Origin of the sequence: Paraburkholderia sp. UCT2 (assembly GCF_014397665.1) — a bacterium.
Classification (GTDB): Bacteria; Pseudomonadota; Gammaproteobacteria; order Burkholderiales; family Burkholderiaceae; genus Paraburkholderia; species Paraburkholderia tuberum.
Genome location: NZ_VZQO01000017.1, coordinates 56435 through 150889 on the forward strand (window position 1 = coordinate 56435; position 94455 = coordinate 150889).

General features: G+C 64.3%; 77 protein-coding genes and 9 pseudogenes (1 of these 86 running past the window's edge). 39 read left to right on the forward strand and 47 right to left on the reverse strand.

Annotated elements, in window-relative coordinates; genetic code table 11:
* Positions 1 to 1185, forward strand: partial view of a transglycosylase domain-containing protein gene (locus tag F6X39_RS16195; protein WP_187617335.1) — the 3' end only. Its footprint begins 1929 nt before the window's first position; only the last 1185 of its 3114 coding nucleotides appear in the window; its start codon lies off the left edge, out of view; the stop codon is at positions 1183 to 1185.
* Positions 1186 to 1190: 5 nt separating this feature from the next.
* Here F6X39_RS16195 and F6X39_RS16200 read toward each other — a convergent pair whose 3' ends face one another.
* From F6X39_RS16200 to F6X39_RS16220, 5 genes are all read right to left on the reverse strand, one after another.
* Positions 1191 to 2435 carry an ROK family transcriptional regulator gene (locus tag F6X39_RS16200; RefSeq protein ID WP_184025444.1) on the reverse strand — a complete coding sequence of 415 codons (1245 nt, stop codon included), beginning with the start codon at positions 2433 to 2435 and terminating at the stop codon, positions 1191 to 1193.
* A gap of 42 nt (positions 2436 to 2477) precedes the next feature.
* Positions 2478 to 3281, reverse strand: coding sequence for an ATP-binding cassette domain-containing protein (locus F6X39_RS16205; RefSeq protein WP_184062996.1), 804 nt, complete (start codon positions 3279 to 3281; stop codon positions 2478 to 2480).
* Between the two features lie 20 nt (positions 3282 to 3301).
* The gene (locus tag F6X39_RS16210) at positions 3302 to 4291 is read right to left on the reverse strand and encodes an ABC transporter permease (RefSeq protein WP_018423405.1); all 990 of its coding nucleotides are present in this window, start codon (positions 4289 to 4291) and stop codon (positions 3302 to 3304) included.
* 97 nt (positions 4292 to 4388) lie between these two features.
* The gene (locus tag F6X39_RS16215) at positions 4389 to 5393 is read right to left on the reverse strand and encodes a sugar ABC transporter substrate-binding protein (RefSeq protein ID WP_187617336.1); all 1005 of its coding nucleotides are present in this window, start codon (positions 5391 to 5393) and stop codon (positions 4389 to 4391) included.
* Positions 5394 to 6021: 628 nt separating this feature from the next.
* Complete coding sequence (locus F6X39_RS16220; protein WP_187617337.1) at positions 6022 to 7065, reverse strand: LacI family DNA-binding transcriptional regulator; 1044 nt, start codon at positions 7063 to 7065, stop codon at positions 6022 to 6024.
* Between the two features lie 193 nt (positions 7066 to 7258).
* Between F6X39_RS16220 and F6X39_RS16225 the strand changes: the two genes are divergently transcribed.
* The 5 genes from F6X39_RS16225 (at position 7259) to F6X39_RS16245 (ending at position 13658) form a co-directional block, all read left to right on the forward strand.
* Complete coding sequence (locus tag F6X39_RS16225; protein ID WP_187617338.1) at positions 7259 to 8425, forward strand: ABC transporter ATP-binding protein; 1167 nt, start codon at positions 7259 to 7261, stop codon at positions 8423 to 8425.
* 20 nt (positions 8426 to 8445) lie between these two features.
* Complete coding sequence (locus F6X39_RS16230; protein WP_187617339.1) at positions 8446 to 10425, forward strand: beta-galactosidase; 1980 nt, start codon at positions 8446 to 8448, stop codon at positions 10423 to 10425.
* 85 nt (positions 10426 to 10510) lie between these two features.
* On the forward strand, positions 10511 to 11764 hold the full coding sequence (locus F6X39_RS16235) for an ABC transporter substrate-binding protein (protein ID WP_187617340.1): 1254 nt from the start codon (positions 10511 to 10513) through the stop codon (positions 11762 to 11764).
* Positions 11765 to 11821: 57 nt separating this feature from the next.
* Positions 11822 to 12796 carry a carbohydrate ABC transporter permease gene (locus tag F6X39_RS16240; protein ID WP_187617341.1) on the forward strand — a complete coding sequence of 325 codons (975 nt, stop codon included), beginning with the start codon at positions 11822 to 11824 and terminating at the stop codon, positions 12794 to 12796.
* Between the two features lie 10 nt (positions 12797 to 12806).
* Positions 12807 to 13658 carry a carbohydrate ABC transporter permease gene (locus tag F6X39_RS16245; protein ID WP_018423397.1) on the forward strand — a complete coding sequence of 284 codons (852 nt, stop codon included), beginning with the start codon at positions 12807 to 12809 and terminating at the stop codon, positions 13656 to 13658.
* A 180-nt stretch (positions 13659 to 13838) separates the two neighbouring features.
* On the opposite strand, the pseudogene F6X39_RS16250 reads toward F6X39_RS16245, so the two are convergent.
* Positions 13839 to 14102 (reverse strand): annotated as a pseudogene (locus F6X39_RS16250) (hypothetical protein); the annotation flags it as partial.
* 236 nt (positions 14103 to 14338) lie between these two features.
* On the opposite strand from F6X39_RS16250, the gene F6X39_RS16255 reads away from it, so the two are divergent.
* The 6 genes and pseudogenes from F6X39_RS16255 to F6X39_RS37610 all read left to right on the forward strand — a co-directional run.
* On the forward strand, positions 14339 to 14671 hold the full coding sequence (locus F6X39_RS16255) for a DUF2322 family protein (RefSeq protein ID WP_187617342.1): 333 nt from the start codon (positions 14339 to 14341) through the stop codon (positions 14669 to 14671).
* Positions 14672 to 14917: 246 nt separating this feature from the next.
* Positions 14918 to 15208: a hypothetical protein gene (locus F6X39_RS16260; RefSeq protein ID WP_187617343.1), complete on the forward strand. Its 291-nt coding sequence runs from the start codon at positions 14918 to 14920 to the stop codon at positions 15206 to 15208.
* 50 nt (positions 15209 to 15258) lie between these two features.
* Positions 15259 to 15402: a hypothetical protein gene (locus tag F6X39_RS16265; RefSeq protein WP_167368704.1), complete on the forward strand. Its 144-nt coding sequence runs from the start codon at positions 15259 to 15261 to the stop codon at positions 15400 to 15402.
* A gap of 97 nt (positions 15403 to 15499) precedes the next feature.
* Entirely contained in the window at positions 15500 to 15727 is a 228-nt protein-coding gene (locus tag F6X39_RS16270) for a hypothetical protein (protein WP_018423381.1), read from the forward strand.
* A 353-nt stretch (positions 15728 to 16080) separates the two neighbouring features.
* Complete coding sequence (locus F6X39_RS16275; RefSeq protein ID WP_187617344.1) at positions 16081 to 17025, forward strand: M23 family metallopeptidase; 945 nt, start codon at positions 16081 to 16083, stop codon at positions 17023 to 17025.
* Positions 17026 to 17925: 900 nt separating this feature from the next.
* Positions 17926 to 18363, forward strand: a pseudogene (locus tag F6X39_RS37610) (sterol desaturase family protein); the annotation flags it as partial.
* 183 nt (positions 18364 to 18546) lie between these two features.
* Here the strand turns inward: F6X39_RS37610 and F6X39_RS16285 are convergent.
* The 5 genes from F6X39_RS16285 to F6X39_RS16305 form a co-directional block, all read right to left on the reverse strand.
* Positions 18547 to 19692, reverse strand: a complete 1146-nt coding sequence (locus F6X39_RS16285) for an MFS transporter (RefSeq protein ID WP_187617346.1) — start codon at positions 19690 to 19692, stop codon at positions 18547 to 18549.
* The gene (locus tag F6X39_RS16290) at positions 19689 to 20483 is read right to left on the reverse strand and encodes a DeoR/GlpR family DNA-binding transcription regulator (RefSeq protein WP_187617347.1); all 795 of its coding nucleotides are present in this window, start codon (positions 20481 to 20483) and stop codon (positions 19689 to 19691) included. The genes F6X39_RS16285 and F6X39_RS16290 overlap by 4 nt, the downstream gene beginning before the upstream one ends.
* 97 nt (positions 20484 to 20580) lie before the next feature.
* The gene (locus tag F6X39_RS16295; RefSeq protein WP_187617348.1) at positions 20581 to 22074 is read right to left on the reverse strand and encodes a PepSY-associated TM helix domain-containing protein; all 1494 of its coding nucleotides are present in this window, start codon (positions 22072 to 22074) and stop codon (positions 20581 to 20583) included.
* 70 nt (positions 22075 to 22144) lie between these two features.
* The gene (locus F6X39_RS16300; protein ID WP_410450207.1) at positions 22145 to 24418 is read right to left on the reverse strand and encodes a TonB-dependent receptor; all 2274 of its coding nucleotides are present in this window, start codon (positions 24416 to 24418) and stop codon (positions 22145 to 22147) included.
* A 184-nt stretch (positions 24419 to 24602) separates the two neighbouring features.
* Entirely contained in the window at positions 24603 to 25013 is a 411-nt protein-coding gene (locus F6X39_RS16305; protein ID WP_187617350.1) for a DUF2946 domain-containing protein, read from the reverse strand.
* 141 nt (positions 25014 to 25154) lie between these two features.
* Here F6X39_RS16305 and F6X39_RS16310 point away from each other — a divergent pair, with 141 nt between their 5' ends.
* Entirely contained in the window at positions 25155 to 25355 is a 201-nt protein-coding gene (locus F6X39_RS16310; protein WP_187617351.1) for a hypothetical protein, read from the forward strand.
* Here F6X39_RS16310 and F6X39_RS16315 read toward each other — a convergent pair.
* The 3 genes from F6X39_RS16315 to F6X39_RS16325 form a co-directional block, all read right to left on the reverse strand.
* Positions 25350 to 25631, reverse strand: coding sequence for a hypothetical protein (locus F6X39_RS16315; protein ID WP_262414728.1), 282 nt, complete (start codon positions 25629 to 25631; stop codon positions 25350 to 25352). The genes F6X39_RS16310 and F6X39_RS16315 overlap by 6 nt on opposite strands.
* A 114-nt stretch (positions 25632 to 25745) precedes the next feature.
* Entirely contained in the window at positions 25746 to 27053 is a 1308-nt protein-coding gene (locus tag F6X39_RS16320) for a LysR family transcriptional regulator (RefSeq protein ID WP_187617352.1), read from the reverse strand.
* Positions 27050 to 27733, reverse strand: coding sequence for a GntR family transcriptional regulator (locus tag F6X39_RS16325; protein ID WP_187617353.1), 684 nt, complete (start codon positions 27731 to 27733; stop codon positions 27050 to 27052). The genes F6X39_RS16320 and F6X39_RS16325 overlap by 4 nt, the downstream gene beginning before the upstream one ends.
* A 390-nt stretch (positions 27734 to 28123) precedes the next feature.
* On the opposite strand from F6X39_RS16325, the gene F6X39_RS16330 reads away from it, so the two are divergent.
* The 3 genes and pseudogenes from F6X39_RS16330 to F6X39_RS16340 all read left to right on the forward strand — a co-directional run.
* Positions 28124 to 28966 (forward strand): gallate dioxygenase, encoded by an 843-nt coding sequence (locus F6X39_RS16330; RefSeq protein ID WP_187617354.1) that lies wholly within the window; start codon positions 28124 to 28126, stop codon positions 28964 to 28966.
* A complete protein-coding gene (locus F6X39_RS16335) occupies positions 28966 to 29325 on the forward strand; it encodes a protocatechuate 3,4-dioxygenase (RefSeq protein ID WP_090806862.1) in 360 nt (119 codons plus the stop codon). The genes F6X39_RS16330 and F6X39_RS16335 overlap by 1 nt, the downstream gene beginning before the upstream one ends.
* A gap of 140 nt (positions 29326 to 29465) precedes the next feature.
* Positions 29466 to 29964, forward strand: a pseudogene (locus F6X39_RS16340) (GNAT family N-acetyltransferase); the annotation flags it as partial.
* 30 nt (positions 29965 to 29994) lie between these two features.
* Here F6X39_RS16340 and F6X39_RS16345 read toward each other — a convergent pair.
* The 4 genes from F6X39_RS16345 to F6X39_RS16360 all read right to left on the reverse strand — a co-directional run bounded on the left by F6X39_RS16345 (position 29995) and on the right by F6X39_RS16360 (position 34526).
* Entirely contained in the window at positions 29995 to 30627 is a 633-nt protein-coding gene (locus F6X39_RS16345; RefSeq protein WP_187617355.1) for a membrane integrity-associated transporter subunit PqiC, read from the reverse strand.
* Complete coding sequence (locus F6X39_RS16350) at positions 30624 to 31919, reverse strand: MlaD family protein (RefSeq protein WP_187617356.1); 1296 nt, start codon at positions 31917 to 31919, stop codon at positions 30624 to 30626. Before F6X39_RS16350 ends, F6X39_RS16345 begins: the two co-directional genes overlap by 4 nt.
* Entirely contained in the window at positions 31916 to 33121 is a 1206-nt protein-coding gene (locus F6X39_RS16355) for a paraquat-inducible protein A (protein ID WP_187617357.1), read from the reverse strand. The genes F6X39_RS16350 and F6X39_RS16355 overlap by 4 nt, the downstream gene beginning before the upstream one ends.
* Positions 33122 to 33335: 214 nt before the next feature.
* The gene (locus F6X39_RS16360; protein ID WP_187617358.1) at positions 33336 to 34526 is read right to left on the reverse strand and encodes an L-dopachrome tautomerase-related protein; all 1191 of its coding nucleotides are present in this window, start codon (positions 34524 to 34526) and stop codon (positions 33336 to 33338) included.
* A gap of 518 nt (positions 34527 to 35044) precedes the next feature.
* On the opposite strand from F6X39_RS16360, the gene F6X39_RS16365 reads away from it, so the two are divergent.
* Positions 35045 to 35821: a hypothetical protein gene (locus F6X39_RS16365; protein WP_187617359.1), complete on the forward strand. Its 777-nt coding sequence runs from the start codon at positions 35045 to 35047 to the stop codon at positions 35819 to 35821.
* Positions 35822 to 35963: 142 nt separating this feature from the next.
* Here F6X39_RS16365 and F6X39_RS16370 read toward each other — a convergent pair whose 3' ends face one another.
* Together F6X39_RS16370 and F6X39_RS16375 are read right to left on the reverse strand one after the other, a co-directional pair.
* The gene (locus F6X39_RS16370) at positions 35964 to 36350 is read right to left on the reverse strand and encodes a BON domain-containing protein (protein WP_187617360.1); all 387 of its coding nucleotides are present in this window, start codon (positions 36348 to 36350) and stop codon (positions 35964 to 35966) included.
* A gap of 55 nt (positions 36351 to 36405) precedes the next feature.
* Positions 36406 to 36981 carry a cysteine hydrolase family protein gene (locus tag F6X39_RS16375; RefSeq protein ID WP_187617361.1) on the reverse strand — a complete coding sequence of 192 codons (576 nt, stop codon included), beginning with the start codon at positions 36979 to 36981 and terminating at the stop codon, positions 36406 to 36408.
* Between the two features lie 196 nt (positions 36982 to 37177).
* Here F6X39_RS16375 and F6X39_RS16380 point away from each other — a divergent pair, with 196 nt between their 5' ends.
* A complete protein-coding gene (locus tag F6X39_RS16380; protein ID WP_008917257.1) occupies positions 37178 to 37498 on the forward strand; it encodes a pyrimidine/purine nucleoside phosphorylase in 321 nt (106 codons plus the stop codon).
* Between the two features lie 188 nt (positions 37499 to 37686).
* Here F6X39_RS16380 and F6X39_RS16385 read toward each other — a convergent pair whose 3' ends face one another.
* A complete protein-coding gene (locus F6X39_RS16385; protein WP_187611270.1) occupies positions 37687 to 38334 on the reverse strand; it encodes a DsbA family oxidoreductase in 648 nt (215 codons plus the stop codon).
* 214 nt (positions 38335 to 38548) lie between these two features.
* Between F6X39_RS16385 and F6X39_RS16390 the strand changes: the two genes are divergently transcribed.
* The 4 genes from F6X39_RS16390 to F6X39_RS16405 all read left to right on the forward strand — a co-directional run bounded on the left by F6X39_RS16390 (position 38549) and on the right by F6X39_RS16405 (position 43998).
* The gene (locus F6X39_RS16390) at positions 38549 to 39277 is read left to right on the forward strand and encodes a 2OG-Fe(II) oxygenase (protein WP_184064427.1); all 729 of its coding nucleotides are present in this window, start codon (positions 38549 to 38551) and stop codon (positions 39275 to 39277) included.
* A gap of 104 nt (positions 39278 to 39381) precedes the next feature.
* Positions 39382 to 40284: a LysR family transcriptional regulator gene (locus tag F6X39_RS16395; RefSeq protein WP_187617362.1), complete on the forward strand. Its 903-nt coding sequence runs from the start codon at positions 39382 to 39384 to the stop codon at positions 40282 to 40284.
* Positions 40285 to 40417: 133 nt separating this feature from the next.
* A complete protein-coding gene (locus tag F6X39_RS16400; RefSeq protein ID WP_187617363.1) occupies positions 40418 to 42373 on the forward strand; it encodes an aconitase family protein in 1956 nt (651 codons plus the stop codon).
* A 134-nt stretch (positions 42374 to 42507) separates the two neighbouring features.
* A complete protein-coding gene (locus tag F6X39_RS16405; protein WP_187617364.1) occupies positions 42508 to 43998 on the forward strand; it encodes an MFS transporter in 1491 nt (496 codons plus the stop codon).
* Between the two features lie 111 nt (positions 43999 to 44109).
* Here the strand turns inward: F6X39_RS16405 and F6X39_RS16410 are convergent, their stop codons facing one another.
* The 6 genes and pseudogenes from F6X39_RS16410 to F6X39_RS16435 form a co-directional block, all read right to left on the reverse strand.
* A complete protein-coding gene (locus F6X39_RS16410) occupies positions 44110 to 44481 on the reverse strand; it encodes a BON domain-containing protein (protein ID WP_187617365.1) in 372 nt (123 codons plus the stop codon).
* 368 nt (positions 44482 to 44849) lie between these two features.
* Complete coding sequence (locus F6X39_RS16415) at positions 44850 to 47243, reverse strand: DNA polymerase II (RefSeq protein ID WP_187617366.1); 2394 nt, start codon at positions 47241 to 47243, stop codon at positions 44850 to 44852.
* A gap of 155 nt (positions 47244 to 47398) precedes the next feature.
* Positions 47399 to 48409 carry a DUF2891 domain-containing protein gene (locus tag F6X39_RS16420; RefSeq protein WP_187617367.1) on the reverse strand — a complete coding sequence of 337 codons (1011 nt, stop codon included), beginning with the start codon at positions 48407 to 48409 and terminating at the stop codon, positions 47399 to 47401.
* Between the two features lie 10 nt (positions 48410 to 48419).
* A pseudogene (locus F6X39_RS16425) lies at positions 48420 to 48593 on the reverse strand (5-oxoproline transporter, DUF979 family subunit); the annotation flags it as partial.
* 58 nt (positions 48594 to 48651) lie between these two features.
* Positions 48652 to 48933, reverse strand: a pseudogene (locus F6X39_RS16430) (5-oxoproline transporter, DUF969 family subunit); the annotation flags it as partial.
* Between the two features lie 129 nt (positions 48934 to 49062).
* Positions 49063 to 49980 (reverse strand): LysR family transcriptional regulator, encoded by a 918-nt coding sequence (locus F6X39_RS16435; protein WP_187617368.1) that lies wholly within the window; start codon positions 49978 to 49980, stop codon positions 49063 to 49065.
* Positions 49981 to 50084: 104 nt separating this feature from the next.
* On the opposite strand from F6X39_RS16435, the gene mdlC reads away from it, so the two are divergent.
* The 3 genes from mdlC to F6X39_RS16450 all read left to right on the forward strand — a co-directional run bounded on the left by mdlC (position 50085) and on the right by F6X39_RS16450 (position 54766).
* Positions 50085 to 51728, forward strand: a complete 1644-nt coding sequence (mdlC, locus tag F6X39_RS16440) for a benzoylformate decarboxylase (RefSeq protein ID WP_187617369.1) — start codon at positions 50085 to 50087, stop codon at positions 51726 to 51728.
* Between the two features lie 37 nt (positions 51729 to 51765).
* Positions 51766 to 53217 (forward strand): aldehyde dehydrogenase, encoded by a 1452-nt coding sequence (locus F6X39_RS16445; protein WP_187617370.1) that lies wholly within the window; start codon positions 51766 to 51768, stop codon positions 53215 to 53217.
* Between the two features lie 130 nt (positions 53218 to 53347).
* Entirely contained in the window at positions 53348 to 54766 is a 1419-nt protein-coding gene (locus tag F6X39_RS16450) for an MFS transporter (protein ID WP_187617371.1), read from the forward strand.
* Positions 54767 to 54898: 132 nt separating this feature from the next.
* Here the strand turns inward: F6X39_RS16450 and F6X39_RS16455 are convergent, their stop codons facing one another.
* The gene (locus tag F6X39_RS16455; RefSeq protein WP_184062928.1) at positions 54899 to 55630 is read right to left on the reverse strand and encodes a DUF2278 family protein; all 732 of its coding nucleotides are present in this window, start codon (positions 55628 to 55630) and stop codon (positions 54899 to 54901) included.
* A 141-nt stretch (positions 55631 to 55771) separates the two neighbouring features.
* The gene (locus tag F6X39_RS16460; RefSeq protein ID WP_262414729.1) at positions 55772 to 56143 is read right to left on the reverse strand and encodes an alpha/beta fold hydrolase; all 372 of its coding nucleotides are present in this window, start codon (positions 56141 to 56143) and stop codon (positions 55772 to 55774) included.
* Positions 56144 to 56209: 66 nt separating this feature from the next.
* Between F6X39_RS16460 and F6X39_RS16465 the strand changes: the two are divergent.
* A pseudogene (locus F6X39_RS16465) lies at positions 56210 to 56302 on the forward strand (IS6 family transposase); the annotation flags it as partial.
* A 240-nt stretch (positions 56303 to 56542) separates the two neighbouring features.
* On the opposite strand, the gene F6X39_RS16470 reads toward F6X39_RS16465, so the two are convergent.
* From F6X39_RS16470 to F6X39_RS16485, 4 genes are all read right to left on the reverse strand, one after another.
* Entirely contained in the window at positions 56543 to 59656 is a 3114-nt protein-coding gene (locus F6X39_RS16470) for an efflux RND transporter permease subunit (RefSeq protein WP_187617372.1), read from the reverse strand.
* Positions 59653 to 60864, reverse strand: a complete 1212-nt coding sequence (locus F6X39_RS16475; RefSeq protein WP_187617373.1) for an efflux RND transporter periplasmic adaptor subunit — start codon at positions 60862 to 60864, stop codon at positions 59653 to 59655. The genes F6X39_RS16470 and F6X39_RS16475 overlap by 4 nt, the downstream gene beginning before the upstream one ends.
* Entirely contained in the window at positions 60861 to 62339 is a 1479-nt protein-coding gene (locus F6X39_RS16480; RefSeq protein ID WP_187617374.1) for an efflux transporter outer membrane subunit, read from the reverse strand. The genes F6X39_RS16475 and F6X39_RS16480 overlap by 4 nt, the downstream gene beginning before the upstream one ends.
* Before the next feature lie 147 nt (positions 62340 to 62486).
* Entirely contained in the window at positions 62487 to 63164 is a 678-nt protein-coding gene (locus F6X39_RS16485) for a response regulator transcription factor (protein WP_187617375.1), read from the reverse strand.
* A 162-nt stretch (positions 63165 to 63326) separates the two neighbouring features.
* Here F6X39_RS16485 and F6X39_RS16490 point away from each other — a divergent pair, with 162 nt between their 5' ends.
* On the forward strand, positions 63327 to 64010 hold the full coding sequence (locus F6X39_RS16490) for a response regulator transcription factor (RefSeq protein ID WP_187617376.1): 684 nt from the start codon (positions 63327 to 63329) through the stop codon (positions 64008 to 64010).
* On the forward strand, positions 63997 to 65382 hold the full coding sequence (locus F6X39_RS16495) for a sensor histidine kinase (protein WP_187617377.1): 1386 nt from the start codon (positions 63997 to 63999) through the stop codon (positions 65380 to 65382). The genes F6X39_RS16490 and F6X39_RS16495 overlap by 14 nt, the downstream gene beginning before the upstream one ends.
* A 426-nt stretch (positions 65383 to 65808) precedes the next feature.
* Here the strand turns inward: F6X39_RS16495 and F6X39_RS16500 are convergent, their stop codons facing one another.
* Positions 65809 to 66432, reverse strand: a complete 624-nt coding sequence (locus F6X39_RS16500; protein ID WP_187617392.1) for a tyrosine-type recombinase/integrase — start codon at positions 66430 to 66432, stop codon at positions 65809 to 65811.
* Between the two features lie 45 nt (positions 66433 to 66477).
* The gene (locus tag F6X39_RS37615; protein WP_222945234.1) at positions 66478 to 66909 is read right to left on the reverse strand and encodes a site-specific integrase; all 432 of its coding nucleotides are present in this window, start codon (positions 66907 to 66909) and stop codon (positions 66478 to 66480) included.
* A 326-nt stretch (positions 66910 to 67235) separates the two neighbouring features.
* Between F6X39_RS37615 and F6X39_RS36835 the strand changes: the two are divergent.
* Positions 67236 to 67376: pseudogene (locus F6X39_RS36835) on the forward strand (LysR family transcriptional regulator); the annotation flags it as partial.
* Between the two features lie 87 nt (positions 67377 to 67463).
* On the opposite strand, the gene F6X39_RS16505 reads toward F6X39_RS36835, so the two are convergent.
* The 8 genes and pseudogenes from F6X39_RS16505 to F6X39_RS16540 all read right to left on the reverse strand — a co-directional run bounded on the left by F6X39_RS16505 (position 67464) and on the right by F6X39_RS16540 (position 77102).
* Positions 67464 to 70163 (reverse strand): CoA-binding protein, encoded by a 2700-nt coding sequence (locus F6X39_RS16505; RefSeq protein WP_187617393.1) that lies wholly within the window; start codon positions 70161 to 70163, stop codon positions 67464 to 67466.
* Positions 70164 to 70173: 10 nt separating this feature from the next.
* Positions 70174 to 71472 (reverse strand): ATP citrate lyase citrate-binding domain-containing protein, encoded by a 1299-nt coding sequence (locus tag F6X39_RS16510; protein WP_187617378.1) that lies wholly within the window; start codon positions 71470 to 71472, stop codon positions 70174 to 70176.
* Positions 71473 to 71694: 222 nt separating this feature from the next.
* A pseudogene (locus F6X39_RS16515) lies at positions 71695 to 72000 on the reverse strand (citrate-proton symporter); the annotation flags it as partial.
* Between the two features lie 123 nt (positions 72001 to 72123).
* Positions 72124 to 73221: a YncE family protein gene (locus tag F6X39_RS16520; RefSeq protein ID WP_187617379.1), complete on the reverse strand. Its 1098-nt coding sequence runs from the start codon at positions 73219 to 73221 to the stop codon at positions 72124 to 72126.
* A gap of 101 nt (positions 73222 to 73322) precedes the next feature.
* The gene (locus F6X39_RS16525; RefSeq protein ID WP_187617380.1) at positions 73323 to 73868 is read right to left on the reverse strand and encodes a hypothetical protein; all 546 of its coding nucleotides are present in this window, start codon (positions 73866 to 73868) and stop codon (positions 73323 to 73325) included.
* A gap of 181 nt (positions 73869 to 74049) precedes the next feature.
* On the reverse strand, positions 74050 to 75150 hold the full coding sequence (locus F6X39_RS16530; protein ID WP_187617381.1) for a PstS family phosphate ABC transporter substrate-binding protein: 1101 nt from the start codon (positions 75148 to 75150) through the stop codon (positions 74050 to 74052).
* A 198-nt stretch (positions 75151 to 75348) separates the two neighbouring features.
* Entirely contained in the window at positions 75349 to 75813 is a 465-nt protein-coding gene (locus F6X39_RS16535) for a hypothetical protein (protein WP_187617382.1), read from the reverse strand.
* 92 nt (positions 75814 to 75905) lie between these two features.
* Complete coding sequence (locus F6X39_RS16540) at positions 75906 to 77102, reverse strand: PstS family phosphate ABC transporter substrate-binding protein (RefSeq protein ID WP_316251695.1); 1197 nt, start codon at positions 77100 to 77102, stop codon at positions 75906 to 75908.
* A 518-nt stretch (positions 77103 to 77620) separates the two neighbouring features.
* On the opposite strand from F6X39_RS16540, the gene F6X39_RS16545 reads away from it, so the two are divergent.
* From F6X39_RS16545 to F6X39_RS16565, 5 genes are all read left to right on the forward strand, one after another.
* Positions 77621 to 79048 (forward strand): substrate-binding domain-containing protein, encoded by a 1428-nt coding sequence (locus F6X39_RS16545; RefSeq protein ID WP_187617383.1) that lies wholly within the window; start codon positions 77621 to 77623, stop codon positions 79046 to 79048.
* Between the two features lie 206 nt (positions 79049 to 79254).
* Positions 79255 to 80262, forward strand: coding sequence for an ABC transporter substrate-binding protein (locus F6X39_RS16550; protein WP_187617384.1), 1008 nt, complete (start codon positions 79255 to 79257; stop codon positions 80260 to 80262).
* A gap of 98 nt (positions 80263 to 80360) precedes the next feature.
* Positions 80361 to 81161 carry an ABC transporter ATP-binding protein gene (locus F6X39_RS16555; protein ID WP_187617395.1) on the forward strand — a complete coding sequence of 267 codons (801 nt, stop codon included), beginning with the start codon at positions 80361 to 80363 and terminating at the stop codon, positions 81159 to 81161.
* A gap of 26 nt (positions 81162 to 81187) precedes the next feature.
* A complete protein-coding gene (locus F6X39_RS16560; protein WP_018423284.1) occupies positions 81188 to 82057 on the forward strand; it encodes an ABC transporter permease in 870 nt (289 codons plus the stop codon).
* Positions 82058 to 82239: 182 nt separating this feature from the next.
* Positions 82240 to 83040, forward strand: coding sequence for a hypothetical protein (locus F6X39_RS16565; RefSeq protein ID WP_187617385.1), 801 nt, complete (start codon positions 82240 to 82242; stop codon positions 83038 to 83040).
* Positions 83041 to 83058: 18 nt separating this feature from the next.
* Here F6X39_RS16565 and F6X39_RS16570 read toward each other — a convergent pair whose 3' ends face one another.
* Both F6X39_RS16570 and F6X39_RS16575 read right to left on the reverse strand, forming a co-directional pair.
* A complete protein-coding gene (locus F6X39_RS16570) occupies positions 83059 to 84477 on the reverse strand; it encodes an ATP-binding protein (protein ID WP_187617386.1) in 1419 nt (472 codons plus the stop codon).
* The gene (locus tag F6X39_RS16575; protein ID WP_018423281.1) at positions 84474 to 85139 is read right to left on the reverse strand and encodes a response regulator transcription factor; all 666 of its coding nucleotides are present in this window, start codon (positions 85137 to 85139) and stop codon (positions 84474 to 84476) included. The genes F6X39_RS16570 and F6X39_RS16575 overlap by 4 nt, the downstream gene beginning before the upstream one ends.
* A 273-nt stretch (positions 85140 to 85412) precedes the next feature.
* On the opposite strand from F6X39_RS16575, the gene F6X39_RS37375 reads away from it, so the two are divergent.
* The 4 genes from F6X39_RS37375 (at position 85413) to F6X39_RS16595 (ending at position 92372) form a co-directional block, all read left to right on the forward strand.
* Positions 85413 to 87473 (forward strand): PepSY domain-containing protein, encoded by a 2061-nt coding sequence (locus F6X39_RS37375; protein WP_187617387.1) that lies wholly within the window; start codon positions 85413 to 85415, stop codon positions 87471 to 87473.
* Positions 87474 to 87569: 96 nt separating this feature from the next.
* A complete protein-coding gene (locus tag F6X39_RS16585) occupies positions 87570 to 90479 on the forward strand; it encodes a TonB-dependent siderophore receptor (RefSeq protein WP_316251696.1) in 2910 nt (969 codons plus the stop codon).
* Positions 90480 to 90523: 44 nt separating this feature from the next.
* On the forward strand, positions 90524 to 91318 hold the full coding sequence (locus F6X39_RS16590) for a hypothetical protein (protein ID WP_187617388.1): 795 nt from the start codon (positions 90524 to 90526) through the stop codon (positions 91316 to 91318).
* 25 nt (positions 91319 to 91343) lie between these two features.
* Positions 91344 to 92372 (forward strand): ABC transporter substrate-binding protein, encoded by a 1029-nt coding sequence (locus tag F6X39_RS16595; RefSeq protein WP_018423277.1) that lies wholly within the window; start codon positions 91344 to 91346, stop codon positions 92370 to 92372.
* A gap of 223 nt (positions 92373 to 92595) precedes the next feature.
* On the opposite strand, the pseudogene F6X39_RS37380 reads toward F6X39_RS16595, so the two are convergent.
* Positions 92596 to 92985, reverse strand: a pseudogene (locus tag F6X39_RS37380) (hypothetical protein); the annotation flags it as partial.
* Positions 92986 to 93175: 190 nt separating this feature from the next.
* Between F6X39_RS37380 and F6X39_RS16605 the strand changes: the two are divergent.
* Complete coding sequence (locus F6X39_RS16605) at positions 93176 to 93448, forward strand: hypothetical protein (RefSeq protein WP_018423275.1); 273 nt, start codon at positions 93176 to 93178, stop codon at positions 93446 to 93448.
* 357 nt (positions 93449 to 93805) lie between these two features.
* Here the strand turns inward: F6X39_RS16605 and F6X39_RS16610 are convergent, their stop codons facing one another.
* Positions 93806 to 94240, reverse strand: a complete 435-nt coding sequence (locus F6X39_RS16610; RefSeq protein WP_187617389.1) for a nuclear transport factor 2 family protein — start codon at positions 94238 to 94240, stop codon at positions 93806 to 93808.
* Between the last annotated feature and the right edge of the window lie 215 nt (positions 94241 to 94455).

Genomic DNA, 94455 nt, shown 5'->3' on the forward strand with positions numbered 1-94455 from the left:
CTCGGCGATCCGGCGACCCGCAAGATGTACCTGACACGTTTCGCCGATCAGGAAAGCCGCGTGTACATGAAGCGTTTCTACACGAAGTACCGCGGCAAGACGCCTGATCAGCAGATCACGCTATTGCTGCTCGGGGTGCGCAAGTCGCCCCCGAAAGTGGCGACCGCGTTGCGCAGCGTCGCGCCGGATCAATCGAACGCGTGGTTCAACAGGATGATGTACGCGGCGCTGAAGAACACGCCGGCGGCTTCGATGCTCGACGACGAAGATCTCGCGAATCTGTACGACAAGTACGGCATCAACCGCTTCAACCTGAACGACCGCGGCTATATTTCGAGTGTGCACCCGCTCGAACTATGGACGCTGAACTACCTGCGCTCGCATCCGGATGCGACGCTTGCGCAGATCGAAGCCGCGAGCCAGGACGTGCGCCTGTCGACTTACTCGTGGCTCTTCAAGACGCGCTATCACGTGACCCAGGATCACCGCATCAAGCGCATGGTCGAGCTGCGCGCCTACGACGCGATCGGCAAATCGTGGCAGGCGCTCGGCTATCCGTTCGCGACGCTGACGCCGTCGTATGCGGCGGCGATCGGCGCGTCGGGCGATCGTCCGGCGGCGCTCGCGCAACTGATCGGCGTGGTCACGAACGGCGGCAACAAGGTGCCGACCGAAACGCTGACGCAAATCGACTTCGCGAAGGATACGCCGTACGAAACGCATTTCAGGCGCGCGGTGGTCGCGCCGCAGCAGCAGGTGTCGCCGGAGATTGCCGGGGAGGTGCGGATGCTGTTGCGCGACGTCGTGACGGGTGGCACCGCGAGGCGTCTCGCGCAAGGCATGACGTTCCCGAACGGCGAAACGCTCGAAGTCTATGGCAAGACCGGCACCGGCGATCAGCGCTTGAACGTGTATGCGAAGGGCGCGCGGTTGATCGAGTCGCGCAAGGTGAATCGCAGCGCGACCTTCGTGTTCGCGCTCGGCGACCGCTTCTACGGCACGTTGACCGCGTGGGTGCACGAGCCGTATGCCGCGCGTTACGACTTCACGAGTGCGCTGGCGGTGCAGTTGCTCAAGTCGATGGCACCGGCGTTGCAGCCGTTGCTCGATAAGCCGGTTCAGAAAACGGTGACGGCGGCGCCGGCGGGATCGACGCCTGCGGCGACGAAAGTTGCCGCGCAGTGAATCGCTCACCGCTCGTCATAACCTGCCTCCGACGCCGCCGGCTTCAGGAACAGCTCATGCACCGGCGCGAAATGCGCATATAGCGGCAGAATCGCACCGCCCATCGCGCGGGCATCGGCGCCGATCGCGCCTTCGAGCAATTGCGGCCGCACCATCCCTTCCCATTCGAAACGATCGAGCACGCGCTCGGTGCGGCGAATGATCTCGCGCAGCAGTAGCCGGTCGAACTCGCCGTCGATCACGACGGCTTCGAGATCGAGCAACGCGGCCGCATTGGTTAGCGCGTTCGCGATCGCCGGGCACGCGCTGTCGAGCCATCGCTCGGTATGCCGCCACAACTCGGGCGACAACGCGCGATGATCATGCGCCGCGGCCGCCGGCGCGCCCGCATCGCTGAACAGTCGTTCGAGCACGAAGCCCGATGCCGCGTGCAGCAACTGCCGCGCGGGTTTGCGTGCGCCGCCTTCGCGCAGCGGGATCGAACCGACCGCGCCCGCGTTGTCGTGCGGACCGCCATGCAGACGTCCGTCGATCACGAGACCCCCGCCGATGAACGTGCCGACGAACAGATACAGGAAGTTGTGAATGCCGCGGCCCTGGCCCATCACGAGTTCGGCCGCGCAGGCGGCCGTGGTGTCTTTGGCGAACTCGACGGGCAGGCCGGTTATCGTCGCGATGCGCGCGCGCAGATCGATGTCGTTCCAGGCGTCGAGCGCGTCGGGCGGCGCGCCGAGAAAGTCGCGCCAGCCGCCGAGCCACAACGGCGCCGCGACACCGACGCCGACCACCTTGCCCGCCTTCGCGCCGAGCGTCTGGTTCACGCGCGCGAGTTTGTTTTCGAGCGCGGGGAACAGCGCGCGCGGATCGGGATACGCATACTCGAATACGTCGCGGCATACGATGCGCCCGGCGAAGTCCATCGCGAGCACGTCGAGACTGCGGCGTCCGACCTTGATACCGATCGTGTACGCGCCGTCCGCGCACAACGCGATCGGCACCGACGGCTGGCCGATCTTGCCGCGCACGCGCGCGTGCTTTTCGAGCAGGCCGTCGGCGATCAACCGGTCGACGATCATCGACACCGTCTGCATCGAAAGACGCGTGAGGCGGCCGACCTCGGCCTTCGGCAGTGGTCCATGCAAGCGGATCGTTTGCAGCACGATGCGCTCGTTGAATTGCCGCATGCCGACCTGATTCGAACCGACCGTGCGTTTGACCGGCGAACGCCTGCTGGTGCTGGGGGTGTCCATTGTCGTGTACCGGCCTCGTGGCTCAGCGGATTGGGCGGCGCGTCATGCGATCGCCTTCACGTCGGCTTCCTTCGCCCCGGTCATGATCGCGACCGCTTCCGACATGTGCACGTCCTTCGTATTGACGAGCGCCGCGCGCCGGCCGAGCCGCTGGATATGGATGCGGTCCGCGATCTCGAACACGTGCGGCATGTTGTGGCTGATCAGAATCACCGGCAGGCCACGCTCGCGCACGCGCCGGATCAGTTCGAGCACCATGTTGCCTTCCTTCACGCCGAGCGCGGCGGTGGGCTCGTCCAGAATCACCACGTGGCGCGCGAATGCCGCGCTGCGTGCAACGGCGACGCCCTGGCGCTGGCCGCCGGACAGCGTTTCGACCGCCTGGCGCATCGAGCGGATGCCGATTTGCAGATCCTTCATGGCCGCGGTCGCTTCGTCGAGCATGCGGCGCTTGTCGATCATCTTGAACAGCGAGCCGCGCCAGCCGGGCTTCAGCAATTCGCGGGCGAGAAACAGGTTTTCGGCGATGCTCATCGCCGGCGCGACGGCGAGTTCCTGGTACACGGTCTCGATGCCTTGTGCGCGCGCATCGAGCGGACTGCGGAACTTGACCGGTTTGCCGTCGAGCAGAATCTCGCCTTCGTCGGGCACCGTCGCGCCCGAGAGCGCCTTGATCAGCGACGATTTGCCCGCGCCGTTGTCGCCGATCACCGCGAGGATCTCGCCGGGCAGCACTTCGAAATCGCAACCGTCGAGCGCGGTCACGTTGCCGTAACGTTTGACGAGCCCGCGTGCCTGCAGAACCGGCATCGCAGCGGACATGGAAGAGGAGGTGGAGGTCGACATGACAAGGCTCCTGTGCGGGATCAACGGCCGCGGTGCGAGAGTTTATCGGCGGCGACCGCGAGAATCACGAGGATGCCGGTGATCAATACCTGGTACACCGAGGAAACACCGATCAGCGTCAGGCCGTTACGGAATACGCCGACAATCAGCGCTCCAAGCAAGGTGCCGACGATCGAGCCGCGTCCACCGAACAGACTCGTGCCGCCGAGCACGACCGCGGTGATGCTGTCGAGGTTCTCGGTTTGCCCGGCCTGCGGATCGCCGACACCGGTGCGCGCTACCGACAGCAGCGCGGCGATGCCGTAGATCGCGCCGGCAAGCGTGTAGACGGTCAGCAGAATCCGCTGCGACGACAGGCCCATCAGTCGCGCGGCCTCGGCGTTGTTGCCGAGCGCGTACAGATGCCGGCCGGGCACCGTGTCGCGCAGCACGAACCACGTGGCCAGATACATCAGCAGCGTCAGCACGGTGCCGTACGTGACTTCCGCCGGTCCGAGCCTGAACGTGCTGCCGAGGAACATGATCGCGTCGGGCAGGTTCGACACGCTTTCCGCGTTCGAGTAGATCTGCGTGAGCGCAAACGCGATGTTCAGCGTACCCAGGGTGACGATGAACGCCGGCAACTTGATGCGCGTGATCAACAGACCGTTCAGTAAGCCGAACAAGGTGCTGGCGCCGATGCCGCACAGAATCGCGAGGATCGGCGGCACGCCGAGCACGACCGCGAACTTCGTCATGATGATCGAGCCGAAGGCCATCACCATGCCGCAGGACAGATCGATGCCACCGGTCAGCACGATCAGCGTCTGGCCGATCGCGATGACCGCGACGACCATCGTCTGTTGCAGGATCAGCGACAGGTTCTGGAACGATAGAAAGCGGCTGCTCTGCGAGATAAAGAATGCGCAGGCCAGCACCAGCGCGATCAGCGGTCCGATTTCGGACAGCGACGGCAGGTGCTCGGTGAAAGACGGGCGCGGCCGGCCGGCGGGCGCGGAAGGGGTCGACATGATGGCAGTCCTCGGTACATGAGCGTGACGTGAAGGTCACGCGGCAAATCAATTGGCGGCCCGGTACGACGCGCAACGGGCCGCTATGCAATGCGCGTTACTTGTTGCCCCAGCAGTTGTCGAGGCCGAATTTCGTGTCTTTGCTGTCGATGCCGGACATCGGCTTGTCGGTGATCAGCGTGACGCCGGTGTCGTGATAACCGGAGACCTTCTTGCCGGTTTTCGCGTAGTCGACGCCGGCGGTGACGCCGAGCGCGGCCATCTTCAGCGGATACTGCTGCGAGGTCGCCGCGATCGCGCCGGCCTTCACGTTGCGCACGCCTTCGCAACCGCCGTCGATCGACACGATCATCACGCCCTTGTCCTTACCCGCCGCCTTCAGCGCGCGATACGCGCCGGCCGCGGCCGGTTCGTTGATCGTGTAGACCACGTTGATGTCGGGCGCTTTCTGCAGGCAGTTTTCCATCGCCGTCTGACCTTTCGCCTGATCGCCGCGCGTGTCCTGGCTGCAGACGATCGACGGATCGCCTTCCTTGACGCCGAAGCCTTCGAGGAAGCCGTTGTGGCGCAGCACGCCGACCGACACGCCCGGCGCGAGATCGAGCGTGGCGATCTTCGCGGGCTTGCCGTTCAGCGCGGCCTTCGCATATTTGCCGATCAGCACGCCGGCCTTGAAGTTGTCGGTGGCGAACAGGGCGTCGGTTGCGTCCTGCGGATCGGTCGGCGTATCGAGGGCGATGACCATCACACCGGCCGCGCGTGCCTTCTTGATGCTCGGCACGATCGCCTTGGTGTCGCTCGGCGTGATCAGGATTGCTTTCGCGCCGGCCGTCATCATGTTTTCGATCGCGGTGACCTGACTCGCGTTGTCGCCGTCGAACTTGCCGGCGGCCGTGATCAGTTTCGCGCCGTCTTTCGACGCGGCCGCGTCCGCGCCCTGGCGCATCTTGACGAAGAACGGGTTCGTATCGGTCTTCGTGATCAGGCCGATGACGGGCTGGTCGGCGGCCTGACTCGCGCTTGCGCACCACAGCGCCGCTGCCGCGGCGCACATCGACGCGATTGTCCTGGCGACAGGACGCCTGTGGGAATTCAGATTCATGAGACGCTCCTCCGGTTATTGGCAACGACGTATGGGACTGCAGATAGATCGAAACTGCGAAGCTGCGGGCTTGACGTTTGGCGATGACGCTTCGACGTAATGTGGTCCGAAGCAAATCGCCTAAATCACTTTGGTTGATTTAGTACAGCAGGCGCGCGACTGCTCGTCAAGGAAATGTGAACGCGGAAAATCGCTGCGCAGCGAACCGCGTGCAGGCTGAGATCCTTGTGTGGTAACGCTTTGGCGTCGTGCTGCAGTGCGAAGCGGCGCTTCTCGGCTTGGGGAAAGTCCTGGCCCGTCTGAAAGCGGGTTGAAATGTCAGCGGCGGTTTTTCAACGCAATTCGCGGTGCGTAACGCGCTTTTTCGGTGGGCGCTGAATGTTTGCGAGAGGTTGCGGCGGAACAGCGCTTGCTCGCGTCGACTGAATGCGAACCTTTCGGAGAGACCCATGCCTTCGCACTGGTGGTAGCGACGACTTTCTGGTCACCGTGGCGTTGGCGGCGCTCGCATGCGAAACGGTCTAGGCGCGCGCCCGGACGTTTGCACAGATGTCGTTCGCGCCACGCATCGGCGTGCCCGCGCAATTGCGCGTTACTGCAACCTTGCGGCGCGGCTGTAACCGCCACATCAACGCGAACGCGGTGCGGCCGTCGATGCGCGCACGACCAGATTCGGCTCGGACGAAATCCGCATCGGCACGGGCGCCGGCATGTCCCGCGCGGCGCGTCCCGGCTGTCCGTACGAAGTCTCGATCAGCTCGCGCAGCAGTTCCACTGCAAGTCCGGCGACCTCGACCGTCGGCACCGCCACCGTCGTCAGTGCGGGGCGCGACTCGCGCGCGAGCTGGATGTCGGTGATGCCGATCACGGACAGATCGTCCGGCACGTGCCGGCCGAGATCCGCGGCCGCGTGCATCGCGCCGAGCGCAGGCAAATCATTGGTCGCGAAGATCGCGCTGAGTTGCGGATCGGCTTCGAGCAGCGCGCGGGCCGCCAGGTAGCCGCCGTGGATCGTGTCGGCCGCGTGTCGCACGCGATTTCTCGTCACACCGGCCGCGCGCAACGCGTCGACGAAACCTTCGAAGCGCGCCGCGTGAATGCCCGATGCCTTGCTGCCGACGATCGCACCAAAGCGCCGATGCCCGAGCTCGAGCAGATGCTCGCCGGCCAGTTGGCCGGCCAGCCGGAAATCGACCGCGACGCACGGCAGCCCGGGCGGCTCGGTGGGCCGCTCCCACATGCACAGCACGACCGGCGTGCCGCGCGCTTCGGTCTTGTGCAGATCGGCGAAATCGAGGTTCGCGTTGGTCACGAGCACGCCTTCGGACAAGGTGCCGGCGATCTGGTCGAGGTACGCGCGGCCGCTTAGCGGATCGTCGTTGGTATTGCAGATGATCACGAAGTGGCCGCTCGTACGCGCTGCGCGTTCGACCGCAAGCGCGAACTCCGGATAGAACGGATTCGCGATGCTCGACACCATCAGCGCGAGCGTCGGCGCGCGGCCCTCGGCGAGCGCGCGCGCGGCGAGATGCGGGCGATAGCCGAGCGCCGCGACTGCCTCGAGCACGCGTTGCCGGGTCGTTTCGCCAACTCGGCCGCGCTTGCGCAGCACGTTGGACACCGTCGCTGGCGTGACGCCGGCATGACGCGCGACTTCGCTGAGTGTGGGCATGATATGGCCAATATTTGGGATGGCTGTCCGACATTTGCATCGCGGCGCGAGGCGCGGCAACATCTGTCGTCAAACCAACGTACAAAACGATATCGGAGACAGACCAACGATCGCCTTGCGATCGATTTTTCGGTCATGCTGATTAAGCGCTTAATCTCCGACTTCGCGCCGATTAAATCACGGAGTCGATGCAATGGCGAGCATTTCGTTACGAGGCGTGCAGAAGGCGTATGGCGACGGTGCGCCGGTGATTCGCAACGTCGATCTGGACATCGGCGAAAACGAGTTCTGCGTGTTTCTCGGCCCGTCGGGTTGCGGCAAGTCAACGCTGTTGCGCATGATCGCCGGGCTCGAGGATGTGACCGACGGCGACCTGTCGATCGGCGGGAAGATCGTCAACGACGTGCCGGCCGCGCAGCGTGGCGTAGCGATGGTGTTCCAGAGCTACGCGCTGTTTCCGCACATGAGCGTGTTCGAGAACATGGCGTTCGGCCTGAAACTCGCGAAGACCCCGAAGGATGAAATCGAGCGGAAGGTGCATGAAGCCGCGCGCATCCTGCAACTCGAGGCGCTACTCGAGCGCAAGCCGAAGGCGCTGTCGGGCGGGCAGCGGCAGCGCGTCGCGATCGGCCGCGCGATCGTTCGCGAGCCCGGCGTGTTTCTGTTCGACGAACCGCTGTCCAATCTCGATGCAACCTTGCGCGGACAAACGCGCGTCGAAATCGCGCGTCTGCATAAGCAGTTTGCCAAGGCGAGCGTGGTCTACGTGACGCACGATCAGATCGAAGCGATGACGCTCGCCGACAAGATCGTGCTGCTGCATTCGGGCAAGGACACCGAGCGTTACGGCAGCATCGCGCAAATCGGCGCCCCGCTCGAGCTGTATCACCGCCCGAAAAGCCGCTTCGTGGCCGGCTTTATCGGCTCGCCGCGAATGAATTTCCTGCCGGGCAAGGTGGCGTCACTCGATGCGCAGGGCGTGCTCGTCACGCTCGATCACACCGGCGAGAACGTGCGTGTGCCGGTCAGCAGCGCCGGATTGCAGCCAGCGCAGCCGGTCACGTTCGGCGTGCGTCCCGAGCATCTCGAGTTCGTCGATGCATCGGCCACGACGAATGCGGCTGCGTCGCAAGACGGCGTGCTCGCGCGCACCGTATCGCTCGTCGAGCAGCTTGGCGAACACAGCTACGTGCACCTCGATCAACCCGGCGGCGCCGTTCTGATCGCCAAGGCGCCCGGCAACACGCGCCTCGCTCCAGGCGATCGCGCGAGCCTGCGGGTGTCGCGCACGGCCTGTCATCTGTTTACCGAGGACGGTTTCGCGGCCGCGTCGCTCGAATCCGTCGAACACTACGCTTGAAAAACACTGGGGACATAGGGATGCGTCTTGGAGTCTGTTATTACCCGGAGCACTGGCCCGAGTCGATGTGGGACGACGACGCGCGCCGGATGAAAGCGCTCGGCATCGAGCAGGTGCGGATAGCGGAATTCGCCTGGAGCCGGATCGAGCCGACTCCCGGCGAATACGACTGGGGCTGGCTCGATCGCGCCGTCGACGTGCTCGGCGCGGCTGGCCTGAAGGTCGTCATGTGTACGCCGACCGCGACGCCGCCGAAGTGGCTGATCGATCGTCATCCGGAGATCCTGCCGGTCGGCGCCGATGGACGTCCGCGCGCGTTCGGCTCGCGGCGTCATTACGACTTCTCGTCGCCCGCGTATTTCGAGGCGTCGCGTCGTATTTGCACGGCGGTGGCCGAGCGTTACGGCAAGCATCCGGCGGTCGCTTTCTGGCAGACCGATAACGAATTTGGCTGTCATCACACGGTGGTCAGCTATTCGCCGGCCGCGGTCGCGCGCTTTCGCGAGTGGCTGAAGGCGCGTTATCGCACGATCCAGGCGTTGAACGAGACGTGGGGCACAGTGTTCTGGAGCATGGAGTACCGCGGCTTCGAAGAAATCGACGCGCCGGTCGGCACCGTGACCGAGGCGCATCCTTCGCATCGCCTCGACTACCGGCGCTTCGCATCCGACGAAGTGGCGCGCTACAACCGCATGCAGGTCGAGATCATTCGCGCGCATTCGCCGGGGCGGCCGGTCGCGCACAACTTCATGCAGCTCTTCACCGAGTTCGATCACTACAAGGTCGCGGCCGATCTCGACGTCGCAACGTGGGACAGCTATCCGCTCGGCGCGCTCGAAGAGCAGTGGTTCGCGCCGGACATCAAGGCGCGCTGGTTGCGCAGCGGTCATCCGGACTTCGCGTCGTTCAATCACGACGTCTATCGCGGCATGTCGAAGCTGCCGTTCTGGGTGATGGAGCAGCAGCCGGGACCAGTGAACTGGGCGCAGTGGAATCCGGCGCCGCTGCCGGGCATGGTGCGGCTGTGGAGTTGGGAAGCGTTCGCCCACGGCGCGGGCTGCGTGTCGTATTTCCGCTGGCGTCAGGCGCCGTTCGCGCAGGAGCAGATGCACGCGGGGCTCAATACGCCCGACAACCGGCTCGACGTCGGCGGCAATGAAGCATCGCGGGTGGCGTCCGAAATTCACGCGGTGCTCGCCGCGAACGCCGATGCCAATGCGTCGATCCGCTCGAAAGTCGCGCTCGTCTACGACTATGAAGCGAAGTGGTTGTTCGAGATTCATCCGCAGGGCGCGGACTTTCACTATCCGCGGTTCGCGTTCGAGTACTACTCGGCTTTGCGCGCGCTCGGACTCGACGTCGATGTCGTGCCGGCCGATGCATCGTTCGATGGTTATAGCCTCGTCGTCGTGCCGCCGCTGCCGGTCGTGCCCGACGATTTCGCCGAACGTCTCGCGCGCTCGGGCGCGCAGGTCGTGCTCGGTCCACGCACCGGATCGAAGACGCGCGAGCTGCGGATTCCGGCGAATCTGCCGCCGGGCGCATTGACGTCGGTGCTGCCGCTGCGCGTGTGGCGCGTCGAATCGATGCGGCCGAACGTGACCGAAGCGGTGGTGCTGGAACAGCAGGGCGGTGCCGCCGAGGGCTTCGCGCGACACTGGCGCGATTTCATCGACAGCGATGCATCATCTTCATTCGACGTGCGCGCGCGTTTCGCGGACGATCATCCGGCGTACGTGCGAAGCGGCGCGTATCACTACTTCGCGAGCCTGTTCGACGACGCCTTGACCGTGCGCCTGTTCGCGCGCATCGCGCAGGAAGCGGGCCTCGAAACGCAGGCACTCGGCGACAGCGTGCGCATCAGCCGTCGCGGCGGACTGACGTATGTGTTCAACTATGGCGATCGAACCCACGCGCTCGACGACATTTCCGACGACGCATTCGTGATCGGCTCCCGGGAGGTGGCGCCGCAAGGGGTAGCGGTCTACCGCTCGCAATAGAAGTCCGGCCTTGGCAATTCCACGCAGTCATTCGATATAGAAGCGACAACGACGTAAAAACCATGGAATGAAGGAGACAGTCAGGATGAAACTGAAACCACGCAAGATTCTGTTGGCGCTCGCGCTGGCCGCGGTTGCCGCGGGGACCTCGGTCGTCAGCACCGCGCAGGCGGCCACGCTCGCGCTGAACATCGCGTACAAGGGCGCGAGCCAGCGCGCGGTTTGGCAGCAGGTGGTCGACGAGTTCAAGAAGGCGCATCCCGGGATCGACGTGAAGGTATCGTTCATCGATGAGGAAGCCTACAAGGTTCAGTTGCCGGGTTGGCTTTCGACTGTCGCGCCCGATATCGTCAACTGGCACGACGGCGAGCGTATGGCGTATTACGCGCAGCGTGGCCTGTTCGAGGATCTGACCGGCGACTGGCAGAAGAACGGCTGGAACGACATGTATGCGTCGACGAAGGAAGCATCGTCGTACAAGGGCAAGCAGTATGCCGCGCCGACCGTGTACTACTCGTGGGGGATGTTCTATCGCAAGGACCTGTTCGAGAAGGCCGGCATCAAGGGCGAGCCGAAAACGTGGGACGAGTTTCTCGACGCCGCTAAAAAGCTGAAGGCCGCCGGCATTACGCCGATCGCGGTGGCGGGCCGCGATGCCTGGACGCTGGCCGGCTGGTTCGATTATCTCGATCTGCGCCTGAACGGCAATGCGTTTCATCAGAAGCTGATGGCCGGCGAAATTCCGTACACCGATCCGCGCGTGAAGAAGGTCTATACGACGTGGAAGCAACTGATCGACGACGGCTACTTCATCAACAATTCATTGTCCTACGATCTCGACGCGGTGCAGCCGTTCCTGTTCCAGGGCAAGGCTGCCATGATGCTGATGGGGACGTTCATTGCGGCGGGTTTCCCGGACAACGTGAAGCCGCAAATGGGGTACTTCCAGTTCCCGATCATCGACTCCAAGGTGCCGACCGCCGAGGACGGGCCGGTCGAATCGCTGCATATTCCGTCGAAAGCGAAGAACAAGTCCGATGCGCACACGTTCCTTGCGTTCGTCGAGACGCCTCAGATCGGTGCGCAACTCGCAAAGGGACTCGGCTCGTTGTCGGCGAACAGCAAATCGCCGGAGCCTGAAGATCCGATTTCGAAGATCGGCTTCCAGATCCTGTCGAACACGAAGGGCGGCATTGCGCAGTTCTACGATCGCGACATGACGAAGGAAATGGCCGACGAAGGGATGAAGGGGATGCAGCAGTTCGTCTCCGATCCATCGAAACTGGACGACATCCTCGCGCAGCTCGAGCAGACGCGTCAGCGTATCTACAAGAAGTGAGCGGCGGCGGCCGCAAGGCCGCTGCCCGATGCATCGGATTGGATCGGGAGATTGATCGTGTCGCATTCCGTCAGCCGTCATAGCGTCGACGGTCCTGTTGAACCCGGCGGCCCGGGCTTGCCGGCGTCGAGCGGTGCGCTGAGCGGCGCGTCGGTCGCGTCGCGCCGGCGCGGCCCCACGCCGACCGCACGGCGGCAGCGGCGCGCCGCGTTCCTGTTTCTTGCGCCGGCCTGCTTCATGGTGGCCGTGTACGTGGTGTGGCCGATCCTCTCGACGATCCGTCTGAGCTTCTTCAACTGGGATGGGATGACCGAGCCGACCTTCGTCGGCCTCGCGAACTATATCGAGCTGGTCCATACGCCCACGTTCTATACGGCGCTCAAGAACAACCTGATCTGGCTCGTGCTGTTTTTGCTCGCACCGCCGATGGGCCTCGCCGTCGCGCTGTATCTGAATCAGGCGGTGGCGGGCATCCGCATCGTCAAGTCGCTGTTTTTCGCGCCATTCGTGTTGTCGGGCGTCGTGGTCGGACTGATCTTTTCATGGTTCTACGATCCGACCTTCGGCCTGCTCGCGATGATGCTCGGCCACGGCGTGCCGGTGCTCGGCGATCCGCGCTATGCGACGCTCGGCATCGTGTTCGCGGCGCTGTGGCCGCAAACCGCGTACTGCATGATTCTTTATCTGACCGGCTTGACCACGTTGAACGCCGAGCAGATCGAAGCTGCGCGAATGGAAGGCGCGCAGGGCTGGTCGATGCTCTGGCATGTCATCCTGCCGCAGTTGCGGCCCACGACGTTCATGGCGATCGTCGTGACGATCATCGGCGCGCTGCGCAGCTTCGATCTGATTTCGGTGATGACGGGCGGCGGTCCGTTCGAAAGCTCGACGGTGCTCGCCTATTTCATGTACGACCAGGCGATCAAGTACTACCGCATCGGCTATTCGGCGGCGATCGCGGTGGTGCTGTTCGGCATCATGCTCGTGTACATCGTCTATCACCTGCGGCGGATGCTGCGCGCCGAGCAATGAGGAGCCGCTGATGTTTCCGATTCCGATCGACAAATGGAAGCCGGCCACGCGCCGCGCATACAAACTGACGTTGCCGATTGCACTCGTGATCTGGCTGTTGCCGATGATCGCGGTGCTGGTCACGTCCGTGCGTTCGACCGAAGAACTGAGCGAGGGCAACTACTGGGGATGGCCGAAGCACTTCGCGATGTTCGACAACTATCGCGAGGCATTGACGACGTCGCCGATGCTGCATTACTTCTGGAATAGCGTGCTGATTACGGTTCCTTCCGTAGTGGGTTCGATCGCACTCGCGGCGATGGCGGGCTTTGCCTTGGCGATCTATCGCTTTCGCGGCAATTCGACGTTGTTCGCGACGTTCGTCGCGGGCAACTTCGTGCCGATCCAGGTGCTGATGATTCCGGTGCGGGATCTGTCGTTGCAACTCGGTCTGTTCAATACCGTGAGCGCGCTGATTCTGTTTCATGTGTCGTTCCAGACCGGCTTTTGCGCGCTGTTTCTGCGCAACTTCATCAAGCAGCTGCCATTCGAGCTGGTCGAGGCGGCGCGCATCGAAGGGGCGAACGAGTGGACCGTGTTCTTCAGGATCGTGCTGCCGCTGATTCGTCCCGCGCTCGCGGCGTTGGCGATCCTCGTGTTCACGTTCGTGTGGAACGACTATTTCTGGGCCTTGTGTCTGACGCAAGGCGACGACGCCGCGCCGATCACGGTCGGCGTGGCCGCGCTGAAAGGGCAGTGGACGACCGCGTGGAATCTCGTTTCGGCGGGATCGATTCTGGCGGCGCTGCCATCGGTCATGATGTTCTTTGCGATGCAGAAGCATTTCGTCGCGGGCCTGACGTTTGGCGCGACGAAGGGGTGATGCTGTTCACGCGCGGCGCTGCTGCGTAGAGAAGGGTTGCCCGCGGAAGCGGGCTTTTTTTCGGCGCGGCGAACCGCTGCTCGCACGCTGACTTCTCGATCAACGCTTTTCAGCTGACGCCGGGTTGACCCGCTGCATAACGGCATTCAACGCCGCGCGCGCACTATCGAGAGGCCGCTTCGGGATATAGGTTTTGCCGTTGTACGTGACCTGCGGAATCATCAGCGCATAGCCGACGTCAGTCGTGCCATACGCGAGATTGTCCGAGAACGGCGCCGGATAGTACGGCGTGTACGAGTTGTAGTCGGGCGCCTGGCTCAGGTTCAGGTTGATCACGCGCTTGCCGTCGCGCACCGTGATCAGCGCGGCGCTATACGGATGCGCGGTATCGCTCGGCGGGTTGCACCAGGTCAGCGCGTAGTGCGGGAACGCGTCGAGGTAAGACTGCATGTCGAAGCATTCACTCGTCGTGGAGCCGACGCATTGCTTTCGCCTCCATGCCGACTTCCTTCGCTTTTCTTTGATATGTCGAGGCCAGGGGCGATGCGAAAAATTACTAGGAATACACCAGGTATCAGATGCGCGTGCCGATCCGTCGTGGCCACCGATTCGCCCGCTCGCCGCCCATCGGATAAGATACGGCCCGCCATGCATTTTTTAGAACGGAAGGAGTGGTTTCAATGATCGAACCGAGCAACGTTTTCAAGGAAAATCTCGCCAGAATGCCGGCGATCGACGGCATCGCACGCATCGATCTGGTCAACGGCAGCGGTACCGTGGTCGCTAGCATCGAGAACAAACCGGGCAAGCAGGGCTCGCTCGCGGTGTACAACTACCTGCGCGGCGCGTTCGGCACGCTCGACCCGAAGGCGGCCGAACACGGCCTCGCGCTGTTTGCCGAGCATACGGCCGACGCGCGCAACCGTCCGGGCGCGCATCCGAACGTCAATCACCTGCTGGCGATTGCCGCTGGCGGCGAGGCATTGCGCATCGATGTTGTTCCGGCAGCTTGAGGCCGCTCAAAGTCTTTTCCGCGCCGGCAAGGTAGACGTTTTCCTGCCGCTGCCGCGAATTCCAATGCCCCGGCGACGGGATTTGCGGTCCACCTGCGCTAATTGCTCGGTAAAAACCCTCGTTTTTCCCGAAGCCCCCGGATTGGCTTCAGATTCGGCTTCTGTTCGGTGAATTGAAACGCGGGGGGCGGCGCACACTGGGTTCGTCCCGTCGCGTATATCGCGCTTTTCCGTCAGGAGCCCCGGATGTCTTCCCGTCACAACAAACCCCGCCGGTTCGACGCCGACCTGCCGGAACTCACCACCTCGGAACGGGATCAGCCGACGCCCGGTCCGGACGACCCCGCGATGCGCGAACTGCAACGCGGTTCCGAAGCCATCGTGCGTCTGGCCACGCAGGCACACGCGGCCGTCGCCCGAAGCGACGAAGCCGGCGCGCAAGCCGCGCGCCAGTCGCTCGAAACGCAGCTGACGTTCACGACCGCCCTGATCGATGAACTGCTGTTCGGTGCGCCCGAGCGGTCCACGCTGCATTGACAGCCTACGCGGCAGCATCACCGTACTATCCCGAAGTACCGGAAACTGACATGAGCGCTTTGACCGTCATTCTTTGCATCTGGGCCATGGTCGCGTTTTGCGCGGTCCTGTTCATCCGCGGCGCGAGTCCGCGCGTCGAGCGTGAGGCGGAGCAGCCGCGTGCTCGTCCGTCGCGCTATTCGATCGCAGAGTAACGCGCACGACCAACGACGCGGAACCAACGGGGTAACATGAGGAGCGCCGGCGCCACTGCCGGCCGGCACCGACGATGTTCCCCACGGAGGTTCCCGTATGGACACACATTCGATTCTCGGCATGCTGCATGCCGAAGAGGCTTTGCTGGTCTCCATCGTGCGGTCGCTGCCCGACGATATCAGGCGCAGGATCGCCAACGACTTTCACGAGCAGGCGCAACTCGCCGAAAGCTCACATCTGAATCCCACCACGAACCGCGAAACGAGCGACGCGTTCAAGGCCCATGTCCGACGGCTGTCGAACATGCTTGCTTCGTTGTCATAACCCGCTCCACGTCCGCGCGGCCGAGTCGAATATCCCGGCTAGTTCTCTCGTCGGCGCAGCGCGATTGCGCCGTCATGCCCGTCGTGCCTCAGCGGCCAAAGTTCGAGCGCGCGCCCTCGCCGCATCGCAGGCTCATTTGGGGGCAGCTTAAGGCTGACTTAAGAAAGCAACCATAGGCTGCCCCGAGCCTCATGCAGCGTCTTACGCAGTGCCTGGAGACGCTGATTCAACGAAACCACCTCGCCGTGCGTGCCTTTCGCGCATGCGATGGTCGACAGTCGTTCCTGACCATGCCTCTATCTGTAGCTCGTCTTCTGTCGGGGCGCGCCAGCAAAATCATTGTCGTATGCGCAATGAGCTCGGCGTGCGCCGCCTATCTCGTCACTCATGAACGCGCCGCGCGCAACGGCGACCCCGACGTCTCGCTCCTGAGCAAGGACTCGACGCAGGCCGTTGCCCGTGTGCCGATACCGGCGTCGGCACCCGCACCGGTTGTGCCCGCTGCGCAAGCTCCCGCGTACACCGTGAGGGAAGCGCCGGTCGAGCGTACATTCGCGGCGGCCGCGCAGAGCATCGGCGTCGATGCGGGCACCACAGCCATTCTGTCGCGCGCGTTTCACGACGAGCTCGATCTGTCGCGCGATCTGCAACCTGGCGACCGCGTGCGCGCCGTATTCGACACCGGTAGCGACAACAGCAAAGACGCATCGCGCGAACCGCTCGCGGTGCGCATCATGCGAGGCTCGACCGCGCACAACGTGTTCCTGCAGAAAAATCTTCACGGCCAACCGCTCTACTACTCGAAAGACGGCGTCAGCGCAGGGCCTGCGTTCGAGCGCTATCCGCTCGACTTCACACGCGTGTCGTCGGCTTTTTCGTTGCGCCGCTTCGATCCGGTGCTGCATCGTTGGCAAAGTCATGACGGTGTCGACCTTGCCGCGCCGGTTGGCACGCCCGTGCGTGCCACCGCGCGCGGCGTAATCCGCTTTATCGGCCGTCAGACCGGTTATGGCAACGTGGTCGTCATTCAGAACCCCGCACCGTTTTCTACGACGTTCGCGCATCTGTCGCACTTCGCGAAAGGACTGCGCTCCGGCAGCCGCGTAAGGCGCGATCAGGTGATCGGCTATGTCGGCAAGACCGGTTGGGCAACCGGACCGCATCTGCATTTCGAGGTCCACGTGAACGATGTGCCGCAGGATCCGCTCAAGGTCGACCTGCCGCAGAAGAGGTCGCTTGCCGGCGATGAATTACGGCAGTTCGAGTCGCGTGTCGCGCAATTGACCGCGCTGCTGTAAGCCGCTTGCCGTCTCAACTTTGCGACACGCCGGTCCGCATGATTCAGGCGCGCTTTCGTCGCATGACGTGTCGGCATGTTGACTGGTACGGGTCGCAAACCTTGGTCCGTCAATGCGCGTTCGGGTTTTCCCGCGCGCGTCGAACGACGTGTACGAGCCAGCACGAAGGCGTCGGGGCATCCCCGCGGCGTCTCATTTCCGATGCATTGCGTGCGATCAGGCCCGCTTCGAAGTGCCCCGGCAGGCATTTCTCCATACGTAGCAAGCCTTCATTCCAGCATGGCATAGCCATTGCAATGACGAATGCACAAAAACTACACATGTTGCAGCCGGGATTTCACGCAGTGAACAAATGCCGACGGCAGCAAAAATCTTCGCGATTCGCGCTCGGGGAGCGTGGCGCAACTTGCGAGGTGCGGCGGGGCCAATAGCAAACGGATGTCGACAAACAACGACGACGCGAGCGGACGATACGGCTGCATCTAACGTCCGCTCGCGATCGTGACGGCGTGAAGCGATGACCCCGCCATTTTTTTTCCGTGCTTGCGGGTGAAGCCGAATTCGCGGCGGGCCCCCGCTAAAGGGCGCTTGCGCGCGGGCCGGCGGGCTGCGAAGATCATGCTAACGACCGCCGCATCAGGGAATTCCATGTTAGCGTCGAGCCCGTTTCCCGCCTTGCTGCACCACGCGAGCCTGTGGCTGCAAGCCTACGCGCTCGTGCTGGTCATGATGGGCGTCGGTGCGTTGCTTGAGCGTCGCTGGCCAGCCGCATTGCTGCAATCGCGCGCGGGGCAGCGTCTGAACATGGCGTATGCGGGTCTGTATCTGGCGTTGGCGGAAGCCGCGAAGCCGCTGACGGCGGCCGCGAGCGTCGCGATCGTCAATGCACTCGGCGGCGGGATGGTGGTGCTGGTGTCGCGCGGGTGGGGCGCGCTCGCTTCGTTCGTGATCGTGCTGCTGACGATCGATTTCCTCGAATACGCGTTTCATCGCTTGCAGCACACATGGCCCATCCTGTGGAAGCTGCATTCGCTGCACCATAGCGCGGTGGATTTCAACGTGACGATCACGTTGCGGCATCATTGGATAGAAGTGCTGCTCAAGGGCTGCCTGCTTTATCCGCTCGTCGGCGTACTGTTCAAGGTCGAGCCGTGGATCGTCGGTGCGACCTCGATCGTGTTCATGTTCGGCAACTACTTCGCGCATCTGAATCTGCGCATGGACCTTGGCCGCTACGTCACGTGGGTCAACAATCCGCAGTATCACCGGCTGCATCACTCGATTCGCGCCGAGCATTTCAATCACAACTTCACGCAGCTATTGCCGATGTGGGATCACGTGTTCGGCACGCGTTGGGTGCCCGCGAAACACGAGTGGCCCGCCACCGGTCTCGACGATGGTACGCAGCCGAGCTCGCTGCTCGGCGCGTTCAGCTGGCCATTGGGTCAGCATGCGGCACGCGATGCGTTACCCGTTCGCAAGCCGCTTGCCGTGCTCGACAAGAAAGCGAAATAACGCTGGCTACGCGGGTTGCGCGGCGCGCACCGCGTTGCCGCCCAGCAGCGACACGATCAGCGTGGCCATCACGAGCACGCCCAGCGCCGCGCGCAGGCCAACCACGCCGGCACCGAAACCAATCAGCGGCGGCCCGACCAGAAAGCCCGCATAGCCGAACGTGGCCGCCATCGACACGCCGATCGCCGGCGTCGCGCTCGAGCGACCCGCCGCGCTGAAAATCACCGGAACGATATTCGCGAGACCGATGCCGACCATCGCGAAGCCGACGCACGCGGTCAGCACCGTCGGCAGGCTCAGCACGAGCGCGAGTCCGGCGAGCGCGATCAGACCGCCGAGCGCGACGACCTTGCTCGAACCGAAGCGCCGCACCGATGCGTCGCCGGCGATCCGGCAGGCCGCCATCGAAAACGCGAACGCGGAGTAGCCGATCGCGGCGACGCTCGCTTCCTGGTTCAATGTGGAGCGCAGGTACACCGCGCTCCAGTCGGCCACCGCGCCTTCGACGAGCATGCACATGAACGCGAGCAGCGCCAGTTTCATCACGCTGCTGTCGGGCCATGCGAAGCCGCTCGACGCTGCGGCCGCGCGCGGACCGATATCGCGCAACGCAAACGACGCGGCGAAAATGATCAGGGCCGCGATCAACAGATCGGGCGCGAACAGCCCGCCCACGACGCCGACGCCGCCTTTCTGCAACATCGCGCCGCTCGCCGCGCCAAGCAGGCCGCCCGCGCTCCACGCGGCATGAAACGACGACATGATCGGCGCGCGCCAGCGTGTTTCGATCGCGCTCGCATGTCCGTTCATCGACACGTCGAGCGCGCCGTTCGACGCGCCAAGCGCAAACAGCACCACGCACAACGTCAGCATGCCCGGCGCGAGCGCGGGCAACGGCAGCGCGATCGCGAATGCCGCGCCGAGCAGCGCGGTGGCGCGGCCGCTGCCGACGCGCGGCGCGAGCTGTCCCGCGAGCGGCATCGCAACGATGGCGCCGAGCGCGAAGCAGAACAGCGCGATGCCGAGCGAGGTGTCGCTGAGCGCCAGGCTTTCCTTGATGCGCGGCACCTCGACCGCCCATGCGCCGATGCCGAAACCGTTGGCGAGAAAGACGGCGAGCGTTGCGATGCGTTCCCTGACGAGTGAGTTCATGGGCGTGCCGCCATCACGTTATCGCAGACGGCCTGGAGGCTCGCGACACGCGCGTGCGGCACGTCCGCTTCGACGAACAGATAATCGACGGCCGAAACAGGCGCTACCGCGAACGGCGCCGCTGTCATGAGCTTTTCCGAGGTCAGCGCGATGGCGATCTGGCTGCTCGCTTTGACCATCGCGCGTTTCAGTTCGGCGTCCTCTGCGTCGAATACGGCGACGCCTTCGTCGGGGTCGAAGGCGCAGGCGCCGAGAAAACAGAGGTCCGCGCGGATCTGCTGGATCTGCAGCAGCGCGGTCGCGCCGAGCGAGCCCGCCGCGCCGCCGGCGACGCGGCCGCCGATCAGGATCACGTCGATACCCGGGCGGTTCAGCAGCCGCGCGCAGGCCTCGGGCGAATTCGTGACGACGGTCAGGCCGGCGTTGTCGGGCAGCGCCGCCGCGATCGCGACGTTCGTCGTGCCCGCGTCGAGCAGCACGATCTGCTTCGGACGAACGATCGATACGGCCGCCGCGGCAAGGCGTGCCTTGCGATCGACGGCCTCATGCATGCGCAGCGCCGCGGGTTTGTCGGCGGGCGACATCAGTAGCGCACCGCCGTACACGCGCTTGCAATGCCCCTGATCCGCGAGATCGCGCAGATGACGGCGCACGGTGTGCTCGGAGATCTGCAGCTCGGCGGCCAGCTCGGCCGCGAGCACGCGACCATGCGTGCGCAATCGCTCCAGAATCAGTGCTTCGCGCTGCTCGGGCAGTAGCCCGTTGATCGCATCTTCCCGGGTTCGCTGCATGTCTCGTCTCCGTTTCGGCGTGAATCGATCATAAGCGAGCAAAATATATCGTAAACGCTCGTGGGGCGCAAGCGGTGCGCCCCGGCTCGTCTTGATCTCACGCGACGCCGTGCGGTTCCGGTCGTGAGTCACGGCCGAAAACCAGCCGGTCGAGCAGCCACACCGCGACGAGCGTTGCGCCCATCAGCGGGAAAACGACGCCGAGAAGCGCGAGGCCGGTTTTCCAGCCACGCATCGGCGGCGCGGCGCGCTCGCGCGACGGCGCGCCGAGCGAGCGTTGCGGCCGACGTTTCCACCACATCACGAAGCCGGTCACAGCGAGCGCGCCAAGGCCGAGCGAAATGGCCGCGCACAGTATCTGATTCGCGACGCCGAAGTAGCGACCCATATGCAGCGACGTGCCGTACGACACGGCCTTCGCGATCGCGCCGTAATCGCCGTAGCGAATGTCCTTCAGGATCGCGCCGCTGTATTGGTCGACGTACAGCGTGCGTTCGTCTTTGGGATTCGCGGGGAAATAGGAGAGCGTGTAGACGCCGGCTGCGGAGTTCGGCAGCACGATGCGGTAGCCGTCCGCGATACCGAGCGACGCGGCGAGCGCGACGATATGCCCGAGCGACAGAGGCTGCGCCGCGTCGGTGGCCGCGGAAGAGGGCACGCTCGCGTTGCCCACGGCCCATGGCGTCAGCGGCAACGGCAGGTCGTCCATGACCATGCCGGGCATCGAGCCCATGTCGGCGCGCGTGGCATGCGCGAGCGTGGCGCTCGCGTGGTCCGAGGGCGTTCCCGGCACGATGGAGCGCAACGGCAAACCGCCCCACGCGCCCGGCGGAGCGCCAAGCTGCGTCGCGGTCGCGAACGCCTTGAACTGCTTGCCCCACGAGCCGGTCCACGGCAGCCCCGTCAATACGAACGCAAGTGCGCCGAGGGCGAGCCAGATGCCGATCACCGCGTGAAGACTTTTCCATAGCGGACGTCCTTTCAGCGCCAGGCGCGGCAGCAGCACAGCGCGCGTGGTCGTTTTGCCGCGCGGCCACCATAGTGCGACGCCGGTGCCGATCATCACGAGCGTCCAGCATGCGGCCAGTTCCATCAGCAGTTCGCCGGGCTTGCCGAGCAGCAGCTTGCGATGAAGCATGCGATCCACCTGCATCAAGCGATGCTCGACGCTCAGCGTGCCCAGCACCTCGCCGCTATACGGATTCAGATAGATGCTCTGCTGCGTGCCGTCCGCGAGACGAAATACGAATTCCGCGCTGCGTTGCGGATCGCGCGTGATCACGGCGGTCGTCGCGATCGAGCCGGGCGGCATCGCCGCGCGCGCTTTCACGAGCAGCGCGTTGTCGGCCAGCCTCGGCACGGCTTGCGGTGCGACGACCAGTTGCTGTCGATAAAGCAGCGGCTCGATCTGCGGCTGGAAGCAATACAGCGTGCCGGTGATGGCGAGCACGAGTAGAAAAGGCATCACGAAGAGGCCCGCGTAAAAGTGCCAGCGCCACAGTGTTCGATAGCCTGGATGTGTCGGGCCGCTCGTGGCGGCGGTTGTACCGTTCTGCGCGCGCACGCGTTCGGCGGTTCGAGTCGTGGACATGAAATCCTCGTCGGGCAAATGGGTCGATGGTTCGTGTGCGACAAGCGGTTTGCCGCGTCTTGCGTCAGGCTCAGATATGCAGCTTCGCTTCGACATAAAACGTGCGGCCAGGATACGGGTGGTAGACGAAGTAGCGCGCGTCGAACAGGTTGTCGACGCCGATGCCGAGTTCGCTGAGCTTCGTCGGCTTGAACGTGAACTTCGCGTCGGCGACCGTGTAGGTGCTGGTGCCGCCGAACACGTTGGGGTTCGTGTCGGTATTCGTCAGCGTGTTGTATTGACGACCCGAGTAACGCGCAGCGAGCGTCAGCGCCGCGCGCGCGTCGAAGTGATACGTCGCGGCAAGATTCGCGCGCCACTGCGGAATGCGGTAGAAGTACTTGCCGACCGAGGCCGGATTCCGTGCGTTCTCGAGGATCTTCGACTGCGTGTACGCGACGCTCGCGAGCAGATCGAGCCCGCGCACGAACACGTCCTCGCCCGAATAGCTTGCTTCGACGCCGCGCGAGCGAACCTTGCCGATGTTCTGGAAGTTCGTCACGTTCGGAATCACGGTGGTGTCGGTCTGACTGAAGATCGTGTTCTTCACGTCGTCCTGAAACAGCGAGAAGCGGAACACGCCATTCCAATGCGCCCATTCGGCGCTCAGCTCTTTCGACAGATCGTCTTCGGGCTGCAAATATGGATTGTTGTTGACGATCGCGGAGCCATTGATTTGCCCCTGGAACAGTTCGCTCGCGGTCGGAAAGCGATACGCGCGAGCGATCGACGCGCGCAAAGTCAGCTCGTCGCTGACATCGAACGATAGCGACGCCTTCGGCGAAAGGTGGCGCTGGCTGGCATCGCTGTACGCGATCGTCGCGCCGGGCAACGACTGTGCGCCATCGTAGGCTTGCCAGTCTTCATAGCGCGCGCCGTAGACGAGCTTCCAGCGCGGCAGAAAGCGCCACGCGTCCTGCGCATAAAGAGCTTGCGTCTGCGTCTTGCCGGTGAACGCGTTGGCGAACGAGGTCGCGTCGCCGTCGCGCCAGTTCAGCGTGTTGTAGGTCTGGTTGTCGACGAAGTAGTTGTCGTAGTGGTAGCCGACGCTCAGTGCGTGATTGGCCAGTCCTGGCTGGTTCGTCGCAGGCGTATAGGTGCCGCGGAGGTCCAGCGTCTTCCAGCCGGTGCCGTCGTTGAACAGCACGGTGCCGGGGCCATTGCCCGGGCCGCCGGCATTCGCGGTGCGTGCGACGCCATTGCCGATGTCGTAATACGAGGCGATCGCCTCGCCGTTCCAGCCGGTCGCGTTGCGCGTTTTCAGCGACACGCCGTAGAGCCAGTTCTCGCTGTGCCCGACACCCGGCGCAAACGCGGCCGCCGGAATCGTGTAGTGGTAACCGTTGATCGATACGTTGCCGCTGTACACAGGGTTGCCGGCCGCGTCGCGCAGGAACGTCGATGTTTCGCTGTTGTACGTCTGGTGCCAGTAGCCGAGCGTGAAGCCGCCCTGCAGCGTCGGCGTGAAGTCGTACTGCATCTTCAGCTTGAACTGGTCCTGCACCGTGTGCTCGATGCCTTCGCCGTTCACACCGAGCACGGCCGTCGGCGCATTGGTCTGGTTGTTGTAGAAATAGGCGCCGGTGACGGGCGTGTCGCCGGCCTTGGCGGGCGTGGTCGATTTAGCGAGTGTTGCGAATTGCAGCGGCTGACTCGTGTTCTCGAGATGATTGACGCCGAGCCGGTACGAGAACTTGCCGATGCTATCGCCGATCGACGCGCTCGCTTCGCTGCCGTTGAAGCTCTGGTTCACGCCGAACAGGCTGAAGTGCTGCGTGAATGCCTTCACGTCGGCGTTGGCCTCGAACTGCTTTGGCATGCGCGTGCTGATCAGCACGGTCGCGCCGAGCGAATTGCCCGGATACAGCGCGGAAAACGGCCCGTAGATGACGTCGACCTGCTGGATTTCGTCGGGATACACCATCGACCAGCGCGGTGGAAACGAATAGCTATTGCCGAGCAGGTTGCTCAGCAGCAAGCCGTCCGCATAGACGAGGCCGCGCGCGCTCTGCGTATTGCCGGTGCCGCGCACCGCGATGATCGAATTCAGATCGCCGGTAAAGCGCTTGCGTACCGCCAGGTTCGGCATGTACTTGAGCACGTCCTCGGTGTTGACGACGTTCCAGTTCGCGAACTGATCGCGCGTCACGGTTTCGACGGAGGCGGGCAGGTTCGGGTCGACGGCGCGCGGTGCGGCGCTCGCGCTTGCGCTCGCACTGACGCTGACGGCGGGCAGCGTCGCGTCGGTGTTTGCGTCGGCGGCATGCGTGGGTGTTGCGACGAAAGCCGGCACGAAGGCAGGCATGAGCGCGGGCCAAAGAACGGAACGACGAACCGCGCGATGAGCGGAAAAGACAGCGTCACGACGGACGCAATAAGAGAGCCTTCGCAGCGCGAAGTTGAACATGAGCGTTTCCTCGATGCATTGAACAGGCGATCGCAGGCCTCGTCGATGTGGGCGACGAAGGCGCGATCAGAACCGGTAGCGATCAGGAAACGGCAGGTGGGGCGCGCGGACGTCCCGACGGGAAGGCGCCAAGCGGGGTGAAGCCGGTGGACAGCGTTGGCGGCGCGGTGCCGGCCAGCGGCAGCGCGGCCGGCGGCTCGACGGCGGCGAGCGTCGGCATCGCGACGTGATGTTCGAGCAGATGACAGTAGCCGCAGGCGCCGAATGCATCGTCGTGGCTCAGATGCACGTGCGCGGGGCTGGTTTGAGCGACGACGCTCGCATCGCTCACATTGCTTGCGCCAGCCGGATGAAGCGCCGAACATAGCGCGGCAATCGGCTCGTGGGCGCGGCCCGATTCGAGCAACTGACTCACGAGCGGCGCGAACACGACGAGCCACATGGCGACGAGGCCAAGCCATGCGGTCAGGTGGTTGCGCGAGTGTCGAGTCATGATCGTCGAAGAAAAGACGGGCGCGATTCTAGCATCACCGCGCGATCCTTTCATTCGCAATGACGGGCATAACGGCGGATTAGACGGTGAAGAAGCGTTTATTTCGGGGCGCTGAGGCCGAGGCGACAACCAGCGCGAGCCGTGGCGCTATGTTCGGCCGGGCAGTTCGCCGACGCGTTGCCCCTCGTCGCGCCGCTGCTCGAAGATTCCGCCTTGCCAAACGATCAGCGGGCCGAAGCGTTCAATATTGCCGGTGCGTGTTCGTTCGCGCTGGGTCACTGGGCGAGCTCGGTCGAGCGCGTGCGGCAGGCGTGCGTCGAGCGATTCGGCGGCGCGCTATGACGCCTCTGTGAGCTGCATGTGATACAGGCCCCACGGCGACAATTCGAAGCGGTCCTTCAGTGGCTTGGCCGCGAGTTCGGGAATCTGATCGGCGTCGTAGATCGCCCATAACGGCCCCACGCCGCCGAGCGCCAGCGGCTTGCCGTCCATTTGTGCCGCGACGATGAAGTGATACTCGCGCACCTTGTCGAGCGTCGTCAACACCGCGTAGCCATCGACCGCGTGCATGACGATTTGCGTGCTGCCCGCGTCGGGCGCGCCGACGTTTGCGAGCACGTCGGAGAGCAGCGGGCCGCTAACGTATGCATGTGCGCATCGTATTCGATCGTCGGATGGATCGTCACGGTCTTCATGCGGGCGAGCCACGGCAGATCGACGCCATGGAAGTGCTCAGTTCGCGCCGATACTGACGGTGCGCGTCACATCGACGACCGACAGCCGGATCGCGTCGATCAATGCGCGCGCGGCCGGTGACGGCGTGCCCGCCGCGCGCATCGTCAGGCCGATCTCGCGCCGCGTGTTGTGCAGCGGTACATCGAGCACCACCAGTTGCCCGGACTGAATCTCGTGATGCAGCTGCTGCGCCGACAAGGCCGCCGCCATGTCGGTACCGAGCAGCAGGCCGCGAATCACCGCGAGGTCGGCGGTCTCGACGGTCGGCAGAGGCGGCTTCACCTTCATCCGCTTGAATTGCGTTTCGAACAGCGCACGCGCCGGCGCGTTGCTGCGCGGCAGAATCCACTGCGCGTCGCGCAGACCCATGATGGTCAGATCGTGCGCGTGAGTCAGCGGATGACCGCGGCGCACCAGCACCACCATGTCTTCCGACATTAGCCGCTCGTTTTTCAGGCCGCTCGTCGCGTCGTTGTCGCGCAGCGCGCCGAGAATGAAATCGATGTCGCCCGCTCGCAGACCGGCCACGAGCGTCTCGTAGGCGCTTTCGTCGGTGACCACGCGCACGCCCGGATTCTCCGAGGTCATTCGCGCGATCGCCTTCGGCAGGATCAGCGTGCGCCCGAGCGGCAACGCGCCGACTGTCACCGAGCCCTGAATCTTGCCGTGCAATGCGGCGATATCGTCGGGGACGTGGCGCAGTTCGTTTAGCGCGCGGCGTACGTGAAGCAGGAACGTTTCGCCCTCGGCCGTCAGCAGGATGCCGCGCGGGCTGCGGTGAAACAGACTCAGTCCCGAGCCGCTTTCGAGTACCCGGATCGCGGTACTCACCGCGGGCTGGCTGATGCCGAAGGTTTTTGCCGCGCTCGGCATATGCCGATGCCGCGCGAGCGCCGCGAATAGTTGCAACCGCCGCGTGTTGAGCAGATACGCGGGCAATGCGCCTTCCGCGACGGGCCGGCGGCGCGTCTGTCGCGCGGTGCACCATCGGGCGAGTTCTTCGAGTTCAGCGAAGATCCGCTCGCAGCGATGCAGCACCGCGCGGCCGACCGGGGTGGGCAGCATGCCCGAAGGACCGCGATCGAACAGCGGTTCGCCGAGCGCCGACTCGAGCTCCTGCACGGAGCGCGTGACCGCCGACTGCGCGCGAAACAACGCGGCCGCCGCGCGCGTCGCGCTGCCCGTATCGGCGACGAGCCGGAATGCGCGCAGTTGCGCGAGATTGAGCAGGTCCTTGCTGCTGACCGATAGCGGCGCTTTGGCGCTCGCCTGGCTGGTTGAGGCGGAAAGCGTGTCGTTGCTCATGCCGCGCCCGCGATCAGATGCAACGACGGCAGCGACAGATTCAGACTTTCCTTCGAGATATGCGTGTGCTCCTTCATCAACGCATCGACGCGCGCGCCTTCGCCTTTTTTCAGCGCGTCGACGATCGCGTGATGCTGGCGATGCGCGTACATCAGCATCATGAATTGACGCTCGCGCGTGGATTCGTCGAACGCGATCGTAAACGGCGACACGAACGGCACCTTGTCGTTCAGACTGAGCGCGGCCGTGACCGCCTGGTTCTGCGCCGCGTCGACGATCAGCGCATGAAAGCGGCCGTTCATCTGCGCGTAGCGCACGTCGTCGCCTGGCTGCAGATGCTTTTGCTCGAAGATCGCGTCGCCTTCACGCAGGCAGTCGTCGAGCGCGGCGGCGAGCGCGGGGCTCACGCCGTTTTCGGCGACCGAGCGCGCGGCGAGTCCCTCGAGCACGCCGCGCACGTCGCGCACGCTGAAGCGGCGCACGACGTAACCGCGCGAGCCCGAACGATCGAGCAGGCCTTCCGACGACAGCACGCTCAATGCATAACGCAGCGGCGTGCGCGACACGCCGAGCCATTGCGCAAGCTGCGCTTCGACGAGCCGCTGCCCGGGCGACAGTTCGCCCGACAGGATCTTCTCGCGCACGGTCTGCACAATCGCTTGCTGGGTGGTCTCGTTCATCGTTTCGTCGCTCGTCGGAAGCAGCGCAGTATAGCCACGCGTGCAGCACCGCTCCAAGCCTTGGAAATGTGCGTTGCGAGTTGTTTTCCGGGCCATCTGTTTTATTTATCGCGTGACGAGATGCCAAGGCGTCGCGGAAGGCTTGCCTCACGGGCTTGGGATACCGAGGAAGCCCTGCGCGGCGTGGGTCGGGGTGCGCTTCATCTGGGCTCCGGGCGCGCAAATACCGGGTTTTAATCATCAACCCGGCGCTGCTTGAGGTATACCCGTGCTTCCCGTATCGCGGCACAATTTCTATCTTTGTATCCCAAGACGGTCGTAGTGACTAGCGCGGTCAACCTGGCGACCTATCCGATTGGCAGCAGCACGAAGTGACGGAAGAGAACGAATATGGCAAGAATCATTGGTGGTATCGGCACGTCCCATGTGCCCACGATCGGGTTGGCGTACGACAAGGGCAAGCAGAACGAACCGGCTTGGGCGCCGATGTTCAAGGGTTATGAACCGGTGGCGCAGTGGCTGGCCGAGCAGAAGCCCGACGTGATGGTGATGTTCTACAACGACCACGCGAACAGCTTCTTCTTCGACTGCTATCCCACGTTCGCGCTCGGCGTGTCGCCCAACCACGAGTTCGCCGATGAAGGCGCCGGCAAGCGTCCGCTGCCCGACATCGCCGGGCATCCGGATCTCGCGATCCATATCGTCGAGCAACTGGTCGCCGACGAATTCGATCTGACCGTCTTCCAGGACCGCCCGCTCGATCACGGCGTCAATTCGCCGCTGTCGCTGATGCTGCCGCATCAGGGCGGCTGGCCGCTGTCGCTGGTGCCGCTCGAAGTCAACGTGCTGCAGTATCCGCTGCCCACCGCGAATCGCTGCTACCGGCTCGGCCAGGCACTGCGTCGCGCGATCGAATCGTTCGAGCAGGACCTGAAGGTCGTGGTGGTCGGCACGGGCGGGCTGTCGCACCAGGTGCATGGCGAACGCAGCGGCTTCAACAACACCGAATGGGACATGGAGTTCCTCGACCTGATCGTCAGCGATCCGGAGCGTCTTGCCGCGATGAAGCACGTCGATTACGTGCGCCTCGGCGGCGCGGAAAGCGTCGAGACGATCATGTGGCTCGCGATGCGCGGCGCGCTGGGTCAGAAGGTCCTCGAACTGCATCGCAGCTACTACCTGGCGACCAGCACCGCGATGGCCGTGACGATCTACGAAGAAGAGGTGGCGTAATGAATCCGCAACTGGTTGGCGTCGAAGAACTGACCGGCACGTATCCGTTCGATATCCGCCAGAGCATGAAGGCGATGCGCCTGAACCGCTTTTTCTGGCAGATGCGCGAAGCGTCGGCGCGCGCGCTGTGGCTCGAAAACCGCACCGCCTCATACGATGCGGCCGGCCTGACGCCGGAAGAACGCACGCTGGTCGACAACACCGACTGGATCGGTCTGATCCGTTATGGGGTGTCTTTCTTCGTGCTCGAGAAGTTCGCGCGTGTGGTGAAGATCACCAATCTCGGCGTGTACGCGAGCATGCGCGGCGAAACGCTCGAAGCGTTTCTGAAGACTCGTCAGGTACCCGACGCCGTTTAAAGGCCGCGCATCAAGGCAGCGCTGTCCGCTGGGCAATCCGATTTGACGCCCCCGCCAAGCCCCGCGACACGACGATTCTCGAACTCCGCGAGTTTTCCCGCCGGCTGGTGCTTGCCGCGACGGAAGCGGGGTCCGCGGCAATCGTGGAAGGCTACCAACCCGGCTGCATCGGCGATATCGCGAGTCTGCACGGGCGCTATTACGCGCAACACTGGGGTTTCGGCGCCTTCTTCGAAAAGAAGGTCGCGACGGGGCTGGCGGAGTTCGCGGGCGCCTTGCCGGCCGAAGGTAAAGGGGCTTTGGCTATACGTCGAAAACGGCCGCACGCTCGCGTCTGTCGTGATCGACGGGGATAACGACACGGGTGTCGCTCATTTGCGCTGGTTCATCGTCGACGATTCTTTGCGCGGCTCCGGGATTGGACGGCAATTGCTGCCGCATGCCATGCGTTTCGTCGACGAGCGGTTCGACGAAACCTATCTATGGACGTTCAAGGGGCTCGACGCGGCGCGTCATCTGTACGAGTCATTCGGCTTTCGGCTAAGTGAAGAATCGGAAGGCACGCAATGGGGAACACGCGTGGTCGAGCAGCGTTTCAACCGGCTTTCCGCAAGGGAAGGCGATAACGGTACTGCGTGATCGGCGCGGCAGCGAACTCGACACCGTCGGTCAGTGCGCGAGGACCGACCCCGCGATCCGGTCGGCCAATTCGCCGAGAACGCGGCTCAACGCGGCCGCCTGCGCGAGCGCACCGTGTCCATTGATTGCGGAGTCGAGCGTCACCTGCTGCCGCAGCGGCGCCTGATCCGAGTGCCCGGCCAGCAGCGTCCACTCCGCTTGCAGCGTCAGCGTGCCGCTCTCGTCGGCCGTGGCATTCAGCACGGTGACGACCAGCCTGCGCGTGCCGGGCGGCGCGGGTGCATCCGGAACGACGAACGATCCGGCGGGCAGCCGCGTGAGCAAGTCCTGGGCAAGCGTTTTGCGCATCATCTGAGCGAGCGGTGCGCCCCACCGGTCGCTATCGTCGATCGTCAGCCGGTTCTGCGAAGCCAGCGTGACGACTTCGAGCCGATCGAGCACCGCGGGAATATGCACGGCGGTCAGTTGAATCGGTGGGATCGGCGCCGTGGCGGGCGGCGCGTCGGCGGGCATCGGGTTCAACGTCACATAGCGTGTCGGTATGCTGTGTCCGCATCCGGCGAGCGTCATCGCCGCGACGGTTACGACAAACGCAGCCGTCCTGACGCTCGCGAGCGATGCCGCGACGGCGCGTCCGACGGGGAACGTGGACCTCGTCATCATTGAGCCTCCTGCTGCCTGCCATGGATCAGCGCCTCCGGATGGCGGTCGAGATAGTCGGCCAGTGCCCGAATCGAGCGTGCGGTGTCGGTCAGCTCCTGCATGGCGGCAGGCAGGTCGTTCTGGCTCGACGCGTCGCCGCCTAGCGTCCGGTTCGCCGCGGCAACGGTGCGATCGGCCGCGTTCGCCGTCTCGCGCAATTGCGCGACGAGCGGACCGATCTGTGGCGAGACCTGCTGCAACGTGTGATCGATCTGCGCGACCGAGTGGTCGATGTGCGTCAGGCTGTCCTTGATCTGAGGCGAGGAACTGAGCGCGTTGATATGCGCGGCGATACTGCGGACCTGTTCGCCGGTTTGCCGGATCGGAAGATCGTCGATTTTCTGGATCACCTCGTTGGCCTTGGCCATCGTCGTGTCGAGATTCGCGGCGGCGACACTCGGAATGACGGGCAGGCCGTCCTCGCTGGCGAGCGTCGCCACCGGCGCGCCTTGCACGAAGTCGAGGTTGATCTTGTCCGCGCCGACGAGCGGCGGATCTTGCGATAACCGCGCGCGCAAGCCTGTGGCGACGAGGCGGGTGAGCATGCCGTCGACGAGCGGTCGCCAGTCCCCGTTGGCCGGTGGCGGCGCGCCGACGATGCCAAGCTGCGACGGGTTCAGCGCGATCTGCACCGGGGTGCTCAGCGCGCCCGTGCGTGCGTCGTAGTTCAGGCGCACGCTGGTGACGGTGCCCACGTCGAAACCGCGCAATTGCACATCGGCACCACTCTTCAGGTCGCCGACCGCACCGTCGAAGCGCACCAGATAGGTGACGACCGGGCCGTGCCCCGGCGCGAGCGCGGGGCGGCGATCGACACCGTCGAAACGCGATGCCGGCTCGCCGGGCCCGGGCTCCATCACGATCTCGGGGCCGGACAGCACTCCCTTGATCGACGCTGGATCGTTGAGATCCACGTGTGCGCCGCGCAGGAAAAACCTGGTCTCGCTGCGCAGATACTTTTTTTCAGCGCGATCTATCTTGAGCTCGGCTTTCACGTGTTGGCCATCGGGCGCGAGCGTAATCTCCGAGACGGCGCCGACCTTCACGCCGCGCAGCGTGACGATCGTGTCGTCGGGCTTCATGCCGTACGCGTTGTCGAAGGTCACCGTGACCGTCTCGCCCTGATGCAGCAACGCGCGAACGCCGAGCCATCCGGCCATCGCGAAGGCTGCGACCGGCACCGCCCAGATCCAGCCGGGCCACGCGCTGCGCCGCACCTGAGCTTGCGAACGACGGGGACGCGTGCCGCTCATCGCTTGCTCCGCGGGTGGACGTCCCACATCAGGCGCGGGTCGAATGCGCGCGAAGCGGCCATCGTCAGCAACACGACCAGCGCGAACGCGGTGGCGCCGATGGCGGGTCTGGCCGCGGCGATGCCGTCGAACCGGATCAGCGGCACGAACGCGGCGATCGTGAACACGTCGACGTACGACCATCGGCCGAGTTCGTCGATCAGGCGGTACAGATGCGCCTTGACCCGCAGATGCCGGCGCGAACGGCGCCGAACGGAGACGACGAACCATGCCATGCCGAGAATCTTCGCCACCGGAATGACGATGCTCGTACAGATGATCAGGATGCCGATCGGCCACAGGCCAGCGTGAAACAGCTGATAGACGCCGTCGATGATCCGGTGCGACTGGGTCCGCCCGAGTTGCATCGAAGTGGTCATCGGAAAGAAGTTGGCCGGGATCGTCAGAACGAGCGCGGCGAGCGACAGCGCAGCCGCGCGCACGACGGCGTCGGTTTTGCGAGCGCGCAACGTCAGTCCGCAGCGAGGGCAGGGGCGCCCCTCCTGCGACATCGGCACGACCAGATCGCAAACCGTGCAGGACAGCGGCGCTTCATGTTCCGGCAACTCGTTTTCCGCGGCGATCGCGCGCCACACGGTTCTCCGGTCGAGCGACGCGCGCGTGAGCATCGACAGCAGCGCCGCGGCGATGAAGCAGTAGCCGCCGGGGGCGATCGTGCCGGTCAGATTCTGCGTCACGCGCGCGTAACCGACGAAGCAGCCGACCAGATAGACATCGGGCATGGTCCAGATATCGAGCGAGGTGGTCCAGCGAAACAGCGCACCGATTCCTCTGGTACGCCGGCCGAGCCGCAGCGCGACGAGGACGATCACGAGGCCGCCGAAGCGGATGAATGGCAGCACGATACCGAAGGTGCCGAGCAGTACCGCCAGAATGAACCAGCCATCGTTCCACATCTCCACGATGCCCGACGACAACAGTGATGAGCGTTCGACGCCGAGCATATGGACATACATCAGGGGCGCGAGGTTGGCCGGAAACAGCAATACGAAGGTCGCGCTCGCGCAGGCGAGCGCCGCGGTCTGGCTTCGGCCGCTACGCCGCTCGAGCGGAAAGTGACAGGCGCGGCAACGCGCGTAGGTATGGGCGGTGAGCGGCGGGATGTCTTCGAGCGCGCCGCATTCGGGGCAGCCGATCGTCATGCGACGTTCTCCATCGGCTGTCCGTTTTCAGGCGGGCAGCGCGTTGCGAATGAGGTTTCGCCGATCATCCCTCGACCCCCGGGCGCCGTTTGGCGCGTGCATGTACGGCAGACGCGCTGGCGCGCGCCAGCTCTTGTCCTGCACCAGCATGGCGCGTTCCCGGCCGGCCTCGGCGCGCCGGGCAGCACGGACCGTCGGCGGCTGCGGGGTGGCGTCAGTCGGGTGAGCGGTTCCGATCCGCTTCGCTTTGCGAGCCGGGCGGCGTGCCCGGTTTGGTGTTCGGCGCCGCTGACGGAGCGGCGTCGGCAATGATCAGCAACCTCGACGACAGCGCGTCGGGATGGCCCGGCTTGAACCAGTTCATCTCGGGAATGCGTGAATCGGTCAGGTAGATCGTGCCGTCCGGCCCTTCCGCGAACGTATCCGGCCATCGCAGGCCGGGCTCGTGCAGCAACGTCGTCAATGTCGCGCCGTCCCATACCTTCACCGCATGTTCTTCGACCGCGGTAATCAGCAGGCGTCCCGTCCGGTCGATGTGCAGCCCGTCGGCGGGGCGATGCTCGAGCACTTTCTCGACGCGGTTGCCGACTTCATCGGTCGCGAGCGTGGTATCGCGAAGCGCTTCGGTGGGCACGCGGTAAAGCGTTTTGCCCTTCACCGCCTGCCAGTACAGATACAGTCCATCGCGAGTGAGCGCGATGCCGCCGGCCGCCAATTCGACGCCGCGTCCATCGGGACGCCGCAATGGTGCGCCGCCAGCATGGACCGTGACGCCCGGATCCGTTTGCGTCGACGGATGCCCGTCGAGCACGCGGCGCGCTTGACCGGTGCCGAGATCGACCACCACGATCGCGCCGCGTGTTCCAGAGTCCGTGATGTAGGCGAAACGGCCGTCGGGACTGATGCGCACGTCGTTCAGATAGCTGCCCTGAGGTGCGATTTCGAGCGTGAACGCAATGCAGCCGACGACGCTATCCGTCGCAAGATCGATGCGGACCAGTTTAGGGGCACCCGGCACGACGAACGCCTGGGCCGGCGCGCCGGGGTCGAGTACCCACAGGTTGTTTTGGGAATCGCACAGCATCGCCTGCACGCAGACCCAGCGATCCTGCGGGTTCAACTCGTCACGCCTGGCATTGCGCCAGCCGTTCCATCGATCGTCGGGATAGGGACGGACGTCGCCATCGGGCGTGAGTACGCCGACGGAGATCGGCGCGTCTTCGGTCCAGCGCGGGAAGTTGACGAAAATGCGTCCGTCCGCGGCGACGGCGACGCCGGTCACCTGGTGCCCGAACGACGCAATCTCGCGCAGATGCGGCAGCGAGCCGTCGTCACCGGCGCTCGATGCAGGCGCGGCGGTCAGTGGAACCCGATCCGCGGCGGTTGGCGTGGCGGTGTCTTTCATGGGCTGCCTCCGGGACAGGACGGAAATGTCCGTATTCAGCAAAGCGAATGCCGCGTGCAAAGATAAAGTGAATCGTAATCCGCGAATCTTTCGGAAGGTATTCAACGTGAATTGCCGACCGTCCTTTATGCGAATTGTTTGACTTTCGCGCGAGCAGAGAACGGGAGTGCGCGCAATAGGGAAAGCCGAGTTGTCGCGTGGCGCTTGATACGACATGGCGCGCTAAAAGGCCGCGTTGCTACTACCTCATTCAGGGCGAACAGAATCGCTCCGCGGCGGCGTGCAGAGCCGCCGTACCAGGCGGTCCATTTCGGCAACTTTGACTCTCAGGGTTTCTCCTGCCTCCCCTTTGGACCCGCCGTGTCACTCGTGCGCTACACCGCTCATTCGCAAAGAAAAAATAATGCCGACGTCAAAGGAATGTGCTAAAAAATAACAATTGCACGCGCAGACGAATAGCCACACCTGCAAGTAAAAATTTCGGCTTTCAATACTCTTAATCGGCCGTGAGGTGGATCATGAGAACAAGGACGCTTTGGGGGCTCGGGGTGACGACGGTCGCGTCGGTGCTAACGCTGCAGTGTTATCCAGCGTGGGCCGACGGGCCCGAAGCGGCCTATGCGTCCGACGACGAGGTGCCGGCCGGCTCGCTCAGTCCGAACGAGTACAAGGTCAATGCGGATGGCATGAAAGAAGATCCGAATGCGAAGATGTCGGACGTGGCCCGCGCGTATCGCAATGGCTATATCAATCGCGGCAAGCAGGATCAGGCCGATTACCAGGCAATGATCGACTCGCATAATCACGGTCAGCGGCAACCCGCCAGGACCGACGTCGCGCGGGTCGACGTGCCGCCGCTGCCGCCGGGCGTTCCCGAAGACGATAACTCGAAGTACACGAGTATTCCGCCGCAGCCTCAGAAGCCGCGGCCGGTCCAATACGCGCAGCGTCAGGTGCCGCAACCGCCCCCGCAACAGCAATATCAGCAGGTGTACCAGCAGCCGCAATACGCGCCGCCGCCAATGCAATACCAGCAGGCGCCGGCCTACGCGCAGATGCAGCCGGTCTACGACAACCAGCCGGTATACGTGCGGCAGGACTATCCTCAGCCGCCCGTGCAGTACGTGCCGGTTTATCCGCAGGCGCAATACGATGAAATGCCGCAGGTCGTGGAAACGGTGGTTCAACCGGCCGCGCCTGTCGCTTATCAGGTTTATCGTCCGCCGGTCTATTGGGCGCAGCCGCGCGTGTATGCGTATCGCGCGCCGGTCTACAGCTATCGTATGTGGCGTTGAGGTATTGCGCGAGTCGTGGCGGCGTTGCGCAGCAATGGAACGCCGCGGCGAATACTCGCACGCATCGAATGATTGGTCGATAGAAAGTACTCAGCCCGCCGCATTCGTGGCGGGCTGAGTACTTTCTTTTATTCGTTTTGCGCTAGTGACCGCTGGCACCTCTCGTGCGCACATTCAGATGGTTATTCACCTGTCTGACTCCGCGCACCGACCTCGCGACACTGCCCGCGCGTTGCACCTGAGCGCGCTGCGGTACCCAACCGGTCAGCGTCACGATACCGCGGCGCGCCTGCACGTGAATCGACGTTGAATGCAGGTTCGGTGTGCGTGCGAGCGCGCGCCGCACGTCGCGCGCGAGCTCGCTATCGGGTCTGTTGCGAGCCGGCGATGCCGCGATGGATTGGCTTTGCGCGGAAGCATCGTTCGGCATGCCGCCACTGGTTTGCGCATTCGCACAGGTCGCAGTGCCGATCGCAATCGCTGCCGCGGCAATGGCGCCAATTAGGGCGCTCGAGCTGTCTTTTCTCACAAGTCCTCCTGGTCCACCTGATTGTCGCTCGCCGCGCAGCAGATCGACGTTGCGGCTATTGCGGTTGCCCGTTGCCCAATAGCGCGTCCGTCGTGACGACCGTGCAGTACTCGTGATCGAGATTGGCCAGTGACATCGCGTGAATGTCGTCGGCGCTGCGCGGCGTTCCGTGCCAGTCGGTCCGTGCAAAAGTGAAACAGCCGTCGGCCACGAGATACGTATCGAAACCGAGGTTGCCGGCCATCCGCACCGTGGCCTCGACCGAGTTGTTGGTGATGACACCCGCCACGACCAACGTCGTGTGGCCGGCGGCGCGCAGGCGGTCCTCGAGTCCCGTGCCGATGAACGCGTTATTCGTGCGTTTCGCAATCACCGGTTCGTCGGGCAACGGCACGTTCGACGCCTTGAATTCGTGTCCCGCCTGACCCGGCCGATAGTGCGACCCAGGCTCCGTCGAGTCGTGCCGCACATGCCACACCGGCCAGCCTCGGCTACGCCAATGCGCGAGCAAGCGGCTCACCTGCGTCTCGGCGGCGGGATTGTTGCGCTCGCCCCAGCTCGGATGATCGATCGCGCGTTGCAGATCGATCAACAACAATACGGCGCCGGCGGAAGGAGCGGGAGAGCGCATGGGTCGAATGAGTCTGTGTGGGTGTCGATATGATTCTGGCAGACTTTACCGTATTGCCGCCATCAATAGCCATGTATGATGGCGCGCTCGCGCCCGGCAGGGGCCCTGCGCGGGCGGCTTGCGCGGATCGCGCGCCGTCTGCCGCGCCCACCGGGCCGCAACGCATCCATTCACGATGATCCAGAGGAAGACCGCCATGACGGCTGCAACGCAATTCGACCAGGTTTCTGTTGTCAAACGAGCCAACGTGTACTTCGACGGCAAGTGCGTGTCGCACACCGTGCTGTTCGCCGACGGCACGCGCAAGACGCTCGGCGTGATCCTGCCCGGCACGCTGAACTTCGGCACCGACGCGCCGGAGCTGATGGAAGTGCAGGCGGGCAAATGCCGCATCCGTCTCGACGGCAGCGATGAGTGGAAGACCTATGGCGCGGGCGAATCGTTCTCGGTGCCTGGCAAGAGCCGCTTCGATATCGATGTGGTCGAAACGCTGGACTACGTTTGCAGCTATCTGTAAGCGGCTTTAAGGCGCGTGCAGTGGGATAAGAAAGACCTGTTGCAAGCAGCCGGGACGGCTTGGACAATGGACCCAGGCTATCTTTGCTCAGATGTGTTGAAGAGACAACACGCAAGCATTCGCGAGTGCATGCGTGAGCCAGGTGCTCAGAATGGGCCGTCCATTACGCTTCGCTTCGACGATGAACCTTACGCTGTCTCTTTCGCCACGATCTCCTCGATCACCTGCACGAATTGCTCGACCGGCTGGCCGCCGGTCACCAGATAGCGGCGGTTGAAAATGATCGACGGCACCGATTGAATGCCCATTTCCTGATTGTTCTTTTCCGCTTCGCGCACTTCATCGGCATACGCGCCGCTCGTCAGCACGTCGCGCGCTTCGTTGGCGTCGAGTCCTACCGACTGGGCCGCTTCGACCAGCACGTCATGATTGCCCGGATTCTTGCCGTCGGCATGATACGCGCGCAATAGCGCGAGCTTCAGCGGTAACTGGTGGCCTTTCAGGCCGGCCCAATGCAGCAGGCGGTGCGCGTCGAACGTGTTGTAGGTGCGGATGCGCGGACCGAAATCGAAGCCGACGCTCGCGCCGCGTTCGCGGATCATCGCCTGCGTTTCGGCGATCTGCGCGGCCGTGCGGCCGTATTTCTTGCCGAGATACTCGACGATGTCTTCGCCGTCCGGTCCCATCTGCGGATTCAGTTCGAATGGATGCACGACGATACGCGCGTCGATTTTGTCCTGAAGCCGCGCGAGCGCGAGCTGCAGCGACGACAGGCCGATCGCGCACCACGGGCAGGCGATGTCGGAAACAAAATCGATGGTGAGCTGCTGTTTCATGGTTGTCCCTGGCGGAATGAAGTGCGATGCGGCGGCGGCAAATGCGGCCGCAACGATACCGACAGCGTAGCGGGAATCGTGCGTCCGTGCAGTGCGGCTGAATTTGACCGCAAGACCCGGAGTGTTTTCCCGCCACCACACTCGTACACTAAGTTCATCGAGCTACCTACCTTGATGGCGCGGGCGACGAGCCCGCGCCGCCCACTCATCGACGATGAACGCAATCGCTCCCACCCAAACGATCGACCAACGCGTCGACGCACTCGACTGGCCGCGGATCGAACACGATCTCGATCAGTACGGCTGCGCCGCCGTGCCGCAACTGTTGACGCCCCGCGAATGCGACGCGCTGAGCGCGCTCTATACACGCGACGCGCTTTATCGCAGCCGCGTCGTCATGGCGCGCCACGGCTTCGGTCGCGGCGAATACAAGTACTTTGCGTATCCGCTGCCGTCGCTCGTCGGCGGCTTGCGCGGTGCCCTTTATCCGCACCTCGTGCCGGTCGCGAACCGCTGGAACATGGCGATGGGCATCGACGTGCGCTATCCGCCGAAACATGCGGATTTCATTCGACGCTGCCATGACGCGGGCCAGGTGCGTCCGACGCCGCTGATCCTGCAATACGGCGAGGGCGATTTCAACTGCCTGCATCAGGATCTGTACGGCGAACACGTGTTCCCGCTGCAGGTTGCGGTACTGCTGTCGGAGCCGGGGCGCGACTTCACAGGCGGCGAGTTCGTGATGACCGAGCAGCGTCCGCGCATGCAGTCGCGTGCCGAAGTCGTGCCGCTCGCGAAGGGCGACGCGGTCGTGTTCACCGTGAACAGCCGGCCCGTGCAGGGTACGCGCGGGCCGTATCGCGTGAATCTGCGGCACGGCGTGAGCCGCCTGCGCTCGGGACATCGGCATACGGTCGGCATCATCTTTCATGATGCGCTGTGAGGACCGCTGTCGGCGCAATGGCGCAACACCGCGTGCCGTGAGACGATAACGGCCACGATTCCAGCGATCTGCCGCCATTGTCGTAAGATCCGTCGCCTCGTCCCATGGAAAACCTGCTCAAGAAACTCGATCTGACTTCGCTGCGTCTGTTCGTCGCCGTTTGCCAGGAGCGCAATATCGCGCGCGCGGCGCAGCGCGAGTTCATCGCGTCGTCGGCGGTGAGCCGGCGCATCGCCGAGATCGAGGCGCTGATCGGCCTGCCGGTGATTCAACGGCAGTCGCGCGGCATTACCGTGACGCCGGTCGGCGAGACCGTGCTGCGCTACGCGCTCGCGATCATCGGCAATATCGAGCAGATGAGCGCGGAGTTGTCGCGCTTTTCGACGGGCGTCAAAGGGCGCGTGAGGGTGGTTGCGAATCTGTCGTCGATCGTGCAGTTTCTGCCTGAAGACGTGGCCGCGTTCGGCCGCGCGTTCCCGGATGTAGCGATCGAACTCGAAGAAGAAAACAGTGCGGACGTGCTGCGTATCGTCGACGAACACGGCGCGGACTTTGGCATCTGTAATCCGGTTGCTGGCAGCGAGGCGTTCGAGCAGATGCCGTATCGCCAGGACCGGCTCGCGGTGCTCGTGCCGGGTGGGCATCGGCTCGCCAGCGCGGCGCGGGTGAACTTCGACGATCTGTTGCACGACAGCTTCGTCGGCTTGCGCAGCGAAAGCGCGCTCACGCGTTTGCTCGCGCAGCAGGCGGCGAGCGCGGGCCAGCAGCTCGAGGTGCGGATGCGCGTGAGCAGTCTCGATGCGCTGTGCCGGATGGTGCATGCGGGGCTCGGCATCGCGATCGTGCCCGAGCCGGTCGGCCTGCTCTACGTGAACACGCTCGACGTGCGGCTGCTGCCGCTTGCCGATGCGTGGGCGGAGCGTCATCTGATCATCATCTTCAAGGCGCGCGAGCAGTTGAGCGCGAGCGCGGCCGCGCTGGTGTCGTTCCTCGGCAATCCGCCTTAGACGATTCCACCACCCGCACTGCGCGCCGCGGCTCCGCCATCGAGCATTCGCGAAACGAGACGGCAGCGTTGCCGCACCGGCACTTCGGCATCCACCTTGCGCGCCGTATAGTGAGCGCAAGGAGAATGCAGTGATGAGCGATACGATTCGTTTGGACGGCCGCGTGCTGTACCTGTCGCAAGACCCGGCCGTGATCGAGGCGCAATTGGCCGGCGAAAACTTCACTCGCGACACGGCGGGGCCGTTGCGCGACAACGTGTCGACGGACGAGATCACGCCCGTCACCGTAATGCTCACCTACGACGAGCGCCTCGGCCAGTACCCGTACGTCGGCTTCAAGGCCGGCGAGTGTCTGCCGATCGGCCGCAATGCGGTGAAGGACGGCGGCTTTCGCGTGACGGTGGCCGGCAAGCGCTACGGCAAGGGCTCGTCGCGCGAATCGAGCCCGCTCGCGGAGTTGTCCGCAGGCATTCGCCTGATCGTTGCCGAGAGCTTCGAGCGTATCTATCAGCAGAACTGCGACAACATCGGCATTCTGACCACGACCGATTTTTCCGTGCTCGATCGCCTGCTTGCAGGCGTTGCGGTGCCGATCGACGAATTCCTCAAAGGCCGCGACTCGCTCACGCAGCAGATCATCCGCAGCGGCGGGCTGCTCGCGTATAGCCGGTTTGCGGAGTGGCCCGCGCCGGGCGGCCGCGCGAGCGATGCCCCGAACGAGGCGCCGGGCGCCGAGCCGAAAACGCTGGTCGAGAAGATCATCGACCGTCATCTGCATCCGGGCACCGCGAGCGCGCAGCGCGGCGACGGCGTGTTCATCGCCGCCGACTGGCGCTTCAGCCACGACTATTTCACCGGCATGTGCGCGCATCTGATGCATCGGGCGTTCGGCAAGCCCGCGCCGCTGCATGCGCCGGATCACATCATCGCGTTCCAGGATCATCTGGTGCTCGCGCCGCAGAGCATCCCTCACGTGCGCGACGGTCTGTTGCCGGGCGTCGCGAATCTGATGGAAGGCCACACGTCGTTTTCGCGCGGCTACCCGGTGCGCTCGCACGGCGCGCTCGATGGTGTGCCCGGCTCCGAGGGCATCTGTCATGCGTTGATGGCCGAGCAATACGCGCTGCCGGGCCAGGTAGCATGCGGTACCGATTCGCACACGCCGCATTCGGGCGCGCTCGGCTGCCTCGCATTTGGCGCGGGCGCGACCGAAATCGCCAATAGCTGGGTCACGGGCTACGTGCGCTGCAAGGTGCCGGAGACGCTGCGCATCGAGATCGACGGCCAGTTGCGCGACGGCGTGACCGCAAAGGACGTCGTGCTGCATCTGCTGCGGATGGAGGCGATTCGCTCGGGCGGCGCGATCGGCCTCGTGTTCGAATACGGCGGCGCGGCGGTGCGTGCGATGTCGATCGACGAACGCGCGACGCTGACCAACATGGTCGCGGAACTCGGCGGCTTCACCGGCATCGTCGAACCGGACGAGCGCACGGTCGCGTTCCTGAAGGAGCGGCGCGGCGTCGATTTCGTGCTGGAAGGCTGGATGAAAAGCGACGCGGACGCGACCTATCGCGACACGATCCATATCGATGCGAACGCGATCGAACCGATGCTCGCGCGTCCGGGCGACCCCGGCAATGGCGTGCCGGCGCCGCGGCTCGAACAGGACGTCGCGATCGATATCGCGTACGGCGGCTCGTGCACCGCGGGCAAGCGCGAGGACTTCGATTTCTATCACGAGGTGCTGCGCTGGGGCGTCGAGCACGGCCTACGGGTGCCCGAGCGCACGCGTTTGTATCTGCAATTCGGCACGATGGCGGTGCGCGCGTATTGCGAGGAGCAGGGCTATCTGCCGGTGTTCGAGCGCGCGGGCGTGACGCTCGTGATGCCTGGCTGCGGCTCGTGCGCGAACTGCGGACCGGGACAATCGGCCAACCCGAACGACGTGACGATCAGCGCGATCAACCGCAATTTCCCCGGCCGTTCGGGACCAGGCGACGTCTGGCTCGCGAGCCCGTACACGGTCGCGGCGAGCGCGCTGGCCGGGAAAATCACCACGTTCGAACAATTGCAACGCGGGCACGGCTAGAATGCTGGCCGGAGTCCGGCCGACCCATCGTGGCGCGTGCGACGCGCGACAAGACACAAGGCCGGCATCGAACCGGCCGCGGTAAGCGATCAGCCCTGCCGTAAAAGCAGTCGCAACAGAAGGAGACAGACAACATGGCATTCCCCGATCCCGCGGGGTCCGTCGCGCGCAGCGGCGGTACCGTGGCGCATTCCACTGACGCGGCCGGCAGCGCCGCCCGCAGCACGCCCGCGCAGGTGGCGGGCCACGCATCGCTCGACGCCGGCAGCATTTCGGCGCGCCTCGACCGCTTGCCCGCCACGCGCTCCGTCTGGAAGCTGGTGGTGCTGCTGAGCCTCGGCTTCTTCTTCGAACTCTATGACCTGCTGTACTCCGGCTATGTTGCGCCGGGCCTCGTGAAAAGCGGCATGTTGACCGCGACCACGCATGGCCTGTTCGGCTCGACCGGCGTCGCGAGTTTCATCGCTGCGCTGTTTAGCGGCCTGTTTATCGGCACGATCGCGTGCGGTTTCCTCGCGGATCGCTTCGGGCGGCGCGCGGTGTTCACCTGGTCGCTGCTGTGGTACACCGCGGCGAACCTCGTGATGGCGTTTCAGGAGACCGCGACGGGCCTTAATTTCTGGCGCTTCGTCGCCGGTGTCGGCATCGGCGTCGAGCTGGTGACGATCGGCACGTACATCTCCGAGCTGGTGCCGAAACAGATCCGCGGCCGCGCGTTCGCGTGCGAGCAGGCGGTCGGCTTCACGGCCGTGCCGGTGGTCGCGTTTCTATCGTTTCTGCTGGTGCCGCGCACGCTGTTCGGTCTGGACGGCTGGCGCTGGGTCGTGCTGATCGGCGCGCATGGCGCGCTATTCGTCTGGTGGATTCGCCGCGCGTTGCCGGAAAGCCCGCGTTGGCTCGCGCAGCAAGGACGTCTCGCCGAAGCCGACCGCGTGATGAACGCGCTCGAGGCGAAGGTACGTCACGAATATGGCCGCGAGTTGCCGCCGCCGGCGCCGCCGGTGCCGATCCCACCGCGCGGCAGCTTCCGCGACATGTGGGTGCCGCCGTACCGCAGCCGCACGCTGATGATGACGATCTTCAACATCTTCCAGACGGTCGGCTTCTATGGCTTCGCGAACTGGGTGCCGACGCTGCTGATCAAGCAGGGCATCACGATCACGACGAGCCTGATGTATTCGAGCGTGATCGCATTGGCCGCGCCGCTCGGTCCGATCATCGGGCTGTTTATCGGCGACCGCTTCGAGCGCAAGACGGTGATCGTCGTGATGGCCGGCGTCAATATCGTGTGCGGGTTGTGGTTCAGTCAGGCTTCGGGGGCGGTGCTCCTCGTGAGCCTCGGAGTGTGCCTGACGCTGGCCGGCAACATCATTTCGTACAGTTATCACGCGTACCAGGCCGAACTGTTTCCGACCAGCATCCGGGCGCGCGCGGTCGGCTTCGTCTACTCGTGGAGCCGCTTTTCCGCGATTTTCACGGCCTTTCTGATCGCGGCCGTGTTGCGCTACTTCGGCACGACCGGCGTGTTCGTGTTCATCGCGGGCGCGATGCTGATCGTGATGCTGGCGATTGGCTTGATGGGGCCGAAGACGAAAGGGCTCGAACTCGAGAAGATATCCGCATAGCGAAGGCCGGCTGTCGAGCCGGCCCGCCGCCATGTGCCGCATTGGCTATGCCCTCAATGGAATGCACGGTCAGAGCGCCGGCCTTCCTGCAAAGCGGGGTCCAGGACTGCTTCAGGTGCCCACAGGACGGATCGACAGCGCGTTCCTGACCGAAGTTACGCCAGGTACCCCTTTCGCCACCTCGGTTGCCCGGTCGCTTTGTGCCTGAAGCGGTACGCTGCCCTGCAGCGTGACAGCACCATCGCGGGCGCGAACTGTGATATTGGCCGTTGAGATGTTCCTATCTTTCACCAGCGCATTTCGAACCTGACGCTGTAGCGCCCGGTTCGCTGCTTTCATTGACTTGTAATGCGATCGGGCTTCGGGCGTCGTGGTCGGGGCAGACTCAGGGGCGTTAGCGTTGCTCGCCTGCGCATAGGCGTGAATCGAACCCGAAATCAGAAGGGCGGTACCGACCAGTTTGACGGCGTGGATTGCTTTCATGCATCTTCTCCTGTCGTTGCAGATCGTTGGGCTACAGATTCAGGGATATCGGACACACGCCCCCACAATATTTCTGAGGCGGATCAAATGGCACTATAGGACAATAAAGGGTTAGGTCAAGCAACAATGCAAATCCGGCCAATTGCGGGGACAACCGAAGAAATTGGAATACTTCAAATTATGATGGCGCTCTAATTCTGTTGATAGGATTGAAAACCACAACTAAGGATTAGTTTTTTTCCGCCTTTAATCACGGATTGCCGCACCTTTGCTGTGCATAACACGCACTCCGATAAAGAGGCCGAGCCGCCGTCCATGGTGAAGTAGGCAATTCGTCCATGCTCGCAGCCGCGCGTTCGCCGCCACGATCAGAACAACTGTTTCTGCCCCGACATCAGCGTCGTGAAATCGTCGCGTAGCATCGGCAGAATCGCGTCGGCAACCGGCTGCAATTGCCGCGTCAGATAGTGCTCGTAGTCGATCGCCGAGCGCAGCGTTTCGAGCGGCTCGGGGCCGGCCACCGTCATCACGTAGCTGATCCAGCCGCCGTTCTGATATTGCAGCGGACGTCCCTGCTGGCGATTGAACTCATCGGCGACGCGTGCCGCGCGCACATGCGGCGGCACGTTGCGCTCGTAAGCGTCGATCGGTCTGCGCAACTGCTTGCGATAGACGAGCTGATCGTCGAGCCGGCCGGCGAGCGTATCGCGCACATAGTCGCGCACGTAATCCTGATACGGCTGCTGCTTGAAGATGCGCCGATACAGCTCCTGCTGAAACTGCTGTGCAAGCGGCGTCCAATCGGTGCGCACGGTTTCGAGCCCTTTGTAGACCACGTCCTCGCGGCCGTCCGGCAATACCGTCAGTCCTGCGTAGCGTTTCTTGCTGCCTTCCTCGGCACCGCGCACCGTCGGCATGAAAAAGCGTCGATAGTGCCGCTCGAATTGCAGTTCCAACGCACTGTCGATACCGAAGCGCGCCTGCAGCTTCTGCCGCCACGCCGCGTTGATATGTTCGACGAGCGCGCGGCCGATGCGCGCGGCGTCTTCCTCGTCATGCGCGTGTCTGAGCCAGACGAAGGTCGAATCGGTGTCGCCGTAAATCACTTCGTAGCCTTGCGCCTCGATCAGCTCGCGTGTCGTGTGCATGATCTCGTGGCCGCGCATCGTGATTGACGACGCAAGCCGCGGATCGAAGAAGCGGCAGCCGGTCGAGCCTAGCACGCCATAGAACGCGTTCATGATGATCTTCAGCGCCTGCGACAGCGGCTTGTTGTGCTCGCGCTTGGCCGCTTCGCGTGCCTGCCACACCTGCGCGACGATCGACGGTAAGCAGTGACGCGTGCGTGAAAAGCGCGCGCCGAGAAAGCCCGGCACCGAGCTCGCGTCGTCGGGATGCAGCATGCCTTCGACCAGACCGAGCGGGTCGATCAGAAACGTGCGGATGATCGACGGATACAGGCTCTTGTAGTCGAGCACGAGCACCGAGTCGTAGAGCCCGGGTCGCGAATCCATCACGAAGCCGCCGGGGCTCGCGGCGCCGGCCACGTCGCCGAGATTCGGCGCGACATAGCCCTGCCGATGCATGCGCGGCATGTACAGATGCGTGAACGCCGCGACCGAGCCGCCGCTGCGATCGGCAGGCAGGCCGGTCACGCTCGCGCGTTCGAGCAGGAACGGCAGCAACTCGGTCTTCGCGAAGATACGCGTGACGAGCTCGCAGTCCTTCAGGTTGTAACGCGCGAGCGCGGGCTTGTCTTCGTCGAAGCGGCGCTGGATTTCGTCCATGCGCTGATACGGATTGTCGATCGCCTTGCCTTCGCCCAGCACCGAACGCGATACGTATTCGAGGCTGAACGACGGGAAGCTCCACGTCGCCGAACGCAATGCCTCGATGCCGTCGATGACCCAACGACCTGCCACGCCCGCGAAAAAGTGATTGCGCGTGACGCCGTGTTCGCGCCACTCCATCACCGCGCCGCCTCGTCCGATGCGCAGCGGCACGCGATACTGCTCGGCATGGTGTTGCAGTACCTTCAGATCGAACTGCACGAGGTTCCAGCCGATGATCGCATCGGGATCGTGCCGCTCCATCCACTCGATCAGCTTTTCGAGCAGTTGTGCGCGGGTTTCGCAGTATTCGAGCTTGAAGTCGATGGCGTCGGTGACGTTGCCGATGTTGCCATTCGGCGGCCCAAGCATATACACCTGCCGCTCGCCGCAGCCTTCGAGCGCGATCGAATATAGCTCGGCATGCGCGCTCGTTTCGATGTCGAGCGACACGAGCTTCAACGGCGGACGATAGTCGTGGGACGGTTTGAGTTCGCTGTCGAGCCAGGGGCCATCGAGCCCCGGACCATTCTGCTGCGGCACGCCGCTGAACCACACCGGCGCGGTGATGAAGCGCTCCATCATGTAGCGCTCGGGCGGCTGGATATCGGCTTCGTAGACATCGACACCGCCTTCTCTGAGGCGCTTCTCGAAGCCCTTCAATTGCCGGTATTGCGCACAGTAAAGCCCGCTGACCGGCCGATGCTGGAAGTCGCGCAATTCGAGCGAACGCAGATCGAGCGGCGCGTCGCGGCGCAGGATCGTTTCGGCGCGTTCGCGATGTTCGGCCGGAATGAAGGCGACGGACGGCTGAGGGCGCAGACGGATGTGGCGCGGCCCGCTGTCCGTGGCCAGCCAGAACTCGATTTCCGTGCCGGCGGGCGTGTCCCGCCAATGTCGGGTCAAAATGAAACCCTGCTCGAACTCAGTCAAACTTCCACCTTTAAAGCGGCGCAATCGCCTTGCGCGATTTTACCGCCGCAGGCAGGGACTATTGAACGGGCAATAAAAAGGGCGCTTCGCATTGAAGTGCCCCAACCAGCACGGCTTTATCTCTTGAAAGCCGGTTCAGCTCGTGCCCGGTTCGCTCAAGCTTCGAGCGCCAGCGTCGCAAACGTGGCGAGCCAGTGCTCGCCCATGTAGTCGCCGGCCACATGCGGCAGCGCGCTGTGCAGATGACGCTCGGCCGCATCGAACAGCACGGTGCGACGCACGTCGCCGGCGGGCAGCGCACGCGCGAGCGCACGCTGGCACCACGCGCGGCTCAGATTGAGGCCGTCCAGATGCGCGATCTTGCCGTCGCTGCGATCGGTCACGGTGACGGGCTCGAACAGCGTCGCCGGTTTTTTCGCGCCGAGGTCCGGCAGGAAGCGTCCGAACCAGTCGGTGAACTGCGCCGACGGCAACACACGCCGCATCAACTCCGCTTCCATCAGCGACGGCGACAGGAACTCGTCGCCGGCCGGCTCCCATGCCTGACACGCGACGTCGTCCAGATACCAGCGCTCCGCGGTGCTGACGATCAGCGCCTCGAGCGATTCGCGCGAGGTTTGCCGCGCGAAATCGAGCGTCAGCGCGAGCGCGAACGCCATGTTGAAGTGCGTGCCGACGCGCAGCGGATAGGTTGCCTTTGGCAGGAACTCCGCGAAGCGCTCGACGAACACCTCGGTGAGCGGCGCGAACGTCTTCGCCCAGCGCGCGGCTTCCGAGATTTTCATCGACTGCAACTGCGCGCCGAGCGCGAGCAGCCATGCCCAGCCATACGGCCGCTCGAAACCGCGGTTGTGCGGCAGCTCCAGATACGCGAGTTCGCCGGCGACGTTCGCCGCGGTGAAATGCTCGTCGACCACGGCGACGATGCGCGCGGCCTCGGGCAGATCGGGGAAGCGTTCGAGCAGATGCAGGATCAGCCAGTAGCCGTGCACGCACGAATGCCAGTCGTAGCTGCCGTAGAAGATCGGATGCAAGGCGCGCGGACCCTGTACGTCCTGCGGTCCTCCAAGCGAGTGCGTGAGCTTGTTCGGATATTCGCGCGTGAGGTGGGCGAGCGCGACATTGGCGAATCTGGACGCGAATTCGCGGGTGAGCTGGGTGGTCATCGGCGGCTCCTCAGAAGCGGAATACGAACACGTACAACAGTATGGTGTTGACGATCAGCAATAGTAAAGCGGTCGGCCATTGCGCCTTGATCACGCCGTTCTGGTCCTTCAGTTCGAGCAGCGCGGCGGGGACGATGTTGAAGTTCGCCGCCATCGGCGTCATCAGCGTGCCGCAGAAACCAGATTCTTCGTTTCGACGAAGGGCGCGTACTTGAGCGTCAGCGTACCGACCAGCGTGATGAGAGCACGCGGCCGGTGGTGGCCGCATGCAAGCGCGAGATCAGATGCCGCGCCTGTTGCTTCAGACCGTTGCGTTCGAGCAGCGCGATGACCGGCCGCGTGAGCCAGATCAGGCCCATGTAGCGGTGATCCGCGAATGCCTTGCCGAACGCGCTGACGATCGCCACCGTCTGCAAGCCGCCGGCTATCCCGGTCGCGACGCCCGCGATCGTCACCACCAGCAGCCCGTTGAAGCGCAATGCGAAGCCGAGTACCACGATCGGCACGCCAATCAAAACCCCCATCCGGCTCTCCTTGCTTCGTTTCCCCGACGCATGGCGACGGAATCTAACACGAGACTTTATTGATAAATAATCGATAAAATCTACTTATCGGGTAAACGCCGAGAAAGTGGCAGCGTGTGCGGGAAACGATCAACCCGTGGTCATACCCTCCGCCGTCAACTGCCGCAACTGCTCCAGCAGCTTGACCGCCGGGCTCGGCAGAATCCCCTGGCGCCGCCGGAACGCGGTCAACGTGCGCCGCCCGACCACGCCTGGGACGCCGAGCGTATCGAACACGCCGGCCTTGCTTTCGGTCACGTACATCGTCGACGCCATCCAGCTCAGAAAGCCCGAACGCGCGACCAGGCTCTTCAGCGCCGTGACCGAGCGCGTTTCGACGACGACGTTCGGCAGTCCCAGCCCGCGCGCGGCAAACACGCTCTGCATGTGCTCGAACGGGCCGGTGCCGCGTGGCGGAATCGCCCAGCGTTCGCCCAGCGTGTCGGCGAGCGTGAGGTCGGGCTTGCGCCGCAGCGGATGATCGAGCGCGGCGACCACGTAGCTCGCGTCTTCCCAGCGGCAATCGGCGATCGCGGTGATCTCGTCGGTATCGGGCACGGCCATGCTGAGCGCGAGATCGATCTGACGTTTGACGAGCGCATCGGCGAGCCGGTCCCACACGCCCTCGATGATCTCCACGCGCAGGTTCGGCCACTTCGTCAACACGCCGCTCACCGCGAGCGGCAGCACGAGGCTCGCGATGCTGCCGACCGCGCCGACGCGGATCGTGCCGCGCGCGAGGCCGCGCATCGCGTCGATTTCCTCGCGCGCCTGTTCGGCTTCGCGTTGCAACAGGTTCGCGTGCGGCAGCAGCGCCTCGCCGACCGCGGTCAAATGCATGCCGCGCGAATGCCGCTCGAACAGCGGCGCGCCGACCTGTTCCTCGAGACGTCGGATGGTCCGGCTCAAGGCCGGCTGTGTGATGTGCAGCGCTTCGGCGGCGCGTCCGAGGCTGCCGCTCTCGACGATCACCGCGAACGCCTGCAGTTGTTGCAGGTTGTAAGTCATGCCGAAAGGTAATGCCTTTTTGCGAATTGGGCAATTTTCGGTTACCCCGGCGGCCGCGATAATGGCCATTCGATTTTCCGCGCTCACCAGACAGGAGATTTCGCATGACAAGCAGCGCGCCGCAGCAGAATCAGGCACACGCAATAGAACAGAGCACGCCGTGGACCGTACGCGACGCGGTCATCGACTTCGCGCGCCGCGTCGGCATGACGTCGATCTTCGCGAACCCGGGCTCGACCGAGCTGCCGATGTTCCGCGATTTCCCCGCGGATTTCCGCTACGTGCTCGGTCTTCAGGAAGCGGTCGTGGTCGGCATGGCCGACGGCTACGCGCAGACCACCGGCAACGCGGCGCTCGTGAACCTGCATTCGGCGGCGGGCGTCGGCAATGCGATGGGCAATATCTTCACGGCGTTTCGCAACCGCACGCCGCTCGTCGTCACCGCGGGTCAGCAGGCCCGCTCGATCCTGCCGTTCGAACCGTTCCTCGCCGCGACCCAGGCCACCGAATTGCCGAAGCCCTACGTGAAGTGGAGCATCGAGCCGGCTCGCGCGCAGGATGTGCCGCTCGCGATCGCGCGTGCGTACGCGATCGCGATGCAGGAGCCGCGCGGCCCGGTGTTCGTGTCGATTCCCGCCGACGACTGGGATCAGCCTGCCGAGCGCGTGGCCGACCGCGAGGTCGCGCACATCATGCGTCCCGATCCGGCGATGCTCGAACGCATCGGCACGGTGCTCGACGCGTGCGAGCGGCCCGCGTTCGTGGTCGGTGGCGCGGTCGATCGCGCGGACGCGGCGGCTGAAGTCGTGCGCCTCGCGGAGCGGCATGCCGCGCGCGTCTACGTCGCGCCGATGACAGGACGTTGCAGCTTCCCCGAAACGCACCGCCTGTTCGCGGGCTTTTTGCCGGCGCTGCGTGAGCGCATCGTCGAGTTGCTCGGCGCGCACGACGCGATCTTCGTGATCGGCGCGCCTGCGTTCACGTATCACGTCGAAGGCAGTGGTCCGCATGTGCCGCCGGGCTCGCGGCTGTGTCAGTTGATCGACGATCCGGGCATTGCCGCATGGACGCCGCAGGGCATCGCCGCGGTCGGCAACGTGCGGCTCGGCGTGCAGGATCTGCTCGCGCGCGCCGCGCCCAAAGCGCGTGAGTTGCCCGCGCCGCGCGCGGTGGCGCCGCGCGTGCTGCCGCCCGCGCGGGGCGAGCGGATGTCGGTCGCGTTCGCGTTGCAGACACTCGCCGAAGTGCGCGATCCCGATGGCATCGTCGTCGAGGAAGCGCCGAGCTCGCGGCCCATCATGCAGACCTATCTGCCGATCGCGCGTGCCGGCACGTTCCTGACGATGGACAGCGGCGGCCTCGGCCACGGCATGCCGGCGGCGGTCGGCGTCGCGCTTGCGCGGCCGGGCGAGCGCGTGATCGCGCTGATCGGCGACGGTTCGAGCATGTACTCGATTCAGGCGATCTGGAGCGCGGTGCAGATGCAGCTACCGATCACATTCGTGATCCTGAACAACACGCGCTACGCGGCGTTGCAGGATTTCGCGCCGGTGTTCGGTTTCGCGCCTGGCGAGACCGTGCAGGGCACGGACCTGCCGGGCCTCGACTTCGTGACGATCGCGGCGGGCATGGGTTGCCCTGGCGCGCGCGTCAGCGAGGCGGCTGAACTTGCCGACGTGTTGCGTCGCGCGCTGACCGAAGGTGACGTGAAAAGCGGTCCCACGCTCGTCGAAGCGATCGTCGCGTAACGGCGCTTCCCATTCACGAAAAGGAGAGAGACCTACGATGAAAAACGTATCGATGCTGATCGGCGGCGAGCAGACACAGGCGCGCAACGGCGCGACCTTCGAGCGCCGCAACCCGCTCGACGGCGAAGTCGCGACGCGCGCGCCGGCCGCGACCGTCGAAGATGCCGTGGCCGCCGTCGATGCCGCCGCGGCCGCATTTCCGGTGTGGTCCGCGCTCGGACCGAGCGAGCGCCGCGCGTTGCTGACGAAGGCCGCGCACGCGCTCGAAGCGAAGGCCGAGGCCTTCGCGGCCGCGATGGCCGCCGAGACCGGCGCGTCGGGCATCTGGGCCGGCTTCAACGTGCATCTCGCGGCGGCCGGGCTGATCGAGGCCGCCGCGCTGACCACGCAGATCGCCGGCGAACTGATCCCATCCGACGTCCCCGGCAGTCTCGCGATGGGCGTGCGCCAGCCCGCGGGCGTCGTGCTCGGCATCGCGCCGTGGAACGCGCCGGTGATACTCGCGGTGCGCGCGATCGCGCTGCCGCTCGCGTGCGGCAACACGGTCGTGCTGAAGGGCTCGGAGATCTGTCCGGCCACGCACGGTCTCATCATCGAGGCGATGCAGGAGGCGGGTCTGCCGCGCGGCACCGTGAACTTCGTGACCAATGCGCCGGCCGACGCCGCGCGCATCGTCGACGCGATGATCGAACACTCGGCCGTGCGTCGCGTGAACTTCACGGGCTCGACGCGCGTGGGCCGCCTGATCGCCGAAACGTGCGCGCGCAATCTGAAGCCCTGCGTGCTCGAACTAGGCGGCAAGGCGCCGCTCGTCGTGCTCGACGACGCCGACATCGGCGCCGCGGTCGATGCGGCCGTGTTCGGCGCGTTCGCGAACTCCGGGCAGATCTGCATGTCGACCGAGCGGATCATCGTCGACGATAGCATCGCCGATGCGTTCGTCGAGCGGCTCGCCGCGCGCTCGCGCGCGCTGCCACTCGGCGATCCGCGCAAGGGGCCGGTCGTGCTCGGCTCGGTAGTCGACATGAGCACGGTCGAGCGCTGCAACGCGCTGATCGACGACGCGCTCGCCAAAGGCGCGACGCTCGTGTGCGGCGGCAAGAGCGAAACCACGCTGATGCCCGCGACGCTGCTCGATCGCGTGACGCCGGACATGCGCATCTATCACGACGAATCGTTCGGGCCGGTCAAGCCGATCGTGCGCGTGCGTGGCGAGGAGGCCGCAATCGCGTGTGCGAACGACAACGAATACGGCCTGTCGGCGGCGGTGTTCAGCCGCGACACGGCGCGCGCGCTGAACGTCGCTAAATGCATCGAGTCGGGCATTTGTCACGTGAACGGCCCGACCGTGCACGACGAAGCGCAGATGCCGTTCGGCGGCGTGAAGGCGAGTGGCTTCGGCCGCTTCGGCGGCAAGGCGGGGATCGCGGAATTCACCGATCTGCGCTGGGTCACGCTGCAAACGACGCCGCGTCACTATCCGTTCTGATGAGGAGCGACGCGATGGGCTCGCTGTTCGGCGGCCAGCTCGCCGAGGCGGGCCATCGCGTCGCACCGTACTGCCGACAGCAAAAAAAATCGAACAACGCGCGTGCAGCGCAAACAACGGAGACAGGTTCATGAGTATCGTTCCTGCCGCTTCGACGGCGACCACGACCGCGACCGCGCGCGACGACGCGGCGCTCGCCGGCATCGCGCGCGGCGGCAACACGGTCGACATCGGTCATGCACTCGACGACGGCCCCTACACGTTGCTGCAGAAAATCGCGGTGGTGCTCGCGGCGCTGTCGATCGTCGTCGACGGCTTCGACAGCCAACTGATCGGCTTCGCGATTCCGATGCTGACCAAGGAGTGGGGCATCACGCGCAACGCGTTTGCGCCGGTGGTTGCGTCGGGGCTGGTCGGCATGGGTATCGGCAGCGCGTTCGCGGGGTTGTTCGCCGATCGCTTCGGCCGCCGCTGGGCGGTGATCGGCAGCGTGTTCGTGTTCGGCCTGGCGACCTGCGCGATCAGTCTCGCGCCGAACGTCGCGGCCATTGCGGCGCTGCGCTTTATCGCGGGGCTCGGCATCGGCGGCGCGCTGCCAACGTCGACCACGCTGACCGCCGAGTTCACGCCCGCGCGTTTTCGTACCTTCGCGGTGACGGCGACCATTCTGTGCGTGCCGCTGGGCGGTATGGTCGCGGGATTGTTCGCCGGCCAGGTGCTGCCGGTTTATGGCTGGCGCGGTCTGTTCGTCGCGGGTGGTGTGCTGCCGCTCGTGCTCGCCCTCGTCCTGCTCGCGGCGCTGCCGGAATCGCCGCGTTTTCTGGCACGCCGTCCGCATCGCTGGCCCGAACTCGTGAAGCTGCTGCGGCGCATGGCGCGCGACGTGTCGGCCGATGCGAGCTTCACCGATGTGCGCGAACAAAGCGCTGAGAAACACGTCGGCTTTGCCGCGCTGTTCCGCGATGGCCGTTCGCGCGACACCGTCGCGATCTGGGGCGCGTTCTTCATGTGCCTGCTCGCGGTGTATGCGGCGTTCAGCTGGCTGCCGTCGATGCTGACGAGTGAGGGCTTGAGCGTGTCGCTCGCGGGCTATGGCCTGAGCGCGTACAACCTCGGCGGCGTAATCGGCGCGGTGCTGTGCGCGCTGGCGATCGGGCGCTACGGCTCGCGCTGGCCGCTGCTGCTGTGCTGCGCGGGCGGCGTCGCGAGTGCATGGATGCTGCTCGGCGTCAGCGCGACGCAGCATACGGCGTTGATGATCGTCGGTCTCGGCTTGCACGGGCTGTTCGTCAATGCGGTGCAATCGACGATGTACGCGCTGTGCGCATACGTCTATCCGACCAGCGTGCGGGCGACGGGCACCGCGTCGGCACTCGCGTTCGGCCGCGTCGGCGCGATTCTGAGCGCATTCGCCGGTGCCGCGGTGATCACGGCCGGTGGCGCGTCGGGCTATCTGCTGATGCTCGGTATCGCAATGGCCATCGTGCTGATCGCGCTGGCGGTGGTGCGGCGGCATATTCCGCGTCGAGGCGCCGCGAGCGCGCGCTGATCGACGCGACGTCTCTCGCGGTGCGTTCGTATCGCGAGGGACTTTTGCGCGCGATCTGATTTTCCCCTTTGCAAGAACCTGTTTCTCGCGCATCGCGGCGGTTTCCACTTGCCCCATGCACGAGCGACCCTATCAACCTCGCTGAATATAAACCGGCAACGCCACTGCATTCGCCGCCGGATCGCCGGCCGCATTGGTCGGCAAATACTGTGTCTGAAACGCGGTAAACATCGCGGCAAACCCATCGGCGCGCTGCACGATCACCGCGCCGTCCTGGAACGCGCCGTTTTCGTTGTAATGCGGACCGCGCGGATTGCCCTGATTCATGTGAGTCTCGTGAAGACCGTCCTTCTTCGGCAGAAACAGAAAGCCGAACCCGTAGACCACGATGCCCGCGGTGGTCGGTGTCCAGAAATCGCGGTTGTGCAACTGGCCGCTGCCGTTGTCGTAGGGCAGACTTTGCGACGGTTTGCTTTCGTCGATGGTGAGGATTTCGTCGATGATGTCGTTGACGTCGGCGCGGTTGCCGTTTTGATCCTCGTAGGGGACCGGCCGCATGCGGTGAATGTCGAGCAGGCTGCTGTCCTGGAAGTAGTCGAGCCGTGGAAAGCCGCTCGTGTAGAGGCCGAGGTTCAGGGGCTGCAGTTTCGCGGTGAGTGGATCGGCGAAGTTGAGGTCGGCATAGAAGTACACGTCGTCGTTACCGCTTGCGCCCGGTTGCGTCGACGCCGAATTGACGACGATGTTGAATGGCGTGTTGTCGTTGCCAGTCACCGTGATCACATAGTGCGGACTGCCTATATACGAATCTTTGAAGGGCGCCGCGCGCAGCAGTTTTCCCTTGAACATGCAGTATTCGTTCATGACTGAATGACCTTCTCGAAGTTGACGAACGGAAAGCGACGTATCCAAGCATACGGTGCTACACGTCGATAAACAACCGCGCCCGCTGTCATACGCTTGCAATGTTTTTATCCCAACGCTATTGCGGTGTGCGAGCAATGATCAACGAGCCGTATCGAACCCGGCCGCCCACCGAGCCCATTCGACCAGCGCTTCGGTCACATCGTCGGGACGCTCCATCGTACACATGTGACCGCTTCGTTCTATCACGCGAAGCTCCGAGCCACGAATCTGCGCGTGCATTTCCTCGTGACGCGCCAACGGACTCCATTTGTCATCGCGGTCGCAGACGATCATCGGCGGGCACGCGATGTCGCGAAGCAGCGCCGTTGCATCGGGACGATCGAGCAGCGCGCGGATCTGCGCCGCGAATTTGTCCGGTGTGCTTCGCTCGATCATGTCGAGTACCGCCTCGTAGACGGCGCAATCGTGGCGGTCCGCGTTGACCATGCCGGGCGCCCACTCGCTGCCCATGGGGTTTTGTCGCGTTAAGACGGGAGAGGTAGTATTCGAGCCTGACAAATATGCTTTGGCTGGCCGATGAAGAAGACCCAAACACCGCGAAAGACGCTTGCTGCGGGCATCACCCGAGTGCTAAAGCGCCTTCACTATCCGCTCGATGTGATGTTGCTATACGGACCTGGTGCGCGCGCAGCAACTCGCCATTGCGAGCCTGGCCGGCCGCATCACGGAGGATGCGAGAGGCTGGGCGCAGTCGCGACAGCATGGCTGCACGCCACAGGCCTGAGCCATCACACGCCATACGCAATTACGTGCCCTTGCCGGGTCCACCATCATGCGCAAAGTACCGGACTTCGTCTTTCGTCTCGCCCTGCTGGTGACAAAGAAGCTCCCCGGGCAGGCTGAAGGCCGTCAAGCGACGGTATGCTGCTCGACCGCACTGCCCTTCATACGCGAATCAGCGAGCCAATGCGACAGACGGTCAAACCACAGGTGCACGACCGGCGTCGTGAACAACGTCAGCATTTGCGAAACAATCAGTCCGCCTACAATCGCTATGCCGAGCGGCACGCGCAATTCGGCACCGGCGCCGTGCCCTAGCGCAAGCGGCAGTGCGCCGAACAGCGCGGCGAGCGTTGTCATCATGATTGGACGGAAGCGCAGCACACAGGCCTGCCGGATCGCTTCTCGCGGCGACATACCCTGCTCGCGCTCGGCCACCAGCGCGAAGTCGATCATCATGATCGCGTTCTTCTTGACGATACCAATCAGCAGGATGATGCCAATCATGCCCATGATCGACAGATCCTGACCGCACAGCATCAACGCGAGCAACGCACCCACACCCGCCGAGGGCAGCGTCGAAATGATGGTGAGCGGATGAATCGCGCTTTCGTACAGGATGCCGAGAATCAGATAGACCACCACGAGCGCCGCGGCGATCAGATACGGCTCACTCGCGAGCGACGCCTGGAACGCCTGCGCAGTGCCCTGAAACGAGCCCGTCAAACTATCTGGCTTGCCTGCCGCGACTTCGGCCAGGCGAATCGCCGCCACCGCGTTGCCAAGCGACTGACCCGCCGCCAGATTGAATGAGATCGTCACGGCCGGGAACAAGCCCTGGTGATTCACCGAGATCGGCGACACATTGTTTTCGATCCTGGCGAGCGTGTCGAGCGGCACCAGTTCGTTCGTGAGCGGCGAACGCACGTAGAGATGCGCCAGTGCATCCGTCGTCAATTGAAAGTGCGGATCGACTTCCTCGACGACGTGGTACTGATTCAGCTGCGTGAAGAGCGTCGCAATCTGCCGCTGGCCGAATGCATCGTAAAGCGTGTCGTCGATGGCTTGCGCCGTGATGCCGAAACGCGAAGCGGTGCTGCGATCGATCACGAGTGTCGCGCTGGTAGCGGCGGCCTGCTGGTCGGACGTGACGTCGGCCAATTGCGGCAGCTTCGACAGGCGATCGGTCAGTACGCCCGCCCAGTGATTCAACTCGTTGATGTCAGGGTCCTGCAACGTGTACTGATACTGCGCGGCGCTGATACGGCCGCCCACCTGAATATCCTGCCGGACCTGCATCGACAACGAGATGCCCATGACCTTCGCCAACTGCGGCTTTAAACGATTGAGCACCTGCGCAGCACTGTCCTTGCGCTGAGCGAACGGTTTCAGGTTGATCATGACGCGCCCCTGGCTCACGGTCGGGTTAGGACCCATCCAGTAGTAAACGTTGTCGACGGCGGGGTCGGCCTCGATGATATGGCCCACCTGCTGCATCTTCTGCGACATCGAGCGGGGCGAAATATCCGGCGCGGCCTGGGCGACGCCCACGATCAGACCGGAGTCCTCCTGCGGGAAAAATCCCTTGGGGATCGCGACGAACAACGCGCCGGTGGCGACGATCGTCGCCACCGTGACAGCCAGCATCAGCTTCTGGCGGTCCAGCACCCAATCGAGGCCGCGCTCGTAGCGCCGCTCTACTGCGCTAAAGACGGCTTCGAGCCATGCTTCGAGCCTGCGCATCCGGCCGCCGCCATCCGGCTCAGCCAAACGGATCAGCCAGCCGCACAGCATCGGCGTGACGGTCAGCGATACCAGCGCCGACATCACTATCGCGGCGCTCACCGTCACTGCGAATTCGCGGAACAGCCGGCCGACGATGCCGCCCATCAGCAGGATCGGGATGAACACGGCGATCAGCGAGATGGTCATCGAAATGATCGTGAAGCGCACTTCCATCGCGCCAAGCAAGGCTGCCTTCATTCTCGGCACGCCGTCTTCGATATGCCGCATGACGTTTTCGATCACGACGATCGCATCGTCCACCACGAAGCCTACCGCGATGGTCAAGCCCATCAGCGACAGATTGTCGAGGCTATAGCCGAGCAGATACATGACGCCGAACGTGGCGACCAGCGACAGCGGAATCGTCAGGCTCGGAATGATGGTCGCCCATACGTTGCGCAGGAACGAGAAGATCACCATGACGACGAGCGCGATCGTCAGCATCAGCGTGAACTGCACGTCGTGCACCGACGCATTGATGGTCTGCGTGCGATCGCCCACCACATGCAGATGCGCGGCCGCGGGCAGCATTGCTTCAAGCGCGGGCAGCTTCGCCGTGATGTTGGCGATCGTCTGCACGACGTTGTAGCCCGGCTGCTTGTGAACATCGAGGATGATCGCGCGTTCGTGCTGAAGCCATGCGGCCTGCTGGTTGTCCTCAGCGGCGTTCAACACGGTGCCGAGATCGGACACGCGAATCGGCGCGCCATTCTTGTAGGCGACCACCAGATCGCGATACTGCGAGGCGGTCGTGATCTGGTCGGTCGCGTTGAAGATCACCGAGCGATCCGGACCGTTCAGGCTGCCCTTCGGTGCATTGACCGTCTGCACGCCGACGATCGAGCGCACGTCTTCCAGCGTCAGGCCACGCGCGGTGAGCTTGTCGGGGTCGAGCTGAATACGCACTGCGGGCCGCTGCTGGCCGTGGAAATCAACGAGACCGACGCCGGGCATCTGCGAGATCTGTTGCGCGAGATAGTCTTCGGCGTAGCTGTCGAGTTGCGTGAGCGTGAGCGATGGCGACGTCAGCGCCAGTGACAGCAACGTGAAGTCGGCCGGATTGACTTTCTGATAGGTCGGCGGGTTCGGCAGGTTCTTCGGCAACGTGCCGCCGGCTGCGTTGATCGCCGTCTGCACATCCTGCGCCGCGCCATTGATGTCGCGCGAGAGATCGAATTGCACGGTAATGCTGGTGTTGCCGAGCGAGCTCGACGACGTCATCTGCGTCACGCCCGCAATCAGCGAAAGTTGCCGCTCCAGTGGTGTCGCCACCGAGGTCGCCATGGTTTCCGCGCTCGCGCCGGGCAACTTGGCGACAACCTGAATGGTCGGAAAATCGACCTGCGGCAGCGGCGCGACCGGCAGCAGAAAATACGCCACCGCGCCGACCAGCAGCACTGCGATCGCCAGAAAACTCGTCGCGATGCGCCGCTTGATGAACAGTTCCATGAGGCTCATGACGGAATATCCTGATCAGTCTGGCTGCCTGCCAGATTCGCGTTGGGCGGCGCTTCGGAACTGGCGGGAACCGTGGTCGCCGTCACATGCACGCCCGGGTTCAAGCGGCTTTGGCCATCGAACACGACGAGATCCGCGGGCGCGATGCCACTGTGTATCTCCGTCATGCCATCGACGGTGATACCGGTTTGCACCGGGCGCATCTGCGCGGTGCCGTTCGCGGCGATCACATAGAGCTGCGTGCCGTTCTGCGAGTTCACCACCGCGCGGCTCGGCACCGCGAGCCGCTGCGTATCGGTGCGCACCAGCACGCGCGCATTCACCAGCTCGCCGGGCCACAGCTTGCGGTCCTGGTTGGTGAACGAAGCCTTGAGCCTGATCTGGCCGGTCGTGGGGTCGACCGTGCTGTCGATGAACACCAGCGTGCCGTCGGCGAGCGGCGTGCTGCCGGAACGCGAGGTCACGTTCACCGCCAGCGGCGCTTTCGCCTGATTCGCGAGCAGTTCGGGCAGCACGTCCTGTGGCACGGAGAACAGCACGGTGATCGGCTCCATCTGCGTGACGGTGACGATGCCGGTAGTGTCGGTCGGATGGACGATCGCGCCGATATCGGCCTCGCGTGCGCCGACGCGTCCGGTGAACGGCGCGCTCAACGTGGTGAAGCTCAATTGCAGCCGGTCGCTTTGTACCAGCGCGGCGTCCGCAGCGACCGTCGCGGAGAGCGCTTCGACTTGCGCCTTCGCGGTGTCCACCGCCTGAGTCGTCGCCGCGCCGATGCCGACCAGTTGCGAGTAGCGCGCGAGATCGAGCCGCGCGTTATCGAGCGATGCCTGGTCTTTGCGCTGCGCCGCTTCGGCTTGATGCAACTGGGCAGTGAGCGGTCCCTGATCGAGTTGCGCCAGCAACTGGCCGGCTTTGACGTCCTGTCCTTCAGTGAAGGCGACCCGCTGCAATTGCCCGTCGACACGTACTTTGACGTCCACGGTATTGAGCGCGAGCACCGTGCCCACCGCGGCGACGCGAATCGGAAAGTCGCGGCTCACCGGATGACCGGCGTTGACCGGCACGGCGGTCGCCGCCTTGACCGCCGGGTGCCGCGGCGAGAACCACACCGCCAACATCGCGACAACGACGGCGAATGCCAGGATGAGCGGCGCGCGGCCGCGTCCGCGGGGCGCCTCGTGGTTCGGAAGGTGTGCAGATTTCATGAGCGGGATGACGGAGAGGTGGAGGCGGTGCTGCTATCGCTATCGTCGGTCACGCCGAAACCGCCGCCGAACGCGCGAAACAGGCTCACGGACGCTTGCAGGCGCGCGAGCCGTGCCTGCACCAGCGTGTCTTCGGCCTGATACAGCGTGCGTTGCGTATCGAGCACGGTCAGAAAGTCGACGGTGCCGAGCTTGTACTGGGCTTGCGCGAGCGTAGCGGCTTTGCGGGCGGCGTCGGCGGCGTTCTGGTCAGCGACTTCCGCGAGCTGCTGCTGTTGCGCCGCCGTGAGCGAGTCCTCCACGTCCTGCAGCGCGGTTATGACGGCTTGCCGGTAATCCGCGACGCCCTTCGCTTCGGCCGCCTGGCTCGCGTGCAACTGGCCACGCAGCGCGCCGGCGTCGAAGATTGGCGCCGCCAGCGAGGTGGCGAGACTGGCGAACGGGCTCGACAGGAAATGCGACAGCGACTTGCTGCTCAGCCCGCCGTCCGCGGTCAGTACGATGTTCGGCAGAAAGGCCGCGCGCGCCGCGCCGACACTCTGATTCGCCGACTGCAACTGCGCTTCCTTCGAACGGATGTCGGGGCGCGTTTCCAGCAGGCTCGCGGGCAGATTCGGGCGCGGTTGGGGAATCGGGATGTCGGCGAGCGCGGCATCGCTGACCGTGAATTGTTCAGGCGCGGTGCCTGTCAGCACCGCAAGCGCATGGATGTTGGTATCGAGCTGCTGTTGCAGCGCCGGCACGGCCGCCTGGAAGGTGGCCAGCGTGTTGCGCTGCTGCTGTACCTGCAATTCGGTCGCGACGCCCGCCTGCTGTTGCGCGAGCAGCAGCTGCAGAATGTGCGCGGCATCGTCGGAAATGGAACGCGCAATCGCGAGCCGGCGGCGCAGACTCTGCACCTGAAAATACGTGTCGGTGACCGAAGCGGTCAGCGTCAGCGCCACCGTATCGCGATCGAACCCGGAGGCGCGCGCGAGCAGGTCGGCGGCGCCGGCGTTGGCGGCGTTGAAGCCCCAGAAGTCCACCTCGTAACTGGCTTCGGCGAACAGGCTCTGGGTCTTGGTGGTCGAACCGCGCCCCTGATGGCTGCGATCGAAGCTGGCGCCGAGCGATAGCGACGGATACTGCGGTGCACCGGCTCGCTCGGCGTTGCCGCGCGCCTGTTCGACGCTCGCAATCGCGGACGCCAGCGTGAAGTTGTTGCGCAGACTGCGATCGACCAGCGCGTCGAGCGCGGGGTCGTGATACTCGCGCCACCAGCCGCTTCTGACTGGCACGGTAGCGGCGAGCGAGCCACCGGCCGCGCCGTCGAAGGATTGCGCCAGCGGCGCGCCAGGCCGTTGATAGGCAGGCACAAGCGAGCAGCCGGCGAGCACCGCGAGGCCGAGCGCACATAAGGCGGCGCGCAGGCACGATACGCGCGCAGGTGGACTGACGGCGCGCGAAAGCGGCGCCGAACGGGACAGTCCTGACATTGGAGAACGCTCCGGCAACTAGAAGTGTCGCCAGATTAGCCAGCGGGTCCTGTCGGCGCTTTCGCCCATTAATTAAAAAAATTTAATGCGGCGCAACATGCTGCGTCGGCGCGCCCGAGCCGGGGCTTACAGGGCGTTCCGCGCGTGTCAGGGCGCCGGGTTCAACACGTATCCCGCGCCGACCACTGTATGAATCAGCGCCAGCGGGAAGTCGCGGTCCACCTTTGCCCGCAGCCGATGCATGTGCATATCGATGATGTTGCCGCGCGGCTCGAAATCGTAATTCCAGGCCGCCTCGAGCAGCATGCTGCGCGTCACCACCTGCCCCTCGCGGCGCAACAAACATTCGAGCAGCAGGAATTCGCGGTGCTGCAGGCGCAGATCACGACCGCCGCGGTTTGCGGTCCGCGCCCGCGTGTCGAGTACCAGATCCGCGCATTCGAGCCGCTCGCTCATCCTGCTGCGATCGGCGCGCCGCGCCAGCGCCTCGATTCTGGCCAGCGCTTCGACGAACGCATACGGCTTGACGAGATAGTCGTCGCAACCTGCGCGAATCGCCTCCACGCGTTCGTTCAGGCCGCCGACCGCCGACAGCATCAGTACCGGCGTCGTATCCCCACCGGCGCGCAACTGCTGGACGAGAGCCAGGCCGTCGAGCGCCGGCAAGCGCCGATCAGTCACAATCACGTCGTAGATGCCCTCACGCGCATAGGCGAGCCCGGTCGCGCCGTCGGCCACCGTGTCGACAATCAGACCGCTCTCGCTCAGGCCACGCGCCAGGAACTGGCTGGCGCGCATATCGTCTTCGATCAGCAGGATTCGCATGCGCTGGGGCTTACATTAAGGGGCTTACATTAAAATTTTTTCATGTTGGCGCGAAACGCCTGTGCAGCTTCGCGCGGCATACTGCGGACATCGTAGGTACGAGCCTAGTGTAAATCGGCCGGCTAGCGCAGGTTCGACGCTCGTTCATTTCTGGAAAAAGGCATGACGAACGTATTGGTCGTCGAGGACGACGAGCAGACTCTCGCAGAGATCGTTGAAGCGCTCACCGATCACGGCTGCCGGGTCGAAACCGCGAGCACCGGCCGCGACGGTTTGATGCTCGCGGTCGCCAACAGTTATGACGCGATCGTACTCGATCGCATGTTGCCGGGCGGCCTCGAAGGGCTCGGCATGCTGTCGGCGTTGCGCAGCGCCGGCGTGCTCACGCCGGTGCTGATCCTGAGCGCGCTGTCCGCGGTCGACGAACGTGTGCGCGGTTTGCGCGCCGGCGGCGACGACTATCTGACCAAGCCGTTCGAGTTCATCGAACTGACCGCGCGGCTCGATGCATTGATGCGCCGGCGCGAGGCGGCGCCCGCTGTGCAGGAGTACCTGGTCGGCCCGTTACGTCTGGACCCGCTCAAACGCGAAGTGACCTGCGCCGGCCGCCCGGTACCGCTGCTGCCGCGCGAGTACCGGCTGCTCGAATACCTGATGCAGCACCAGGGCCAGGTGGTGAGCCGCACCATGCTGTTCGAAGCGGTATGGGACTACCGGCTCGACGAGCGGACCAACGTGATCGACGTGCACATCAGCCGTCTCAGGAAGAAGCTCGACCCGGACGGCACGGCTCCGATGATCGATACCGTGCGCGGTTCGGGGTACATGCTACATGCGCCTGACTGAACTGCACCGCACCACCGGCTTTCGCCTCGCCACGCTGTTCCTGGTGCTGTTCGGCGTGATCGCGCTGCTGCTATTCGGTTACCTGTACCGCGAGATCACCGGCTTCGAACAGGAGCGCATCGACGACTGGCTGCTTCGCGAGCACGCCCAATTGAAACGCGAAGCGCCGGACGAACTGGTCGCGCGATTCGAACATCAGAACCAGTTCGATCCGCGCCGCCAGCGCCCGTTCGGCCTGTTCGAAGCCAGCGGCAAACATCTTGCCGGCGGCTATGCGGGCGATCTGCCGGCCATCCCCGTCTTTGGCAAGCCGTTTTCGATGCGTCTCGCAAATCTGCCGGGCCACCCGCCTGGCCGATGCATCGCCGCGCACGTGCCCGATAACCGCATCGCTTTACAATGCCAGAACACCCTCGAGCTCGACCACTTCGACGACGAACTGCTGCATGCGCTGCTCTCCACCGCGATGATCACGCTCGTGATCGGCCTGATCGGGGCGACCCTGATTGGCGTTTCGGCGATGCGGCGGCTCGATGCGGTGACCGCGTCGATCGAGGAAATCGTCGCCGGCAATCTCGGCAGGCGTTTGCCTGTGCATTCGAAACGCGACGACGTGGATCGCCTGGTCGGCGTCGTGAACGGGATGCTCGACGAAATCGAGCGCCTGATGAACGAGGTCAAAGGCGTGTGCGATGCGATTGCGCACGATCTACGCACGCCGCTTACGCGGGTGCTCGGCGGACTCGAACGTGCGCAACGGCGCGCCAGAACCGAGGCAGAGTATCGCGCGGCCATTGATGAAACCATCGTGGAAACCAGCGGCCTGCTACGCACTTTCAACGCCCTGCTGCGCATTTCGGAAATCGAAAGCGGCGTGCGCCGCGCCGGCTTCACCAGCGTCGATCTGGCCGCGGTGGCCGACGACGTGTTCGAGTTCTACGAGCCGACCGCCGAAGACAAGCAGATTGTCTTCGAACTGCAGCGCACCGTGTCCGGGCCGCTGGAGATCCAGGGCGATCCGAATCTGCTGTTCGAGGCGCTGGCGAATCTGGTGGAGAATGCCGTCAAGTTCGCACCGCATGGCGGAGCCGTGCGTATCACGCTGTGGCACGACACAAGAGGCGCCGGCGTGACGGTCAAGGACAATGGACCAGGCATCGCACGGGCCGAGCGCGATGCCGTCCTGCGCCGCTTCTATCGTGGCGAGGCGAGCCGTCATACGCCCGGCAGCGGCCTGGGGCTCAGTCTTGCCGCCGCCGTGGCCGGTATGCACGGCATGACGCTGGCGTTCCACGACACGAACGTCGGTTGCGAGATCAGTCTGTTCAAATCCGCGCAACGTACCCAACGTCATATTGCGGATAGCCGATGATCGATAACGTGCCGGCGCATTGACCTCGCTCCGTAAGGTTCTCGGCGGGCCTAAGCTTCTGCTCCGCGTACTGTTTTTTGTTACATAGAGCCTTGCGCGAAAAAAACGCTCAGATTGGCGCCCCATGCACACGCTCACCCTAACCGTCACACGTCAGAGCGCGCAATCTTGAATTCGGCGGAAGGTGCGCTGCGCGAAAGGATTGCTACCCTTTGTCAGATGCGAGGATGATGGGTGTCATCGCCGCGCAGCCGCTTCATAGCCTGCGTCCGACGTGAAATCAGCATTGGTGAATGTCTCGTGCCAGTGGAAAGTGGACGACCAGCGAGCTTCATCAAGTGGCTGAAACTGGCCGAGAGGAGCGGTGCCTCCGACGCGAATGCGGCCGCAGAGACAAACAGCCTGTCGTACGGCCGCGGCGTGTTTTTAGATCTCAGTTTGCGCTGAGATCTCGAGCGCATCGTCGACCTCTATGCCGAGGTATCGAACGGTGCTTTCGAGCCTATGTCCCAGCAGAAGTTGGACCGCTCTGAGGTTCTTCGTCCGCTTGTAAATCAAAGTAGCCTTCGTCCGACGCATCGAGTGTGCGCCGTAAGCGGTCGGATCAAGGCCGATCGCGGCGACCCATTGATGCACCTTCCGGGCGTATTGTCGCGTTGAGATATGCGGCGACCGAGAAAGGCAGCTTGGGAAAAGATACTCGTCGGACCTCAGCTTAGCCTTCTCGATCCACGCAGCGACCGCAGCGCGAGCGGGCTCTGTGACCTCGAACTGCACGGCTCGTTTGGTCTTACGCTGCATTATCATCGCGCGCGGCAGTATCTGATTGCCGTGGGTTACGTCGCGCACATGCGGGTTGACGAGGTCGCACCCGCGCAGCTTGCTGTCGATCGCAAGATTGAATAGCGCTAGATCAGGAACCGCGTGCGCGTTCTGGAGGTGAATCCGGATTGCCCAGACGTCTTTCGGCTTCAGCGGCGGCTTCTGACCAACCAACCTGCCTTTGTTCCAGAGCTCCGGCTTTGATTGCTTCCCATGAGAGACTCCCATTGAGTTGATGGGAGTTACATTGTCTTCCTCCATTCTTTTTCGCCGTCACCGGTCGGAGCAGTCTCTTTGCCCAAGTCGGCCTTTGCCGTCATTCAGGTACCGGCTCTGGTCAGGCAGCAATACGCCGCTTTCCGGACGTTTGCACCTCGACGGTCGCGTGAACGGTCCACATCGGCCCCTCGCTAGTGCAGCGCTCAGACTAGGTCGATGGCGTAGAACGACACCGTCGCAACGGCAGGATGGAAGGTGCTCGCTCAGAAACTCGGCGAGCACTGATTCGTCGATGCGACAAACGTCCACACGACGGCGATGAATCCATTGCGCAAAATGATCGATGCTGCGTACGTAGGTGGCAAAGCTGTTATTGGCGTAACCGCGGTCCGCCAGGTACTGCACGAACGCATCGACATGAGGCGCCAAGGGCCGCTCGTTGAGCCACTTGGTGAAGCAGCGTAGAGGAAGTCGGACGTTTTTCATGGCGGTCTCCTGAAGTAGGACCACCACTGGACTCCGATGCCGAAACTATGTCTGGAAGATCGCTAACCAGCCCGCCGCCAGCCGCGCTGCACCTACATTACGCGAATTCGCAGCCAACAAACTATACATAGTTGAATTCTATACATAGGCGCCGAATACGCACGTTCGCAATTCGGTTCCGCAGCAATTGTCGGCGCTCTCCAACGTCGGTCCCCATGGCCACTTTGGCCAGGATCATGCACAACAGCCGCTGTACTACGCAGAGGATGGCATGGGGCGTCAACTTCGACCTGGATGATTTGCAGGCGTTTCGAGCCGTCGTATAGTTGGGTGGCTTCCGAAAGGCCACCGAGGCGGTCAAGATCTTGTGGTCGGCTCTGAGCCGCCCCATCGACAAGCTCGAGCAGGCAATCCGCGTGCGGCATTTCGAGCGAACGTCGTCTTCGGAACGATCGATGTCCGCTGGTTATCAATGGACGCGGGAGAAAGCCCGCAACTGCCCTAAAGCACAGCAGCCACGTGGTTGCCTTGCCCCGCGCCGGTAAGACTCGCGCTCAGGCCACGAAGCGGCACTGGGACGCGGGCGTGCGCGTGTCCATATTGCGTCCGCGGTTGAGGTGATCGTCGATTTCCGCCGCGCAGCCGAGCATGCGCGGATAAAGGAAGATCGTGAACGCGGCGGTCTCCAGATCGGACTCGCTGAATTCACCGCGTCGCAGCGGCTGCCACAGCATCTTCAGCAGCAATGCGGCGATCACCGCATCGACATTGACGCAATAGACGTTGCGCGAGACACCTGCGTCGAACAACGCCTGCACCAGTTCGCGGTAGTACGCATGGAACACGTTATATTCCCCACGCTTCTCGCTCAAGTTGGCGATGAACACTTCGCGCGGGTCGTGGTTGACCGGTCTGTCCTTGAACACCGGATGATTCACGCCCGGAAGCTTCGCGATGTCGAGGCTGCCCGCATGCTTCTGCCGCGCTTTGTACTGCGCGTATCGCTCGACGGAGCGCTCGGCGAGCGAGCGCAGGTCCACGCCGTGGCCGGGCTTCGACGGATCGTCCAGCGCGGTTTCCCTGAAAGCATCCATCAGGAACGCGATGCCCTCGTACCCGTTCCCGCCGTGCGTGTAGCCGGTATGCGAGAGAAAGCCGACCAGCGCCTTGTTGAGCTGCACGCGCTCGGGGCTTTCCGGACCGTCGGCGGATACCGCGCCTTTCGCCCCCTGCGCCGAGATCGCACCGGGACCGTTGGTGAGCAGCAGGCCGACGAGCGTTTTGAAGGCGAACAGGTCGTCGGGGCCGGGCTTCCGGTTGAGCAGCGCGGCGAAGCCGATTTCGGTGAGACTGCGCTCGTTCAGCAATTCGTCGGTGGAGAAGCCGCAGAAACCGTCCGGGCCATGCCGCGACGCATCGGCCGATGCACCGATCAGCGTCCCGAACAGCATGCTCCACCAGGGCAGGCTTTCGGCGGTCACGCGCGAGATGCGCTTGCGCATGAGCGGGCCCCACGCCAGCGTCGTCGTGATCGCGGCCAGCACCGCGTCGACGGTCGGGTGAGCGGGCTGCGACGTCAGCCAGCGGACGAACGCCGATTTCGCGCCGCGCGCGGCGAGTCCCGCGAGCATTGCTTCGGCGCGCGGATCGCGAGAGTCGCCGAAGAACTGTTCACAGCCGCTTGCGTCGATGCGTGCGACGTCGAAGGTTTCGTTCAGCGCGTCGGCAAGACCAGCGGCCGCAAAACGATCGATCAGCCACTTGGTGACGTCCCGCGCCGCGCGCTGACGTTTCGGCCCGACGATCGACGCCGCAGCCGCGAGAATTGCATTCGGGGCGTTGTCCGCTTCGCGTGCGGCTTGCGCCGCCGCGAGTTCCGGCGTTCCGTGCAGATTGACGGACGCAGCGATCGCGACATCGATGAGCTTCTCGTCGCTCTCGCCGCCGAATTCGTGCAGCAGGGCAAGGCCGACGTTCGCTTCGAGCGAACGCGTCGCCGCCTCCAGCATCGACGCGCCGTGCAGGCTGCTCACCTGCGTCTTCGCGTCCATCTGCGACGCGCCCGATGCGTCCTTGAGCGTCTGGCGCGGAGCGATCACGCCGATCTGCCGATTGACCTGATGGACCTGCTCGTTATACGGCGCAACAGCTTCCACGACCGGAATCGCGAGGCCGTCCGGCAGCGCGATGCCCTGATCGGAGCCGAACCACGGCTTGAGGGCGAGACTGCCCTCCGACTCGAAATCGGGCATCGTCGCGTTGGCGCGCATCACGGCGCTCAGCGCGGCCGGGATGTGCGCGATGTTCGTCACCACGGCACCCTTCGTCGAGCAGCATGGATCATCCGGCGTGAAGAGGCGCTCGACGCCGAACTTCTGCATGAACCAGCGTTCCTTGGCTTGCGCATCGTCGTTGCCGCCGGCCATCGCGCCGGCGTGGCCGACTGCCCGCGTGAGGCGGCTCTTCCACCGTCCCACGACGCACGCGACGACTGGCTTCGTGAAGACCGCATCGGCCTCGTAGTAGCCACCCGGTTCGCAGTAAAGCACCGCAGCCTTGCTGCGCGCATCGTTGGCGAGTGCGAACGCGAATTCCGGCGCGGCATAGTGGATGTAGACGTCCTTGCCGCTCGAAATGACGGTCGACGTGCCCCAGCCACCCATGCGCAGGTATTGCGCGATCGTCGTGCTGAAGCCACCGGAGTTGGAGAAGATCGCGATCGAGCCCCTGCGCAACGAATCGTCAGGATTGTCGCCGCCGAGCGCTCCGCCGATCCTCACGCGATTCCACGAATCGGCGACGCCGAGGCCGTTCGCGCCGAAGATGTCGATGCCCGCCTGCTGGCCCATCGCGCGGATTTCGCGGGCGTCGTGGACCGCGATCTTCTCGGTGATGATGAAGATCTTCCGCAGCTCGGGATTCACGCGAATCAGCTCAGCGACGCCGTCGCGGGCCGCGGACGGCGGCAGGTAAACGACGCCGCAGTTGAACCGGTGTCCCGCCTGCAGCCCCTCACGGACGTTGTTGTACACGGGGATATCGCCGGCCGGCGTCGCGAGCACTTGCCCGCCCTTGCCCGGCGCGGTGCCGAATACGACGTTACCGCCCGAGAATGCGTGACTCACGGGCGTCACGTCCGACGATTCACCGCCCAGGATGTTGAGCACGCACACGCGATCCTCGCGCGTGGCGATCTGCGCCAGCGAGTTGACGCCGACGAAATACCTGAACGTATTGCTGCCTTGCTTGTACATGTCGATCTCCTCAGGCATGAGCCGTTCCGGTTTGCCTCGGTGACGCGCCAATCCTTGCTGCGATCCCGGTGCGGCCGCCGGCGCGCATCCAGGCGTCCGCCTGACGTGCGTACTGGATCACTTCGCTGATGTCAGAGTCGAAGCCGAACAGCCGGTAGGGCAGGCCCAGCGAGTCGCATGTGTCCCTCAGCGCCGACATGCCGCGCACGAGGTTCGGACCTCCCCGGCCCAGCACGACATAAAGCGGTGTCGCTCCGTGCTCGCTGAAGTGCTCGCGCAGGGCGTCGGCCATGGCGCGCAGCGTCTCGTAGATGTCCGTGTTATTGGACTTGCCGCCGATGATGAAGAGCACGTTCGCCTGTTCGAGCCAGTGCCTGAAACAGATGCGCGCCACTTCCTTCATCTTCGCGTAAGGCGGATTGCCGCCGAAATCCGACGAGATGATCGCGGCGTCGCCCAGCATTTCGGTGACGAGCGAGTTGGCGCCGCCGCCGAAGGTCGGGGCGAGGATCGTTCCCTTCTCGTTGATCACATACACGTCGCTCTGGCCCTGGTGGGTGCGAAGCTGGTTGATCTCCTGCTCAAAATCCGAGTAATCGGCGGCGAACAGATGAGGCGGCAGGCCAAGACGCGCCCAGCGCGGATCGTCGCGATCGAAGCCGCACTTGAAGTCGCACGCAACCGGCGTGAGGCGACCGTGCCTGTCCTCGCGCATGCGGATCGGGTTCAACTCGAGCGTCGTCATGCCGAAGTCGTGAAAGAGTTCCCAGAGTTTCGGCAACTGCTGCACGAGCGGCGAGATGATCTCCTTCGGCGCGCCGATCTCGCTCAGTGCATTCGCTACGACGAACGCCTTCAGCCCGGTCAGCGCATCGAACGGCACCATCGCCACCTGTTTCGGGTCGACTTCCTCGATGTCCATGCCGCCCATGTGGGAGAGCGTCATGGTCGGCGCACGAAAGCGGGTGGAATCCGTGATCGAGAAGTAGACTTCGTGCGTGGCCGGCACACCGGCTTCGAACGTGACGCCATTCGCCTTCGCCTTGATGTGGCCGACGATATGCTCGGCGAAGTAGAGCCGCTCCTTTTCCGCGAGCGCGGTCTTCAGGTCGGTCGCGCGGCCAAGCAAACCTGCCTTGCCTTTCTTGCCGACTCCGCCCTTGAAGACGGGCTTGATGAAGATCTGGCGATGACGGTCGATCAGCGCCTTGACTTCCTCTTCGCTGGCGCTCGGGCCGAGAATTTCGCTGGCCGGAAATCCGACGAATTGCAGCAGGCGCGCGCCGTGCAACATACCGGTGATTTGCATGGAAATGTCTCCTGAAGTTTAAGCAATGCACTTCGCCTGCTGACAAAACAGCACGTTGCGGGCGGACAGTGGTGAACCCAGTCGTGAGATGCCGGTTCGCCGGGACGCGGCGATCGGCGAGCAAAGGTTGTTGGAATCGAATCATTCGGAGCGGGGCGCATAGGCATTTTGGTCCGGCCGCTCTGCGGGCCACGCGACGAGATGCGTGCCTTGCGCGACTCGTCAGGCGACGGTCGCCGATCGCTCCGCTGCACCGCCTCGTCGATAAAGCACAAGCGTCGCGACGAGGCCACATACGGCTGCGAAACTCAACCAATAACCGGGCGCCGCCTTGTCGCCGGTCACTTGAATGAGACAGGTCGACACGGCGGGAGTAAATCCGCCAAAGACGGCGGTTGCAAGGCTGAAAGCGAGCGAGAAACCAGCGACGCGCACGTTGACCGGCATGACTTCAGTCAGAGCCGCGACCATCGCGCCGTTATACATCCCGAAAAAGAACGACAACCACAGCAGCACCGCGAGCATCCGCACAGTGTCCGAGTGCGTTTCTCAGGTCCCTGCCGCGCCAAGAAACAGTCAGCTACGCGGTAATGGTTTCACATCGCGGATGTGGAGCTCGGGGGTTTATATTAGACGAGCTGTGGCAAGCACTTACATTCCGGCAGGCGTCTTCACGCCAGTGCCCGGCAACACATCGAAGCGCAGCAGCCTTCCGCCAGCGCCTGATTCGCCAGGCGAGACCGCGACATACAGGCAGTGGCGCGCAGGCACCAGAAGCGCCGTCTTGGCGCCCTTGGCCGTCGGCACGCGTGCGATTTCCTCGTAATGGCCGGGATCCTTCTGCTGGATCACGCCAAGATAGTCGTCGCCGGCCATGTAGATGCGTTGGTTGACTTCGTCGAAGATCACTTCGTTCGTGCGCTGGGGCGCGTCGAACGTCGCGATCGTGTTGCCGTTCGCGGCATTGAGCACAAGCAGCTTGAACGGCTTGCGCGTGCCGACAAACAGGCGTCGATGGGTCTCGTCGAATGCCATCGGCGCATTCAGTTCCGCGCCATGGATAGGCCAGTTCGCAATCACCTGGCGCGTCGCCTTGTCGACGACGGCGAGCGTGCTCTTGCCCGTCACGTTGACGAAGAGATGGTGGCCGCGCTGCTCGGCCGCCATCGCTTCGGTAAAGTCGGTGTCGAAATTCACGTCGCCGACGTGGCTGCCCGTGCGCGGATCGACCTCCGAGACGATCGTCTGCGTCATCTTCGGCTCGGCGTTTTTACCGCCCGTGACAATGTACATGTGACGGCGCGACGGGTCGTAGCGCATCGAGTCCGCACCGACGGTGAGCTGGATCGAACCGATGATGCGATAGCTCGTTCCGTCGACGATGCGCGTCATACCGGCGCCGCTGTCGGTGACGATCAGACGGTTCAGGTCCGGCAGGTACAAGATGGCGTGGGGCTGGTCGAAACCCTTGACCGTGCGCAGATGCTTGCCGCTGCCGAGATCGAATACTTCGAGCGTGGCGCCGTCTTCGCCGGCGAGGAACAGCCGCCCGCCGTCAACGTCGGCGGCGAAGTGATCGAAATCGCCTTTATAGTCCGGCAGCGCCGTGCTGCCGATCAGCCGCAGAGGTGCGCCCGCCGGACTGGCTGCATCGACCGAGGGCGCCACCGCGTAGGCAGTGTGCGGTAGCGTCGCACACAGGGCCGCGAGCGTCGTCAGAGACACGATCGCGGAAATTCGCAAACGCATGGTCAGACTCCTGAATGGGGATGGCTCGTTGAATACAGCCTCGTCCCCGGTGCGCCGGGGACGAGGAGGCATTGCAAGCGCACGGCGCGCCGTGCGCGCGGCTACTTCGCGGGCTCGAACAACGCGGCGTAGCTCGGGATCTGCTTCTGCAGCGCGTCACGCAGGCCCGTCGATGCGAGGAAGAAGGCGGTCTCGCCCTTTGCATTGGCGCCGTCGTTCTTGTACGCGAGCACGATCTCGCCGACGTTCTGGCCGCTCGCGTCGCGCAGCGGCAGCATCATCACGAACTTCTTGACCGTGTCATTGGGACGATGCCAGCGCGGGTCGACGATCGTGATGCCCTTTTTCGAGATGTCGATGTCGTCCGGATCGTCGGCATTGCCGATGCGATCGAGGTAGGAACCGGCGAACATCGTGTAGGCATCCTGCATACCCGGAGGAACGCCGTGCAAAGTCACGCTGAGTAACTCGGGATGCTGTTGCATGATTTGCTCGGACAGTTTCTGAGCAAAGATCTTTGCGCTCGGCGGCGTCCAGTTCCTGGCGTGCGGTTCGGGCGCGGCGACGGCAGAGTCAACCGCATACAGCGCGGAAGCCGACAGGAGGCCGAACGTCGCGGCGAGCAGGGTCTTGGTCAGGATCTTCATGTCTCTCCTCTCTTTGCCCGATGGGCGTCATGGAAGCAGGTGCGAGTCGAGTGTAGGCTCGCCACCTTGAACGAGCGTTAACGCGATCTGAACGCAAATTCAGCCTGAAACGGGGAGGCCGTCGCAACGACCGTTGCCGTCACGGCGACTGGCGCCAGTTGCGCGTTCGCGCGTCGCATGGTCACTCCGCCTGATCGAGCTTCGCCAGCTCTTCCTTGACGACGGCCGGTGTCAACGGGATATAGACGCCTTCTTTCGCGACCACGTCCTGTCCCTCGCGGCTCAACACCAGTTTCAGGAATTCCTTGATCTTCGGCTGCAGCGGCTCGCCGGGCTTCTTGTTGACGAAGATGTACACATAGCGCGAGAGCGGATACTTGTGCGTGTACACGTTTTGCAGTGTCGGCGCGAGGAACGGTCCGCCTTCGCTGGCTGCCAGCGGCACGACCTTCACGTTCGGCGTGACGTTGGCCAGCAGTGCGTACGTGAGCCCGCCCGGATGCGTCGCCATGTCCTCGGCGGCCACCGTGAACGCATGCGTGAAGCCCTTGCCCTTGACGAACTGGATGTTGTCCTTGTATTCGCCGCCTTCCAGCAGGTTCAGCTTCAGGAAGTATTCGATGCCGTTGACCGGCTTCAGGCCGTAGAGGTGAATCGGCCGGTCGGCCCATTCGCCGCCGAGCCCCACGTCGCCCCACGTGGTGATCTCGGCGTGGCCGCGATTGCGCGTCTTCGAATAGATCGCGTCGAGCTGGGCCAGCGTCAATCCCTTGATCGGATTGTCCTTGTCGACCAGCACGACCGACGTCGCCGTCTTGCCGAGCGACCCGACACTGCCTGTCGCGACGCGAATGGCGAGCGGCTTGTAGCCGAACTTGTCGACGAAGGCTTGCTCCTCGGCCGGCAGCAATTCGCGCCCGACCGGCGCCAGGTCCGCCGTGCCGTTGGTCAGCGCCGGGCCGCCGGCACCGGACGCCTTGGCTTCCATGGTGACGCTCAGGCGCGGATAGGCCTTGCGATACATCTTGATCCACCCCAGCGTGATTTCATCCATTACGTCAGCGCCGACGAGACGCAGGTCTTCCTCCGGCACGGACTGGACTTCGCCCGGATGCCAGATCGGTATCGACGGGTCGACCTTGAGGTGATGCTCGACGGCCGCGTACTTCAGGGCGAATGCCGGCGGCGACGTCAGCGCGCCCAGCGCCGCGATGCCGATCACTGCCGCGGCCGATGCCGCCGCAGACCTGCGCAACCCGCCAACCCTCTGCGTCTGTTTCATGTGCGTCTCCTGATTAAAGATGTACTCGTGAGTTCGCCCTCGGCGGGACGATTCGTTGCGTGCTGCGTATCGGGGTGGGTCGGCCCGCCCGACGCGCGTCGTGCATCGGCGATGCTTTCGCCTTGCCACGATGGTGGGCCATGAAGCTGAACCCGACCTGAAGGTATCCTTAATAGATTTTCAGACAGACGACGCCAATCAGTGCGTGGGTCGAAACAGCGCCGCGAGCGATGGCGTGCTTCCGGCCAGCTCGTCGCGCACCTGCTCGGCCCGGCGCACGATCATGTTGCGATCGACGCCCGGCGGGTAGCGGAATGTCGAGCCGATAACGCCGATCGTCTTGCCGTTGGCGTCGCGCATCGGCAGCTCGACCGACAGATCGCCGGTTTTCGTCACCTCGACGCGGGGCTGGCCGCTGTCGAGCACGGCCAGGTCGTCGGCATCGGCGGACTTGCCGATACGGCCGATGTTCGACGCGATGATGACGTTGTCGCTTCCCGTCGGCGGGGTGACGTGCAGCGCGAGGATCGTCAGCTCGGGATGCGCGGCCAGCGTGGTATCGACGAGTTGCTGCGCATAGGGCGCGGCGGTCGTGGCGGCGTAGGCAGACACGGCCGAGGCGAGCAAAAGCGCCGCCATGGCGGCGCGGATGGGTCGGTGCATGTGGACACTCCAGGAATCGGCACCGCCCGGCGGGAATGCGCGGGACCGGCACGCGGCGCCGGGTTGGCGAGGGGGAGACGAGCGGCGCGCGGTCAGTTGGCGAGCATCGCGCGCGCGCTATCCGCTTGCTGCGCGCGCAGCGGCACGTACATCGCGTGATCGATCACGGCTTGCTGGCCCTGCTTGCTCAGCACGTAGCGGAGGAACTCGGCGATGGCCGGATCGAGCGGCTTGCCGGGCGCCTTGTTGGTGTTGAAATAGATCAGCCGGCTCAGCGGATAGGTCGCCAGCGCGACGTTCTCGTACGTCGGCGCGACGTACGGGCCGTTGTCCGATGCGGCAAGCGGCAGCATCTTCACGGGCGCGTCGATATAGGCGATGCCCGAGAATCCGATGCCGTAGCGATCGTCGGCCACGTCTTTCGCGAGCGGGAACACGAGCTTGTCGTAATGGATGTCGTCGCGCCACTCGCCGCGTTGACCGTTGGCGCTCAGCACGCGTTGCCGGATGAACTCCTCGAACCCGTTCCACGGCTTGATCGCGTAGACGTGCACCGGCTTGTCCGCCCATTCCCCGGTGAGACCGAGGTCGCCCCAAGTCTTGATCGGCTTGCCGCCGCGCAGGTGCGTGCGCGAGTAGAGCGCGTCGATCTGGTCGTAGCTGAGCTTTTCCAGCGGGTTGTCCTTGTTGACGAAGAAGCCGATCGCGTCCAGGAAGCCGAAATGCCGGTACGAGCCCCCGGAAATCGGTACGCTGAGCGGGCCGTAGCCGAACTTCGCCTTGAAGTCGGTGACGTCGTCCGGCTTGAGCTCGCGCGAGACGAACACGAAGTCGAGCTTCTCCTTGACCAGCTCCTTCGCGCCGAGGCTGCCCGCGTACGGTGGGGAAATGCGGATGTCGACGTTCGGGTAATACTGCTTGAAGCCTTCGATCCAGCGGTTGACGAGCGACGGCAGCACGTCGGAAGCCGCGCCCCTGAACGTGCCGGCGAGCTTGAGGTCGGTGCGGGGCTGGTAGTCGGGCAGGGCCGCGTCGAGGCGCGGCTGCAGGATTTCCGGCTCGGCCAGCGCGCGTCCGACCTTCATCCCATCATCGGCTTGTTCCTTGGTTTGCGGCGCCACCGTCTTGAGCGCGGGCACAACCCACTCGACCATCGGCGTGGATGGGGTGTCGGCGCCCGCGGCGCCCACCGCCCAGACCGACGCCGCGGCAGTGGCAATGATCAGGCGAGCCGAACGGCGGCGCGGCATGCGCCGGTTCGTCCCGCAACGGGGTTGGTTTCGATTCACGAGATGTCTCCTCCTTTATTCAAAGCGTGCGTGATTCCACTGCCGCTCCATTTTGAGGCAGGCGGCGCGAAAGTTGAAACGCGGTGATCGCGCCGGCCTGCGCGAGATGCGGCGAACGGCGCAGCGCCCATGCCATGCGTCCAACGATAGTGTCGCCGGATGAACGCAATCTGAAGACATTCTGAAAATCCGTTTATGGAACGCCTTGCCGAGCATGAACGAATTTTCAGCGTCGATTCAGGTTGGCTTCAGCGTGCCGCCGTACCGTCGGGGCAGCTTCTCCGGGCGCGATGGCGGGGCGGCGTTCCTGACCGGAAGCCGGGCCGCTGCGCGCCATTCTCCACATCCGGCAGGAGACCCCCGTGCCTGTTTTCGATTCTCCATTGCGGCGCGCATCGCCATCGATGCCGCCCCTGTCGTGCTCGTCCCGGCCATTGCGCTCGCAGGATGCATGCGCGCCCGCGGCGCGCCCTCGTCGTACCGGAGCAGGCCTCCTGCTTGCGGCCTGTCTGGCACTCATGCCGCCGTGCATTGCGCAGGCGGCCGATACCGTTGCAGGCTTGCCGGCCTATCGATCGCTCCCGAACCTGAGCGGAACGCTCAGCAGCGTCGGGGACGACGCGATGGGGCCGCTGCTCGACGCGTGGCTGGCCGCCTTCGAGCGACGCCAGCCGGGGATCCATCGCGGGCCGCATTGGCGGCACGCCGGCAGTGCGACCGCATTCGGCGCGCTTATGTTCGGCGACGCTGATATCGCACCGCTCGCGCGTGAGCCGTTACAGACGGAGCTGCAGCCGTACGCGCACCAGTTCGCAGGCGACATGATGAAGTCGCCGCTGTTCGTTCGCGTCGCGAGCCTCGACGGGCAGGCGGCCTATCTCGCCGTGAACCGGCGTCCCGGCGCGCCGCTGCCGCCCAAGGTCAAGGCGTTCGTGGCGTTTGCGCTGAGCGACGAGGGTCAGGCGATCGTCGCCGCGCAGAAACGCTTTGCGCCACTCACCGCCGCGCAGGCCGCGCGTGAACGCGCGAAGCTCGACGGCTTCCTGCCGCCGCTTGACGCGCAACTGGCCGTCTATCGTCCCGTGGCCGGCCTGCACGGCGAGATCGACAGCGTCGGCAGCGACGGGATGAAGTCGCTGATGGACACGTGGATCGACGGCTTTACGCACGTACAGCCCGCCGTGCGCAAGGGCGATCGATGGGAACACCTTGGCACGTTGAACGGGTTTCACGCGCTGCTCGCGGGCGACACCGCGATGGCGCCGATGGGCCGCGAACTCTGGCCGGACGAGCGGGCTGCCTGTACGCAGATCCGTCACGCGGCGCCGCTCGAAATCCGCGTCGCGCGCGGCGGTTTCAACACGCCGCAACGGACCACGGCCCAGGCGATCTTCGTGCATCCGGACAATCCGCTCAACGGCGTCACGCTGGCGCAACTGGCGTCGATCCTGCGGCAGAACCCGGGTATCACGCGGTGGGGCCAGCTTGGCCTGACCGGCGAGTGGGCCGACCGTCCGATCACGATCTACATCCCGCCGCACGTCGCGCCGAACGCGATGTCGATGCAGGTCATGGTGCTGGCAGGCGGAGCGTGGAACAGCGCTGTCCACGAGGGATCGATCGACGACACTGCGCGCGCGATCGCTGGGAATCCGGGCGCGATCGGCTTTGGCGGACTCGAGGAAGGCGGCCCCGGACTCAAGACGCTGGCGGTGGCGCGCCGGGACGGCGAGCCGTTCTATGCGCTCGATGCCGAGAATGCGGCGAGCGGCAAGTATCCACTCACACGCTACATGTACATCCGCCTGAACCGTCCGCTGACGCCGCCGGTGAAAGCGTTCCTGCGCTACATCCTGAGCCGCGACGGCCAGGAGCCAGTGCGCTATTCGGCGTACTTCCCGCTGAGCGCGGTGGAGGCGCGCGAAGAGTTGGCGAAGCTCAGGTAGGCGCCGCGCGGATCGGTCCGGGCGCATGCCGCGTGCGGCGCCGGCGGTCCCTGAATAGGCGTTCATTTTCCGTTCAGCCTGACTTTAAGGTTGCCCCGTATAACTCAAACCGTTCCGTGAGCCCACCCGTCCCTGATCCGGGACGCGACGCGAACGCCATGTGGAAAACGGCACGCCATACCTATCGAAACCGGAGGAGACATCCCATGAAACAAACTGTCCTGCGCATCGCCGCTGGCGCGCTGATGCTCGGCACCCTGGTTCCGGCCGCGCATACCGCCGAGAAACTCACCCTGATGGTCGGCGGCATGGAAAAGCAGATCTATCTGCCGGCCAAGCTCGCCGAACGGCTCGGCTATTTCAAGGAGCAGGGCCTCGACGTCGAACTCATCAACGAGGCAGCGGGCGTCGATGCCGAGAACGAACTGGTCGCCGGCACAGTGCAGGGCGTCGTCGGCTTCTACGACCACACGATCGACCTGCAGTCGAAAGGCAAGTACATCGAGTCCGTCGTACAGTTCAGCCACACGCCTGGCGAAGTCGAATTAATCTCGTCGAAGCTCGCCGGCAAGGTAAAGTCGCCCGCCGACTTCCGCGGCTTGACGCTTGGCGTCACCGGGCTTGGCTCGTCGACCAACTTCCTAACCCAATACCTCGGCGTGTCGCACGGCGTGAAGACGTCGGAGATGACGGCGCTGCCCGTTGGCGCGGGCAACACGTTCATCGCCGCGCTCAAGCAGGGCAAGATCGACGGCGGCATGACCACCGAACCGACGGTCTCGCGCCTCGTCAACACCGGTGACGCACTGGTCCTGGTCGATCTGCGCTCGCCCGAGAGCACGCAGAAGTGGCTCGGCGGCCTGTACCCGGCGGCCAGTCTGTACATGCAGAACGACTGGGTACAGTCGCACAAGGCGACGGTGCAGAAACTCGCGAACGCGTTCGTCAAGACGCTGCGCTACATCAATACGCACAGCGCGGAGGAGATTACCGCCCAGATGCCCGCCGACTACTACGCTGGGGACCGCGCGTCGTACATGAAGGCGCTGGCCAACGGCAAGGTGTCGTTCATCGCCGACGGCCGCATGCCGGAATCGGGGCCGCCCACCGTGCTCAAGGTGCTCGGGTCGTTTGATAGAGCTGTGATGGGGCACAAGATCGACCTTTCGAAGACCTTCACCACCGAGTTCGTCAACGCCGCGCAGGTCAAGTAGCCGCGCCTGCGTGACGGCCCGACAGCGAGCCGTCGCGGGCGTTTCGTCGAATCCAGTCTCCTAAAGGTGGCAATCCAATGACAGCCTCCCAGGCAACCATGCCGTATCCCGCCGCCGCCTCGAACGACGTTCCGGCGATCGAACTCGACCGCGTCAGCCGCCGCTTCGTCAGCCCGGAGGGCAAAGCGATCATGGCGCTGCAGAACTTCAGCATGCGCGTCGCGAAGGGCGAGTTCTGCGCCGTCGTCGGCCCGACCGGCTGCGGCAAATCCACCACGCTCAGCCTGATCACGGGCCTTGCCACGCCGAGCGCCGGCGCGGTCAGGATCTGGGGCAATCCGGTCACCGGCATCGATCGCCGCATCGGCTTCGTGTTCCAGTCCGACGCGGTGTTCCCGTGGAAGAACGTGCTCGACAACGTCGCAGCCGGTCCGCTGTACCGTGGCGAGAGCAAGGCGCAGGCGTACGAGCGCGCGATGGAATGGATTCGCCGCGTCGGTCTGGTTCGCTTCGAGCGCCACTATCCGCACCAGCTCTCCGGCGGCATGCGCAAGCGCGTGGCGCTGGCTCAGACCTTCATCAACGAACCCGAGATCCTGCTGATGGACGAGCCGTTCTCGGCGCTCGACGTGCAGACCCGCACGCTGATGCAGGACGAACTGCTGCATCTGTGGAGCGTGAATGGCGCGTCGGTGGTGTTCGTCACGCACGACATCGAGGAGGCCATCGCGCTCGCGGACAAGGTATTCGTGCTGACGTCCGGACCGGCGACCGTCAAGACGTCGTACGAAATCGACCTGCCGCGCCCGCGTGATGTCGCGGAAGCGCGCTATTCCCCCCGCTTTATCGAACTGTCGCGGCAGATCTGGAACGATCTTCGCGACGAGGTCCACATCTGAGCGCCCAGGGGCGCATTGAGGAAAGCATGAATATCCCGATGACAGGAGCCGCATCGAACGAGATCGAACTGCGGCAGGTGGAAGTGCGGGCCCAGGCAAGCATACGTCGGCGCCAGACGCTGGTGTATGTGCTGCGGCTCGCGGTGCTGGTCGTCACGCTGGGCGGATGGGAACTCGCCGGGCGCGTGGGCTGGATCGATCCTTTCTTCTTCTCGACGCCTTCGCTGATCGCCGTGCAGATCTGGCAGTGGCTCACCGAGGGAACCTCGCAAGGCCCGCTCTGGGTGCAAGTGCTGGTAACGCTGGAGGAAACCGGGCTCGGCTTCCTGATCGGCAGCGTGGCAGGCGTGTTCGCCGGGATCGTACTGGGCCGCAACAAGCTGCTCGCCGACGTTTTCAGCCTCTACATCAAGATCGCGAACTCGATCCCGCGCGTGGTGCTCGGCTCGGTGTTCATCATCGCGCTGGGGCTCGGCATGGCGTCCAAGGTCGCGCTGGCCTTCGTCATGGTGTTCTTCGTGGTGTTCTCGAACGCGTTCCAGGGCGTGCGCGAGGCGGACCGCAACCTGATCGCGAACGCGCACATCCTGGGCGCCTCGAAGCACGCCGTGACGCTGACGGTCGTGCTGCCGGCCGCGATGAGCTGGATCCTGGCGAGCCTGCACGTGAGCTTCGGGTTCGCGCTGGTGGGTGCCGTGGTCGGTGAATTCCTCGGCTCGAAGCAAGGGATCGGGCTGCTGATCTCGACGGCGCAGGGCGCGTTCAACGCGGCCGGCGTGTTCGCCGCGATGATCGTGCTCGCCGTCGTCGCGCTGGGTGCGGAGTTCGTGCTCACGCAGCTCGAGAACAAGCTCCTGAAATGGCGCCCGCCGCAGTTCTCCGACGCGGGCCACTGATCCCCGCGCGCCGCGTTGGTCCGCGTGTCTGACGGACCGGCGCGGCATCCGCAGTTCGCGCCGGCCGCCCACGCGTCGCCGCGCATCTGCCCGCCCCAACCGTCCTGACCCATCCCGCTCGTGCCTCATGCCGGGCGCTCGCACGCAGCGCCGGCCACCCTTCGATCAGGAGAATCGGCCTCATGTCGTCCACCCGTCATCCGGAGTCGGCCGCGTACCGCGCCCCGTATCATGCGCGATTCGTCAAGGCGGCGCTCGCCTTCGGCGCATGCCTGGTTTGCCATGGCGCGCTTGCCGGCCCGCCGTTCGTGACCGACGATCCGGAACCCGTCGAACGGGGGCATTTCGAGATCGATGCCGCCGCGTCGGGCACCGTGCGCGCCGGCAGTCACAGCGGCACGCTGCCGGGCCTCGAGATCAACTACGGATTGGTGGAGAACCTGCAGATCACCGCGACGGTCGGCATGGCGTTCATGCACGAAACCGGAGATCGCACCCATTACGGATTCGGTGACACCGAACTTGGCGCGAAGTACCGCTTCATCACCGAGGACGAGGCGGGCTGGCGTCCGCAGGTCGCGTTCGCGCCCAGCGTCACACTGCCGTCCGGCAACGACCACCTGAGCCTCGGTGACGGCCACGCGCACGTGCTGCTACCGCTGTGGGCGCAGAAGACGATCGGTAACTGGACGACGTTCGGCGGTGGTGGATACGTCGTCAACCGCCATGCGGGACAGAAGGGTTACTGGACCGGCGGTTGGGCCGTCCTGCGCAAGTTCGGCGAACGACTTCAGCTTGGCGGCGAGGTCTTCTATACCGGGGCGGCGACCAGGGACGATCCGTCCGCGATTGGCTTCAACCTCGGCGGCACCTACGGGCTGACGGAGCACGACCGCATCCTGTTCTCCGCCGGGCGCGGCCTCACTCACGTGAGCGACACTAACCGCTTCTCCTATTACGTCGGTTATCAGCTCGACCTGTGACTCGCGCCCGCAGTATGCTCAGGCGGCGTCGGTGGAATGGAGCGGCGCGTTGAAGGAGGTATTGCCGGCGGTGTCGGACGGCGTGACGGCGGGAATCTCGAAGACCATCGACAAGCCGCGGCCGTCCGGCCCGGCCTCCGCGAAGATGTGGCCGCCGTGCAGCTCGACGATACTGCGGCAGATGGCGAGGCCCAGGCCGCTGCCCTTGTCTTCGTCGCCCGGACGACGGATGCGCACGAAGCGTTCGAAGATGCGCTCGCGCTGTTCGGCGGCTACGCCGGGACCCTCGTCCTCCACGCGGACCTGCCAGCATTGGTTCACCAGCGTGGAACGCAAGGTCACGCGGCTTCCCGGAGGCGAGGCCGCCAGTGCGTTGCTGAGCAGGTTCAGGAGCACCTGGCGGATCCATTTCGACTCGATTGCAGCCTGTCCGCTGCCGTGATGGGTCAGGAAGAAGCGCTGCTCGCGGTGTTCGGCGAGTACGTGGGCGTCCTGCGCGAAGTTCTGCAGGAACAGTTCCGGGTCCTGCGGCCTCAGATCGAGCGAAATCGCGTGTGCGTCGGCACGCGACAGGAACAGCAGGTCCTCGATGATGCGCTGGAGGTGGGCCAGTTCCTTGATCTGGATCTGCACCGCGTGTTCCTGCGCCGGCGTCAACTGATCGTCGACGACCAACTTCTCTGCCTGCAGGCGCACCAGCGTCAGCGGGGTCTTGAGCTCGTGGGAGGCCTCCGCGGTAAACCGCCGGATCTGGTCGAACGATGCTTCGAGGCGGTCGAACATCTGGTTGAGCAGGCGCCCCAAGTCCGAAATCTCGTCGCGCGCGCCGGACACCGGGATCCGCTCGCTCAGGTTGTCCGAGCGGATGCGGTCGGCGGTGTCCTGGATCAGCCGCAGCGGCCGTAGCGCCATTCGGCTGAAGCCGTAGCCGATCACGCTGCTGACCGCGATCATGACGATCAGCAACCCGTAAAAGGTATGCTCGTACGCGCTCATCACCACGCGCACGTGCTCCTTCGTCGTTGCCAACACGACCGTGTACGGTCCGAGCGCGAACTCGCCCGCGCGCAGTTCGCCCAGCCCATCGATATTCGCATTGAACGCCTGGTCGCGAGGCGACGGGGCAATATCGCGACCGTTAAGCTCCGGTGAGCGAAACACCACCGTACCACCGGGCCCGTAGATCTCCGTAAAGAACAGTTCCAGGTTGCCGGACATCATCGCCTGCACACGCTGGCGCAACTCCGCCTCCGTCGGCTTCGCGCCGAGCGCGGTCTGGCCGGCGCGAATCTGTTCGAACTCAGATTGGTTGAGCAGGTCCAGCGCGTGGATCGCGTGATGTTCGATGAAATACCTTCCGGCAAGAAACAGCGACGCGAACGTGACAGTCGAAGCGAGTACGTAGCAGATGGCGAGCCGCGCGCCGATGGATTTCATAGCAGCTGGTAACCGACGCCGCGCACCGTCTTGAACAGCGGCTTGCCGAGCGGCGCCTCGAACTTGCCGCGCAGCCGGCTCATGTAAACGTCGAGCAGGTTGGTGTCGACGTCGTAATGGGATTCCCAGATCTTCTCCGCTATCAGCGTCCGGGTCAGGATGCGGCCGGGATTCTGCAGGAAGACTTCCAGTAACGCGAACTCGCGGCTGGTGAGATCGATCGGCTTGCCGTTCAGATGGACGGTGTGGCTCAGCAGGTCAAGCTTGATGCCCTCATGCTGAAGCACGGTTTCCTTGACGGACGATTGGCGGCGAAGCAGCGAGCGCATGCGCGCGAGCAGTTCTTCCAGGCTGAACGGCTTAGGCAGGTAGTCATCGGCGCCGACATCGAGGCCCTTGACGCGATCCTCGACGGCGTCGCGCGCGCTGAGGATCAACACCGGCTCATTGAATCCGGCCGCGCGCCATTCGCGAAGCAGCTCCAGGCCATCACCGTCGGGCAAGCCGAGATCGAGCACGATGACGTCATAGCTCGACTCGCATAGCGCTTCGCGCGCCTCGGCGCAACTTTCAACCCACGTCACCGTATACGCGCGTTCGCTTAGCGCCTGCTTGAGGTACAGGCCGAGCTTGCGCTGGTCTTCGACGATAAGGATCTTCATGATAAAAGCGCGAACGCGAGGGAATTTCAGGCTAGCGCAAGCGGATGTCCGTGACAAGCGAAGCATGGCCCTGCGGGGGTTTTCCCGATTTTTCTGAACGCAAATTCAGGAAGCGTTCGCGTCTGTTTCAGGTTGGAAGCGCGCATGTGGGTCGTGGGGCGATAAGTCACGCGCAATGAGTTGGGACTTACCCCGACTTTGCGCTGAATTCAGACTTCATTCAGGTTCGCCGACAAAGATGATGGACATCAACAGTCGTCGCCCAGGCAACCCATGAAACCCGCATTCCGTCCGCTCGTCTTGCAGATCCATCGCTGGTGCGGCCTGACCGTCGGGGTCGTGATTCTCCTGATGGCGATCACGGGTGCATCCATCGCATTCCGGCCCAGCCTCGAGCCGGTGCTCAATCGCGATCTGCTGACGGTGCCGACCTGCGCGGCGCGCGTACCGCTTGACACATTGACCGCGAATGCGGCCGCATCCCGGCCGTCGGCGACGCTCGACTACATTCGGCTGGTCGCCGGCAAGCACCATGCGCCGCGCATGCCGTCCGCGATGGTGCGCTTCACCGATCAGGTGTTCGTCTACCTCAATCCTTGCACTGGAGACGTGTTGGGCGAACGCTCGCGCTACGGTGGCCTGCTCGGCACGCTCGAGCAAATTCATCAGTTCCGCTTCATGAAGCACGGCAACGTGATTACCGGCACGAGCGCGCTCCTGTTCGGCATGCTGATGATCGGTGGCGGCATCGCGCTCTGGTGGCCACGCTCACGTCACGGCTGGCGAGTCGCGTTCACGACCGGACCCGGCGCGCGTGGACAGGCATTCATGTATCGGCTGCATCGGACGATCGGTCTCTATGCCAGCGCGATCCTGCTGCTGACGGTGCTGACCGGGCTGCCGTGGGCGTTCGACTGGTACGCGCACGGCATCTATGCGATCACCGGTTCACCGCAGCCCGCCAGTCCGCCGAAATCGGCCGTGCCCGCGAACGGCGCAAGGCGGCAAACGCTCGAAAGCTCCTGGCGCACCGCACAGGCACTGTCGCCCGACCCGCAGGATGCGCTGCTGCACATCCCCGAGAAATCGCGTGACCCGGTAGAGATGTACCTGATCGATCGCGCGGCGCCGCATCCGAATGCACGTACGATGTTGTTCATCGACGCATACACGGGCAAGGTGCTGCGGTTCGTTCCGTATTCGCGGAGCAGCGTCGGGCACAAGCTGTATTTCTGGGCGTTGTCGTGGCACACCGGCGCGATTGGCGGTGTATTCGGGCGACTGTTGCTGCTGTTCGGCGCGCTGTGCGTTCCGGTACTCGCTTACACCGGCGTCCGGAACGTCCTGCGGCGCACGTGGCGGCCGGTGGCGAGCGACGCACGCCTGACCGTGCGCGTCGCGAAGAAAACGGTCGAGGCCGACGGTGTGTGTGCGCTCGAATTGACGGATCCGGCGGGACGCAAACTGCCGCGGTTCGCGGCCGGCGCGCATATCGACGTGCATCTTGGCGACGGTCTCGTGCGCCAGTACTCGCTGTGCGGCAATCCGCGCGAGCGGCGGCGCTACCTGATCGCCGTGCTGCGCGTTGCGGATTCGCGCGGCGGATCGGCGGCCATGCACGAGCGGGTTGACGAAGGCGATCTGCTCGACATTGGTGTGCCGGTCAATCACTTCGCGCTGGACGAGACCGCGCCGCGTTCGCTGCTGCTTGCGGGAGGGATCGGCATCACGCCGATCCTCGGCATGGCGGAACGGCTCGCGCGGCGCCACGCCGATTTCGAGCTGCACTATTGCGCACGCTCGCAGTCGCGCGCGGCGTTCGTGCAGCGGCTCGTGCGGGCGCCGTTCGCCGGCCGGGCCAGGTTCCACTTCAGCGACGAACGCGCGGAGCAACGCTTCGACATCGAGCGAGTGCTCGACAGTCAGTCGCCTCGCACGCATCTGTACATATGCGGACCCGCGGGGTTCATCGATGCGGTGCTGTGCGCCGCACGGAATCGCGGCTGGCCCGAGCGTCAACTGCACTGCGAGCGCTTCGCGTCGATTGCGCAGAAGCCCACGGCGACGCATGCGTTCGACGTGCAGCTCGTCAGCACGGGCAAGGTGTACCGGATTCCCGAGCACAAGTCCGTTGTCGCGTCGCTGGCCGAACACGGCGTCAGGATCCCGACGTCGTGCGAGCAGGGTGTCTGCGGCACTTGCATCACGCGGGTGATCGTCGGCGAAGTCGACCATCTCGACTGCGTGCTGACCGCCGCGCAACGGGAGCGGCACGGACATTTCACACCCTGCTGTTCGCGCGCGAAAGGGGATCTGCTGGTGCTGGACATCTGACCGGCGGGGCAAACGCGGGCATCGTGCCATCCGGCGCGATGCCCGCCGCGGCGGACCGGATCGAAGACCAATAATCCAATCAAGCTGGAGGAGACCGTGGTGATTGGAAGAACGATGGTGGCAATGGCCGTCATGGTGTTGTTTTCGCCGGCGCTCTACGCGCAGGCCGACGGTGGCACTCGCGAGAATGCACTCGCGCCGCAGCCCGGACATGCGAAGCTCTACGCGCAGCAGCTGGTGGACCGCACGGTCGCGCTGCACCCGGAGCTCGTCGAGCTGGATCTTCATATGCGCCCCCCCGGAGGAGCGGAAAGCGTCATCGTCGCAGCCAAGTCCGCGAACCGGATCGGCAGGAAGTCGGACCCCGACGATCTCGACGTGGTCAAGACCGGTACGCCGTTCGTGGAAGTGAACAAGCGAGGCGACCAGAACGTCGAGGTGCATCTGCCGCTGCTCGACGTCACGCGCAAAGTGATCGGCGAAGTCGAAGTGACGTTCCCGTATCCGCCGGGGTCGGGGCTCGACAAGGAGGCGTTGATCCGGGCGGGCGCACTCATCCGTGACGAGCTGAGCCGGCAGATCCGCTACGGGAACGAACTCTTCGATCCGGTGCTCCCGACCAAAGGCATTCCGGAGAATCCGTACGCGCAGACGCTCGTCGACGAGGTGATCCGCAAGCGCCGCGACGTGATGGCGCTCGTGATGCACGTGGCGCGCCCGAGCGGGGGCGGCGACTATCCGATCATCGCGTCGAACATCGGGCGCATCGGCAAGCCTGCCGATGCGGACGACCGGCGTGTCATCGAGACCGGCAAGCCGCATGTCGAGGTCGGCCGCGAAGGAGATCGCCTCGAAGTGGAACTGCCGCTGCAGGCCGCCGGCGGCGCTACGATCGGCGCGCTCGGCGTGGTGATGCCGTACCGCGTCGGCGACGACCAGGAGGTGCTCGTGAAGAAGGCCGAGAAGATCCGGGATGAATTGCGAGGGCGGATCCGCGATGCCGCGGAGCTGTACGAACCGAGGCAGCTCGTGCCGGCGACGTCGGTGATTACGGCGCGACTCGACGCGCAGGCGCTCGGCAACACGCAATCGCTGCCGATGACCAAGGAGGTGATGGGCGCCGGCGCGCTGCAGACCGCGACGGAAGGCGTGACCGACGCGGTCAAGAACCAGGCCGGCGTCGCGCCGACCAACTCGTCGGGCAGCCCTGCCGACGCGGCCAGCATTCGCGGCATCAAGGTCAACCTGTTCGCGAACTACCGGCTCAACGGCGGCCTGCCGACCGCGAACGTGATGTCGGTGCCGGCGGAGGACAAGGAGCGCGTGGAGACGCTGAAGGGCGCGAACGCGCTGATGTTCGGCGTTGCAAGCCCCGCGGGCATCCTCAACATGGTGACGAAGCGCGCGCCGATGGACAGGGACGTCGCCTCGGTGGCGCTGCTCGGCAACTCGTTCGGGCAGTTCGGCGTCGCGGCCGACGTTAGCCATCGATTCGGCAGCGAAAAGCAGTTCGGCCTCCGCGTGAACGCATCCGGTACGCACCTCGAAAATGGTGTGCACGGTGCGAATGGGCACGGCTCGTTCGGCAGCGTTGGCGCCGACTGGCAGGTCACCAACCGCCTGCATTTCCAGTTCGATGTCGAGACCTATCGGAAGGACGTCGTCGAGCAGGGCAGCATCAGCCTGCCGACTGCGGTCAACGGACACATCACGTTGCCGCGCGTGCCCGATCCGAGGAATCTGCTGTCGGGCCCGTGGGCGGTTTTCTCCGCGAAGACGACGAACTTCCAGGGGCGGGTCGACTACGACATTGCGCCCGGCTGGAAGGCGCTCGTCGAAATCGGTCAGTCGGATTCGGATCGCTCGCGCTCGACGACCCGGATCGGCGGATACAACGTGTTCACCGGGGCAGGCGGCATCCCGACCGTCAGTGAGGTGACGCAGGTCTACTTCAACAAGTACAAGCGGGCAGAACTGCTCGGTCAATTCGCCACGGGTCCGCTCTCGCACGACATCACGTTCGGCGTGTCGCGCAGCGAGCGCATCGCCGAGACACCCAGACAAAACACGATCGTGTTGCCGGTGCGGGTCAACATCTTCGATCCCATCCCGTTGCCCACTCCGGTGCCGACCCATCCCGACACGTCGCTGCCAAAGCAGGTCAACGCGGATACCGGCCTCTATACCTACGACATGATCGGCGTCGGGTCGAAGTGGAAGTTGCTGCTCGGCTTCCGCGGGAGCCGGTCGTCGTCGAACGACGGCGTGGTGTCGTCAGCGACCTGGGTCGGGTCTCCGGCATTCGGGATTCTCTACGACCTGCTGCCGACCACCACGCTGTTCGCCAGCTACATGAAAGGCATCGAGGATGGCGGCGTCGCCCCCGCAAACGCGAAGAACGCCTACCAGGTCCTTGCGCCCGCGGTGTCGACGCAGTACGAGTTCGGCGTGCGCGATCACTACTTCAGGTGGTTGCAGTTCAGTGCGTCCGTGTTCGACATCACGCGCGCGAACGCGGTGACCAATCCGGCTACGCAGATTTTCGCCAACGACGGCACGATCGAATACCGGGGCGCGGAAGCCGTGCTCACGCAGGACATCTCGCGTCAGTGGTCGCTGTCCGAAGCCGTCCAGTACCTGCACGCGGTCCAGAACCCGGAATTCGACATGACGATCAAGGGCCGTACGCCGGAGAATACGCCGAAGTGGATCGGCAACATCGCACTGACGCACCGTCCGCTCTGGCTCCCCGGCCTGTCGCTCACGGTGCGTGCGTCGTTCATCACGAAGCGCCCGGTGAACCCGCAGAACCAGGGCTACATCCCCGGTTACACCATCTACTCGCTCGGCGCCAGCTACGCGACCCGGATCGCCGGCAAGCACGTCGACATCAGGGTGGCCGTCGACAACCTGTTCAACAAGCGTTATTGGAACTCGGTGCAGACCGGCACGCTTGGCACAGGAATGGACCGCAGCGTGCGGATGGTGGCCAAGATCGATTTCTGAAAAAACGTGGAGCCCTTTCCATGCCCAACCTTCACCGAATCATCATGAATCTTCTCTCCATTCGGGCCATCGGCCGTGTCTTCGCCATCGCGGTCGTACTGGCGGGCATGCTGCCCCCCAGCGCGGCGCGGGCGACAGAGCCGTCGGATAACGACGCGCTGTCGCTGATCATCACCTACCAGACCTTGCCCGCGAACCGGCCCGCGTTGCGCCACGAGCTGGCGCAGTCGACCGCGCGCGAGCTCGCGCGCTGGAAGCACGACGGGCGAATCAGGCAATACAGCCTGCTGTTCAATCGCTATGCCGATTCGGACAACTGGGACGCGATGGCCTTGCTGACGTTCGCGACGCCCGAGGACCTGTACCGCTGGCGTACGCTCGAGCAGGCGCAGCCCGCGGCGCTGTCCGGGAAGGCGCTCGCGGTGACGACTTCAATCCATACGACGCCGGTTGATACCAAACGCGCGGAGGCGCTCGACGCGAAGGCGGCGAATCCGGTCTACGTGGTCATCCCGTACAAGACACTGGTCTCAGCCGGCGACTACGAGAAGTACGCGGACGCCTATGTGATTCCGCAATTCAAGGGATGGATGGACGAGGGCGTCCTGTCGAGCTATTCGCTTTATACGAGCCAGTTTCCGGCCGGCCGCCAGTGGACCGCGATGGTACTCCTGGAGTACAGGGACGAGGCGGCCCTCAGCGCGCGCGAGGCGGTGGTGGACAAAGTCCGCGAGCGCCTGACGCACAACCCTGAATGGAAAGCGATCAGCGACAGCAAGAAGAACGTGCGCACCGAAGAACAGGTGGTGATCGCCGATCCCATCGCCGTAAGTCAATGAGCTCTCTGCTCGCAAGGAAGATCTGATGAAAAAAATCGCACTTACGCTCGTTGCCGCTTGCCTGGTCGGTGGGCAGGCAAGCGCCGCCGAACCGGCCACGCCCGCTGCCGATGCGGCGCCGCAACGCATCGTCCTGCTCGTCGACGAGATTAAGGCCATCCGCAATTTCCCTGTGGTGCTGGCGGAGCGTCTCGGCTATCTGAACGACGGCAAGATGGCCGTGACTGTCATGAACATCCGCGACGACGTGTCGACGGCCGACATGCTGAATGACGGACGGGTCGACGCGGTGGTTGCCTACTACCATCACAACGTGGTTAACCAGGCGCACGGCATCGATACGCAGGCCGTTGTCACGCTCGGCGTGACGCCGGGCGCGAAGGTGCTCGTCGCGAACCAGGCAAGGGAGAAATACCAGAGCGTGACTGACCTCAAGGGCGCGCGTTTCATTGCGGGCGGCGCCGGGTCGTCGAAGAGCACGGTCGCGAACGCGCTCATGCTGGCGGGCGGTCACGGCATCGGCGATTACACGAGGCTCGGGACGGACGGCAAGGAGAAGAACATCGACGCGCTGCGTGACGGAAGCGCCGATTTCGTCGTAGCGCCGACGCCCGACGGGGATCTCTACGAGTCGAAAGGCGTGGCCACGGTGTTCGCGGACCTGACGTCGGTCGACGGCACGCGCCGGAGTCTGGGCACGCTGTTTCCGTCAAGCACGGTCTACATGTCGGGCGCACGCGTTCGGGCGCATCCGGAGATTGCGCGGCACCTGGCCGGCGCGTTCGTGCGCACGCTGCAGTACATCAATTCCCATTCCCCCGAGCAGCTCCTGGCTGTCATTCCGCCGGAAATCAGCGGCAAGGACCGCGTGGCTTATCTGAAGGTGTTGAAGGAGGAGATCCCGATGTTCGCGAACGACGGACGCATGCCGGACGACGGCGCGACGAAGGAGTGGCAGGTGCTCGCCGCGGCGAATCCGGCTTACGGGTCGGTGAAGGTCGATCGGACCTACACCAATGCGTTCGTCGATGAAGCGCTGCGTACGCTGCACTGAGCAGAAGCGTTTTATTCGCGCGGGGCCGTTCGAGCGGACCGTCCGGCGCCCGGTGGTAGTCGAGCGTGACGCGCTTGTCTTCGGCGGTGGGTTCGTAGTATTCGACGACGTCGTTCGTGACCGCGACGAGATCCACGAGGGCGAAACTCTGCTGGCGCGCGTGGGACTCGATCTCGGAAATGCGCAGCAGCGCATTGAATGTGTGCAGGATGCGGCCCGTCTCGATGATCGTGTCGTCGATGGCCGCACGATAGTCCGCCTCGGTCCGTGCGCGCCTCTGGGCTCGCTCGAGCCCCGCGAGCAGGCGAGTGAGCGGCGTGCGCAAGTCGTGCGCGATCGCGTCGCATACGCCCTTGACCTCGTTCATCAGCCGCTCGATCTCGTCGAGCATGCCGTTGACGATGTGCACGAGCCGTCCGACGTCGTCGTGTTGCGTATGCACCGGCAGGCGCCGGCTCAGGTTGATGGACACGATCTCCTCGATCGAGTGCGTGACGGGAATTGAAGGCGGGCACTGGCGTCTCGCTGCAAAAAGCAATGCGATGCGCGACGGTCTCGCGAGCACCTGGAACGGGTCGCTCGGATAGGTTGGAGGCACAGTACGGCTGCGCATTAAAGGCAACCATAAGAATTCCTTAAATTTTTTAATGCAGATTTCAGATTGTGTTTATCCGGCGTCGCTATTGTTGGATCGTGGTCAGCAGTTCGGATCTTTGCCGTGCAAGCGCTCCCGCACCATCAGGAGCGTTCGCTGCCACCGGGTCAAGGCACGGTATATCCATTGCAGCCGAAGGAGAGCAGTCATGCGCGCCGCCGATAATTCCCTGCACTCGCTGGTCGACAAGTGGCTTGGCCTGGGACTGGCGAACCCCGTCCGCGTCATGCGCTTCGGGCACACGCCGGCGAACCGGCGGCGCTATGCACTGGTGCAGACGCGGCGCCCGACCGGCATGCTGTCGATGTTTTTCTTCCGCCATGACAATGGTGAATGGTGCGTATTCCCGCCCACCGAAGCGAGTCCCGCGATGCGCTTCGCCGCGCTGTGCATGCCGCAGAGCTGCGATTGCAATGGATGATGGCGAGTCTCACTGCAACGGCTGATCTGCGAAAAGTGTGCCGATCCAGGTGAGGATCGCAGTGACTGCGAGTCACGCCGGAACGACGCTAGTTCATGATTTGCGCCGCCGGTCTCACAATCGAGCTATACGGTGCTTCGGTTGGCAGTAAAAAAACAGCAAGGAGACCGCTTGTGAACGAGATCTGATCGAGTGTCATGATTAGCAGGTCCCGGGGTGGACTGCTACCGCGCCACATCTCGATATAGGTAGCCTGTCCTGCCTTCCGTGATACTGGTCACAGCTGGCACATAGTTGCCGACGAAGGCGGGACACGCACCCGTGGGTTACGAATAGCATCTCGCAACGTTTCGGACTCTACCGCAAGTACGCATCCGCTTGCAGTGAGAACCGACATTCGCAACTGCCGAGCGGCGACGTCGAAGCGGCCGACGACTTGCTGTCCACGCGCTGGCCGTCCGAACGGTCCAGCCTCATCGGCGATGCTGCCGCTCCATAGGAGAACCTGGTTGCTGCAACGGCCTTCTGAGCCGAGACCTCGGAAAAGTGCGTGCCGAGTATCAGATGCCGGCTGATACGACCCGCCGGCCGCGTCGTATACGAGGTGATGATTGCGTCGCAACCAGTGAGCGTCGCGCCGTTGGGGCGAACGAGAAGCGCTTTGGCGGAGAAAACGCCCGGAAGGTCGGCAAACTGGCCTCTATCGATGAGATCCGCAGCGGTCAGAACAAGTGCGCGGCACGCGTGTTCGGCGATGACCCTTAGGATAGGATCGAGTATGTCCTTAGCCATTTGCCGACTCCTCCTTGTTGATTGTCTATCTGGCCCATTCCATCAGCGCTTCGTTCACGTTGTCCGGTCGCTCCATTGTCGACATATGCCCGGCGGATTCAACCGGTCGATGCAACACAATGAACGTCGCATGAGCGGCGGGAGTGTTGCAAATGAAACAGAGGCGCCGGATCTATTACAGCGAAAGCCAGAAGGCATTGATGTGGGAACGCTGG

Coding starts and splice junctions, on each gene's coding strand:
- F6X39_RS16200 (WP_184025444.1), bottom strand. CDS start 2,435: ATGGACACCCCCAGCACCAGCAGGCGTTCGCCGGTCAAACGCACGGTC.
- F6X39_RS16205 (WP_184062996.1), bottom strand. CDS start 3,281: ATGTCGACCTCCACCTCCTCTTCCATGTCCGCTGCGATGCCGGTTCTG.
- F6X39_RS16210 (WP_018423405.1), bottom strand. CDS start 4,291: ATGTCGACCCCTTCCGCGCCCGCCGGCCGGCCGCGCCCGTCTTTCACC.
- F6X39_RS16215 (WP_187617336.1), bottom strand. CDS start 5,393: ATGAATCTGAATTCCCACAGGCGTCCTGTCGCCAGGACAATCGCGTCG.
- F6X39_RS16220 (WP_187617337.1), bottom strand. CDS start 7,065: ATGCCCACACTCAGCGAAGTCGCGCGTCATGCCGGCGTCACGCCAGCG.
- F6X39_RS16225 (WP_187617338.1), top strand. CDS start 7,259: ATGGCGAGCATTTCGTTACGAGGCGTGCAGAAGGCGTATGGCGACGGT.
- F6X39_RS16230 (WP_187617339.1), top strand. CDS start 8,446: ATGCGTCTTGGAGTCTGTTATTACCCGGAGCACTGGCCCGAGTCGATG.
- F6X39_RS16235 (WP_187617340.1), top strand. CDS start 10,511: ATGAAACTGAAACCACGCAAGATTCTGTTGGCGCTCGCGCTGGCCGCG.
- F6X39_RS16245 (WP_018423397.1), top strand. CDS start 12,807: ATGTTTCCGATTCCGATCGACAAATGGAAGCCGGCCACGCGCCGCGCA.
- F6X39_RS16255 (WP_187617342.1), top strand. CDS start 14,339: ATGATCGAACCGAGCAACGTTTTCAAGGAAAATCTCGCCAGAATGCCG.
- F6X39_RS16260 (WP_187617343.1), top strand. CDS start 14,918: ATGTCTTCCCGTCACAACAAACCCCGCCGGTTCGACGCCGACCTGCCG.
- F6X39_RS16265 (WP_167368704.1), top strand. CDS start 15,259: ATGAGCGCTTTGACCGTCATTCTTTGCATCTGGGCCATGGTCGCGTTT.
- F6X39_RS16270 (WP_018423381.1), top strand. CDS start 15,500: ATGGACACACATTCGATTCTCGGCATGCTGCATGCCGAAGAGGCTTTG.
- F6X39_RS16275 (WP_187617344.1), top strand. CDS start 16,081: ATGAGCTCGGCGTGCGCCGCCTATCTCGTCACTCATGAACGCGCCGCG.
- F6X39_RS16285 (WP_187617346.1), bottom strand. CDS start 19,692: ATGAACTCACTCGTCAGGGAACGCATCGCAACGCTCGCCGTCTTTCTC.
- F6X39_RS16290 (WP_187617347.1), bottom strand. CDS start 20,483: ATGCAGCGAACCCGGGAAGATGCGATCAACGGGCTACTGCCCGAGCAG.
- F6X39_RS16295 (WP_187617348.1), bottom strand. CDS start 22,074: ATGTCCACGACTCGAACCGCCGAACGCGTGCGCGCGCAGAACGGTACA.
- F6X39_RS16300 (WP_410450207.1), bottom strand. CDS start 24,418: ATGCCTGCCTTCGTGCCGGCTTTCGTCGCAACACCCACGCATGCCGCC.
- F6X39_RS16305 (WP_187617350.1), bottom strand. CDS start 25,013: ATGACTCGACACTCGCGCAACCACCTGACCGCATGGCTTGGCCTCGTC.
- F6X39_RS16320 (WP_187617352.1), bottom strand. CDS start 27,053: ATGAGCAACGACACGCTTTCCGCCTCAACCAGCCAGGCGAGCGCCAAA.
- F6X39_RS16325 (WP_187617353.1), bottom strand. CDS start 27,733: ATGAACGAGACCACCCAGCAAGCGATTGTGCAGACCGTGCGCGAGAAG.
- F6X39_RS16330 (WP_187617354.1), top strand. CDS start 28,124: ATGGCAAGAATCATTGGTGGTATCGGCACGTCCCATGTGCCCACGATC.
- F6X39_RS16335 (WP_090806862.1), top strand. CDS start 28,966: ATGAATCCGCAACTGGTTGGCGTCGAAGAACTGACCGGCACGTATCCG.
- F6X39_RS16345 (WP_187617355.1), bottom strand. CDS start 30,627: ATGATGACGAGGTCCACGTTCCCCGTCGGACGCGCCGTCGCGGCATCG.
- F6X39_RS16350 (WP_187617356.1), bottom strand. CDS start 31,919: ATGAGCGGCACGCGTCCCCGTCGTTCGCAAGCTCAGGTGCGGCGCAGC.
- F6X39_RS16355 (WP_187617357.1), bottom strand. CDS start 33,121: ATGACGATCGGCTGCCCCGAATGCGGCGCGCTCGAAGACATCCCGCCG.
- F6X39_RS16360 (WP_187617358.1), bottom strand. CDS start 34,526: ATGAAAGACACCGCCACGCCAACCGCCGCGGATCGGGTTCCACTGACC.
- F6X39_RS16365 (WP_187617359.1), top strand. CDS start 35,045: ATGAGAACAAGGACGCTTTGGGGGCTCGGGGTGACGACGGTCGCGTCG.
- F6X39_RS16375 (WP_187617361.1), bottom strand. CDS start 36,981: ATGCGCTCTCCCGCTCCTTCCGCCGGCGCCGTATTGTTGTTGATCGAT.
- F6X39_RS16380 (WP_008917257.1), top strand. CDS start 37,178: ATGACGGCTGCAACGCAATTCGACCAGGTTTCTGTTGTCAAACGAGCC.
- F6X39_RS16385 (WP_187611270.1), bottom strand. CDS start 38,334: ATGAAACAGCAGCTCACCATCGATTTTGTTTCCGACATCGCCTGCCCG.
- F6X39_RS16390 (WP_184064427.1), top strand. CDS start 38,549: ATGAACGCAATCGCTCCCACCCAAACGATCGACCAACGCGTCGACGCA.
- F6X39_RS16395 (WP_187617362.1), top strand. CDS start 39,382: ATGGAAAACCTGCTCAAGAAACTCGATCTGACTTCGCTGCGTCTGTTC.
- F6X39_RS16400 (WP_187617363.1), top strand. CDS start 40,418: ATGAGCGATACGATTCGTTTGGACGGCCGCGTGCTGTACCTGTCGCAA.
- F6X39_RS16405 (WP_187617364.1), top strand. CDS start 42,508: ATGGCATTCCCCGATCCCGCGGGGTCCGTCGCGCGCAGCGGCGGTACC.
- F6X39_RS16410 (WP_187617365.1), bottom strand. CDS start 44,481: ATGAAAGCAATCCACGCCGTCAAACTGGTCGGTACCGCCCTTCTGATT.
- F6X39_RS16420 (WP_187617367.1), bottom strand. CDS start 48,409: ATGACCACCCAGCTCACCCGCGAATTCGCGTCCAGATTCGCCAATGTC.
- F6X39_RS16435 (WP_187617368.1), bottom strand. CDS start 49,980: ATGACTTACAACCTGCAACAACTGCAGGCGTTCGCGGTGATCGTCGAG.
- mdlC (WP_187617369.1), top strand. CDS start 50,085: ATGACAAGCAGCGCGCCGCAGCAGAATCAGGCACACGCAATAGAACAG.
- F6X39_RS16445 (WP_187617370.1), top strand. CDS start 51,766: ATGAAAAACGTATCGATGCTGATCGGCGGCGAGCAGACACAGGCGCGC.
- F6X39_RS16450 (WP_187617371.1), top strand. CDS start 53,348: ATGAGTATCGTTCCTGCCGCTTCGACGGCGACCACGACCGCGACCGCG.
- F6X39_RS16455 (WP_184062928.1), bottom strand. CDS start 55,630: ATGAACGAATACTGCATGTTCAAGGGAAAACTGCTGCGCGCGGCGCCC.
- F6X39_RS16460 (WP_262414729.1), bottom strand. CDS start 56,143: ATGGGCAGCGAGTGGGCGCCCGGCATGGTCAACGCGGACCGCCACGAT.
- F6X39_RS16470 (WP_187617372.1), bottom strand. CDS start 59,656: ATGAGCCTCATGGAACTGTTCATCAAGCGGCGCATCGCGACGAGTTTT.
- F6X39_RS16475 (WP_187617373.1), bottom strand. CDS start 60,864: ATGAAATCTGCACACCTTCCGAACCACGAGGCGCCCCGCGGACGCGGC.
- F6X39_RS16480 (WP_187617374.1), bottom strand. CDS start 62,339: ATGTCAGGACTGTCCCGTTCGGCGCCGCTTTCGCGCGCCGTCAGTCCA.
- F6X39_RS16485 (WP_187617375.1), bottom strand. CDS start 63,164: ATGCGAATCCTGCTGATCGAAGACGATATGCGCGCCAGCCAGTTCCTG.
- F6X39_RS16490 (WP_187617376.1), top strand. CDS start 63,327: ATGACGAACGTATTGGTCGTCGAGGACGACGAGCAGACTCTCGCAGAG.
- F6X39_RS16495 (WP_187617377.1), top strand. CDS start 63,997: ATGCGCCTGACTGAACTGCACCGCACCACCGGCTTTCGCCTCGCCACG.
- F6X39_RS16500 (WP_187617392.1), bottom strand. CDS start 66,432: ATGGGAGTCTCTCATGGGAAGCAATCAAAGCCGGAGCTCTGGAACAAA.
- F6X39_RS37615 (WP_222945234.1), bottom strand. CDS start 66,909: ATGAAAAACGTCCGACTTCCTCTACGCTGCTTCACCAAGTGGCTCAAC.
- F6X39_RS16505 (WP_187617393.1), bottom strand. CDS start 70,163: ATGTACAAGCAAGGCAGCAATACGTTCAGGTATTTCGTCGGCGTCAAC.
- F6X39_RS16510 (WP_187617378.1), bottom strand. CDS start 71,472: ATGCAAATCACCGGTATGTTGCACGGCGCGCGCCTGCTGCAATTCGTC.
- F6X39_RS16520 (WP_187617379.1), bottom strand. CDS start 73,221: ATGCGTTTGCGAATTTCCGCGATCGTGTCTCTGACGACGCTCGCGGCC.
- F6X39_RS16525 (WP_187617380.1), bottom strand. CDS start 73,868: ATGAAGATCCTGACCAAGACCCTGCTCGCCGCGACGTTCGGCCTCCTG.
- F6X39_RS16530 (WP_187617381.1), bottom strand. CDS start 75,150: ATGAAACAGACGCAGAGGGTTGGCGGGTTGCGCAGGTCTGCGGCGGCA.
- F6X39_RS16535 (WP_187617382.1), bottom strand. CDS start 75,813: ATGCACCGACCCATCCGCGCCGCCATGGCGGCGCTTTTGCTCGCCTCG.
- F6X39_RS16545 (WP_187617383.1), top strand. CDS start 77,621: ATGCCGCCGTGCATTGCGCAGGCGGCCGATACCGTTGCAGGCTTGCCG.
- F6X39_RS16550 (WP_187617384.1), top strand. CDS start 79,255: ATGAAACAAACTGTCCTGCGCATCGCCGCTGGCGCGCTGATGCTCGGC.
- F6X39_RS16555 (WP_187617395.1), top strand. CDS start 80,361: ATGCCGTATCCCGCCGCCGCCTCGAACGACGTTCCGGCGATCGAACTC.
- F6X39_RS16560 (WP_018423284.1), top strand. CDS start 81,188: ATGAATATCCCGATGACAGGAGCCGCATCGAACGAGATCGAACTGCGG.
- F6X39_RS16565 (WP_187617385.1), top strand. CDS start 82,240: ATGTCGTCCACCCGTCATCCGGAGTCGGCCGCGTACCGCGCCCCGTAT.
- F6X39_RS16570 (WP_187617386.1), bottom strand. CDS start 84,477: ATGAAATCCATCGGCGCGCGGCTCGCCATCTGCTACGTACTCGCTTCG.
- F6X39_RS16575 (WP_018423281.1), bottom strand. CDS start 85,139: ATGAAGATCCTTATCGTCGAAGACCAGCGCAAGCTCGGCCTGTACCTC.
- F6X39_RS37375 (WP_187617387.1), top strand. CDS start 85,413: ATGAAACCCGCATTCCGTCCGCTCGTCTTGCAGATCCATCGCTGGTGC.
- F6X39_RS16590 (WP_187617388.1), top strand. CDS start 90,524: ATGAATCTTCTCTCCATTCGGGCCATCGGCCGTGTCTTCGCCATCGCG.
- F6X39_RS16595 (WP_018423277.1), top strand. CDS start 91,344: ATGAAAAAAATCGCACTTACGCTCGTTGCCGCTTGCCTGGTCGGTGGG.
- F6X39_RS16605 (WP_018423275.1), top strand. CDS start 93,176: ATGCGCGCCGCCGATAATTCCCTGCACTCGCTGGTCGACAAGTGGCTT.
- F6X39_RS16610 (WP_187617389.1), bottom strand. CDS start 94,240: ATGGCTAAGGACATACTCGATCCTATCCTAAGGGTCATCGCCGAACAC.